Raw genomic sequence first — 115343 nt, forward strand, 5'->3', positions numbered from 1 at the left:
ATTGCATCAGAGCCTAAGCTGAACTTCTTCAAGCCGATGATCGACAACCACAAGCAAGAGCACGATGGCCTGTGGGAGCCGGCTCACCTGCAAATCATGCAAGAGCACTTCCGCACCCTAAACGTAGAGCAAGCGAATGACACCGTCGAGATCACGGTAACCAGCATTATCGCACCGCCTGTATTCGACTTCGGTATACGCTGTACTTACCGCTACCAAATCAGCAAAGACGGCCAGCTCAATGTTGAACTGAGCGGTGAACGTTACGGCGATTACCCACATGTCATTCCGGTGATTGGTTTGGACTTGGGCATCAATGGCGACTACGACCAAGTGCAGTACTACGGCCGAGGCCCTGAAGAAAACTACCAAGACAGCAAGCAAGCCAACATGATCGATGTTTACCAATCGACAGTGGCAGACATGTTCGAGAACTACCCTTTCCCACAGAACAACGGCAACCGTCAGCATGTTCGCTGGGCAGCACTATCGAACCGCCACGGCAACGGCTTGGCGGTGAAACCACAACAAGACATTAACTTCAGCGCTTGGTTCTACACCAACCAGAATCTGCATGAAGCACAGCACACGATTGAGCTTGAAAAGAGCGGTTACATCACCCTCAACCTAGACCATCAAGTCATGGGCTTGGGCTCGAACTCTTGGGGCAGCGAAGTACTGGACTCATACCGCGTCTACATGGACAACTTCCGCTTCGGCCTAACCCTAGTTCCGTTCCAAGCTGGTGACTGCTCGGCGCAAGCATTAGTCAACCATGAGTTCGACAACGGCTTTTTCACTGCAACCGAATCAAAGAAGAACGAGGCATAACCCATGATCGTTTTAGAAAACCTAGACCAATTCAAAGTCGTTTATCGTGACGGCCGCAAGTGGAACCGCTGTGTCGAAGCCATCGAAAACATCGGCAATATCAAAGACAGCGTGATGTATTCGATTGGCGATTCGCTGGTATACATGATCCAAGACGGCACTGCGCGCAACACTGAAACCTTTGAGGGCAACCGCCGTTACTTCGATGTGCACTACTACCTTGAAGGCCGCGAGACCGTCGAGTTTGCCACCAAAGATGCGCTAACTCAGGTTGAAGACTACAGCGATGAAACAGACCGCGAATATCTAACCGGCCATGGCGAAGTGCGAGAACTGTCTGAGGGCCAAGTGGCGATTTTTGACAATACCAAAGCTTACCGCTTCCACGGTGATAACCGGGTACGCAAAGTGGTACTCAAAGTCACCATCGAAGATGGCTACTTCCTGAATAAATAAACCCATTAACTATACGGGTCAGGCAAAAGTATCTGACCCACTCCATTAATTTACGCTCACACTTACATGAGCAGACAAAACGACGTGATTCTTCGGAGGACACAATGTCTGAATCTATTCGCGGCACGATTGGCAAGTTTGCCTTGCTATCGATGACATTTGCAGCGGTTTTCAACGTTCGCAACATCGTCAACAACAACATCGAACTGGGTCTGAGCTCAGCACCTATCTTTTTGCTAGCAACGGTCGTCTACTTCATCCCTTTTGTATTCATCATTGCCGAATTCGTTTCTGCTAACAAAAACTCAGAATCGGGTATGTACGACTGGCTAAAGCAGCCACTGGGTACCAAGGCTGCCTACCTGGGCTCGTTCCTGTATTGGTTCGTAAACCTATTCTGGTTCGTATCGCTACTGCCTAACGTTATCGCTTATGCTTCTTATGCGATGCTGGGTTACGAGTACACCTTCTCGCCAATGGTCACGTCGATGATTTCTATCGTCCTGTTTGCCGCGGCGACCCATATTTCAACCAAGGGCGCAACTTGGTTAGGTAAAATCTCTGAGATTGTTGCTTACGGTGTTTTCGCCCTGTTTGCTATTTACGTACTTGGCGCACTAATGGCACTGGGCGGCGACCACACACCAGCGCAACCAATCACCATGGAAGCCATGAGCCCAACCATTAACTGGGCAACACTGGGTATCATGTGTTGGATCTTCCAAGCAGCGGGCGGTGCTGAAACTGCAGCGGCTTACCTAAAAGACGTAAAAGGCGGCCAGAAAGCTTTCATCAAAGTGATCATCGCAGCGGGTGTCCTAATCGGTGCGATGTACGCGGTTGGGTCACTGTTGGTTAACGTATTCGTGCCACGCGAGAGCCTAACCTATGCTGGCGGTATGGTAGAAATCTTCACAGGTATGGCTCAATACTTCGAAGTTTCAACCGCACTGGTTGGTCGCTTTGTCGGTATCGTATTGTTCATCGCGATGTTTGGCTCAATGATGATGTGGACAGCAGCACCAGTTAAAATCCACTTCTCAGAAATTCCAAAAGGCGTTTACGGCGAGAAAACCACTGAACTGAACGAGCACGGTGTACCGGTTCGTGCAGCATGGTGGCAGTTTGCCTTCGTTGTTGTAATGCTAGTGGTTAACGGCTTCGGCTCTGAGTCTGTACAAGACATGATGAACCAAGCTATCAACCTAACGGCTGGTACAGCGATGCTACCACCTATCTTCATCATGGTTGCTTACTTCGTGTTCCGCCTGAAGTTTGACGATACACCTCGTGACTTCCGCATGGGCTCTCGCAAGTTTGGTATGGGCGTTGTATCTGTGCTTATCGCTATCTTCGTAGTCAGTATGACAGCTTCTGCGTTCCCAACAGGTGTTGACCTAGTACGCGCGTTCTTCATCAACGTCTTCATGACTGCGGTATTCTCTGCAATCGCTTGGTGGTGGATCTCTCGCTTCGAAAAAAAGCAGGCACAAGGTGAGTCACTGGAAAACGCACGCGAAGCATAAGCTTTCGCGAACTAAATCAACTCACTAGATAAACAAAAACACCTCAAGGTTCTGCCTTGAGGTGTTTTTTAATTTACTCGTTTAAGCGGTAATTAAACGCACTCAGGTTCTAGTACGCGCAGTACTTGGCGATCGTTCTCTACCCGCTTGATCCAACCATCCGCCTCCAAGCGGTTAAGTACAGGGATCAGGTACTTACGGGAGAGCCCTGTACGCTCTCTGGCTTCGGCAATGGTAAAGCGTTCGTTTTCATTGCGGCCTGCCAGTAAGTCTTGGATCAACTCTTCATAGAGCGATTTCTCATAGAAAATTTTACCTTCCATCGGCACGGCAAAGCCCAATCGGACTAGGTTTCGTAACTCTTTCTGAGCCCCAGGGATCTTCTCTTTGTCTGCTTCATATCCCTGTTTACCTGCAGCGACCATACGATCTAGGATCTTCTTCGCTGTTGCTGACAATTGGGCTTCATTCTTGCCCGAGCCCAGCGAGAACAGCTCACCGTCTTTTCGTAATAGCCCATCACTGGCCAAGGTTTCTAGCAATGCTGATAAAGGTGGCACTGCCATCTGGCATTTTCCGCTCAACTCATTGGCAGACATATCAATCTGCTCTTTCACGAATATCTCCGATAACTGCTTGTGGGTGCTGTTAAAGCAATCTTCGGTAAATAGCCATTCGCCACAGACCTTGTAACCCGATTCATCCAGTGCCTGCTCACCGCGCTTGGCATAGCCGTAAAGCGCCATATTAATGGTGACGTAATCCTCCCATGCTGGATAGTCCGGCATCGCCATCAGCAGATCGTACAATTTCTGTCGATGTTGTTTCTCTACCGCTCCTGACCATACTACAGCACCGCAATTCAAGATCCGGCTACCGCCATGTTGAATCAACAATGCCCGCTGGTTCCAGAAGCAGCAGGCCGATTCTTTCAAACGAAGTCGCGCAAGGTTAGTGCCTTTAAACACAAAGATTTTGGCGAGGGTATTGAAGGTACCAAAAGCAACCTCAACTTCACTGTTGTTTCGGCACTGCTGTCTCGGTGAAGCGTTCTCAAACAGCAAGCTGTCTAAGCGTATAATAATTTCATTGGTGGTAAATGGTGCTTCCTTCGCTTCAACCAAACAGAAGCCTCGCTCAACTTCTTTCTTTTTGACCCCTTTAAGGCCAATCGCCACACGCGAAACCGGTAATGCCGTCTCTATATTCTGGTGGTACGATTGCAGGCTTTTCACCTGCACTTCACGGCCGGAAGGTTGCATTACTAGCTTCTGCCCGACTCGAAATTCACCGCCGCATAAACTGCCGGTTACCGTTGTTCCTACCCCATTAACCGTAAAGACACGGTCAATATAAAGGTGCGCGCCGCGCTGCTCGTCTACACGACTGTCATCGCCATCCACTAGGGTATCGAGTTTGCTGCAAATATGCTGACGAAGCTGCTCGATACCTTTTTGCTGGTGCGCAGATACCACCACAGAGTCAGGAATGAAGCCGGCAATTTCCAGGAATTGCTCCAAAGACTCCTCTTCCACCAGCGCTAGCATATCGTCATCAACCAAGTCAGATTTCGATATCACCAAGGTGACATTTTCAATCCCCATCGAAGCAATCACCTTCAGGTGATCGGTCGACATCTGCATCCAACCTTCATCGGCTGCAACCACAAACAGCACCATGTCTAGGCTCCACACCCCAGCCACCATATTGCGGATGAAGCGCTCATGCCCCGGCACGTCAATCACCCCCACCGGCTCACCATTTGGGTGCTTAAAGTAGGCAAAGCCAAGGTCAATCGTCATTCCCCGCTTCTTCTCTTGCGGTAAATGTGCCGTATCAATCCCCGTCAGTGCCTTGATGAGGGCGGACTTTCCGTGGTCAACATGCCCTGCTGTACCGACAACGTAACTCATTGCAACACCTCCGCCAGCTGGCTGCGTAAGTAAAACACCTCATCATTGCTTATGGTCGCCATATTTAGCTGAACCTTATCGTGTTTGATGACCCCTATCACCGGCAAAGGCCAGCTACGCATGACTTGCAACAGTTTTTCTGGCTTGTAGCGAGTGGCACCGGAGTCGATCTCGACAGACCAAGAAGGATCTACTTGATCCGGCAGCGAACCACCGCCAACCGTCATCTCTGATGGCACAACTGCCACTTGTTCACCAAAGCCCTCAGCCAAGCGATGGGCGCGCTGCTCTATCGTTGTCGCTTCTGCTTTGCTTTTGGTTTCTGCCACCCCCTTGCCGCTATCAAGGTGATTGAGTTTGCGTACCACCAGCTCTTCTAGCAGTGAGTAAACAATCCGGCTTGGCCGAAACGCTCTCATCATTGGGTTCTTTTCCAGTTGTTTAATAAGCGATTGCTTACCCGTTACCAGCCCGGCTTGAGGACCGCCAAGGATCTTATCGCCAGAGAAACAGACAATATCAGCACCGGCCTGGATATAGCTTGCCACTGATGGCTCGTCTGGCATCGCTTCAGTTGTGGTGCCCGAGCCTTGATCAACAGCCAAAACTACATGGTCTGGCAATGCTTTAGCGAGCTCTTTGACATCGGCAGATTCGGTAAAGCCACGGATCTTAAAATTGGAGGTATGAACAATGAGTACCATTGCCGTTTCTTCGGTAATGGCATCGAGGTAATCTTGGGTTGTGGTGATATTGGTCGTACCCACTTCCACTAACTTGGCACCGGATAATGCCAAAATATCAGGTATACGAAAGCCACCGCCGATTTGGATCTGCTCGCCGCGCGAGACAATGACTTCCTTTCCTTTAGCAAGTTCGTGCAGCATCAAGTAAATGGATGATGCATTATTGTTCACCACCAGCGTATCTTCACCTTTTACCAAGTGCTGCATCAAGGTTTGCAATAGCCCCTTGCGCTTACCACGCTTGCCTGTACCGAGGTCAATCTCCAAATTGTTATAGTGGGTGTTAACTTCACTCACGCTTTGCCACAAGTCAGCATCAATTGGCGAGCGACCAAGGTTGGTATGGACTATGACCCCAGTGCCGTTTACCACCCGCTGCAAACGCTGCTGCTTTACCTGCCAGCAGGCGCGTTCAATGAAATGATAGAGTTGCTCTAAAGAAAACGGAGTCGTTTCAGGATTTTGGATATGCGCCTTTTTATAGCGGCCCACTTGCTCACGAATGACATCGGTGACCACTGGACGGCTCAAAGTGTCGATATAAGGCGCTAGAAAAGCCTGCTGAAGGATTTTTTCTATTTGTGGAATTGAAGATAAGGTGCTTACAGCCATGTTAAAGCCCCGAAGTTTATAAATTTAAAACCAATGATTGATATTTATCTATACCAACCATCACAATTCATCTTAGGGCTTTAGAGAGGTCAGGGTTATTTATAATCAAACTTATCACTTTCGATGGTTACTATTATCTTACCATCATTCTAAAACCCTGAATAAAATATGAATACAATGTCAAACAACTAGGAAAAGCGCATTGCATTCTAAATATGTAGTCATCACTGCCTAATAAATAAGATAAGCAATAATTTTAAAAGAGTTGGCGGAAGGAGCAGGAATCGAACCTGCCAAAGCCTATTCAGCTCACGTCGGTTTTGAAGACCGGGAGGGCCACCAGACCCCATCCACTTCCGCGTTTCGATGGAATAACTATATCCAGTAACCAGATGATTTAAAAGTACATATCAGCATTTTTGTGACCGTATATGCAAACATAGAAATATACGCAACAGAGTGACTATTATGTGCTTCAGCTAACATTATTTCCAATTTATAGAAGCTAATAACCGTGTTAATTTTTAATAAATTAACACAGTCAATTTACAACACGTTCACACATTATGCGTTCTAATTTAAAATGGAATATAAGATTGATTTATTTGAGGGTTATTTAAGAGTTAGAAATAAACAAAACAAGATCTATCACTCATTTCAGCTATAACAATAAAAATATAATTAGTCGATTATTAAGGATAGATAGGACACAACGTGAGATACGATAAAATTGAAATCATTAGCAACAACCTCAGCTTAGCTAATTTATCCACTCATATAAAAATCACCCATTGCGACCACATCGACGATGTACTTAAACTCACGCGTAACAAAGTTCATTTAGGGGCAAAGCTGATATCTCACCCACTTGCAGGCAGTGTCAAACCTCATGAAACCCCTTATCGCAGCATTGTGATCCTCAATCAGCAACAAGGGCTTGATATGGAGTCCCTCAATACCATTGAGCAGGCCATCGAACGTTACCAAATACTGTGCAAGCCAAACCCAAAACATATCAGGCTTACGGCTTCTGAGATCCATCGCCAATACCCTGAAAAACAGAACAGCGACTTTCAGTTCATTGATCTGCAACTTGTAAAATCAAGCCTGAGTGCATTGGGCATTCGATTTGCCGACTACCAAGCGGCTGTGGTGTAAGTTTTACCTCCACCTTTCAATGATATTCACCTACAAGAGGTTGCATTCCACCGCTGACAACCTCTTATCCCATACTACGCCCCCATATGCATTAGCACCCACAACCACCCACTCAAAAGGTAACTTTTCCATTTCATCGCCCATGAGCAGCATCATTGTGTGATCCAATTCAAACTTATGCTGCAAAATAACCACTAAAGTCGCACCATCTCCAACACGCAAACGATTAACTTATACGGAACTACGTTATGACTCTGATCCCGCGCAAGCCCCTAGCAGTGGCGATGATGCTGTCCCTGGCCGGCTTCTCTTCGCTTTCATTGGCTGAAATTAAAGAAGTCACCCTGCTTCACACTAATGATATTGAAAGTGTCTATGAGCCTGTCGATGCCTTCTGGAATGAAGACATCACCCGTATCGGTGGTATCCCTTACCTCGCCTCGCTTATCAAGCAAGTTCAGGCTGAAGAGGAAACCAGCTTCCTACTGGATGCGGGTGATATTTACACCGGCTCGCTATCGAAAAAGACCCTCGGCAAACTTTCTTTCGACCTTTATAGCGCAATGGGTTATGACGCGATCACCTTGGGCAACCACGAATTTGAATACGGCTGGGAATCACTACGCGATACCATGCCGCGTGCCAATTTCCCGGTATTGAATGCCAACATCGTTTACGAAAACAGTGAAGTACCGTTTGCCCAGCCATATACCATCCTTGAGCGCGACGGTGTTCGCATCGGTGTTGTCGGCGTGATGGGTATCGACGCCTTCTACAACACCATGTGGAAAGGCAACCGCAAGGGTCTGACCATCAAGGATCCAACTGAAACCGCCCAATACTGGGTTGACAAGATCCGCGATGAAGTTGACATGGTAGTGGTTTTGACCCACCAGAACAAAACCGCGCCAATGCAAACCGACAAAGAAGCGGATCCTGAAGTACAGCGCGGCTTTGACGAAGACTACGAGATGGCAGGCAAACTGAAGGGGGTCGATGTTATCTTCGGTGGCCACTCTGATCATGGTCTTTGGGAGCCTGTAGTACACCCTGAAACAGGCACTGTTATCGGGCTGACCTTCGGCCAGGGCAAATACCTCGGTTACACCAAGTTCGAAATCGACACTGAAAAGAACTCGGTCAAACTACTTGATGGCAAGCTGATCCCGGTAGAGTCTGACAAGCTAGCGCGTGATGAGAAAACCGGCCAACTCATCGACAATGCCCGCCAGCAGTACCCTGAACTATCAGAGGAGCTGGCCACCATTGATGCCACTGCATTCCGCCGTTACTACCGCGAGTCTAACATCGGTAACTTGGTGGCAGACATGATGAAAGAAGCGGGCAATGCCGATATCGCCATGATCAGCTCGGGAAGCATTCGTGTCGACCTCAACCAAGGCCCGGTCACCATGGAAAACGTCATGAACGTGTTCCCGTTTACCGATACGCTGTCTGTGGTTTCCCTAACTGGCGCTCAAGTAAAAGAACTGCTCGAGTACAGCTACACGTTGCCATACGGTTTGGCTCAATTTGCTGGTATCGAAGCCACCTACGACAGTACCAAGCCTGAAAACCAGCGCTTGCTAAGTTTGAAAATCAACGGTGAAACTGTCGAACCGACACAAAACTACCGCGTAGCAACCTATTCCTACGCGGCAAGTGGCGGTGATGGCTACCATGTTTTTGCCGAAGGCAAGCCAGAGTCCAATGGCGAGTTAGTTATGCAGGTGCTGATTGATTCGTTCAAACAGAAGAAAACGGTTTCCGTTCCACCGCTTGGCCGCCAGGTTGATGTCAGCCAGTAAAAGCCAAGTTAAAATGATGGTATAGCCATATTGGACGGGGCAGTAGCCTCGTCCTAATTACTTCACATTCATTCTTGGGTGGCACGTGTTTCGAACCGAATATAACGGCTGTAAAACCTTCGGCTGCGACAATCTGGGCAATCCGGATCTCAAACAATATACCCCCTCTTCACGATTGGGGTACCCGGCCTATTACTGCCCAATCTGCGGCGCCTATCCGCCAAAATTGCTCAACCAGCCAATACTCAAACTCGCGACCCATATCCAGCAACAACATTTGTCGGCTTTTACTGCCTTTGCACCCAATTGCCGTTGCCTAAAAGCGCAAAGGCAAGAAGAAGCCCAGCCCCCTCATTGGCGCCACTACGATAAAACCCGTATCGGCACCCAACGGGTGCGCTGTACCCAATGCCATACTGTCGCCAGTTTAGCGAACCCTGAAAAAATCGCGACCAAGCTGCAGCCCTTGTTAGATTTACTCTTTGCAGGTTGCCCCGCACATGAACTCTTTAATCATGCCAAGTTAAATAAAAAGCTGTTTTACCAACGCCTAGATTCGCTCGCCCAATTATTAGAGGGAGTGAGTCAAATCTATGAACAAAGCATGTTGAGCACAACAGAATCGCTGACACTGCAAACCCATAGCCACGTCCTACGCTGCCGCTCGGGCTTAACGGCTAATGGCGATAAAGATAAAGCAGCAAGTTCAATTAAACACAGTGGCCTTGATTGTTGGTTTTTAACAACGGCTGACAGCCAAACAGGCTATCAGTACTTAGTCACCAACAACTTACTACCCCAGCCAAAATTATCTGAGCCCGCTCAACCAGCTGGCGTACCCAAAAAGGCAAATGGTGAATACACCTTAGATGCGATAGAAGCGCCAATCGCGCCCTCGCAAGACATATTGGAGACGGCAAAAAACACCTATCAAAAAATTATGTCACGCCAACAATTTGATACCCTCGCCTATTGCACCCAGCAACACGCAAAATCAAAAGAAGGCACACTACTACGCCCTGTCTATGCCGCCCATGCCCATATGCAGAACCTCAAACAGCGGTTGCCCGCAACCTGCAAGGTTCAGATCATTATGGAGCACGAAAGCTTTATTCGCGGTGCGGCGATCACGGCATTTGCTGAGCAAGTTAGGTGCAACCAAGTGAACCTATTTTACCTTCACTCCTTTGCTTGCCCGCCACCAGCCAACATGGCCGAGTTGAGTAACAAGAAAGCCCTCAGTTGGTGGAGCGAGAAGTGGTACCAATATCACCATCAATATCAAAATGAGCATTGGTTGCTCGGCCTTGGCGTGCTTACCCAAACCGATGAAATCCAAAATACCACCAAAGACATTACCGTCCCCACCCGCCCCGACTGGCACCACCATTTTTGGCACCATTTTGATAATTGGCTACCGAATGACAAACGCCAGCGAATGAGCCACAAGCAGCTCATGGTCTGGCTGGGTGTTTTTCGTTATCTCTATAACTATTCAGGCCGGTATTTAAACCATGGCATGATGGATAACATCCCAAATGCACTGTCCTCAGAAATACCTCATGACACGGATCCCAGCTCAATCACTTGGATGGTGAACGTTTTGAATCGCCATGTCATAGGCTAGCGTTTTGATCTCATACAAATTTATGCTAATTGATATATGGCAACATCGGCATCAGCTAATAATCATATAGAGATACACAAATGGTAGATTTCACCAAAGGACAATGGATTTTTGAGCCGCAGCAACATGCCGTGACTCCGACGTCAGTTTCAATTACCACCGAGCCGGAAACCGATTTCTGGCAACGTTCGTACTACGGCTTTCGAAATGACAACGCACCAGCGTTACAAATTGAGTCTGAAGACAATTTCACTTTCACCACCAAGGTGAGCTTTAGCTATAAAGCCCAATTTGACCAGTGCGGCCTCATCATTTACCTCGACAACGAAAACTGGTTCAAGGCATCGATTGAGTATGAAAACGAAGAATACTCTCGCCTTGGTAGCGTCGTCACCAACTTGGGTTACTCCGATTGGGCAACGAGCGACATTCCATTACCCGAGGCGATTTGGTATCGACTAAGCCGCAGGGGCCCAGACTTTCTCATTGAATCTTCCTTCGATGGGGTCAACTTCAAGCAAATGCGGATTTTCCACCTTCACAAACTGGGTGAAACAACAGAAGCCATGGGTAAATGCAACCCGCCACAAACTGCACTCAATACGGTGAAGTTTGGTGTTTACGCATGTAGCCCACTCAAGTCTTCATTCACTGCAACGTTCTCCGACATGCAGTTAGAGCCGTGCAAGTGGTTGGCGCACGCCGTATAAACTAGCTTTTAAATCAGCGCTTTAGATTCAGTGTTTTATAAGTAAGCGGACTAAAGCGCTTTTATCATCATTAACATAAAAAAATACGCCCACCATCACACTGCAACCAAAAGCATATTAAGCAACGGTTCAGCCAAAACCCTTATCGTGCTCCCTAAATATAAATAACTTATTGTTAAATAAGATTTTTATATAAATAAACCCATATCAACATCAAAGGTTATCATAGGGAAAATTATGAACGTTGAAACCAAAGCAACAGAAAACGGCGTCGCCATCACAGATATCAAAATGCCATTCATGTCGATGGTGGTGTTCATCATCAAAATGTCACTAGCATCGATTCCAGCAATTATTATCCTTACCATTATTTTTGGCATTCTCTCTGCCGTGATCGGTGGTATGTTCGGTATGTAACGGCCGACTTGATCAAGCTTTTTAGACAGAAAAAAGCCAGCCGTTTCCGGCTGGCTTGAACTTATGCAATGGTTAGCTGCATAAGGCTCGACTTAGAATACCGTTTGCTCGTCGATCTTAGTCTGAAGCGCACTTAGTGCCTTCTCAACTAGCTGACGACGCATGTATTTCTCTTCCTTCGGCTGCATGTTTGGATCGCCCAACGGGTGAGGGATCGCGACAGCTGGAACAATACGGTTCGCACCCACTGTTTTCGAGATTGGAACAACAGTAGCGATGTGAACAACAGGCATTACTTTTTCAATTTCTTTTAGCATCGTTGCGCCGCAACGGGTACATGTGCCTCAAGTGGAGGTGAAGATGGCAGCGGTGACCCCAGCTTTCTGAAGCTTCATCGCGATCTCTGCACCGTATTCTTTCGCTTTGGCTACCGCCGTACCGTTACCTACCGTGGTGTAGAACATGTTATGCAGGCCACCAATCATACCCTCACGCTCCATGTCGCGAAGTACGTCGACAGGCAATACGCGGTTAGGGTTTTGGTTACAAGCAACTGGGTCATAGCCACCGTGCGCGGTTTCGTGAGTATCTTCGCTAAGCTCTTCCAAGCCTTGAATGCTGTACTCGCCGTACTTAGATGCACTTGAAGATTCGATATGGTCAGGGTTGCCTTTTGGCACCACACCACCCGATGTAACTAGTGCAAACGTTGCTGTGCTTAGCATCTCAACCGGAGGCTGTGGCTCAACACGGTCGAATACCGGCATTGGGTACTCCGTGGTGTACTCATCGCCTGCCAACTTGTTGATTAGCAAATCAACCGCACGCTCAGAGCCGCGCTTGTCATGGAAGAAGTTCACACGGATACCGCGAGGCATGTAACCCGCTTCTTCTGGCGAGCCCATTTCACCGTTGGTGTCGATGAAGCGGTTGATCATGTTCACCATTGCAGGAATGGCTTTACGCATACTTGCTGCGCTGTTGCCGGTTTCTACCATGTAGGCATACTGGCGGAACAACTCGTAACCTGGGTTTTCCTGGTACATGCCAGAGATAGTTGTGATGCCCATCTCGTGAGCCACTTTCGCAACCGTACCACAAGCCATGCCGTAGCGGCCTGCGTTGAAGGCAGGGCCTGCAACCACAAGATCAGGCTTTAGCTGAGCCAAAATTTCCTGAAGGCCATGGCAGCATAGGCTTTCATTTTCGTTGAAGTAAGAGTCACCACAAATAATGGTATGCGTGACTTCGGCCTTGTCTTGCAGCATAGTGTTGACTTGCGTACCAACACCGACTGTCCCTTCAACCACTTCCATTGGAATGTGTGCCATTTCTTCACCGCCTTTCTGGGCGAAGAACTGGTTTAGATAATATACGACTTTAATTGTCATTTGAGTGTCCTCGCTTAGCTTGCTTTGGTGGTGAGGGTATGGAAACCAAGCTCACTGGTTGCACCGATGATTGCCTGTAGTTCGACAGTAATAGCACCATCTTCATGCAAGCTACCGTTGAAGCCACCAGCAACCACATCAGCGTAGCGGTCGTGGCCGATCACTGTGTCCATTGCAGGTAGTGTCACAAGCTGGTTAGCGTTACCGTTGGTGATAACCGCATCTGCGCTCTTGTGTGAATCGGCCAATGATTGGCTTTCACCGTTCTGGCCCGCGTATTCGTCGGTTAGCAGTACCGTCTTGATGCCAGCCGCTTCTAACTTGGCACAGTTCATCATCAGGTCGGCGTCTGGGTTACCGAAGCCTTCTTCACTAACGATGGCTGCATCCCAACCCATTTGCTTGGCCAGTTTCACCGTGAAGTTAGATGAACGCTCTTTATCGCGCAGCGTAACGTTTTCGTTAGTCACGATAACGCCCATGAAGTTGTACTTAGTACCGTGGTGACGGTATAGGTCGTAAATCACTGGGCTGTTCTGGTGAACAAAACTCGTGTTCTTATCACATGCAGATACACAGTTACCGCTGATGATGGCACCGTCCATGATTTCTGTTGGGTACATCAATGTCGGTAGAATGCCCTTCACATCAACACCGTAGTAGTAGGTATCGTGCAGCAGGCCTTGGCTCTGCAACATGTATACATAACCCACTTTAGGCAGGTGTGGGTATTCGGCTGCCTGCTCTAGCAACGGCTTGGTTTCGTAAGTCTCGATTTCATCCGGCGTAATATGCTCAGCCAGCTGGCCAATCCAACGACCCGCTTCCAAGCCCACCAAGCGAACAACGCCTTCGTGGTCATACTGGTTGCAGCTATCGTCAACTTCACACTGGATAACCAAGTTCATGGTTGATGAGAACGGGGTGTAGTCGGCGCCAGGGCCGCTCATGTCGATGATACCTTCTTGGAAGCCAACGATTTCACCGGTCGTTACCACCGCCATACCTTTCAGTACGTGGGTACGACCTTCACCAACCATTGCTTCTTCGCCAAGGTGACGACCAGGGAACATGCTACCGCCGCCGTTCACTTTTACGCGAGGCTCAATCACGTCCTTAACAGGCATGATACGCGTGCTGTCGCCCGGCTTAGCGATAGATAGTTCGATAGAACGGATACGGTGATCCAACTCAGACAAATAGCCGATCAAGGCTTGCTGATCGATGGTCACGGTATTTTCTTTGACTTCGCTTACTGGTCCGAAGGCCAGATCACGAACATGGATATTGCCTAGTTCGAGTTTCATGTGTTTCTCCAAACAAGCGTCAAATGGGAGGAGATCCCAAGATAAAATTGATTTAGCAAGGCGTCCGACCTCGGCATGAAGCCGGACCACCTGAATTAACACCGACGTTAGCTGACCTTGAGGCCAGAACCTTCCTCGGCAAACCCGACTACCCAACAGGGCTCGTCTTCACTGCTAAATTCAGTTAATAACGCATCCAGACAATCTTTTGGAACTGCTGCCAGCAGGCCACCGGAGGTTTCCGGGCAGCACAGCTTGCGGTGCCAGCTCTCGTCTAAGCCATCAGCGAAAACTATGTGCTTGCGATACGCATCAAGGTTGCGGTTCGCACCACCAGGGAATAACCCTTGTGCGGCATAGTCTTCAGCTTCCGGCAAGAACGGAACTTGCTCAGCCTTGAAGTGCATACAGGTGCCACTTTTCTCTGCCATTTCATGGGCATGGCCCAACAAAGAATAACCAGTGACATCGGTACAGGCCTTCACAGGGTATTTGGCAAAGATTTCCGCCGCCTTGCGGTTAAGCTTTTTCATGCTGTCGGTGGAGGCTTGGATCGCCGCCTGACTCGCTTTACCACGCTTGGCTGCGGTTGATATCAACCCAGTGCCGATTGGCTTGGTCATTACCAGTACATCGCCGCTTTCTACTGCTGCTTTGGTTTGCACTTTCGAAGGATGAATCGTGCCCATCACCGACAAACCGAATTTCGGTTCGCTGTCTTCCACCGTATGGCCGCCAACCAGCACCGCACCGGCTTCACGGACTTTTTCCGCCCCGCCTTTGAGGATTTGGCCAACGACTTCCTGCGGAAGATCGGTTGGTACACAAAAGATATTCATCGCCAATGTTACCTGCCCGCCCATGGCATACACATCACTCAAGGCATTCGCCGCGGCAATGGCACCAAAGTCATACGGGTCATCCACTATTGGAGTAAAAAAGTCCAAGGTTTGGATAACGGCAACATCATCGTTGATCTTATAGACGGCAGCATCATCACTTACCGTCAACCCAACCAATAGATCGGGATACGCTTGTTCGGGAAATAGGGGTGAGATTGAACGCAGAACCTGCGTCATGGCCTCAGGGCCAATTTTCGCTGCTCACCCGGCTTTTTTGGTCATCTGCGTTAGACGAATTTTCTCGGTCATTACTAGTTCCTTTCAAGTGGACGGTGTGGGCACAGGTTTCGTGCCCGATGATTTAAAGTTTGTCTGGATCTCATTTTCAATGACGTTAGCTGATGTATTCCGCTTCAACTAACTTGGCTTTCGCCTGATCCAAGTCATCTTTCGCCACCAACACGATTGGGCCGGTACAGCCCATTCCCGTTCGGGCAAAAATCTTAGCCTTCCACAAAGCCTGGCATGCATCTTCAATCTCTAAGATATCGATACCGCCGATCTCTGTATCTGTCACTTTTTCAGGTGGTGCAACGACGGCTTCCTTTGCCTCGGCTGCTGGCTTTTGCTGGCAGTATTTAGCCAAGGTGCTGTTCAAGCCAGATAGCGTCGCCGCTTCCCATTCCTCGTCGACTCGCTTCATCACCTCTCCTTTTGCAGCGTCGGCACACAATCTCATGGCGCCCGCCACGACAGGTGCACCCGATGCCCTAGAGATAATGTTCACCAGCTTGTCGCCAGTCCCTTCACCCAATCCTGGGCCGTAACCAAAGCCTGATGACTCATAGCTGCCGCCAGTGGTGAAAGACGAGAACATCTTCATTAGCAAGTTGCCGGTGAGGCTATCGGTCACCATGATATCCGGTGTCCCTTGCAGCAAGTCGTTGCCTCGCATCGCGATCCCGCCATCGGCACGACCCGATTCGGCAAAATGGATGTCGTAGCCAGCCGCTTTGAGCTCGCGCAAGCCGCGCTCGCACAATGCCGCACCATCGATATTCAGCACGCCTACCGTCGGCTTCTCGATACCTGTCGCCTTGGCTAGGGCAATCCCGTAAAGGGTGTTTTTCAGCAATGCCGCCTGACGGTTGGTGTCTGTTGTTCCGGTGGTAGAGGCGATGATCATTTCACGCCCGGTACCTGGGGTAACCACCTTACCCATGGTGCTCACACCAAGTGGGAAGGCATAGTGAAGCGTGACACACCCGTCGATTTGCTTTGACTCGAACAGGCCTTCCATCACCTGGTGGCACTCATGCAAGTCTGCTGCCGGGTGGCACTCAAAACCGCAGTCAGGATCTTCGCAGCCAATCAATACCGGCTCGATATCGCTGTACTGGCGTGCGACCAGCTGGGCACCGCGAAGCAATTCTTGCGGGCCGTGCTCGCTGCCCACCAAGGTCAAGCCAATGCGGATTTTCTTACCAAACTGGCCGCTCAGCAGGCCGTCAGCCATGGCGTTGAAGGTGTCGGACAGTTGTTGATTGATATTTGCCATCGCAACCTCCGATTACTGTTCGCCCTGCTTAGGGTTCAGTAGGTTCTCTGCCACATCGCGCATTGCCTGCGCCACAACCTGTTTCACCTGGTGCTCGTCAAACACTTCTTCCTGCTTACCGCTGTTCTTCTGAACCACAAAGCTCAGGCCGTCAAACAAGTTGGTCATGCGGCCAAGGAACAAGCTGCCCTTGCCGACCATCATGAAGTTGTTGATTTCGCCTTCCGCAATCATCTTGCTACCGAAACCAAGGAACGGTACACCCGATGGGATATGGCCTTGCGTCGGCGCAAAACCTGTCATGCCGTGGTTCGCCACAAAGGCTGGCAGTTGCGTGCGTTCCATCTGGCCTTCTTTCACCGCCAGTGCCGCAATCATCTTGTAGTTAGATTCCGGTACGTTACCCGCACCCGCAGGCTTGGTGATTTCAGGGTTTTGCATTTCCACCGAGTATTTGTCGATGTCGGTCATTTTCAGACCAGCCGCTTTCAGTGGGTTGGCAATTAAGGCAGTCATGACCGCCTGAGGCGATGAGCCTGTGCCAATCTGATGACGGCCAATGATGTCAGTGTTAATTTCTGGGCTAACGCCGTCGTTTTCTGTCACCATGCAGGCAAAGCCTGCCAAGCAGTCTTCCAACACCGGCATGTTTTGCTTCACATGGTCACGGCCGTTCATGCCTAGCTTGGCAACCGCGCCACCGGCAACCACCATGACGTTCTTGAATACGCCCGATTTAACCAGTGCCGCCGCCATGGTCATGGCGTGCGCTGGGGCTGCACAGAAGCCGCGAACATCAGAGCCGGTTGCGATATCACACCCGATCACTTCACCAATCGCTTTAGCAAAGTTGCCGCCACCTCGTTGGTTAACATCGCCACAGGCTTCTTCCGAACACTCGATGATGTAGTCCACTTTATCGAGTTCGATGCCCTGCTGTTTTAAGTGCATTGCCGCCATCACGCCAGATGCTTTGGTGCATAGATTTTCCAGCATGATGTGGGCGGAAAGGTTTTCATCTTCGTCGTGGGCGGCTTTCACACAGCCGACTAACTCACCGTTCATCATCAGCACTTCCGCCTGATGATGTTCAACCAGCGCCAGGATCTCATCTTTGCTGATGATTTGGTGGCCCGCGAGCAGATCAACGTCATCGCCGTACAGGGCATGATGACCAATGCTTGGTTGATAGGTGTCTACGAATTCTTGAGTCAGATGAACCAAATTGAACACATCGACATGGTTCAACATGGCATAAAATTGAGGCTGGCTATAGATTTCACCAAACGTACCTTGGCAGGCGGTATGCTCTTTGTTTTCGAACCAAGGCTGAGGGATATCGGCCAATTGCTGTGGGGTTAAGTTACCGATATAGCACTGGTTAGCAGGGTATGACACCACATCTTCAAAAGAGCGAAGGTGGTCTTTTAACTGCTGCAAGTAGGCGTCTGAAGGGTCTTTCGCCCGAGACTGGACTTGCACCGAACCATGTTGAATCAATACATCTGGGGTATGGGCGAGCACATAGCTCACACCTTTAATTACTGCGTATCCCATTGTTACTCCTGCATCCGAGCCGGATAGTAGGTTCGAACCTGCCATTGAAACAGATCCGAACCAGCATTGAGATATACTTATGCTAATGCAGTTTCGCTGCGGTATTCTTTCATTTCCGCTTTGATAGCATCGACATCAAGTACCATTTCCATCATTCCAACCTGCTCTTCATAAACAGCCGGATCGACGGCGTCTTTAACTTCGTCTTCAACCACGTGATAACAAGAAAGTCCTAACTGGACTCCCGCCAATGGTCCTGCAAAAGTCGGATCACCGGTGGTGACGGTTTCACATGCTAGGCCAGAAGCTTCTGCTTCCGCGCCGCCAAGAATCACAACAAGATTCTCTGCGCCTTTTTCCTCAGCAAGTGCTTTAATCCGCTTTTGGTTTTCAAGATCCATTGCGCCAGCGCTTGTTCAGACGAAACATTCTGTAGTAGAGAAAGCAACGTGAGCACCCGTGGTCTTCATGCAAGCTTCGATTGCCTGACCAGGTACGCCATCGCGGTCTCCAAGAATGATCACTGTTTTATTAGCGAACACAATCGTTCTCCCGATTAAACATACTTTCCAAATTGCTCACGATACTCTTTGACCTCTGCCACGATGGCATCGACATCAAGTACCATTTCCATCATGCTTACCTGCTCGTCATAGACGGCAGCGTCCACATTGTCTTTAATTTCCGGCTCAACCACATGATAACAAGAGAGTCCCAACTGGACTCCGGCTAATGGTCCGGCAAAAGTAGGATCGCCGTTAGTCACGGTTTCACACGCTAGGCCAGAAGCTTCAGCTTCTGCACCGCCAAGGACGACAACCAGATTCTCTGGGCCGAACTCGTCAGCGAAACCTTTAATCCTCTTTTGGTTTTCCAGATCCATAGCACCTGCGCTGGTTCAGACGAAACACTCAGTTGTAGAGAAAAGAACATGCGCACCAGCTGATTTGATACAAGCTTCAATTGCTTGCCCTGGTACACCGTCTCTGTCTCCCAAGATAATGACATTCTTATCTTTGAGCATTGTTCACTCCAAGGGTACAGATTACTAAGGTCATGCTTATCAACTCGCGATATGCTCATTAAGTTCGCATGGTTTTTCATTAAGCACTGAGTTCTCAAACTTTCTCTTCCGAGGCAATTCTTTAAAGTCAGGCTTTATTTGTGCAAACAGGCGATTGCCTATTAAATACAAATTCTGTTTGGCAGCAATGCCACCAGCAGCGAACGGATTAAGCCGTCTCTGCAATAAAGCTTTCTACCGTGCTGGCAACGTCTTCCATCTCTAGCTCTTCGCCAGATAGGTGTTCAACTTTTTCACCATTTTTGTAGAAAACAAAAGAAGGTAGGCCCATCACTTTCTGCGCCATCGCCAAGCGACGGTTACCCTGAATATTCAGTTTGCAGAATTTGATTTCGTTGCCGTATTTCTCCGCCAACTCCATGACTTCTGGCATTAGTTCAATGCAGCGGCCACAGTTTTCGCTCCAGAAATCCACCAAGACGACGCCATCTACTTTTACTTCAGCATCAAAGTTTTCTTTGGTTAGTTCGATCATTGCGTTTCCCTTAATACAGAGTTTCTAACTCGGTAATATCCTTAACATCTACTCGCTTGGCTTCCTGCCCAGCGTCAAATCGAATTACTACAGGCACTTCAGATACCGAGAAACGGTTCGCAATGTTTTGGCTCTTGTAGGTATCAATGGTCACAACGCGCTGATCTGGGTTGTCTTTGCACTTGATTTCAAGCTGATTGATCACCTCTAGGCTTTCTTTGCTCAGCGGGTTCCAGAACGCGACCATCGCTGTACCACCAAACTCCGCTACCGACTTGCGCCAGCTCTCTTCTTCTTCGATGTAGCGGTCGGCTGCCACCGCGGCCACAGCCCCATCACCTGCTGCAGTCACCACCTGACGGAGGAACTTATCGGTCACATCACCCACGGCAAAGATACCCGGTACATTGGTTTCCTGCTTCTCATTGGTAATGACGTAACCCTGCGGGGTCAGCTCGACCAAGCCTTTAATAAAATCTGTTTTTGGCACAGTGCCAACAAACATAAATACACCGTCAGCAGAAAGCTCAGTAATATCGCCGGTTTTCAGGTTCTTCAGCTTCACGCCACTGACCAGTTCATCACCGCAAATCTCTTCCACCACCGAGTTCCACACAAACTCAATTTTATCGTTGGCGAAAGCCTGCTCCTGAGCGGTACGATCCGCATCCAGAATGCCTTGATCATGAAGAACGATCATGGTGACTTTATTGACAAACTTGGTTAGAAACACCGATTCTTCAACCGCAGTATTCCCTGAACCGACAACCACAACATCTAGCTCTTCATAAAAGTCAGCATCGCAAGTCGCACAGTAAGAAACCCCTTTACCACGGAATTCCGACTCGCCCGTAATGCCCAAGATCCTAGGTGTCGCGCCTGTTGCCACAATAATGCTCTTAGTCTGGAATTCCTCACCTTTGGTGGTTTTCAATGTTTTAATAAAACCATCGTCGGCAATTGAAATTTCAGAAACTAAACCTCGGGCAAATTCCACACCAAACTTATTACAGTGCTCACGGAACATATCCATCAATTGCGGGCCAGTGGCCTCGACAATACCTGGGTAATTTTCCATTTCACTGGTTGTTGCGGCTTGACCGCCAGTATTACGCTTATCTTCTATGATCAGAGTTTTCATTTTACCGCGTGCGGCATAAACTCCTGCTGACATCCCACCAGCACCGCCACCAATAATGATGACATCGTATAGTTCTGACATATAATTCACCGATTGCTATTTCACGACTTCATACCCCTCTCCTTCTATATAAAGAAGGGCATATCAAACAAATCAGTTCTTTTTGACAACTTCATTTATTAGGCAAGTAGCAACCGCTTTACGAATTAATGTGAACTCACTCAGCCTTTATATTAATGAGCTGCTTAACACCACCTAGATAGATAAATATATCGCATCTTTAATTCCATCTAGATATAAAGCCTTATCCTTTCAACTTGTAGGTGATTATAATTAGTAATGTTTATTTTTTTGTGAGCAAAGCCCAATTCCAGAACAAAATACTACTTAGATAAAAATTATGATAAGTGCATCATGGTGAATATGGAGATATGGTTATATCTAAACGCCACATAAGAACATAATGGAATAACAAGAGTGGTATTCATGCTACTATTGGAAATATTTACCCTTATAGTCATCAAAAAAGTGCATCGATAAGCTGACACGCTACATTATAAAGCATCATTGACAATATTTTATAAATTACCAACAAGCTTAGCAAAAACATCAACACATTAGTAAAACTAATGGTTAGACAAAAAAATAATAGTGCTTGTTTTTTTGGGCAGCTATATTCAATCTCTATTCTTTTACATACGGATATTTTTCAAATCTTACTTGTTATTTTCAATTGACTAAAGATGAGTTGAATTATTCAATTTAATTTTACCACCCACTGGCGTTACTAGGGCTACCAACTAAACATGTTATTAAATACGCATTTCAAGCGTTTTTTATTTCCAACTATGAACAAACCACAAAACCAGACTTTTAACTTACAATAAAGTCAATAAACTAGACGTTAATCTTGATTTTTTATTATCAATAAGAAGATCATCCTCACAAACGACATGGCAAGCAGAATGATAATCTCCGTAGCGAACGATCATTAACAGATGCGGAGTAAAGCAATGGAAACGCTAAAGTTCACAAATGGCTGGCTAGAGACCGATAATAATAAAGCCGATGACATTCACCATTTCTGTGAAGACTACAAACACTTTCTCAATATAGGAAAAACTGAGCGCCAATGCGTCACTGCAGCAATTACCCAAGCAGAGCAACACGGATTTCGCCCAATTTCTGAATTTGATGAATTAAAGCCAGGTGATAAAGCCTACTTTATTAATCGTAATAAGAACGTGGTATTGGCATTGATTGGTGAAAGGCTAATCCGCGATGGGATCCGCTATGTAGTATCGCACATTGATTCCCCCCGCTTGGACCTCAAACCCAATCCGTTATATGAAAAAAATGAATTGGCATTGATGCGCACCCACTATTATGGCGGTATCAAGAAATACCAATGGGCATCCCGTCCCCTTGCCTTGCATGGTGTCGTTGTCACCAAATCTGGGCGCCGAGTCGATATTGCCATTGGCGAAGATGAAACCGATCCTGTATTCACGATCCCCGATCTTCTGCCTCACCTCGATCGCAAGGTACAACGTGAACGCAAGGCCGACGAAGTACTCAAAGGCGAAGAGCTACAAATCATTATTGGCTCCGTCCCCATGGCCTTCGATGACGAAAAAATCAAGGAAACGGTCAAGCGCCATGTTTTAACCAAATTGTTCGAGCAATATGAAATTAGTGAGCCGGACTTCATTTCAGCAGAGCTAATGCTAGTGCCTGCAGGAAAAGCCCGCGATGTTGGCCTTGATCAGGGCATGGTTGGTGCTTATGGCCAGGATGATCGCATCTGTGCCTACACGTCGCTAGAAGCCATTTTTGATATCGACACGCCCACTCACACTGCAGTGTGCTTCTTGGTCGACAAAGAAGAAATCGGCTCGTCGGGCGCAACGGGGCTAGAGTCTCGCTACCTTGAATATTTCACCGGCGAACTGCTAATCCGCCAAACCGACACTCCGTTCAACGACCAGCAGCTCCGCCGCTGCCTATGGCAATCCCACGCATTGTCATCAGATGTTAATGCGGGCCTCAACCCGTTGTTCGAATCCGTCCACGATGCGCAAAATGCCTCCAAGTTAGGCTATGGCTTGGTGATCACCAAATACACCGGCCATGGCGGCAAAGTGGCATCCAATGATGCCGATGCCGAATACGTCGCCTCGCTTCGCCGCATTTTCGATGACAACGAAATCAAATGGCAAACCGGCTTGCTTGGCAAAGTCGACGAAGGCGGTGGTGGCACAGTGGCAAAATACCTTGCCCACTATGGCATCAACACCATTGATGCCGGTGCCGCCCTGCTTTCAATGCACTCGCCATTCGAGCTGGCCTCCAAGTTCGACATCTACGAGCTATACCGCGCCTATAAGGCTTTCTATACCCAAGCACTCTAAGCTAACTGGAGAATGACAATGAAGAAGCGTCATCCGTTAACCTTTTACATTCTTTGCTCATGCCAGTTTTGGTGGGCGTTATCTTTCTATAGCCTATGGGCAATCTTACCGGTGTTCCTCGGCGATGAACTTGGGGTCGACCAAAAAACCTCATTCGCTACCTTCGGTGCCTTTGCCGCCCTGGGTGCTGCCATGCTGTTTGTCGGTGGTTGGCTAGCCGACAAAATTTTAGGTGCCAAGCGTACCTTAGTGTGGGGCTTTACCTTCCAAGGCTTGGGCTACTTTATCATTGCCTATTCTGCTATTACGGCCCAACCGCACTTTGTCTTTGTGGGCTTGGGTACCGTGGCAGTGGGTCGAGGTATAGGCAGTGTGGCACCGCCAACTATCATTGCATCAGCCTATGAGAAGAACGACCCTCGATTAGACGCTGCCTACACCCTGTTCTACATGGTGAACAACATCGGTGCCTTTGTCGCCCAGCTTGGCGCACCTATCATGGCTTATAACATTGGCTGGACATCGGCATTTATCTTGTCTGGCATTGGCATGGCGGTTAACGTGATCACCTACTTATTACTCAATAAGAAGATCACCAAGGCTACCGAAGCAGATAAGCGTGCAATTCCATTCAAAACCAATTCCTTGTTCCTGTCCGGTGCGCTTATAGCCGTGGCCACCGCAAGCTACCTACTCACCAATTTACCGTTGGCGCAGCTTGTACTGGCACTGGCCGCACTGGTTATCTTGTTCTTGATCACCAAGGAAATGAAAAAAGAGCAGCCAACAAGCCGAAAACGCATGATAGTTGGTTTGGTATTGATGGGACAGGCGCTTGCCTTCTTCATTCTCTATAACCAGATGCCTACCTCGCTCAACTTCTTCGCGATCAATAATGTGGAAGCAGAGATCTTTGGTTTTGCCATCAACCCGGTATCGTACCAATCGTTCAACCCATTGTGGATCATCTTCCTGAGCCCGGTACTTGCCCACATCTATACAACCCTGGGTGAAAAGGGCAAAGACTTATCCATGCCCGGCAAGTTCGCGTTAGGTATGTTGATTTGTGCGGCGGCCTTTGGTTGTGCGGGCTTCTCGCAATACTTTGGTGACGAGAACGGTATGCTGAATCCATTCTGGATTGCCGCACCACATTTCTTGTTTGCCATCGGTGAGCTGCTGATTTCAGCCTTGGGGCTATCGGCCATTGCCAAGCTGTTCCCAAGCCGTATCCGTGGTTTCATTTATGGTGCGTGGAACATGACGCTGGCCTTGGCATCAGTCGCTGGCGCTTGGGTTGCAGGCTTGTCATCCTCTGGTGGCGAAGAAATGACCCCGGTGGAAAGCTTGGCGTCATACGGCCACTACTTCTTCATGCTGGCCATCGCCTCCGCCGTTGTTGGGGTCGTATGTGTATACCTTGCCCCTCGCCTTAACAAGCTGATTGAAACAGAGGTTGAGGACACAGCTGAAGCGAAAGAAGCACAAACGGCTTGATAGGCAGAAAATATAATAGCTACAAGCTTAAGGAATGAGCACGGGCTAGCCTTTTAGGTAATCCAATAAGCTCAGCAAAAAAGCCGCATAGCATTGTTATGCGGCGAAACCATAATAAAAATTTAAAAAATACAATTAGCTAAAACCAAATCGGTTTTACATCGGCAGAGTAAAACCAAGCTGCCAGCGCAGGTCATCTTTTAGTTCTGTTCCCGTATCCCAACCATTTTCCATGATCACCCACTGGAAGTAAGGGCGCCATTTATTGGCTGTGTAGGTAATACGAAACTCATGGTCAGTCGTTGTATGCTTCTTGCCGTATTTAAATTGCTCCGCAATTTCATCGTCGGTTTCAAACAAATCAACACGGTTATAGAAGAATTCATAGTTGGTTGTGTTATAACCAATAAATGCATCCGTACGTACTGTTAGGTTGGTGCCATAGTTCACTTCATTACCGTTTTCGTCAGTACCAATCCAATCATCAAAACCAAACTCCGGACGAGCACGGAAGTTCATCATCAAGCCATTGTCCCAGTTATAGCCAGCACGCACCGATACCCGGTTATTCCAAGGAGTGCGGGCCAAATACACATCCAAGAATGAGTTTTGCGACGGCTTGAAGGTTTTCCCCACCGCCCACTCATAATAGCCATCGGTGTTCAATTCAGCCGCGACATAAATACCACCAAAGTCAGGCATATCCATACGACCAATCAAACCCTGCATACCTAGGTTCTTTTCTTCTTCATAACGCGTATATAGCTCAATCCAAAGCGGGTTGTTTGCGCCAGGAATAGCACCGCTATCTAAAATAGGGGCTTCAATATCATCAGCTGAAACGTTTGCACTAAAAACTACAGGCAATAGGAGGCCTAAAAGCGATTTTTTCATGTATCCGCCTTTTATATAAATTGGGGATGTTGAGAAATTAACTTGGGCTGTTGGTAAACTGACTTGTTAACCAATTAAGCTTTTGGTAAATAAAATTGAGTGTTGGAAATAGGAACATTACGCGTGGCTAACTGCCATCATGCGTTTGTAATACTCCGTTGAGATAACGTATTTGCGCATAATCAACCCAGTCAGCAAGAAAAAGAATGCCGGAGCTATGGATAGCGATAGAGATAATCCCGACAGTACTTCCGGTGTTTTTTCCGCCGCTGCCGAATAGCCGAAGTAAGCCAAGGTGTAACCGGTAATAGGGCCAGATAATCCCATGCCTAACTTCTGACAGAACGATATTGCCCCCATTGCGATACCCGACGAGTCGATACCGGTCTTTTTCTCACCGTAATGAGAAACTTCTGCTACCGAAGCCCAGAAGATTGGCGTGTTCAGATCCGTAACAAAGCAGAATACGAAGTAGCAAACCACCGCTGCAACAAACTCACCTTGCCCTACCAAGAAGTACATGGAAAAGCCAACCAGTGCCGAGGCATACATTGAATAACGGAATACCTTAATTTTGCAGAAATGCTGAGTCAGCTTCTTCGACACAATGGCCGCAAGCACGCCACCGATAGACCACATACCAAGGAACAGCGAGACCTGCACACCCGGTGAGGCACCGGTATATTCAGTGGCGTAGATAAAGGCGATATTGCCGCGCACAAGAAAGCCCGTCATCAATGCAATACAAGCAAAGCAAAGTACAACCCATTGGTCATTTTTAAGCAGGCTTTTCGCTTGCTCCATGAACGGCACATGGTTCTCTACTGTCTTCACCTTTTCCTCGGTTGTTACCGAGCAGAAGAGCAGACAGGCTGCACCAATTGTTCCCATGATGGCAAACGACATTGCGTAGCCCGCCACTTGGTCAGTATGGGATGTTACCCAGAACGGAACGAAGGTCGTCACCAGCAAGGTAGCCGTCTTCGCCATGGTAAAACGGTAGGTATTGGCGGTAATACGCTCATCCGGATCATCGGTGATCACACCAATCATTGAAATGTACGGAATAGTCACCACCGTAAACATCACCGTATTGAAAATATAGGTGGCATAAGCCCACAATAGATTCATCTGGTAGGTTGAGCCCGGTGTGGTGAACATCAGATACATGGATACCCCCATCGGGATAGCAGCCAAGGCAATCCAATGGCGATAGCGGCCATATCGCGACTGGAATCGGCCTGTCGCCCACCCCATCATTGGATCGGTAAATGCATCAATAAAGCGCACCACCAGCAATAACCAACCGGCATCAACTGGCGTTAAACCAACCACTTGAACATGAAAAGCATATATCAGCATAGAGGCTGAGATCATGGACAAGTTAATGGCCATATCACCGGAACCAAATCCTATTTTTTCTAATAGGGACAGCTTTTTCTTTATCGTCGTCATAGCAAACCTATAGGGTCATCGAAAATACTTTGTCAAAGAATTCGCGTATTACTTGTTGTGCATCAACTCTATAACCAACAACCACGTTACTGGTTGCAGGCTCCCTTCCCCAAAGCCTGTCTTCGGAGATAACTGTCGCACCTCGGGTATGCTCGCCCTTGAGCTCAATTTTCACGTCTTCTTTTTGGTAACTTAAATAACGCTCATCCGATAACGCTAATACCGTCAACGGATCATGCAGGATAGGAGAAAAACCAGAATGCGCTTTCCATGCATCGCAGCACTCAATAACCAATTGTTGTAACGGGGTGCAGGCTTTCTCTCTTGCCCTCTCAATTAACTCGCTGCTTACTTCACATTGGGTTGTAACATCAAGGCCAATCATTTTGATATTTAGCCCAGAGCTAACAACGATTTGCGCAGATTCGGGATCGCAAACAATATTCCATTCATTCGCATGATGATAAAAACAACCACCCATAATAATGAGTTCTGCACTATTATTTAATAAATGAGGTTTCTCGGTAATTAACCTAGCGATATTGGTTAACGGTCCAATGGCAATAATTGCAACTTGCTCATTTTCAGTTAATAGCTTTTCATAGAATGCCATTACATCAGTGCCATCAAACTCATACTGATTCATCTTTTCTTGATATTGGCACGGCACTTTTGAACACGTATTTCCCGTTACTCCCGGCTCGCTGTCACCAGCAAAAACGGGGATATTATGCACACCAGCCTGTGCCAATAAATACTTCGCCATTTTGGCGCGCAAATGGGTATTTTCGAATACGGTAGAAATACCAAGAAGTTGAATATTACTAAGCTGCGTGGCTAAAGCGATAGCCAAGGCGTCATCAGCATCGTCACCAATATCGGTGTCGATAATGACTTTTCTTATCGGGTGCATAATCTTAATTTCCTTGCTGGCGGTTCAAGGCTTCTTGGTGGTTTGGCATGTTGGAAGCTCCCTTGCGCTCAACAGCAAGAGACGCAAAAGCTGTGGCATACTGGAGAGATTCGCGAATCGACTTCCCCTGCGCCAGCGACGCAGCAAAGCTACCGTTGAATGCATCGCCTGCACCACTAGTATCTAAGACTTCTGCCTTTATTGAAGGAAAAAACTCAAAAATAGCACCATCAAAATACAAGCAACCCTTTGCCCCAAGGGTAAGAATCACCGTACTTACCCCTTTGTTATGAATGGCTTGCGCGGCCAATTTTGCGCTTTCCAGATCTGTAATTTCAATACCTGAAATGTCTTGGGCTTCGGTTTCATTTGGGGTAAGCACATCAACCAAAGGCAGCAGTGAAATCACCTCATCCGAGTATGGGGCAGGATTTAACACTGTCAGTACACCATGACTTTTTGCTGATTGCAGAAAAGAGTGCGTAGCCTGAAAGTTATTTTCCAGTTGGGTCAGTGCCACGGCACAACCTGAAAGCCTAATTGTATATTCACCGAGTTCTTGTTCACTCAATGCTAAGTTAGCCCCAAGATCCAACACAATCTTATTTTCGCCACTAAGCTCTGATACCTGGATAAATGCACGCCCCGTCAGGCTATTTTCGTCTCTATGTATTAATAGCGAATCAAAACGCTCTTGCTCTAATCGTTTTGTCGCAATATTTGCTAATGCATCATTACCCGTTTTTGCTAAAAAAATAACGTTCCTGTTCGCTTTCGATGCTGCAATGGCCTGGTTTGCACCTTTACCACCAAGAACTGTAAACGAAGAGTTTGCTATCATTGTTTGGCCGGGTTTAGGGAAATCACTTAATAACGAGACAAAATCGATATTAATTGAACCCAATATAAATAAGCCTGTATTTTGTTTCATATAGTAGCTCTGATTTAAATAGCGTGGCGTCTGGGCTATATGCTATTTCTCAGAGAAAAAATGAGAATTCGTATATTCATTACGATTGTTATGAAAAACATAACAATCAGCTGATATATTGACCTCTTTAACAGGCTCTAACAGCCGATAAGCCTGTCACTCCGCGGTAGATTCAATGAGTTACCATTTTGCGGTGCCATCTAGTAAGTGCAAAAAGTGTGATCTTGACATCCGATGAAACAGTGGGACAACCGTTACCAAACAAGAAATGGGTGATTTTTGTGACATTTAACACACTTGTACTATTCACTTCTTTTCATTGTCAGTGAGATCGGATCAATCGATATTTTATGTCATACTGTTATTATTTGGTTTTTGCTAACAACAAGCATGAATAGTCACTTCCAGCACTCTCGTATTACCTTAAAAATGTTGCAGTATTTCTACGCCGTTGCCCAAGAACAACACTTTGGTCGTGCCGCTGAAAAGCTCAATATCACCAAACCGCCATTAAGTGCACAAATCAAAGAACTTGAATCAATTCTCGGCACCGAGCTATTTATTCGTAATACACGCAATGTGGAATTAACGTCAGTAGGAAGGATACTCAAAGGCGAATGTGAACTGATGTTCGATTTCTATGAGAACTCAATTAATAAAGTCATCAAGGCTAGCCGAAAAGAAAAAAAGACCATCAATATCGGCTTAATTAGCTCCTTTTTTTGGGCAGGCTTGGGTAAAGCGCTAAAAAAATACCGAGACAAAAACCCCAATTACACCCTTAACTTTCTGGAACTGACACCAGAAAGACAAAAACAAAGCCTCATCGACAAGTCCATCGACCTCGGCCTCGCCCGCTTTGCCGATACTATCAACATCGCCCCATTCCAGGCCGATAAAGTACTCGATGATAATATGTGTTTGGTTGTCTCAAGCGAACACCCGCTTTGCGATAGAAAGTCCATTGGCATTAGTGAGTTAAGTGCCGAAGAGTTTGTCCTAATGCACCGCCACGACTCCGCTTCAACAGGCTTAATCATCAACTCTTTTCTTGTCGAAGAGATGAACATGAACGTTACCAAAGAAGTGTTTGAGCCCAACACCTTAATGGCGGTGGTTGCCACCAGCAATATGGTCTCAATAGTGCCTTCCAGTTTTCGTATGCACCAATGGGATGATGTCACCTTTATAAATCTAAAGGAACAAATACCCGCCCACATGTGTGCCATGTACGCCAGTGAAGACTTAGATGAAGTGCTAATGGAATTACTGGCATTTCTTAAAGCAGAATTGGCAAGTTATCGCCGTTATTAGTTTTCATACCATGTTAAAAGACAAGATGCCTATCAACTGTCAAAATCGATCCGGCACCTTGAAGAAGCTTGGGTATATTTAATAATTGGTTCTAAAAACTCACCACTTTATCCGCTTGCAGCGTCCACAGTGATAAGTCATCGAGGGTGCCAATTTCAGCGCCTTCTATCAGGGGCAGCTCTGTGATCCCACGGGCATTGCAGCACGTTTTGCATAATTTCACCTCGGCACCTTGTGCCAGCAAGATCTCCAGCATTTGCTGAATATCATAACCTTCACCCGGCGTTTGCTTTGGCAGGGCACAAGTTACAGCATCAGACATCAAGAAGATTTTAATCTGTGTTTCAACCCCGTCTTGCTCATTGAGGTTGATAGCGAGCCTTAAGCCATTAAACGAACGCTCGGAGCCATAGGGGGCATCATTTAAAATAAAGAGTAAGGTTTGTTGCGTGTTCATTGTCATAGGTATCCTACTGAATGCTCAGGAAATCTTTGCGATAGGTATAATCGTCAAACCTGTAATAAAATCAGGTATACTCTACGACAATTAAGCACTTACATACTCGAAGCTGGTTCACGTTCTCAGCTTTGCACCTCACAGGAACCGCCAAATGGACTTTGATGCCCTGCTAACGCTCTCTCAAAACGGAAAAGTGTTTGCCAATCCGCGCAGGATAGCGTTATTGAAGGCCATAGAAGAAACAGGCTCTATTAGCCAGGGCGCCAAACTTGCAGGTATTAGCTATAAGGCAGCCTTTGATGCGGTAAAGGATATGAACAGCCGTGCGGAAACACCAGTGGTAGACAGTGAGAAAGGTGGCAAAGGGGGCGGCGGCGCACTCCTTACCCATCAAGGCAAACGCCTGGTGCAAATGTACGAGTTACTGGATCATATTCAAAGCATGGGACTGCAAGCGCTCAATGACGACAACGTGCCACTCCATAGCCTGCTGGGCGTGATGAGCAAGCTATCACTGCAAACCAGCGCCCGTAACCAGCTTTTTGGCTCGATCACTGCGATTGAAAACCACGACCTGCATGATTTGGTCCATATTGGGCTCGCCGGGGGTGAAGCCGTCATCGCGACAGTGACCCATGGCAGTACTTTGAGGTTGAACCTAACAATAGGGAAAGATGTGGTCGCACTGATCAAAGGGCCAGCCATTACTGTAACCCGGCAGCGAACAAACCACAGCGAGTTGAACCAATTGGGCGGGACACTCACTTCAATTGAATCAGATGGTCACTCAACAGAGCTGTTCATTAAAATCAGTGATGAAAATGACATCTGCGCACTGGTTAGCCAAACACAAGAAGAAGACGCCACTTTCAGTATCGGTATGGAAGTCTACGCCACATTCCACAGCTCACAAGTGATCATCGCGACGATGACCTAAAACGGGCTGTGGTGCTTTATTCACTTAACTTAATGCAGGTATTGTGGAACGGATTGTAACCTTCCCCCTGCATCAGGCATGACTCTAAGTATTTGTAATCTAGATACTGAAATAGCACGAGAAAGATCACCGCCAATACCATTCCGGCTAGTGATAGCTTCGCCAACCACATTTTTTTTCTGTTTAATGCAAAAAGCAACATCCCAACCGAGGTGGGTGCCAAGCTCATAAACAGTGGTTGAAAATCGATAAGCGATAAGCGATAAAGCCATGAACCTTCCGTGTGCACTCTGAGAAATATCAGGGAGGAATAATACGCTTTTATCTATCCCTGTTTCAAAGCAATCTTTCACACAAATTAAAATCTGACCAAGAAATGACACTTTCTCTAACGGTTATGCCGACGAAGCTCACGATATATTCACTAAAAGCATAATTCTTCTGATCCCAATCACAAAACTCACCCATACTTAATGCGCATCGAAACGTTTGCTTTTACATTTACCGCCATCGAAACGTTTGCGTAATCGTTTCGATGTCACAAAAAACAAAGGAACAAATCGACCAAGGCTGGTTTCGAGAACAAAGCATCACCACCATCAATGAATAAGGTGCAAACATGAAAAAAAGCGCACTCATCAATGCCGAGCTGTCATATGTGGTCGCCACATTGGGCCATACCGATGAAATTACAGTCTGCGATGCGGGTTTACCTATCCCTGATGTGACCCAACGCATCGACCTGGCGCTCATTCCTGGCGTACCAACGTTTATCCAAACGGTGCAAGCCGTTCTTGGTGAAATGCAAATTGAAGGCGTAGTGATGGCTGAAGAATTTAAGCAGGTCAGCCCTGATCACCATGATGCGCTCATTGCATTGATTCAGCAGGAAGAAAAAGCCTGCGGCAAGCGCATCAATATTAATTATGTGACCCACGAGGCATTCAAGGTACACACCGAAAACAGTAAAGCGGTCATCCGCACTGGAGAATGTACCCCTTATGCCAACGTGATCTTCCAAGCCGGCGTTGTGTTTTAACAGCAACACATTGAACGAGTTGCAAGGAATTGACATGAAACAGCCAATTTTAGAACTAAAAGACATCGAGAAAGCGTTTCCTGGCGTTAAAGCACTGGATAAGGCCAGCTTAAATGTCTATCCCGGTAAGGTGATGGCCTTAATGGGAGAAAACGGGGCAGGTAAATCAACCCTAATGAAGGTGTTGACGGGCATCTACCACATGGATGCCGGTGAGATCCGATATGAAGGTAGTACTGTTAACTTCAACGGCCCGCGCCACTCGCAAGAAGCGGGTATTAGCATCATCCACCAAGAACTAAACCTGATCCCAGAGCTTACGATTGCTGAGAACATCTTTTTGGGCCGTGAGAAAACCAATGCGTTTGGCGGCATCAAATGGTCGCAAATGTACAAGGAAGCGGATGCGCTGCTTAAGCGACTGAATGTAAAACACAGTTCACGCCAGCTATTGGGAGAGCTTAGCCTTGGCGAACAACAAATGGTTGAAATCGCCAAAGCACTATCGTTTAAGTCTCAGGTCATCATTATGGATGAGCCTACCGATGCCCTGACTGACACCGAGACTGAATCGCTATTTAAGGTGATCAACGAACTGCGCGACGAAGGCTGCGGCATTGTTTATATCTCGCACCGCCTAAAAGAAATTTTTGAGATTTGTGACGACATCACCGTCCTTCGTGACGGGAAATTCATCGGCCAACGCGCCGTTGCCGATACCGATGAAGACGGCCTGATCGAAATGATGGTAGGCCGTCGCCTTGACGAGCAGTACCCGCGTATTGATGTTACCCACGGTACAACCTGCCTTGAAGTGAAGAACCTCAATGGCGCTGGTGTGCATGATGTCAGCTTCAACCTAGACCGCGGTGAAATCCTTGGTATTTCGGGCTTGATGGGTGCTGGCCGTACCGAGCTGATGAAAGTGATCTACGGTGCGCTTAAGCGTGACTCTGGCGATGTGATTCTTGACGGTAAGTTAATTAACCCAATCAGCCCACAAGACGGCCTCGCTAACGGTATCGCTTATATCTCGGAAGACCGCAAGGGCGATGGTTTGATCCTTGGTCTGTCGGTAAAAGAGAACATGTCGATTTGTTCGCTAGAGCAGCTTTCGAAAGGCATGCAGCTCAACCACTACGATGAAGTGACTGCGGTGGAAGACTTTATCCGCCTATTCAATATCAAGACGCCAACCCGCAACCAGATCATTGGCAACCTATCGGGTGGTAACCAGCAAAAAGTGGCCATTGCCAAAGGGCTGATGACCAAGCCGAAAGTATTGATCCTCGATGAGCCAACCCGAGGTGTCGATGTCGGTGCCAAGAAAGAGATCTATCAGCTGATCAACCAATTCAAGTCTGAAGGGATGAGCATCATTCTCGTGTCTTCTGAAATGCCAGAAGTGCTGGGTATGAGCGACCGAATTCTGGTGATGCACGAAGGCAAGATCAGCGGCGAATTCATGGCTAATGAAGCCGACCAAGAAAAACTACTAGCCTGCGCTGTGGGTAAACAAATCAACGAGGTAGCAGCATGAGCAGCAACGCTATGACTAAACAACAAAACTCCGGTAGCGCCAAGCTATTTAGCAAAGAGTGGTTGATTGAGCAAAAATCACTGATTGCCTTGATATTTCTTATTATCGTGGTGTCGTTCCTAAACCCGAACTTCTTCACCGTCGATAACATCCTGAACATTCTTCGCCAGACTTCGGTCAATGCGATTATCGCCGTGGGCATGACCTTGGTTATCCTGACTGCGGGTATCGACCTGAGTGTCGGCTCGGTATTGGCACTGTGTGGGGCATTTGCCGCCTCGCTCATTGCAATGGAAGTGTCGGTAATGATTGCCGTCCCAACAGCATTGCTTGCCGGTGCTGCATTGGGCGCCATCAGCGGCGTGATCATTGCCAAGGGCAAGGTACAGGCCTTCATCGCCACCTTGGTGACCATGACCCTATTGCGTGGTGTCACCATGGTTTATACCGACGGTCGACCTATCTCGACTGGTTTTACTGATGTTGCTGACAGCTTCGCTTGGTTCGGTACTGGCTATGCGATGGGTATCCCTGTACCTATCTGGCTGATGGTGATTGTATTTGCCGCCGTTTGGTACCTATTGAACCATACCCGTTTTGGTCGCTACATCTATGCACTTGGCGGAAACGAATCGGCAGCTCGCCTTTCGGGCATCAACGTAGACCGCGTCAAGATCGGCGTCTACGCCATCTGTGGCCTGCTCGCCGCCCTGGCCGGCATCATTGTGACTTCTCGCCTATCTTCGGCACAGCCGACAGCGGGTATGGGCTATGAGCTTGACGCCATCGCAGCCGTTGTACTTGGCGGCACTAGCCTTGCCGGCGGTAAGGGTCGCATCATGGGTACGCTTATCGGTGCCCTGATCATCGGCTTCTTGAACAACGCACTAAACCTATTGGACGTGTCCTCCTACTACCAGATGATTGCAAAAGCAGTGGTAATTCTGCTGGCAGTCCTTGTAGACAATAAAAATAAGTAAACCTCTGTCGCTAGTTGAACTAGCAGTGCGGGTAGTTCCCCCTGCCCGCAAACCAACCCGACATATGTAGAAAGGAAAACAGAATGAAAAAGTTAGCAACCCTGATCTCTGCCGCTGTTATCTCTGCCTCTTTCAGCACTACAGCTGCTGCGCAAGACACAATGGCCATGGTGGTTTCGACTCTTAACAACCCATTCTTCGTCACCATGAAGGAAGGTGCAGAGGCTAAAGCACAAGAACTAGGCTATAACCTAATCGTACTGGATTCACAAAACGACCCGAGTAAAGAGCTTTCCAATATCGAAGATCTAACGGTTCGCGGCGTTAAAGCCATCCTGATTAACCCAACCGATTCTGACGCTGTTTCCAATGCTATTCGCATGGCAAACCGCTCTGAGATCCCTGTTCTAACACTTGACCGTGGCGCTACACGCGGTGACGTTGTCAGCCACATTGCTTCTGACAACGTTGCAGGTGGTGAGATGGCCGGTAAGTTCATCATGGAAAAAGTGGGCGAGAAAGCGCGCGTTATCCAGCTAGAAGGTATTGCCGGTACTTCCGCTGCCCGCGAGCGTGGTAAAGGCTTCATGAACGCTGTTGAGTCTGGCGGTATGGATCTTCTAGCTAGCCAGCCTGCAGACTTCGACCGTACCAAGGGCTTGAACGTAATGGAGAACATGCTAGCGGCAAACCCTGACGTTCAAGCAGTATTTGCCCAGAATGACGAAATGGCACTGGGTGCGCTACGTGCAGTACAAGCATCAGGTAAAGATGTGCTTATCGTCGGCTTCGACGGTACTGAAGACGGTATTGCTGCCGTTAAACGCGGCAAGTTGGGCGCAACCATTGCCCAGCAGCCTGACCTTATCGGTGCACTCGGTGTTGAAACTGCAGACAAAATGCTGAAAGGCGAGCAGGTTGAAGCAAACATTCCTGTGCCGCTAAAAGTTATCTCTGAGTAATGGCAATCTTTAGTTAAAGAGGCCCCCTCAATAGATTTGACGCCACACGGTTGCCAGCCCGGTATAGCAGGCTGGCAACCACTTTCCAAAGTCTATTGGCTAGCGCTGTCTCCAGGTTTCAGCATGGCGAAACCGGTATTGTGAACACAGCCCTACCCCATAAATTTTGGCCAAAGAAGAATGAAAGGTCCCCAATATGAATAAGTTAGTCGTTCTTGGTAGTGTAAATGCTGACCATGTCCTTCAAGTTGCATCTTTCCCACGTCCGGGCGAGACGCTTCACGGCCATAGTTATGCGGTGATCCCTGGCGGCAAAGGCGCCAACCAAGCCGTTGCAGCCGCACGCCTTGGCGCAGATATCGCATTCATTGCAGCAGTAGGCGATGACAGTTTCGGCCACAATATCCGTAAAGATTTCGAGAAAGATGGCATGAATATCGAGGCTGTGATGGTCGAGCCGAACATGCCAACAGGCATCGCAATGATCCAAGTAGCAGCCACAGGTGAAAACAGCATCGCTATCTCGGCGGAAGCCAATGGTTGCCTAACCCCAGCCCGTATTGAGCCTCACCATCACCTTATCGAGAATGCCGATACCCTGCTGATGCAATTAGAAACACCGATCAAGACCATCGAGGCCGCCGCGAGCGTGGCTAAACGTGCGGGTACGCAAGTGGTATTGAACCCGGCACCAGCGCAAGCATTATCAGATGACTTATTGCAGCTGATTGATATGATTACCCCTAATGAAACCGAAGCAGAGCTACTAACGGGCATCAAGGTTCACGATACAACGTCTGCTCAACAAGCTGCCGATGCACTGCATGCCAAGGGCATCAAGCTGGTCATGATCACACTCGGTAGCCAAGGCGTTTGGATCAGCGAAAACGGAAAAGGCAAACAAGTGCCAGGCTTTCGTGTTGAGGCGAAAGACACAACTGGCGCAGGCGATACTTTCAATGGTGCATTACTCACAGGCCTTCAGGAAGGTAGAGCCATTGACGAGGCCATTCGTTTTGCCCACGCTTCTGCTGCAATCTCAGTTACACGAGTCGGTGCTCAAACATCTATTCCACATCGTCGTGAAGTGGAACGCTTTCTTATTGAGCACCAATAAGCAACATTTCGCCGCATCCTGACGGATGCGGCTTTGGGAGAATCTATGGCGACCATTAAAGACGTAGCCAAACATGCCGGGGTATCCACCTCAACTGTTAGCCATGTCCTCAATAAAACTCGCTTTGTCAGTGAAGACATCTCTGTTCGGGTCCTCGCCGCTGTCGACGAGCTCAACTATGCCCCGTCAGCACTGGCAAGAAGCTTAAAGGTAAACCACACCCGTACCTTCGGGATGCTGGTAACGACCTCCACCAACCCTTTTTTTGGTGAAGTGGTGAAAGGCGTAGAGCGTCGCTGTTACGAGCAAGGGTACAACCTGATCCTGTGCAACACCGAAGGGGACACCCAACGGATGCACTCAAACCTCGACACCTTGCTACAAAAACGCGTCGACGGGTTGCTACTGATGTGCAGTGAAGTCGAAGATAAAGCCTTTGATCTCTTTGGCCGCCACCAGCCCATACCAACAGTTGTCATGGACTGGGGACCGATTGATTTCCCAAGCGATAAAATCCAAGACAATTCGCACCACGGCGGCTACTTGGCCACCCGACATTTAATTGAGCAAGGCCATACCGAGATAGGCTGCCTAACCGGCCCACTCGACAAGCAACCCGCTCAACAGCGTCTTTCCGGTTTTGTACAAGCCATGGAAGAGGCTGGGCTGACAATCAACAAAGATTGGATAGCCTCGGGTAATTTTGAATGTGAGGGAGGCGAAATCGCCTTCAATGAAGTGTTTGCCAAAGGTAAGCTCCCAACCGCCCTCTTCGTCTGTAATGACATGATGGCAATGGGCGTGATCAATACCGCCCACAAGAAAGGTATTTCAGTGCCAGACGACCTTTCAATTGTCGGCTACGACGACATCAAGCTTGCCAAATACATCACCCCGTCGCTAACGACAATTCATCAGTCGAAGCATCGGTTAGGCCAACAGGCCGTTGATACCCTGTTAGATAAAATCCAGAATAAGCGCGACACCAGTAAGGTTATTCAGCTAGAGCCGACGTTGGTCGAGCGTGACAGCGTAAGACGCAAAGCCTCAGTAACTGAAGTTTAATCCGGCTTCACCCCACCTTAAAGCTTGGCTGACCCCGCCAAGCTTTTTTGCTTTCAACCACCTCAGAAGCAACCTCAAAAGCAAGCTCAGTTCACAATTCACCAATAACCATACAAGAAGAAAGGCTTTTGTATTGACCCGCAAAACCATTCAGCGTACAACTGTTAGCCTAAAATCAAGCCAAAGTAGTTCTATGTTTTAAAAGCACTTATTAGGTTTTATAATATCAAATAGAGGATTAATTATGTTGGGCGTATTGACCCGTTGGTTCGAATTTAACGTGCTAGGACGTCATGGAGCGAGTGAATGGGAAGAGGATTTCTTCGATAAGCATTTCTAACACGATAGGCCGTTCGAACTTAGCTTTCTATTCTAGCGTTGTGGATATGGCAAGCATAAAAATCCCCTACAAACATCGCACTGGCAATATGAGTAGGGGCAGTCAAAATTAGACAAAACGATGAATTAAATCACTAAGCCGCCGTCAATTTTTAGTGTTTGGCCTGTTACAAACGACGCGCTGTCACTGGCGAGGAAAAGCACACCATTGGCGATATCTTCTGGCTTGCCCATCCGACCCAACGGGGTTTTACTACGCATATAGCCCAATACCTTTTCAGGTAGATCAACCGTCATTGGGGTTTCGATGAAGCCCGGTGCAATACAGTTTGCGCGAACTTGTGCCCCTTTACGTGAAAATTCCTTGGCCCACCCCTTGGTCATGGCGATCACACCACCTTTGGTGGCCGCATAATTACTCTGGCCAATATTACCGTCAGTACCGACGACAGATGACATGGTAACAATCGAGCCCGAGCCACCCTCAACCATCACAGGTGCGACGGCTTGGGTCATATTGAATACGCCCTTGAGGTTAACATCAGAAACAAAGTCCCAATCTTCCTCGGTCATTTTTTCAATCAAATTATCGCGAGTGACGCCGGCATTGTTCACCAGCACATCAATCTTGCCCTGTTCTGCTTTCACTTTTTCTACAAAGTTGGCGATAGAAGCGCGATCACAGACATTCAATTCAACCGCAGTCACATTTGGGTACTTGGTTTCGAGATCTGTCATTGCTGCGGCATTCATGTCGCAAGCATAGACGTGTAATGCGTCGCGATTTGCAAAGGTTTCTACAATGCAACGTCCAATTCCTTGTGCACCACCCGTAACAATACAAACCTTGTTATTAAGCATCATTGTGTTTCCCCTTAATCTGAATACCAAAAACAAAGACTTAAGAAATGGTATCTATTAGAACTTCTCTTTGGGTCACCTTTATAACTCCCTATTTTAGAGTATTCATGCAAATTGATTACCAACATTGCTGCAAATCACATTTGCAAAATCATCCACAGCCATCACTGTCATCATTCTTTCTTGGTTATCAATGACTTTGTTTGCTATAAATGGGAAAGGATCGCGATAAATTCAGGGTAGAAAATGTTAGACAAGGTCGTCTTCTTTCTACATGTTGTTAGGACAGGTTCAATTAGCGAAGCTGCAAAGATAAACAACATGTCGCCTTCGGCTGCCAGCCGTTGGCTCAATGAGCTTGAAGAAAATATGGGAGTGAGCTTACTCAAGCGCACCACCCGCAAGATCACGCCAACGCAAGCAGGTCAACGCCTGTACGAACAGTTTAGCTTGATCCACACCCAAATCGACGACGTCTTCAATGAAGTGCAGAACATGAGTAGCGAATACAAAGGCACGATAAAAATTGCCAGTACGCCTTTGTTTGCCAAGCACTACCTGAGCCAAATTATTGGGGAATACGTCCAGCTACACCCTTCTATCAACTTCGTGGTATTAGAAACCGCCTTCGAGGTCGACCATGTCCACGATGTTGATTTTGCTATACGGGCCAATGCCACCTACCGGGGGTTTCAAGATAAAGACAGCTTGCTCGTCAAACGCCCATTATTGAAAGAGCCATTAATGGCCTGCTGCTCACCCAGCTACATCAGCAAGTATGGCAAACCCAAGGTGCCGAATGACTTGAAGGATCACCAATGCCTATATGCGACAACCCTTGTTGGCGGCAACCGTTGGATATTCGAACTTGATGGCGAGCACACCTCTGTCGAGATCACCCAAACCGTCGAAGCCGATGACAGCGAGATCTTACGGAACATTGCCATCGCAGGCGGCGGCATTGCGTACCTACCTATCAGTTTGATATGCAATGAAATCAAAAAGGGAAAACTGATACCGGTGCTAGAGAACTACATCAGCAGTGAATTTGAACTCAACCTCTATTTCAAACCACGAAAGTACATGCCAGCACGTTGCGTGAACTTCAAGGATTACCTAATTGCTCGAGTAACCGAGCTAGAACAGGCCAAGAAAAAGAAAGGACAAACCACCTCAGCGGTTCTTGCGACTGCATAACTTTCGGTACGTATTCTCTATACAGTAAAATTCAGAGCATAAAAAACCCGAAGCATGGCTTCGGGCTTTTTGTGTGAATCAGGCTTACCACATCAGATCATCAGGGATCTGGAATTCTGCGTACGGATCGTCTTCATCCACCTCATCAGCAGAAACGGTATTGTTTACAATCACGGTTTCTTCATCACGCTGGCTGATCTTGTCAGCAACCACACCTGGGACAACCGCGTAACCTTCAAGGAAACGGACAATCGCCAAACGACCGCTTACTAGCTGATCTTGTGTTGGCTTATCAACGTAGATCTTCTTCACCAAAGTACCATCAGTAAAGTTGTAACCGATGTCGCCGTCTTTGGTGTCAATCTTATTCATCTCGATCAATTGTTTGACCTGAGAAGCAATGGCTTTCTTATTCGCCTCATCCTGCTTCTGGCGGTTAAGCTCTTGGTCTTGTGCAAGCTGAGCCGCTTTGTTGGCTTCTACCGCTGCTTGCGCTTCTTTACGTAAAGTACGGGACTTTTTAGATGATTTCCCCGCTTTTTTCATTTTCTTCTTATCAATAAGACCAGCTTTTAGCATCTGCTCTTGTAGTGATAGCTTCGCCATGTTGTCTCCGTCACGGGCACAGTTTGGTATATTTAACTGCTGAAATTATACCAAATTCCGTGCCCGCGTCGAAAGCTATCACGGGCATGCTCAATGATTTAGGGCGCCTAAACGCAAATTACGCAGGCATATCACTCATTATCCGCGCTGGAACGGGTAAATCGCGCCTAATGATAAGATCTGTGTCAGCTCATCCAATGCTGTTCGAGATTCATTCAACAGCGCCGGATCGGCGAGATCTTCCTCTGCTAGTCGGTCTCGGTAATGGGTTTCAATCCAATTATCCAACTGGGTAAACAAAGAAGCCGACATCAGGGTGTTCGGGTTTACTGCTGCCAACTCAGCTTCGGTGAGTACCACACGTAAACGCAAACATGCCGGGCCACCACCGTTTGCCATGCTCTGCTTAAGATCAAAGACCTTCACATCATCGATACCGCGTTTCTCTGCCAGCAGTTTTTCAATGTATAGCCATACCCGCGGATTGTTCCGGCACTCATCAGGCAGGATAAGGACATTTTCGCCGTTAGGCATCGCGAGCAGCTGGGAATTGAACAAGTAACTTGAGACGGCATCATCCACAGACACTTCACTGCTCGGAACTTCGATAACATTAAAGCCCGCGCCAAATTTCAATGAGAGCTCATCATAGACAGCCTGTTGTTTCAAAAAAGCTTGGTCATGGCAAAACAGCGTATTCTTGTTACCCACTGCGATAACATCGTTATGGAATACACCCTGATCGATCACTGCCGGATTCTGCTGGGCAATGACCACTTGGTCGCGATCAAGCTGGTGCAGGCGTGCTACCGCATCGCACGCTTCATAAGTATGGCGGGCCGGAAACTTGGTTGGTGCCGGAAAACGGCTATCAAAGGCATGCCGGCCATAAACAAAAAACTCAACACCCTGCTCGCCGTATTCACGACAAAAACGGGTATGGTTGGCCGCCCCTTCATCACCAAAATGTTCAACACTCGGCAAGGCTGGATGATGAGCAAAATGATCAGCATTCGCAAAGGTCGCCTTTAAGATTCGGCCTGTGACTTCATGCTCTATCGAACGGTGGAACTTGTTGGTCAGATTAGCCGGGGTAAAATGGACTTTGCCATCCGCAGTGTCTGCCGATGGAGAAACGGTCGCGGCATTGGCTGTCCACATGCTCGATGCCGAGCAACATGCCGTCAATATCTTAGGGGCTTGCTTGGCAGCTGCGCTTAGCACTGCTTGATCGCTGCCCGTAAAACCTAGCTGACGTAGCGTCGCAATATCAGGTCGCTCTTGCGGGGCCAGTACTCCCTGTACCATACCCATCTCTGACAGCGCTTTCATTTTTGCCAACCCCTGCTTAGCTGCTAGCTTGGGATTTGATGGCTGAGATTGGTTGTTTGCCGACGCCACGTTACCGAACGAAAGGCCACTATAGTTATGGGTCGGGCCAACCAAGCCATCAAAGTTTACTTCATGTGCTTTCATAGACATTCCATGTTTAATTTCCACCCACCCACAATAACAAAACCATTACAAAGCCAACAAGTGTGATACATTCCGCTTTAAATAAGAATCGGGATAATAGAAATCGCTGCGACACGCATGCTTATGCATCCGATAGGATTGCAGCAATAAAGAGGCACATATTTACTCACCCCCTAAGTGCAAAAAAGCCAGCATTTGAGTAGCTGGCTTTTTCTAAAATTGTGCTGTTGATCACTGCTGAGCACTTTGCGTACTTAGTGGCTCACTGATTTTGAAAATACGTTGATCACCACTGTACCAATGAGGATCAATAAGATGCCTATCATTGCGGGTAAGTCGAGTTGCTGACCGTACCAAAGCCAACTTATCATCGCGACCAGTACAATCCCGGCACCACACCAAATCGCATAGGCAATGCCGATCGGTACGGCTTTTACTGTTACCGACAACAAGAAAAAAGCCATGCCATAACCCACCAAGGTCACCAATGTTGGCACCGGCTGGGTAAACTGCTGGGTTTTTGGCAACATTGAGGTTGCCACCACTTCACAAACAATAGCGATGCAAAGCGCCATCATAGGTGGCATTGTTGCAATTAGCTTGAACATGACCTTCTCGCATCAAAAAATGTGATGCGCAGTGTAATCGATCCCAACTAAAAATCTATGACAATAACAGCTACAATCGCTAAAAATCGTTAGAAAGTATTATCTTGCTTGCAGTGCAATATCCAAAACGGCAAATTACATTTCCCACTCAACTACATGGCCTTCGTCATATACACCATCGCTATAGGCTGGCGAGTAGTTGATAAAGATATTGCGCTTCGATACAGGCAGCTGGCTGGCAAGCGTATCGGCAATCAGCTCCAACATTTTGGCAATTTGCTCTTCGGTATTGAAGTTGGGCGCAAATAAATGCACCAAAACGGGATGGGTGTGCTCGGGCTGGCAATCGACAACGTTGCCATTATGCGCATAATGATGCGGGGTCATAAAATCCCATGTCGCCATGACATGGTGGAGGTCAATATCACTGGATTCCGAAATCGCTTTCGACAGTGTTTTCAACACTTTGGGTAATTCAACTTCCTGTGCAAACGGTAGCGACTTGATTCGAACTAATGGCATAACTCCCCCCTATCGCGCTCCTTGCCATACCAGTGCAACACCCGTCACTGATCTCGATAGCGAGCGCTGTATGTTTCTTATTCATTCCTTGAAGATAGCTAGCAGGAGGGAGAGGCGGCTATCTCATGTTTGAGACAATCACAAAAAAGTGCCATAAAAAAGAGCAATGTCCTGATGCCATTGCTCTTTTTATCTAGTCGGAATGAGCGCTGTGCTAACCGTTTGATTTAGCCTTAATCTTCACCGTCTTTTTCCTCAATGCCCTTTTCCTCACAACCTTTCTCCTCGCAGCCCTTTTCCTCACAGCAAGGATTCACCACCCGCTCGGCACAAGTGTAAGGCTCAATGTGAATGATCACATCCACCACTTCATCGATTTCCTGCAAAATATGGCTCTTAAAGTTCTCACTAATAGTATGAGCCTCATCGACACTCATCTCTGGATCCACTAGCAAATGGAAATCAAGCAAAATGGTACTGCCAGTCCGGCGGCTTCGAATAGCATGGACTTCTTTGATATTCGTATCAGCCTCGGCGTATTGCTGGATTTTACCTTCAACATCAATATCCGATTCCGCTTCTGTCAGTTCCAGAATGGCTGGCCATAGAATTTCGAAAGCCGCCTTTAAAATCATTGCTGTCACAAGCAATGCCGCGACCTGATCGAGATAATGCAGATCCGGTACAATAAAGTTAGCAATAACCGCAATTGCAACAGGTAACGAACTTAATGCATCAGACCGGTGATGCCACGCATTGGCATGCAAAGAGCGACTGTTGATTTTTTTCGCTTGAACGACCGTCCAACGGTAAAGGATCTCTTTCACCAAAATAGATGCCATTGCCGCCCAGAAAGCCAACATGCCCGGCGGTGATGTCGCTTCATTGCCAATTTGTTTAACCGAATCCCAGCCAATCCCGATACCAACCAGTGCCAGAAGTACACCGATAAAAATATTAGTGAGCGTTTCAAAACGGCCATGACCATAAGGGTGACCCTTATCAGCCGGTGCCGTCCAATAGCGAGAGCCAATCAAAATGGCGGTATCAGTCACCAAATCAGAAAAACTGTGCACGCCATCAGCCACCAAGGCTTGGCTGCCTGTTAACTTACCCACAGTTATCTTCACGATTGCCAACGCAACGTTAGCTATTGATCCAACCCATGTGGCTTTTTGTATCACTTTTACTGGGGTATCTGACATAACTTCTCGTTTATATCTATGATTACAAAAACATTATCATCATTTTCATTGCTAAATGATAGTGAATAAAAGTGTACGTTTCTTATCAATTAAAAACCAACAGGCTTGGCTTATTTTAACAATACGCGATAGCTATCAATAAGGTGAGTTAACGCATAATTATTTTCGCTTACCATCAGCAGTAAACAAAGTTACCATTCGCCTGATATGCATAGGTACACATATTAAGTGTATGATTCATGTGAGCATTATCTCATATTGATAATAAACAGCACTAACCTATTCGCCCCCTATTTCACCGCTTACTATTGTTAGTATCAATAAGAGTATTTTTTTGAGTGTAAACAGTGAATATATTAATTATTAATAATAATAAGTTAATAGTAGCAATACTCGCTAACTTGATAAGAAAATGTGCTGACCCAAAGCATATATATAAGTCTTACAGTATATCTTGTGCTAAAAAATGGCTAAAAGGGTACAACGTAAATATAGTTTTCTTAGATGCGAGTATAGAGTCCAGCTTAGATGGTATCGATCTATTCAAAGAAATAAAAAGTAATAACGCCCAATTACCAGTAGTAGTCATGACATCAAAAAACAACTCAGGTGTTATTTCTAAAGTACTAGATATCAGTGCTGGCGATTACCTCGTCCAACCTCTATCAATTAAAAAAATACATCATTGTCTTTTTAATATAAAAAATAAACCTTATAGCTTATCAGGTGAAAGTGTATGATTTTTGACGCAAAGGAAATAATCAAAGAGTTACAAAAAGATGCATGTTTAGTGAATGGACATAATAATGGTGAGATCATTCATGGTTTAGTCGAACTAGATTCAATGTCGCTAAGGTATATTCCCTATGAATGGCAAAACAGAGAACTTTGTGAGATGGCTGTGACAAAAAATGGCCTTTCCCTTCAATTTGTTAACTTACAGCTTAGAGATCATGCACTGTGCTTGCTCGCAGTCGAACATGATGGTCATGCGTTACATTTTGTTCCGCCCGATAAAATGAGCAAGCAAATCTGCCTTAAAGCCATCGAAAACTATCCAGAAGCTATACAGTTTATTCCCGACAATCATCTTGACGAAGACGTGATAAAACAATGCTTAGCGCTAAAAGGACGATGCTTATCTTTACTACCTACTGATAAAGTAACTCAAGAGTACTGTGATATTGCCATCGAGCAAGATACGTGGGCATTTAACTATGTGCCAGATAGCTTAAAAAGTTATGATATATGCTTTAACGTTGTCGCTAACTATGGATTAGCAATCCAGTTTATACCAAAAAAATTATTAGATTTGAAGTTATGTCAAACAGCTGTTGAACAAGATCATCAAGCATATCTATATATCGATGATGAATTTAAGACGCTTACCCTGTCATTATATACTGTACAAAAAGAGGGATCTTATTTAGAGTTTGTCCCTCATGAGTTGAAATCCTACGAACTATGCCTAGCTGCAATGCGTAATGATCTATCGGCGATGGCTTTTGTTCCTGAAATAACCTTAAAGAAAATATTCATTGCATTTGATATTAACGAAAAAGACTCAAACGAGGTTATCAAGCTGGCAATAAAAAAATGATTTTTTGGAGAGCTCGTGGTGACTCTCCATTTCTTTTGAAAAATATATTAGGATTAGATTAATTTTCATTATCAATAACAACCTGATGATAGGGGCAAGTCACCAAGTGATCATTTACCATTCCTACCGCCTGCATAAATGCATAGCAGATTGTCTCACCAACAAATTTAAACCCTTTTTTTTTTAGAAATTTACTCAGGGCTTTCGATGCATCGGTCGAAGTCGGGATCTGATCCATTGTCTGCCAATGGTTTACCACCACTTGATGGTCAACAAATTGCCAAAGCGCATTGGCCAAACTGCCGTATTCTGCAATCAGCCCCTTTGCCGCACGGGCATTGCCGAACACCGAGGCAATCTTGCCTCTATGTTTGATCACATCATGCTGTTCAATGATCTTTTCTACATGTGTATCATCCATTTGGCTAAGCTGCTCAATGTCATAACCACAGAAGGCTTCTCGGTATGCTTCACGGCGCTTGAGTATGGTGTACCAACTTAGCCCGGCTTGCGCACCTTCCAATGTCAAAAACTCAAATAAGTAGACATCCGACTTCTGAACCCGCCCCCATTCCTGGTCATGGTACTCACGTTCTAACGGCTGATTCATCGCCCAAGCACATACCTCATTTGTCATATTTTTATCCTTTTTTCATCATTACGCATTCAAATAAATAGCAACCACGCACAGTGAATTTATAGGCATATCAGCGATATGTAGCAACCATTAAAATGTTTACGAAATTTTATAACGCCAATCTCTAGATCACCCTCTCATTATCATGTTTATTCACAATAATTGTGCTTGAATTCATTCCTAATACAAATTACTGTGATATCAGTAATCGAATGGTGGCTGGTAACGGATTAGCAAACCTAATTGATGACTTTAACATGCCTAATTAAATAGGCATTTTTTATCATGTATTTCACAGTTAATTGTTAGCGACATCACATTACGCATAGAAAAGAAGGCAAATCAAATTGAAAAAAACCGCCTTCCTTCCATAATGGAGACATCAATACACAGATATTGATATTACATAAAAGGACTTTTATGAGACACATAGCCGATTTTATCGAGCAGTTAGAGAAAGAAGAAGACCCGATCAACATTTGGGTCTATTCGAGTAAAGGTCAATACAGTCAGTTTGGCAATCAAGGTAAAAAAGTTCGTACACCAAGCCTTCGCAAAGCGCTAGGTGATTACCTTCAAGTCGTGGTTGAAATCAACAACGACAAAGAAGAAGCTTTTTTGCTACTACCTGAAGTTCATGCTGTTGTACCTGTTTCATTTCAAGATGGGCAAGTACATTCACTAACACGACCGGCGTAAACTGCTGCAAATGATGAACGCTGATAAGAACAATTAAGAACCAACACGGGCTAGGTTATTCCAGATCAGCGATTCCGACTTTGCGAAACAAAAACAGACCCTCGGGTCTGTTTTTTTATGTCTTCTTAAAGGCTAACTTAAACAACGGCGATTTTAACCAGTAAGGCTGATCAAGCACTGATGTAGGTTGGTATAATATCTAGTACCCCTCTGCATACTCCGCAGCATAAGCAGGCCTGATTGGCTGTGAAGGCATGATCTTCGACGTTGGCATAATCATTCTGACAGACTGGCATGCCTGGTTACCATCGCCCCACCCTTCATTGAAACGGGTATCGCTATTGTCCAATGTCGTATCTTTGCGGTAATCCATATCAGCAACACGAAGGACATTCAACGCGCTTTCACAGCCTTGGTTGTAGCCATAGTGATAGATGCTGTCATATTCAACATCATATACATATTCATCAGGGAACAACTGGTAGTTTTCAAACTCGGAGCTTGAACAACCCATCAAAGCAATAACTGAGGTGACTATACCTGCCCAATACCATGTCTTTCTCATCTTAAACCCTTTAGTATTGTTTACTTAAAGCGTAGTCAAAGACACGATTTCAGACGTAGCAAATCATGACAGAATTAGAATTATCTCAATTTGAACACCAATTGCAGACTTTTATCCGCCAACAATCGATAACCGATCCCGCGCATGATCTTTCTCATATCCAGCGAGTTGTATCGGCTGCAAAGCAGTTTGCCCACCAAGAAAAAGCCAAGCTTGAGGTTGTGGTACCCGCCGCTTGGCTTCATGACTGCGTGACGTTACCGAAAAACCACCCCGAGCGTCACAAGGCTTCAGCCCTTGCCGCCGAGCAGGGGTTGGCCTTCCTCGCATCGATTGGCTATCCGCAAGCCTATTTTGATGACATTGCCCATGCTATTGAAGCCCACAGTTACAGCGCGAATATCCCAGTAAGAACGGTTGAAGCTGCCATCGTACAAGATGCCGATCGTATTGATGCCCTGGGCGCGATCGGAATTGCCCGCTGTATTCAAGTCAGTACCGGGTTTAATTCAAAACTTTATAGCCCTGATGATCCTTTTGGGCAAACCCGCAGCCGCGACGATAAAACATTTTGCATCGATCACTTCTATATCAAATTGTTCAAGCTTGAGAAAACCATGAACACCCAAGCCGCCATGCAGGAGGCCAAACAGCGAACGGCGTACATGAAGGGGTTCTTGGCGCAACTTGGCCATGAAATTGGTGAGGATGCCCAATTTTAGATGAAAGGCGTGCAAGGTAATTTCAACTTCTCATACCAATCTGGATAAGAAAAAACGGGCAACCCACCTCAGGTTGCCCGTTTTTGTATCACTAGCTCATCGCATCGCGCTGCTAAGTGTTAAGCGGCTAGCTTTTTTCGAGTACCGCATTGAAACGTTCAAAACCTTTTTCAAGATCACGGATCAGATCATCGGTATCTTCCAAGCCAATATGAAGACGCAGCAATGGGCCGGCAAACTCTTTCTTGGTCGCGGTACGCAACGAGTTTATATTCTCATTGGCAAGGATCAAGCTTTCAAATCCGCCCCATGAATAACCCATGCTGAAATGCTCCATACCGTCGAGCAAAGCCGTCAGCGCTTCGGTATTACCTCGGTTTAACACCAACGAAAACAGGCCATTACAGCCTTTGAAATCACGCTTGTAGAACTCGTGCCCTTCACAGCTTTCAAACGCAGGGTGACGAACATGATCCACTTCTTCACGCCCCATCAACCACTCAGCGACTTTAATACTGTTCTGTTCATGCTGCTTAAGACGCACACCCAGGGTACGCAAACCACGCATCGCCAAATAAATATCATCTGGGGAAGTGCATTGCCCCATCAGGTAGCTACTTTCACGCAGCTGATCCCAGCAGCGCTCATTGGCGACAGCCGTACCTAGCATCACATCGGAATGGCCAACAATGTATTTGGTCGCCGCTTGAATAGAGATATCAACACCATGCTCGAATGGCTGGAAATTGATTGGAGAAGCCCAAGTATTGTCCAGCATCACCACCAAGTCGTGCTCATGAGCAATACGAGCCAGAGTGGGTACATCTTGTACTTCCATCGTGATTGAACAGGGTGATTCCAGGAATAGCACAGAAGTGTTAGGGCGAATGAGATCACGGATACCTTCACCGATCATCGGATCATAGTAAGTCGTTTCAACCCCCATCTTGGCAAGGATCTTGTCGCAAAAGTCGCGGGTTGGCTCATAGGCGCCATCCACCATCAAGATATGGTCACCCGTTTTTACAAACGACAAAATTGCGTTACTGATCGCTGCCGTCCCGCAAGGGTACAAGGCACAACCTACGCCACCTTCTAATTCAACCATCGCATCCTGAAAGGCAAAGTGGGTGTTGGTACCACGGCGCCCATAAAACAGCGCTTTATTCGCACGGTTGGCAGTTGCGTGTTTCATATCTGCAACCGAATCAAACACGATAGTCGATGCGCGACTTACCGGTGGATTAACTAACGATTGCGTCCATTTCTTACTGCGCCCCGCAGTAACGATTTTCGTATCTAGTGCTTTCTTGCCCATGTTTGTCTTAGTGTCCTTCTAACCAATGGGCAGTACACTGGGTAGTGCCCGATCCGTTATATTGATGTCGGTTTAATGACTAGACGTTAACATAGATATTCACTAGTGAAAATAAGGCTGTACTCCCAAGCAAGTGCAAGGCGCCCTATTGGGTAGAAAGCCTATTCATATCACAACGAAACCACTTTTTTCGCATCTTCTTCCACTTGAAGTGCCGTTGCTACTTGCAGTTTCGATGCATCAACAGCAGAGGGATCTATCATTTCCAAATGCGCGCGGTAGTTTAAACAGGCACGCATAATAGACTCGTCTTGTGCCACCTTCGCCGTCAGTACCGCCAATAAGATGGCCTTGTAGGCAAAGTGCTTATGCAGTTCGATAGCCACTTCAACCGAGCATGGCTTTCCACCATGCGGCCTTAACACCTGTAACGCTTGTTTCTTAGGAAATAGTTGGAACACGTTATGGTTTATGTGTTTGGCCTTACGGATCATACTGCGCATTTCACAGCGCGATAGCGGGCTATAGCACTGGGTACATTCACCGCTTTGGCTCTCTAGCAGATAGTCACGGTGCAGTGCACTCATTTTGCCATCCTGCGCAGGCAGGCTAAGGAAAATGATGTCTTCGTAATCATCACCTAACGTTTGGAACAGACCACGAGTTTGAGAAACATAGCCCTTTTGCAACAAGCAATTAATTGCCTTCAACCCAGAGAGATACTGATCAAGTGACATTAGCATTGCCGACAGCAAAGCTTGATGGTTAGGGGTGAGAAAAGCAGGTGAACCATGGCTGTCATGACATTCAGGCTCACTCAGGGACGGCATTAACGAGTGAAGTTGAGTGTCGAGAAATTGTACAATTTGATGGTTAAGCTTCATTTCTGTGTCATACATAATGCCGCCCTCACTTTATTAGTCAGTAAGTTAGCGATGAGATTTCACTAACTGATAACTAACAAAAGCAATATCGGTGCCTAAAGTAGCAAACACAGACTCAATACTGAAAATAGTCTCAGTTGCGATATGTTATCTATCAATAATTACCACAATCAGTGGCAAATTTTTTAACTAGATCACAAAAAATTTTTAAAATGACAAGAAATTCGCAATTCGCGAACGATTTTGCATCATATCGCAAAATCAAAACATCCAGATATCGCCAACCCATTAACTGTCCATATGAATGAAGGCCGCCGAGGCGACCTTCAGGTTCGTACAATGGAGCTATATGCTTAAATCTAAGTGCTTATATCGCTTATGGCTCGTCAGTCACTAGAACAGGCATGTAGTGTTTCGACTTTAAGCCGAACAACTCTGGTAAGGCCGTGCCCACAGAAATAGACGACCAAGTACCGGTTAATATGCCGATGAACAAGGCGATAGCAAAACCTGCCAACGCACCGCCACCTAACCACCAAAGTGCACCCACTGTCATTAGCGTCGTGCCCGAGGTGACAAGCGTACGGGAGATCGTCGCAGCAATCGCTTCATTATTAACTTGCTCGATCGGCTTATCTGGGCTGGAAATCAAAATCTCACGGATACGATCAGCAATGATAATCGAGTCATTCAACGAATAACCCAGTATTGCCAATACCGCAGCCAGTACCGTCAAGTTGAATTCCATTTGGGTGGCGGCAAAGAATCCCAGTACAAAGATCACATCATGGGCAAGCGCAAACACCGAGCCTGATGCCAACCGCCACTCAAAGCGGTAACTGAGGTACCCCAAAATGCACAATACAGCAATCAACAAAGCCAAGCCGCCTTGTTCTGCTAGCTCCTGCCCAACCTGGGGACCAACAATACTGGTGTTGAGCACTTGTATATCGCTGCTCAAGCTTTGCAATACCTCATCAACTTGAGGTGCTTCACCATGCTCTGGAATTGCGTAACGCAACACCCAGCGCCCAGGCTCACCAGCGGTGATCACACTGACATCTTGCATCAATGCTTTGTCCAGCACAGTATCAAGCTGCTGGCTGGTAACACTGCTGTCGAGCTGAACCTCAGTGACAATACCGCCTGTAAAATCAAGCCCCCAATTCAACCCCTTGGTTGCGATGGTGAACAAGGAAACCAGCAATACCACAATAGAAATAACACTGGTGCAGTGACGCCACTTGGTGGCATTTTTCATCGTAATCAACATCGTTAAATCCTCACTTCACGTCGTGCGTCACGTCCCCACACCAAATTGATGATGGCGCGAGAGGCAAAAATACCGGTAAACATACTGGTTAATAGTCCCAGCCCCAATGTCATCGCAAACCCTTGAATTGGGCCGTTACCAATCGCATACAAGACAACAGCGGTGATCATCGTGGTAAAGTTGGCGTCAAATATCGTACTAAAGGCACTGTTGAAGCCACGGTCAATGGCCTGTGCCAAGCTGCGACCTTCTTTTAGCTTGTCTTTGATCCGCTCAAAAATAAGTACATTGGTGTCGACGGCCATACCCACCGTCAGTACCAACCCGGCAATACCCGGGAGGGTCAATACCGCACCAGGGATCAAAGCTAACAGCCCGAACAGCATGACCATATTGGTGATTAGTGCCAAGTTGGCAACCCAACCAAGGCGGCGGTACCACAGCGCCATAAACACCAAGGTCATCCCCATGCCAAGCGCCAGTGCTGCAAAGCCGTTTTGGATATTCTCAGCACCCAATGTCGGGCCGATGGTACGCTCTTCAACTATCGTCACTGGTGCGGTCAAGGAGCCGGCACGAAGTAACAGCGCAAGTTGCTGGGCATCTTGGATAGAGCCCGCACCTGTTATTCTGAAACGATTTCCAAGTTGGCTCTGAATCGTCGCTACACTGATGATCTTGCTGTTTTGAACAGCATTGCCTTGCTCATCGCGACTGTATTCGCTGTAAGCTGTTGCCATCGGTTTACCGATGTTATGGCGGGAGAATTCAGACATAATGCGACCACCAGCACTGTCCAAGTTAATGTTAACTTCTGCCGCGCCCATTTCACCGAAACTCGCACGTGCGTCGACAATATGATCGCCGCCGAGAATAGGCTTACGGGCAACACGTACCATCGCGCCGTGCTCATCCGGCAAGGTCATTGTACTGCCAGTTCCCGCGTCTTTGACCGGATAAAATGCCAAGCTTGCAGTCGCACCAATGACCTTTTTCGCGGCGGCTGGGTCTTGTACCCCTGGCAGTTCAATACGGATACGGTGTTCACCCTGACGCTGAACCAATGCCTCGGTGATACCCAGTTCTTCAATACGGCTTCGCATGGTCTGCAAGTTTTGCTGAACAGTCAGGTTGCGTAACGTCGCCTTCTCATCTTGCTTGAGCGTCAAAACCAGCCCGTGGCCGCTACCGTTTGTTGCCTGCCATTGAGGGTAAGCTGTACGAATGTATTGGCGAGCAATACTATTTGCCGCAGCATTGGGTAGGCGCAGTATCACTTTGTCCACCTGATCCGAGCTGTAACGCACACTTCGCACACCTTCTTCGCGAAAGTGCTGGCGCAAGGCCTCCTGCAGTTGCTCACCTTGTGCTTTGTATACCTGCTCAACATCGACATCGAGCAAAAACTGGACACCACCACGCAAATCAAGCCCGAGCTTGATTGGCTCAAAGCCCATTTGGGTTAGCCATTGTGGGGCCGCTGGCGAGAGCGATAAGGCGATCTGCTCGTCAGATATACTCTCCCCAACGAGATCTGCAATTACAGATCTGGCCTTTGTTTGCTTGGCTTCTTCTTGCAAGATCACCAAGGTGTTTTGAGCACTTTGATCGATACGTTTGACATCAATACCTGCTGACTGCAAGGCATTTTGCATTGTAACAACATCAGGTAGGTCAGATGCAGGGGACGAAATCTGGACTGCCGCATCTTCGCCGTACCAAGTAGGAATTGCACTTAACATCATGACGATAACAGTGACAACAAGTACCACGTACTTCCATAACGGATAGCGGTTTAAGATTCTTTGATTGGTGTGTTTTTTCATGTCTTTTCACCATTTACTCACCGGAATACGGCAAGTGAGGGCACACTAACACTCGACCACAATGAACTACATTACTCACTCTGGCTGGGTTGGTGTACACATAATCCGCCCAATAACTAAAGCCTCCAGCAGCCTGGTAGCAATAAGCAGCATTGGGAATATCAAGCTGGTTTTAAACAGCTAAAGTCGAATTACCCGTGAAGGGTTTAGGCCAAGTGGGTTGGCAAGCGGTGGTGATAAATGGTGTAGATAAGGTTGCTTTCCTTCCAGCCAGCTATTCGGCTAGAAGACGCTGGAATATGAAGAGTCCAATCTTGGCGACTGTCAAAATCAACACGGTAACCTTTTGTCAGGCGCTGAGCAGGTTCAATCGGCAGCTCAATGGCCAATTGGTAAAAAGGCTCATTACCGTCATTCTCCGTTCGCACAAAATGGGCCATGCGCGAAGAAGGCGACAAAGCCGGATCCAGTTGGCGGCCATGATCAGAATGTTGATTAGTATTTTCTTCCCTCAGCAAACCATCAAAGCTCATATCGTTACCCTGCAATATAAATTGCAGCTCTTCAGCAGACATATCCGCAACATGCTTTGAAGAATGGTGGGTTGCGACATAGAAAGCGTCGAACGATGACGATTCCGCAAGATGCGAAGCCAATGTGGGTGAAAAGAACGCAGGTGAAGAGAACGCAGGTAAAGCAAGGGTTTGTTCTGATTGAACCAATGGTAATAACGGGTTGGCTTGTGGGATAGATTGATCGGCCATAGCTGAGCCTGACCATAGCAAGCCCCAACTTAATACCAATACAAATACCCGAACCAAACGCGAGAACATAACATCACTTTAAACAATACGAACTTTTGCATCATAGGGTCCGTTACATTAATAAACAAGCGTTATTTGATGAACCGCACAGTTTTGTCCTTTCAATGGATAACAGACACAGATATAGCCCCTTCTAAACACCAAGAGGCATCATTCGCATTAATGGCTCATATCCTATAGATAGCCCGTAGTTTGCTACTCTCTCATTGTTTATGGCAACTAAGGCCGATATAGTGACGCCAATGCTTTGTTATCTCTTCAAATAATCAGGGGGCTTACGCCATGACAACACACAAGGTTGCATTTATTGGGCTAGGAACAATGGGATACCCAATGGCAGGACACCTTGCCAACGCTGGCCATCAGGTAACGGTTTACAACCGCACCACAGCCAAAGCCAACCAGTGGGCGGAAACCTATACTGGACAAGTCGCGCTTACCCCGGCAGAGGCGGCCAAAGAAGCGACGTTCATTTTTACCTGTGTCGGCAACGATGACGACCTACGCCAAGTTTACTGTGGTGAAAACGGTATTCTTACCACTGCAAAATCGGGCGCATTCCTTATCGATAACACGACGGCCTCAGCTGAAGTGTCTCGCGAAATCGCTGCGCTTGCCGAAGAGAAAGGGCTAAAGTTCCTCGATGCTCCCGTTTCTGGTGGTGAAGCAGGTGCAGTAAATGGTTGTTTAACCGTGATGGTCGGCGGCAAACAGGCTGACTTTGACACCGCCAAGCCGGTTATCGATACGTTTGCTAAAGCAACCACGCTGATGGGCGACGTGGGTTACGGCCAAATTACCAAAATGGCTAACCAGATCTGTATTGCAGGGATCCTGCAAGGTTTGTCTGAAGCCGTTACACTCGCAAAATCATCTGGCCTTGATATTGAAAAAATGACCGAGGTGCTTAAACACGGTGCAGCCGGATCTTGGCAACTTGAAAACCGTGCATCAACCATGGCCAATAACGAGTTTGACTTTGGTTTTGCTATCGACTGGATGCGCAAAGACTTGGGGATCTGCTTCGATGCTGCTGAAAAGCTGGGTGTTGACCTACCGCTTGCCAAGCAGGTGGATGAAAAATATGGCGAGCTGCAAGCACGTGGCTACCAGCGTGCCGACACTTCGGTGCTAATCAAGCAATTTGATGACGAATCTCGTTAAGTTAGCTTGATTGCTTCAATACCGTAAGCCATACAAAAACAGCCGCTGATGACACCACCAGCGGCTGTTTTATCGCCATCAAGATTAGCGTGAGTACGCTTTGCAATTACAGGGTAATAAAGATACCCGCGAGCGCAGCACTCATTAAGTTAGCCAGGGTCGCTGCTAATACAGCCTTGATACCTAGGCTAGCTACATCGCCACGGCGCTCTGGTGCCATCACACCGATAGAACCAATCTGAATCGCGATAGAGCCGATATTGGCAAAACCACACAATGCAAAAGTAATGATGATTTGGCTGTTCTGCGACAGTGTTTCTTTGATGCTAACGAAGTCTAGGAAAGCCACGAATTCATTAAGGATCATCTTCTGGCCGATAAATGCGCCAGCTTGAAGCATTTCATTGGCAGGCACGCCAATAATGAAAGCCAGTGGCGAGAACACATAACCTAGCAAGCCCTGCAGGGTGAGATCATGCATACCAACCCATTCACCAGCCATGCCAAGCCCGGCATTGGCCATTGCAATCACACTCACGAAAGCAATCAGCATGGTACCGATAGCGACCGCCACCTTCATACCGTTCATGGCACCAGCTGCTAGCGCATCGATAGCGTTGCTGTGATCACTCTTGCCCATCTCAATGTCAGACTGTTCAACCGCAACACTTTGCTCTGGCACTAGAATTTTTGCCATCAACAAGCTACCCGGTGCTGCCATGAAACTCGCCGCGATCAGGTATTTCAAATCAACACCCAGGCCTGCATAGCCACCCAGTACACTGCCGGCTACTGATGCCATACCACCGGTCATTACCGCAAAAAGCTCTGAGCGAGTCATTTGCGCCAAGAATGGTTTAACCAGCAACGGCGATTCACCCTGAGATAGGAAGATGTTACCTGTTGCCACCAAAGATTCGGCACGGCTGGTGCCCAATGCTTTTTGGATACCCCCACCGATCACTTTGATGATCCACTGCATCACGCCAAGGTAGTAAAGAAGGGAGATAAGAGCACTAATGAAGATAACAAGAGGAAGGACGCGAATAGCAAAAACGAAACCGGTCGTCGCAAGATCACCAAACAGGAATTTTATTCCCTCATCAGCAAAGCCAAGCACGCTGGCAACACCGCTACTCATTGCGCCCAATAGGGTCTGACCAACAGGAATATACAGCACCAAGGCAGCAAAACCTGCCTGCAATGCCAACGCGCCCCCAACCGTACGCCAATTGATTGCTTTACGGTTTTCAGAAAGCGCACATGCGCAAAGTACCAGTACCAAAATACCGGCCAAACTAATTAACAACTGCATTATTTCGTCCTGCTGTTTTGACTATTTTTAAAATTGTCGAAAAATGAAGGTGTTACTGCTTGTTGCAACAGGGGGATCAACACTTTCAGGATGAAAGCAAAATAGGAGGGAACCGAGCGCGTTTGCGTCGGCAACATGGTGGAATCCGCCCAAATGTACAACATAGAGTCACCTAAATTAACAAGCTAAAGTAATGCCGGTCCAACTCCGTGGGTCATTCACATGTCCGTGGTGACAGCTTGTAACTAAGGTGGCTGAACTCTTTCGTTCTGGCCGGAAGCGGAGTATATAGAGATATAGATCACATTAACAATGAATACGAGAGTATTTTTTTTGATCTGGGTTCAATCGAACAAATAACCACCAAATGTAAGCAATTATTTCTAAAACGTGCCACTTATGCATGCAAGTGAATTGTCTTTAGCTATGAAAAGGCTCCTCTCAACTTTACAGTGAATACAATAGTAGCATGAGAGTGCTACTCCTAAAAAGCGAGGCTGGGAGAGGTTAATCCATCAATCTTCATCACAAACGCTCGGCACCAACTATCTATGCGCCTAACTTCAAGCATCAACGAACCAACCCCCTCCAGCTCCCCCTTTTATCAACTAGCTCGACCCCTTTATATCGGAGTCCAAGGGGGAGAGCTTTCTTTGGTGCGAAAAGGACGTTGGTTACAGTACTGATTGCCTGCGTGAAACAGTTCCTTCCCCTTTACCAGCGACGGCATGATTGTTCGTAAAATCAACTTCAAGGGGAAGAACCTAAAACGCAGCCTGATGGCTGCGTTTTATAGGATTTAAAGAAAACACTGAGCAGGCTACTCTTCGTGCTCCTCGGCAATGGCTTTCGCATACCCTTTTGGCGGCGGTGCCCAGCTTCTATCTGAGGAAGTATGTTTCTCGTGACGCTCAGACTTCATCACTTGGCTCAAGGCATCTTCAAGCTGCATAAAGAGCTCTCGGTAGTCTGCATTGAACTTATTCTCTTCGGTACTTTCCTTCCACGTTTTATAGAGGGCTTTTTTACTCTTGGCCTCTGTATCAATAAATGCCTGTTTAAGCTGCTCAGCCCTGAACGGGTGGACCCCGAGATCTTTTAGCGCCTCAGTGCCCAAAGTAAGTGCCGAGTGATAGGTTTCGCTGATCACGTAGTCGGCGCCTGCATTTCTCAGCGCATAATGGTGGCCTCGGTCATACGCCCGTGCCAAGATACGTACTTTCGGATAGGTATGGTGGATATACTCCACCAACTCCACCGCCCGCTCGGTATCGTCAATGGCCACTATCATAAGCTTGGCGTCTTCAATACCGGCGGTATGAAGCAGATCTGGACGGGTCGCATCCCCGAAGTAACTCTTGATCCGGATAGAGCGCATGTTTTCGATTTGCCCGGCTTCATGATCGAGCACTACGGTCTTGATCCCATTGGCGACCAACAGGCGGTTAACGATCTGGCCGAACCGGCCAATACCAGCAATGATCACTGTGCCCGTTTCATCAATCACATCCGCTTCGCGATCATTCGTTTCAGCTTCAAATTTTGGCAATATCACCTTGTCGAAGAAGATAAATAGCCCTGGAGTGAGGAACATCGATAGCGCCACCACCAAAGACAACATTTGAGTCAACGCTGGCGGCAAGACATGGTTTTGGGATGAGAAGCTTAACAGTACGAAACCAAACTCACCGGCCTGTGCCAAACTCAAGGTCAGTAGGTATCGATCACTCCCGCGCACCTTAAAGATCAACGCTAGCGCAAATAACACAGCCGCTTTAAGTAGCATGACCCCCAGCGTGATACCAATCACCACAGCAAAATCGTTAAACAACACCGAGAAGTCGATCCCCGCCCCTACCGTAATAAAGAACAGGCCGAGCAATAGTCCCTTGAACGGCTCAATGTTCGATTCCAGCTCATGGCGGAACTCACTGTTTGCCAGCACCACACCAGCAAGGAATGTTCCCAATGCCGGAGACAAACCCACCAGCCCCATCAGGGCAGCAATGCCAATCACCAGCATCAATGCCGTTGCGGTAAAGATCTCTCGTAGGCCAGAATCGGCCACAAACCGAAATAGCGGGCGGCTCAAGAAGTGCCCACCAACAACCAAGCCTGCAATCGCAACAATAATAACGATGGCATAGGCCCAACCTGGCAAGCCCGCCACTAAACTGACATCGTCATGATGTTCCGCAGCTTGCTGAGCCAGCTGCTGTGCTTGCTCAACCAACTCGGGCAATGCTAGCAACGGGATCAAGGCTAACATCGGGATCACCGCAATGTCCTGAAACAGCAGTACCGAAAAGGCGTTGCGTCCACCTTCTGTTTTCGCCAACCCCTTTTCATTAAAGGTTTGCAGCACAATCGCCGTGGATGAGAGCGAGAAAATAAGGCCAATCGCTAAGGCGACCGTCCAACCTTGCCCTAGCATCATGACAATGCCCATTACCGCAAGTGCTGTCACCCCAACTTGCAAACCGCCAAGGCCAATCAAGCGATGGCGCATGTCCCATAACATACGCGGCTCAAGCTCTAGGCCGACGAGGAACAGCATCATGACCACACCGAACTCAGCAAAATGCTGAATTGCCAATGTTTCATCGCCCACAAGGCCAACAATCGGCCCAATAACCACACCGGCAATTAAATAGCCCAGCACGGAGCCCAGGCCAAGCCGTTTGGCTATAGGGACAGCAATAACAGCAGCACACAGATAGATAAAGGCCTGAATAAAATACCCTGTCATTCCTACCCCTCCTTGATTACAGCTGTTAAATCAGCATTGAGCACATCGACATGGCTGGCGGCATTCATTTCCACCCGATCATCACGCAGCGCATCCAGTAGCTGACGCCAATCCTTGGTATGTTGCTCGACACGCTTTTGCTCTTTCGCTGTTCGTGAATCGAATAGCACAAAAGGCGCAAGGTAATGCATCCCTATCAGGTTCGCCGTTTGTTCAATAGGGTGAAGCAACTCGCGAACGGTATAATTGTTGTGCCCATCGGCATGGTATGCCGCCTGCGTGCCACCCGCAGTGAGCGCACACAAAAATGTTTTGCCATTAAGCGCAGTACCGTCTTTGCCATAGGCAAAGCCATACTCCAGCACCAGATCCTGCCACTCTTTTAAAATGGCAGGCGTCGAATACCAATACATCGGAAACATAAACACAATGACATCATGATCGAGCAATCGCTTCTGCTCGCGATCAATATTGATGTGGAGCGTTGGGTACTCGTGATACAAATCAACCACCGTTACCCCTGGCAAGCCACGACTGGATTTGAATAGGGGCAAATTCGCTTCAGAGCGAGAAGGGGACGGGTGGGCAAACAAAATAAGAATCTTCTTTTTATGCTCTGTCATAGTCATCCTTTCAAAACGCAGGCATACCCAAGTGGCAGCTGCAACTCGGGTTTTAGTTCAACTACTTATTATTTATAGTAAAAGTTAGAATTATTCCAAGCCAGATGTATCCCAGTACACATAAACTGATTCTGTTTCTAACTTAAAAATCAGCCCTTCTTTTCCCAAGCCCGACTGACGATAAACCGCCTGCCCCTCGCTGTCTTGGTAGCGCCCAGGATCATCACCCACCGGGCGGAAGTCATAATAAACACCATCCCCGCGATCTATCGTCACATAGCCCTGCCGCTGGGAAAATACGCAGAGATACTGGTGGGAGGGCTTATCTGCCCCCTTAGGGTAAATATCGCAGCGTGCATCGGTTGAGTCCGCCAACACATTTGATGCCGCTAAAACAACACCCAGCAATCCTAGCCCAAGTGCAACTCTAAAATGTGGAGACACAGACACCATAACTTCTACTCCTACACCTGTTCGTGTTTGCACCCATAAAGTGTAGGAACGAATGGCACAATTCGAGTAAAAACAGATTACATTTGACCCCTGTTCCCGCAAAATACACCGATAAGCATCAGGGGAGTGAGACAGGATGTATGGCAATTGCGAACCACGGCACTAAAAAGAACAGCACAAAAAAGAAGCAGTGGGCTCGGCTACTTATGGGACTAACCCTAGGCATTTGCACCTTGGGAGCCACCTATCCGGATAGCGCCATGTCTGCGGCTTTGGACCGTAAAATGCTCAACTACATGGACTCCTATGGCAATGTCAATTTGAGAAATGCCCGCCACATAAATCTGCCCAACCCTTTCATTGTTGAGGGGCATCTCAACCTTGAACAAAGCCAGCTTACCCACCTGCCGCAACAAGTCACCGTTAAGGGCAACCTAAACCTCGCCTACAGTAAAATCATTCAGTTACCACTGCAGCTTCAAGTTGGCGGCTATATTAATTTAGCGCACTCCGATATCGAGTACTTAAATAACGGGCTTCGCGTGGCCGGTGATTTAAGTTTGATGGGAACGAAACTGACTGAGCTTCCCCCCTACCTGCATGTAGGTGGAAATCTTTACCTAGCCCAAACAGCAATAACAGAATTACCCAAGCACCTTGTGGTTGAGGGCAACATTTATTTAGGCGGAGCCCCGGTCAAAGTTATCCCCGAAGAAGTTTATATCGGCGGAAATATATATCGTTGAAAAGTATTAGCAATCAAAAAGGAAAACGTTTGCGCAAAGGTTTAAATAAAGTAATTGATAGAAATGAAATTAAAAGTTTAGAAGGGGAATAAAGGTATTTAGCCAGAAACACTGGATCACTGCGTGCCTCTGGCATTTTCGGGTGGCAAATTATTGCCTCAAATCATAAACTTAGCGTGAGTACGCTAGAGTTAGATTACTTAGATTTGCTTTTTACGTTTGTTGATTGTGACTGGTGGTAGAACCATTGTCTGCGGTTTCTATTAGCCATAATACACCTCTCATTTTTCCAAAACGAGTAAGGTTGATATTTCTCTTTATTAATACCGTTCTTACTCTTTAATACAGTTTTACTATACCCAATCGCCTGTGACATCCTTATGACAGTTTGGTAAAAGTAAAACGTCACTACTCACTGATAAAATAGCAATTAATAAATCTTCAACCGGATATGGTTGTCTTAATAGCTCAGGAGTTAAAGAACTGTGGTAACACTGTAGATGATTTTGAAGTGACCTTAACGAATGGATTAAGGAAAATCTTGAACTGAAATTTCACCCTCAGTAAATACCAACAAAATCCAATATAAGAGCCAATCATTGAATTTGCAATACTAAAATTGCGAAATTTTCGTGATCATAATCTCTTTTTTTCGCAACTCCTTGTTCAACTTCACATTATATATCTAGCTGACATCAAAACATAGCGGCAATAGCCAGATATCTGCCAATTCACCCAATCAGCACATTGTGCTTTTGTATAGAAAACGAACAGCAGCAAATCGTACACAGCGCCACCAACAAACAGGCAGTTAACATAAATTTGACATGATGACAACAGTTGATATTATGGGGAGTGGCTTACAAGTCGTGTATCAACCCTAGGTTCAACAACCTGCAGTAGGTGGTGTAACGATGTATACGATCACAATCAACCAAACAGCTAAAGCCCCCAAGAAGATTTTGTTCAAGATCTTATCCGACCACGCAAACCTCGGGCAGTTTTTTGGAGCCAACTACCAACTCATAAAAGAAGGGAAACCTAATAGCAATGGCATCGGCGCTGTAAGACAAGTCTCGGACGGGCTCTTCAACTTTCAAGAACAGATCATCGACTACAAAGAGAATGAGCACCTGCAATACACCCTGCTTCAGGGTTCACCAGCCAGAGAGTACGGTGGGTGGATCACCTTTCAGTCGCTCAATGCAACCCAGAGCCAAATCCACTACCAAATTAAGTTTACGCCGAGAGTCAAAGGCACAGGGTGGCTCATGAAGTACTTCTTTAAACGAAAAGTACAAAAGGCACTCTCGAGCATCGCAAACTACAGTGAGGAAAAGTGGCAGGGTTGAGATCTGACTTAGATCTCGTTTACCGATAAATATTCACGGCTATTCATATATATCTACTAAAGGTTTCATACAGATCTGATAATCTTCTGATAAAGAATCAACTATTGCAGAGGATGCTTATGAAACATCAGCCATCGCTGACGACTCCCCGTTTACTGCTTCGACCTTTTCAGCTTTCAGATGCCCCCAAAGTACAAGCCCTCGCCGGAGATAAAGACATTGCCAACGGTACTGTGAACATTCCCCACCCTTACTACGACGGCCTTGCCGGGCAATGGATTGGTAAGCTGCTGGCAGGTTGGAACAGTGGCGAGCAAGCCATCTATGCCATTACCCTCAAGTCCAACTTTCAACTTGTAGGCTGCATCGGCTTACATAATATCCAAGGTGGTAGGGCTAAGTTAGGCTATTGGATTGGTGTTCCCTACTGGGGCAAAGGTTACTGTACGGAAGCCGCCGAGCGTATCACTGAATATGGGTTCAACCGACTATCGTTAGATACCATTTATGGTCAACATTTCGCACGTGATACCAATGCTGGTAGGGTGATGCAGAACATCGGCATGGCGCATATCGCAACCAAAACCGACGCAATACGAGTGAACATGATCTCGGAAAACCTAGAGTATTACGAAATGCAACGACCTACACCCGAGCTTGCCTGTGTCAAATAGCTCTCTGCACAAATAGGCAGAGAGTTAGGCATACACTTAATCGGTGAGTCTTGCCATATGGTACACATCTACATACTCACCGTTTCGAAACGCATACTTTTTAGCATGCCCCTCTATTACAAAACCATGCTTTTCATACAGGGCAATGGCAGCGGCGTTGTCGGTATATACCGTCAATTCCATCCGGGAAATAGACAACCAGTTTTGTGCGAGATCAATCATGGCAGCTAATAACCGGCTTCCTATCCCTAAGCCTTGTTTGTCATCCCGAACCGCCATTCCCATATCGGCCACGTGCTTTCGTCTTGGATTGACCTGCACTGATAAGCTGATCTCCCCCACGACTTCATTGTCTAGCTCTGCTACCAAGCCATACATGTTGCTTGGACGATTTTCTATCCGCTGCTGCCACATATCCAGTGAAGGGTAAGGCAATTGGAGAGTACCGCTATAAGCATTCGCACCTGACAGGATCTTTTGCAGATCGGCAAAGTCTGACTTCTCTACATGCCTTATAACTATGTCCATTCCATTACCTCATTTATAATCAAAAGGTTAAATTAGATGAAATGAAGACGGCATACAAGCATAAACAGGTATCTATGGACGATGATTTTATAAAAATACCCCAAAGGGCAAACTATTTTATAACCCATAATAAAGAATGCGAATTAATTAGCATATGCTGATACAAATTAAACAGCATTGCTATCCAGAAAAAGTGAATCAAGTACAAGCCTTAGCTACAAATAATCAATAAATTCAACTTTATATCAATTGTGATCTTTATTTTGACCAACCGAGTATAAAACTTGTAGCTATACTAAAGGTGATATGTATTCAATGAAAAGATCGGCTTTTATATGAATTTTTTGTCATGTTTTTTACATTTATTACTCTTGAAAAATAAGTGTACTTTTAACTTACTGATTTACAAACACTAATAAAAATAATTTAAATTTTTTGAAAGAAACATTGAAGTAGCAGGTCTTATCTTTTGAATGTGAACAACATACACATATAACAAAACGGCAATAGCCAATCTAATGAGGTGAAGATTATGTCTAGCTTGAAAGTATTAACTGCAACTGCTGTGATTGTAATGTCTTCTTCAGCTTTCGCTGATATCCGTGTTGCTGACACACATAATGGTGCATGGGTAACAGTTACTGAAAATGGCCAACCTGCTGCGAACGCATCAGTATCTGTAGCGAACGTACCACAGCAACGCCAAAGCTATAAAACTGACGAGAATGGCCGTGTATTCATTCCATTAACACTAGAAAATTCTCGTTCAATTAAGTACAAAGCAACCACAGAGAATGGTAAGCAATCATCTCGTTTCGCTTTCCACTCTACTAACAAATAGTATTAGTTAACGAATTAATTATCTTAGCCCCTCTTTATAGAGGGGCTAAGCTTTTACGCTGTAATATATTTATTAGTAATCATCGGTGTGCATAATCACGGCGACTTAAGTCTCTGGACAATACCAGTGCCAAACCAAGAATTTGTAAAAATAGCGCCAAATTCCTTAGTTGAGAAATAGACTTCATCTTTTCAGCGTGCACAGCAATCAATTCCAAATTGTCCAAATACAATTGATTGATTTTATCTCTTTGCTCAACCTGAACACTATTTAATTGTTCCATTAAGACTGAGATACTAGACACCGAAATATCCACGTTTTGATTGGGCAGCCAATAAGATAAGTCTTGTATCACCTGCTCTAAAATCGGCTTGGGCAAAACATCCCCTTGCATCTCACTTAATGCGACTAACTCAAGGGTATGCTCTCGCTTACGCTCAACCGTCTCGACTTGTTGCCAAATCAGGGTAATCAGCTTTTCATTGCTTTGTTGTTGCTGAACCAACTCGTTAGCTTGCCGCGTTGCATCATCAATATAAAAGTTGGTCATCAGCGCTGAAATCACATTCAGCAAAAGCCCAACTGCCACCAGTGTCCATGTTGGTATAAACCACTTCCTGCCCTTCCCCATCGCTATCATTCACCCTTATCAATCGGCATTCTGCTCATTTTATTATGGCAAAAACATCTAATTAGCGACTTGTCACGTAATTAGTCTCTGTAGTGTTGAAACATAAGCTTCTTGAACAGTGGATTTTTTCCCGACTAGGCTTATAGCTATGTGCATTTTCTTAACTGACTGGGAAATATTCGAAAAACTCTTGGGCCTAGAACGAATAACAAAACAACAAGACGGATCATAAGAAGATGGAAAACAGCCTTTTGTATGCAACAAAAACCGTACTGCTCACTGGTGAGAGTGAAGCTACAAAAAGACAGGAACTCCGCCATGCGTTTAACCAAACATGGGAACTGTATGAATCACTCTTTTCGGTCATCAAGCACCATGGTGCCTACTTCAGCAAACCAGAACCACTTCGTCACCCACTCATTTTCTACTTCGGTCATACTGCCACTTTCTATATCAATAAGCTAAAGCTCGGCAAGTATCTAGACAAGCGTATCAACCCCAACTTCGAATCCATGTTTGCCATCGGGGTGGATGAAATGTCATGGGATGATCTTGATGATACCCATTACGACTGGCCGTCAGTCGACGCGGTTAAAAGCTATCGCGATCAAGTGAAAGCAACCGTCAACAATGTGATTGATACCATGCCGCTTTCATTACCTATTGAGCAAGACTCACCTGCATGGATCATTTTGATGGGCATCGAGCACGAGCGCATTCATTTAGAAACATCGTCCGTTATCATTAGGCAGCTCCCACTCGACATGGTCACTCCAAGCAACGGATGGCAAGCATGTGAAGACAAGGGAACAGCGCCAAGCAACGCTTTGCTAACGGTATCGGGGGGTACTGTTAGCTTGGGCAAGCTCGATGATGATCCTACCTACGGTTGGGACAACGAATATGGCAGCCAAACATTCCAAGTTCAGGACTTCAAAGCATCCAAATACCTCGTCTCCAACCAAGAATTCCTTGAGTTCGTCAAAGCCGACGGCTACCGCCACCTTCGCTTTTGGAACGATGAAGGCAAAGCCTGGCTTGAATATACCCAAGCGACCATGCCAAGGTTTTGGCACCATCGTGACAACCGATGGTTTCAGCGTAACCTGACTGACGAAATCCCACTGCCGCTTAACTGGCCCGTAGAAGTAAACCAGCTTGAAGCTAAGGCCTTCTGTAATTGGAAAGCAGAGCGTGATCAGGCCAGAATTCGCCTTCTGACCGAAGCTGAATGGTATTTACTGCGCCAGAACATTAGCGATGATGCCCCGCAATGGCAAGAACCGCCGGGCAACATTGGACTGGGTTACTATGCTTCGTCTTGCCCGGTTGATCGGTTCGAACATGAAGGATTCTGCGACATCATCGGTAATGTCTGGCAATGGACAGAAACCTGTATTGACGGCTTCCAGGGCTTTCAAGTCCATCCGCTATATGATGACTTCTCTACCCCGACATTCGACGGCAAGCATAATCTCATCAAAGGAGGCTCTTGGATTTCCACCGGTAACGAGGCCATACAGTCCTCCCGCTATGCATTCCGTCGCCACTTCTACCAACATGCCGGTTTCCGCTATGTAGAATCGACCCAAGCGCCGGATACCATGATGTCTCTCAATATTTACGAGACAGATGAGCTTATCTCCCAGTACCTTGAGTTCCATTATGGTGACGAACACTTTGGCGTCGCTAACTTCTGTGTGAACGGCGTGCACCAGTGCCTACAAGAAATTCAGCTGACCCACTGCCAGCGGGCACTCGACATCGGCTGTTCGGTTGGGCGGGCTTCCTTTGAATTGGCAAAGACCTTCGACCATGTTGATGGTATCGACTTTTCCGCGCGATTTATCCAACAAGCCTATGCTTTGGCCGAACAAGGCGAGAAACGCTACACCATCCGTACCGAGGGTGATCTTGCAGAATTCAAGACGGTTAGCTTGAACCAACTCGGCTACCAAGACCTCGCTGTAAAAATTAATTTTACTCAGGGAGACGCCTGCAACCTGAAGCCGATATACGCTGGCTACGACTTAATCTATGCCTCTAACCTTATCGACCGCTTGGGCGATCCAAAGCTGTTCCTCAGCCAGATCCACCAACGACTCAATGAGGGGGGATACTTGGTTATCGCCTCACCCTATACTTGGTTGGAAGAATACACAGACAAGGCCAACTGGCTCGGTGGCATCAAAGTGAATGGTGAAAACTTCACTACCCTTGATGGCTTAACGGAAACCCTCATCGACTACTTCGAGTTAATCGCCGTCAAAGAGCTGCCATTTGTGATCAGGGAGACCAAACGCAAGTACCAGCACACCCTTTCTGAAATGACAATTTGGCGCAAACGCCAGCAATAACCGCGAGGCCAAAAACAGAGGCGTGCACCTTGAAGTAACTGGGGTATATGTTACGGTACGACCCTAAAGCCGTACCGTAACAAGCTCAGCAGGAAAGAAAGTGAAAACACCTTGTATCGCGAAATGTAAAAACAACGAAGGGATGTGTAGTGGGTGTTTTCGAACCATGGCCGAATTAACAGAGTGGCGCCATATGGACGAAGTAAAGCAGTCAGATACCATCGACGAAATTCAGGGCAAACGCTCTACTCATATCTGTAGTCAATGTGGTGAACCCGCGTATTGTGAAATCAGCGCAGGTAACAGCACTTGTTGGTGCTTCGAGCTTACCAAGCGCGATACCTCAGGCATACCTGCAGGGAATTGCCTGTGTCGTAAGTGCCTATCAGCTCTACCATTATTGAAGGGCTAGTACAGTAAAATATCTGAGGCGGTACCTATCGCCTCACTTTGGTTTAATCCTTCTCCCGCCTTCACTTCCATTCACCTTAATTATTTTATAAAAGCCAGCACAATTTCGCTTATCAACTTGGTTGCTCTAGCCGCTTATATCTCTATAATCGCAGCAAAAATAGTAAAGAAAGTAACCATGTTAAGCCGAAAGCCTGTATATCTTTTATTATCTAGCGTCACATTCGGCGCTAATGCAATCAACACATTGCCAGACAACGAGCAGATTTGCCTGCAAAATATGGAAAAACTCATTGTTGAGCAGCAAGTTTTGTTCAGTGACAGCCAATCCAGCCCAGAAGTACGCCGTAACGCAGAGCGCGCCATTGACACGACCCGCGAGACTTTCTCAGAAACAGGTAGCTATTGTGATGCACAACGTGTGCTCCAAGCTTACCAAAGGGATACAGAATCGGGACTGAGAATGAAAGAGGGGGAGGTCAATTACTTTGGCCGGGGAACCTTCTAATTTTTTGGCAATATTAACCATCACGGCAGGTTATATAAGATTCTGATATTAACCAAGAAGTGCTACTATTATACAAACCTTAACCATAATTATTAAGTCTTCAATCATTAAGACATTTAGGTGATGTATATGAAAAAGTGGCTAATGGCACTATCAGCAGTTCCTTTATTCCTCATGGGCTGTGAGGCTGAAGTAACTCAGGGGTTTTCAGAAAAAAACCTGCAGCAAAGCTGGGTACTCACCAAAGTAGATGGTAAAGATATTCAAATTGCAGAGCCAAGAACGGTTCCAGGCATGGCCATCGACGCCGACTTAAAGGTCTCAGGCTTTAGCGGCTGTAACCGCTTCTTTGGTCAGCTGGAAGTCACCGAGGGCAATAAGCTCCGCCTTAACGGCATGGGCTCGACCAAAATGATGTGCATCCAAGATGATCAAGCCACAGTAGAAGCCATCATGACCCAGTCGTTACAAGAGTGGAATAATGCCGCATTGGAAAACAATATTCTTACCCTTACCTCTGAACAGCATATTCTAACCTTTATGCCAGAGGAAATTACTGAAGACGATGATGAAGCAACGCAATAACTCGCGCAATTTGACTAGAGTATTGCTACCTCATGATGAAAATCAGTAAACGCCAAGAGAAAACGCTCAGCCAAGCGATCCAGCATTGGGAAGACGAACAAACCATCTCGGAGGAGACGGCTGAGCAGTTGCGTAACAGCTATGAAGTGGTTGGGTTCGATTGGAAATTAATCGCCGTCTACTCATTCTGGATAGCCATTACCTGCTTTATTATTTCCATCGGTGTCCTCCTTGCCGACGATTACCTCATGGAACTGCTGGCTAAGTTAATTGATACCCCAGCCAGCGTGTTAGCCGTTATCAGCGCAATGCTGGCTGCCGGCGTATTCTGGCTCGGGCAAAAACGGCGCACTACCCACCCCGACAAACATATCAGCAACGAAGCCATCTACTTTTTCGGCGTGTTATTTACCGCTGTTTCCGTTGGTTTTATGAAAGAAACCGCCCTATTTGCCCGTTGGGACGATCCCCCCTTTTTACTATTGCTCACCGTTGTTTATGGCATCCTCGCTATACGCCTGCCCAGCACGCTGGTATGGATTTTTTCCCTATTCGGCTTTGCTTGGTGGGGGCTTGAGCAAACCCACCTTTGGGAAAGCGCCAGTGGGCACTTTTTCGGCTTAAACCAACCTTTACGGCTGGTTGTGGCTGGGATCATCGTATTACTAGCGGGTAGAGCACTAGCCCGTACGGAACGCTATCAGCCACTGGCCGATCCCACTCGGTTCATCGGCTATTTTTATCTGCTATTTGCCCTATGGCTGGTTTCGATAGTCGGTAACTACGGTGATGGGGCGGCCTGGTCGAAAGTATCGCAACTCTCACTGATCCACTGGGCAATCCTATCCGGTGTGGTATGTCTTATCTTGATTTACCATGGTATTCAGCATGAAGATAAAATTGCCCGCAGCTTTGGTATTACCTTTTTGCTGATCAACCTTTATACCCGCTATTTTGAGTACTTCTGGGATGCAATGCACAAGACGCTATTCTTTGCCATCCTAGCCTTGAGCTTCTGGCTTATTGGCACCAAAGCCGAAAAGTTATGGCAGGTTAGCCACAATAAATCATAACTTGAAGACACTCCCAGCCTAGCCGCAACAATATAAGACAATTGGGTTTATCGGTAAGTAGCTGCTATCATCAGCAAAAATTGATGGAGAATAATAATGAAATCAAAGCTATTGCTTGCGGGGCTGTTAGCGGCAACCACTCTACTTACAGGGTGCTCCGATGACGAAGTCGGGGATGTAAGCCTTGGTATGTTCACCATGAAGGACATCAAACTAAACACCCTCATCGATCCGGAAGTACCGGGGGTAACTTGCCATATTGCCAGCATCGAAGCGGACTTAAGCTTGGCTGACCCAAGCGACAGCTCTATTTCTTGCCGCCAAACCGGCGAGATCACACCTGAGATGCTAGCCAATATCGACAAGTCGAAGTCGGGCGAAGTGGTTTTCAAAAAGTCGAAAAGTATCTTCTTTAAATCAATGAAGATCCGCCGCATCTTTGATGCCGATAACCAGACCCTGATGTACTTGTCCTACTCGACCAAAGAAACATCGGGCAGCTTCAAGCACAGCCTATCGACGGTGCCACTTTGGGGTACGGCGGCTTATGTTGAGCCAGCTGCAAACACTGCTAAATAGAGACATTCATAATAGTGAATTTCGCAAGCGGTTGGTTAATCTGTATTCAAACAGCCACCGCTTGTTTGCTTTTTGCTCGCTTTCGAAAGAACAGCTCAAAAACACCCCACTCATAACTTTGACTGGCATATTAGACAGCTATCCAACACTATTACTTATCCTTGAAAGTTGCATCTAATATACTGTTAAATAACTTCTTTATCTTTATTCATCTTCTGTCTAGCAGATCACATTAACGCTTGTGCTTATTGCATATATGTCACGTTTTTTATGCACTTCTACCTGTATATTTTCGACCATGACAATGCTCGTTCGAAAACAACATAGGTAACGAAATGAAAAAAGTATTTGCGCACCGTGGTATGTCAGCCCTTGCTCCTGAAAATACACTGACAGCATTTTCCATGTGCAAGCAATATGGAATTCAATGGATTGAATGTGATGTCGACATCTTGGCCGATGGAACGGTCGTTTTATCTCACGACGATACACTGGATCGTTGTACTGATCGCTGTGGTAGTTTATACGACCTTACCGTAAGCGACTTACCCGCCATTGATGCTGGCAGCTGGTTCCATGATGACTTCATCGGCGAAAGAATTCCTACTTTTGAGCAACTCGTTACGCTTGCTAATGAGCACGAACTGAACCTCAACGTTGAAATCAAGTCTTGTACTGCCGGTTGGGAGATGACCGACAAGCTACTTACCAACGTGATCCGCGATTTAGAGCAATTAAACCCAGAACGCGAGCTAATTGTCTCAAGCTTCAATCCATTAGCACTGGCTGAATTCAAGCGCCGCCGCCCGCAAACGTCCGTCGCTTGCTTGTTCGAAGATGCCAACCTATGGGATGACTGGCAATCCATCCTTGAAGCTTGTCAGGCTGAGTACATCCACCCGGAAGATGTCAACCTGACCAAAGAAAAAGTACAGAAGTTCAAAGCCGCTGGTTACAAGATCAATGTTTATACGGTTAATGACCTTGCCCGAGCCAATCAATTATTCAACTGGGGTGTTGACGGCGTCTTCACCGATATCGCACACCAGTTTCCTTCAAAGTACAAAAAACAATAACAACAACGCTCCCTACAACTATTAAATAAAGAAGATTTTGCTATGAACAGAATGATTGAGAAAATCGGCTTTGACTCCAACAAGCGCTTTTATGGCTTCTTGTCGGTAGTCATGTCAGGTCAGATCATCTACTCCGCTTTCGAAGCCTTTAAAGGCACCTTCTACAACCTACTGCTGGAAGTGCTCAACATCGACAATACCCAGATGGGTATCTTGTTTACCCTGATAGGTTCTGCGATGTTCTTCTACATCCCAGCTGGCTGGGTTAACAACCGCTTCTCTGTTCGATCTATTTTGATGAGCAGCCTTGTCGTTCGTTTAGCCAGTATGATGTTTATCATCATGTTCCAGCCCGAGTTTACCGTGCTGGCGATTATTGCCGGTATTTGGGGTATTACCGATGCCATCTTCTGGCCTGCGGTTGTGAACGGTGTCAACCTGATGTCGGGTGATAACAACAAGGGGATGGCCTTCGGCCTGCTTGAATCTATCCGCCGTGCGATGGAAATGAGCATGAATGCCGTTATCGTTGGAATCATGGCCTTGGTTGGTGGCTCGATTCTGGTATTCAAGGGCGCGATTCTTTTCTACACCCTGCTTATCATCCCAATGATTTACCTGATTTGGAAATACGTACCGGATAACAAACTGGAAGTACAAGAAGGCGAATCTAAGAACAAAGCAGCACTACAAGGTCTTATCCACGTACTTAAGATGCCAACAGTTTGGCTGGCAGCACTGACGTCGATGACAGTGTACTGGACTTACATCACCCTGATTTACACCGTGCCTTACCTACAAGCGGTATTCGGGCTAACCACCTCTCAGGCTGCGATGTTCGGTATCATCAATACCGGTGCCATGGGTGTTATCGCAGGCTTGGTGGCGGGTTCACTGTCTGACTTCCTCTTCAAGTCTTCAACCAAGATGATGATGTTCGCACTTGGCCTGACCGCGCTGTGTCTGCTGGGTACCATTTTGATGCCAAAAGACCAAGGCATGCTAATGATGAACATCATCCTGCTAATGTGTTTCTCATTCTCTATCTTCTTGGCGAAAGGCATTATCTTAGCGCCGGTTGCCGAAGCGGGCGTACCTGACCAATGCAGCGGTGCTGCAATGAGTGTAGGTTCATTCGCAGCTTACGCTTCTGTATTCTGGGCTTACGCACTAAACGGTTGGATCATTGATACCTTCGACAAGATTGAAGCCTACCAGATGATCTTCGGTATCGGCCTGACAGTTTCATCCGCTGGTATGGCGTGTGCCGGTGTACTACTAATGGTGAAACGCCGCCAGAAGAACCAGCAACAAACCGCGGAGCTTGCTGAATCGTAATAGATTTAGTCATCGCTTGAAAAAACGAAGGGTAGCCGTTGTGGCTACCCTTTTTTATTTCCAGCCTTCATCGCTAAATACTCTCGTATTTGAGTGGTTTAGCTAACTAAACCACAACTTTAGACTTCTGCTCACGCTTCACCTTGCACATCAGATATACGGCAATCAACCCATACACCAGTGCTTGCCCCCAAAGTTGCCCCCAATAACCCAATACTTGATCAAAGCTGGCCCCCATCTGGCTAAGGCGCAGGAATGCATTGATTGCAGGGGTTGATGGCGCCAACTGGGCCAGCGCATTGATTGGGGCAGGAATGGCTTCTGGCGGCCAAATAAACCCGGTAGAAAAAACCAAAGGCAACGAGCTTAGCAATACCACAACGGTCACCAACTCGCGGCGTGGTACCCACTGGCCAATAATGATCCCAAGGGCAATCACCGCCAATAGGAATGGCAGCACCATTGCAAGCAAATCCGAAATCTGTGCCAACCGACTGATATGGTAATAGCTAAAACTAAAGCCGAAATAGTACATCACCAATGGCAGGTAAATGGCAGTGAACACCAAAAGCCTAACCAACAGGACTTTCCACGCGGGATAATGAAGCCAGTACCCTGTTTTGCCCTCTCTTCGGTAACTATTCTGGCCGCTCCCCAGCAAACCAACAGCGATGAGCAAGGTTTGATGCAAGATAAGCACAAAAGCCGCAGGCACTACATAGTTAATGTACCCCATCGTTGGGTTAAAAACGGGTTGGGCATTGACTTTTATCGGCGCATATTGCTTGGAAGCCAAGGCAATATTGTCCCCTGACATCACCATATGCGACACTTTGGCTTTTGCTCCCAGCGTTCCGCTGGTTGCAGCCAGTCCTTCAACAACAGTACCGTAAACAAGGAAATATGCAGCATCACCACCGTAGGCGAGCGTCGGGCTTTTTCCCAACAAGATATCGCGATGAAAGTGCTTAGGGATCACTAACAAACCTTCAACTTGACCACTGTTAACCAAGGCTTTGGCTGCATCAATACTGTTCGCCCTTGCAGCGATTTGCACCTGCGGGGTTGCATCCACCATGCGTTCGAGCTCTCGGCTCAGTTGAGTTTGGTCGAGGTTCACCACGGCAATGGCCTGTTCCCGAGGCAGCTGGTTGGAGTAAGGCAACGGATACAGGAACGAGTAAATCAATACACCACCGAAAACGGTAAACAAGATCGAGGGATTGGTAAATATCGCTTTTAATTCAAATTTGAATAATGCTCGCCAACTCATTGAGTGATCTCCTGCACTTTCGATGCCTGCTTGCTCGTAGGGTCTGCATCTAACGCCAAGTTTTTCAGCCGCCAACCCACCAGCACAAACACTGCCGAGAAGGAAAGCAGACTCAGCAATTGCGGCGTTGCCATCCCCCAAGAAAAACCATGGTTAACCTGATGTACCTGCACGTCTAAATAATGGGTGACAGGAAGCATGGCTCGCCAAATTTGGGCAAGCAACGGCATATCAGACGCCGGAAATGTCACACCGACAAACGCAAAAGCGGGCGCCGTAAAACCAGCCGCTAAGCTCATTGCCTTTGTTGCATCTAGGGTGAAGAGATAAAACACACAGGCGATGGCTTGGCATGCGAATACCATCAAAGCTTGTGCCAACAGCAAGACGCCCCAACTACCATGCATCGGCCAACCCAACAGGCCGTACAATGCCCATAAAAATAATGCGCCCTGCACCATGAACAACAAGGTGTAAGGCAGTAGTTTCATGATGAAATGGCGCAGCGGCGAACGTGACAACCACAAACTGAGCCCGGTATTGCCATTGGCGCGCGTTTCAAAAGAGAGCGCCAAAATAGTCGTCACCACAATCGCAATTTGCCACACCGCCGGAATCGCTGCCGACACAATGAACTGCCCATAGTGGCTATTACTGTTGTATAGCGGGGTAATTTGAGAACGTAACGGTACTGCCTGACCAATCGCCTGAATAGGTACGCTGGTCCCATCAGCCATATTTTTCAGGGTGTCGATAGACGCATTTAGCGTCCCCTGGGCTTGCATCACCGCGGCATTAACCAACTTGGCTATCAAGATAAATTGGCTGTTATAGAAGGTCGTCACCGTCGGTGACATACCCGTTAGCGTCTGCTTTTCAAGCTTTGGCGGGATCACCACCAGCGCGTAGATATCGCCACCTCTCAATGCATAACTGCCCTGCTCGACCGATGCATAAGCCTGGTCAACAGATAATACAGGACTGGCATCATACTGGCGGATCAACTGGCGTGACAATCGGCTATGGTCAAGATCCACCACGCCAATAGGCAGGTCACGGGCGATACCTGATGAAAAGATCCCCCACAGTAGCATAAAGATCAGTAATGGTACCCAAGTCACCAGGGCTAAAATCCACCGATCCCGTCGAATGATTTGCCACTCTCGACCCAATAAGGAGCGTAACGAGTTAGTCATGGGCATTACTCTACAATGATGCTCATACCAACACGCAGGCCCTCAATCGGTTTAAGCGGGCGTGCTTCAATTTCGAACGTGCGCATATCAAAACCTTGGGTCGCATCAGTCGTTCGCCAAGTGGCGAAATCACCCATCGCGGCAACATGGGTCACTTTGAAAGTGTGGTGGTCATTGCCTAGCGCCGGGATCAACGCGTCAAACTGCGCGCCTTTGTTATAGTTTTTTAGGTTGTCTTCACGTACATGGAATACCGCCCATGCATCTTCCATATCAACCACACTCACAACAGGAAAGCCCTGCGGCGCCAATTCGCCAGCATGTAACAGCACTTGTGTCACCTCACCGTCATACCAGCTTTTTACTTGGGTATCTGCAGCATAGGCTTCAACTTCAGCAACCGCGCCCGCCGCCATTCTGGCTTTTTCCGCAGCAGCACGCTTGGTTTCGTCTCGTGCGCCCTCTTTTGCCATGGCATACATCTGATAGGCTGCACGCTCGGTAAATCTTGCCGCTTGCCACTGGGTATAGGCTTCATCGCGTTTCTGCTCGGCCATGACGCCATCTTTGAATAAGCTATCAACACGCTGATATGTCTTTTCCATTAAGGCGGCCGCTGCTTTGGCTTTTTGCCATTGATCCCTAGCAGCTGCAATTTCTTGGCTTCGGGCCCCTTTTTCAGCTTGTTCCGCCATCGCGCCGGCCGCTTCTTGCCCTGCTTTGGCTTGTTCTAACTTGGCATCGATTTCAGGGCTCAGCAGGGTGAAAATCAAATCGCCTTGAGATACATCGTCCCCTTTACGAACGAGTACCTGCTCAATACGACCCGGGACTTTCGATGAAATATTGTATTGCTGGGCTTCAATTTGCCCTTGCATACGCACAGGCGCGGGTTGGTATGCCTGCCAAAATGTAAAACCCAGCCAACCGACCACTGCTGCTACCGGCACTACCGCTGCAATAGACTTAAACTTACTCATGACTGAACCTCTACACCTTGATATTGCTGATATTGATTAAAACTGTTGATTTCACCGCTCACGGCCAACAAGCGAGTGAGAGAGATAACATATTGATAAGCAGCGGCTGAACGCTGGGTACGAACACTTGCCAGATACATTTCTGCATCAACCACATCGAGCGATGTTGATAACCCTTGGCTAAACGCCTTTTCGCGCAAGCGCACATTCTCTTTCGCCAGCTGCAGGCTAGAAGCCAAGCCGTTGTACTCTTCGAGCGACTGCATTGCCTCGCGGTAGGTTTTCTCTACCAAGACTGTTAGGTCTTGCTCGGCTTGTGCACGTAAATAGTTCACTTGGGTAACGGCACTGTGAGCCGCTTTGACTTTGCCTGAACGGCCTGAGTTGTCGAGCAGCGGAATATTTACCCCAACCCCCACCGCCCAATCCGGCGACGTTTTTGACGCTAACGTATCGTCTTCATGCAGGTTGTAATTACCGTATAGGTACACCTCAGGGTAGTACTTGCCCTTCTCTGCATCGATCAGGCCATTCGCTTGCTTCTTCTTGGCATCCAGAATATGCAGGCCTGGGTAATCCGCTAGCGTCTTATCGATATAGGCTGACATCGGCGGCAACGACGTATTGGTAAACAAGGCCGTCGACGGCATTGCCGGCGCTCCAAGTTTAAGTAGCTTAGTCAGCGCAACTTGGGCGATCTCGAGATCACGCTGCGCCTTTTGTCTTTCTACCCGCGCCTTATCGTAAGACGCTTCGGCCTGAAGGCGCTCAACCTTGGCAATTTGCCCCTGTCGCTCTAGCTTCTTGGCATGTTCAAAGTGTTTTTTTAGCCCGACTTCCACATCAATACGCGTATCAAGTACTTGCTGGGTCAGCACGACACCAAAATAAAACTTCGACAAGTCTTCAAACGTGCCTTGCTGCTTCATTTTGAGCATATTCTTCGCTTCTTCGCTCTGCCCCTTGGCAACATCTTGCGCAGCACTGATCCGACCGCCCGTAAAGATCGGCCAAACGGCTCGGATTGAACTGGTGAACACATCACGCTCAGTAAGTTGAGAGGTAAACAGCGGATCCAATGACGATAAGTTTAAATTCAGCCTGTCGCTGACTGCCATGCTGTCAAACAGATCTGACGGCTTGATTTCGACAGGTTTATCAAGGCGGGTATATTTCGCCGAGGCTGTGACTTTCGGCAAATACAGATCTTTGGCTGCATCTTGCATATGCCGGTAACGTTCAACATTCGCGCGCTCAGCGGCAAGCCCATCATTGCTCCCCACGACAGCGTGCCATGCATCAAGAAAACTGACGCTCTGCTGGGCTTTATAGGCGGTCGATTGCTCAGGAAGGTGGTCGCCGTAAGATGACGAAGTATCGGCCAATACTGGTATCGCTGCGACTGCACAACAAATAACCAGAGCGATTTTATTTATTTTCATGTCGTTCCTTTCAGCCTGAAGAATGGCTAGACGAATAAATTCTAGAGCAATTACTCTAAAAAACAACCATAGAACTGAATAAAGCACAGAATAAAACAGTGTGTAACGCGGATTTTATGCAAGAGAAAAGTGGGACGTTGGATGCAAGGGAAAAAAATAGCGGGCTTAACTGCCCGCTGAGAGTCACCTTACCAATCTATTTCTTGCCTCAAGAGTATGTATCAAGAAACAGTGGGGGTATAAGCCAAATCATCAACATCCTTGTTGCGAGAACCATTACCCGAAATAGAATATCATTCTGTTAGTTTACGGTACACAAGACTGTATATAATAAGTGATCTTAATCACACCTCTATTTGGACCTTATAAGCAATACGAAACTGGACACCTAAGCGCGAAAGCCTGTTCTGAGCCACACTTATAGCTACCCCAATACGGGGCGATAGATAGCTAAACATTCACCCCAAACTTGCAACACAGGCGTGGCATTATGCAGATTGATTTAGCGCCACTAATCTTCGAGTTATGCGCAATCATTATCAGTGCTGCCATTCTTGGCACACTGTTTCTCTACGCCTGCCAACCAATCATTCTTGCCTATATTGCCGCAGGCATGCTCATTGGCCCCCATGGCCTCAATATCGTGACCAGCGCTGAGAACATCACCCAAATAGGTAATCTCGGGGTGATATTGTTGTTGTTCCTCATTGGCTTAAACCTGCAACCAAAGAAGTTGCTGAGCTTGTTCAAAGAAAGTGCCATCATCACCCTTGGCACCAGTGCATTCTTTTTTCTTATTACCCTGGGCTTTTGCCTGACCATCCAACTCTCGCTGCTGGACGCCGCCATCGTCGCCGCGGCAATGATGTTCTCCAGCACGGTGATCGGGTTAAAGCTTATTCCTACCACCACCTTGCACCACAAACACATGGGGGAGGTGATCACCAGCATTTTGCTGGTACAAGATATCCTCGCCATTAGCGTGATCATTTTCTTCAATATGGGCGATGGCAATGCCATGCTGCTATCGTTCGTGTTGATGCTCGGCAAATTTGCCATGCTCTGTTTGTTGGCATTCATGGGGGTGAGGTTTTTGATCTTGCCGCTGTTTCGTCGCTTCGATGTGATTCAGGAATACAGCTTTGTGACGACGCTGGCCTGGTGTTTCTTCTGGGCAGAGCTGAGCCATCAAGTTGGCCTATCGTATGAAAGTGGCGCTTTCATTGCGGGGATTTCTATCGCGGTAAGCCAAGTCTCGCAGGCTATTTCAGTTCACCTTAAGCCCTTGCGAGAGTTTTTCCTGATCTTGTTTTTCTTTGCCATTGGCGCAAGGATGTCGCTGGATCAAGCAAACCTCTATGCGTTATGGGGGCTTATTTTCGGCATCATCTTAGTGGTGGTAAAAGCATGGGGGTTTTCCACCGCCTTAAAGCTGGCGAAGGAAAAGCCATCAATGAACCGCGAACTCAGCGCCCGCTTGAGCCAAGCCAGTGAATTCTCGTTTCTTGTCGCCTATGCCGCCATGCAAGCCAATTTACTCTCACCCAATGCGGCATTGTTTATTCAAGTCACGACGATGACCACCTTCATTATCTCAACCTACTGGGTCGTTAAGCGATTCCCTACCCCAATTTCCACGGTCAAGAGCTTGCGGCAGGATTGAAGTGATGCCAAACGACTGAGGTATGGCTACTTGTTATAATATCCAGCTCTAACTGTGGCACCAATAAAATTACATAATAAGCGCTCTGCATGGATCATTGATATATTACCAACATCGCATGATGGGGTTATTTCTACTAAATCCATCCCGACAACTCGCCCTTTATTAACAAGACCATGAATCAACTTATGCAGTTGAACCCAATTCAGTCCTCCAGGTGTTTGAGCTAGAACGGCTGGCATAATCGTCGGATCAATTCCATCTGCATCAATTGTCAAATAGTACGTTCCACCATCTGGAATTGAATTTAAGACTTCATCCATCCCGATATCGTGTAATTGATAAGCTGTTGTGATTGTACAGCCATGAGCTATTGCATCATTAACTTCCTTGGTTTTAGCACTGCCAATGCCTCGCATTCCAATTTGATGGATATTTTTTATGAAGGAAAGCTCTGATGCCCGCCGTATTACACTGGAATACCCGTTCTTTTCTCCATTAATTTCATCACGCCAGTCTAAATGTGCATCAATATGAATCAGAGTTATCTCTTTATCTAGCACACCCAGTGCTTTCATTATCGGGATGGGAACACCATGATCTCCGCCTAGAATGATCAGGACGGAATTAGCAGCAAAAATTTTTCGTGCTACTTGCTCTGCACTGTCATAATGCTCATTAGGATTGACAAGACTGGATTTGACGTTGCCACAATCAACAACGTTAATATCTTTTCCATCAAGCAGTGTTCCGCCTAAATCGAAATCGTAATTATTTAAAGTCATCTCGATTTCAGTTAGAGTTGACCAACTTCGGATATGGTCAGGTGCTAAGCTTTGATCATTTGCCATTCCGTCAACACTATAAGCCCTACCAAAAGGCACACCTAATATCGCGATATCTGCACAAAAGTCATCAAAATCATTTATTAACGGAAAGTTTAAAAAAGTTCGTGGTGTCTTTAAAGGTGTCTCTGTCAGTTCTTCTGCCATATCATCCCCCATTTTAACGATTATTAACGATTTCCCCGCTCTGGTAGATCAGTGTTTATCAGCGAGCTTTAGCAAGAGCATAAACACTCCATTCAGTTGAATAAAACTAAAAAATCTAATATCTCTTTAACAAATCTAAAGACGCGTGAGTAATGATTAATGCTGGATCACAGAGAAATGGAAACCTTAATCGCCATCATTGATGGCCAAAGCTTTGATAGTGCGGCACGTCATTTGAACATTTCGCCGGGAGCTGTTTCACAGCGTATTAAATCATTAGAAAACCGTCTTGGGCGCTCAGTCTTAATCCGTAGTACCCCACCCAAAACAACCGCAGCAGGTGAACAGGTTTTAACTTATGCTCGCCGTCTACTATTGATCCAAAAGGAGATGGGTCTAGCCCTAAAAAATAACTTAGACGCCGATGTTCTCTCTCTTACTATCGCGGTTAATCACGATTCATTAAGTTGCTGGTTCCTAGACGTAGTGAGCAGCTTGAGCGATAAACCCCACCTGTCATTTGATATCCGCACATCAAATACCATATCGACCCAAGAACTACTTAAAAGTGGCGAGGTTATCGCTGCCATCACATCAAAAAACAATCAAGTCGCAGGCTGCAAAACAAGGTATCTCGGTAAATTAGAGTATATTCCCGTTTGCTCCCAATCATTTTTTAAATCACACTTCAGCTCTGATCTCGGAAAAGCACAACTTGCATCAGCACCGATTGTTCTCTTTGATAGAAATGATGATCTCGTTAAAAAGTTTTTATCACTTTATAAATTACAAGCAGATCAAGTAAAAACACATTATATTCCTTGCTCTCATATTCTTCTTGATGCAATAAAACGGGGAATTGGATGGACCATGCTACCGAGGCTTCTTATCGAAGATCAGCTAACAACCTCGGAATTAGTCACCATTGCTCCCCACTCTTTATTCATCGAACTTTACTGGAATACATGGGAGCAAGTTTCAGAAACAATCACGCAAGTAGAAAATCAGGTAATTTCGATTGCCTCGAAAAAATTAGTCCAATAAAAGCGATCACCCAACAAGGCTCATTCCACCAACTAACTTAAAATGCCAACCTACCGCATTAACTGTAAATAGCTAACTATTAAGACTAAACCAAACGAAAAAAGGATTGGCATAACACCAATCCTTCCAAAGTCTTTAGACGTGATTCTTACTCGTAATCAGACGCGTAAGTTTCTTCGTATGTGTGAGAGTAAAGCTCAAACAGGTTGCCAAACGGGTCTTCTAGGTAAACCATCTTCGCTGGCTTGCTGTCATCTTCTGGGTGGTAGCGCATGATATCCATACGTACTTTTCCGCCAAACTTCTCAACCTTCTCGATAACACCTTGGAAGTCATCAGTTTGAAGGCAGAAGTGGAAAATACCTAGTCGAGAAAAGTCGACTTCATGGCGTTCCTGGCGCTCTTTCATTTCGAACAGCTCAACACCGATACCGTCAGTGGTAACAAGGTGGGCAATGTTGAAACCCTTGAAGCCTTCACCAAATACAGCGATACACATTCTGCCGATGGCTGTTTCACGCTCTTCAACAACTTTTGTGTTGCCCATGACGACTTTCAGACCCAGCGCATTGGTGTAGAACTCAACTGCTTTGTCCATATTGCCAACCATGATACCGACGTGATTCATTTTCATAATCTGCTCCAAATTCCGATGTTTGTTTCGTGTTTCGTTTTGATGGGCTCAGTATATGGCGAACAGTAAATCATTAAAAATTATCAATGGTTATTGTTTTAATAATTTTATGTTATTAAAAAATTTCATATATACGGCAAATCAGACTTATAGAAAAAACACAGCGACTCAACCAAATCCAACGCTATGATTACTTTCAACAGCCATCGAAAGTGAAACGACATGTCATCTTCTATCAACCATGCAATGAATGCGCGTGTATGGGCCATGCTCATTTTGCTTTCAATACTTTGGGGGCGTCGTTCTTCTTCGTTGGCATTGCCGTCAGCGACCTTCCGCCGTTAACTATTGTCACCCTTCGAGTCGGAATTGCTGCCATTACCTTATGGGTAATTGCACTCACCCTTGGCCTTAGGCTGCCAACATCGTTGAAGATTTGGGGGGCTTTCTTGAGCATGGGGCTATTAAACAATGCTATACCCTTCGTGCTCATCGTGTGGGGGCAAACCCAAATTGCATCAGGGTTAGCCTCAATCCTAAACGCTGCCACGCCGATCTTCACTGTTGTCGTAGCTGGTTTACTACTACCTGATGAACGGCCAACAGCACTCAAACTAATCGGCGTCACCGTGGGCTTTTTTGGGGGCGTCATTATGATTGGCGTGCCCGCGTTTAGCGGTAGCAGCGCATTACTCGCCCAACTGGCGGTAGTGGGTGCTACTTTGTCTTATGCCTTTGCTGGGGTTTATGGCCGTCGATTTAAAACGCTGGGGATCAGCCCTGTTGTCACGGCAGCTGGTCAAGTCACCGCATCAACATTCGTACTTCTCCCCATTACTTTGATAGTTGATGGGGCAATGAATGTCAGTGATATAAGCACAAGCTCGTGGCTTGCGGTGCTCAGCCTCGCAATATTTTCCACCGCATTCGCTTATATCCTTTACTTTAAAATCCTTGAAGTCGCAGGTGCAACCAATGTACTGCTAGTCACTTTGCTAGTACCGGTTTCCGCTATTTTGCTGGGTACCCTCTTTTTGGGTGAGTCGTTAGCACTGATTCATTTTCTTGGCATGATGTTAATCGCACTTGGGCTCTCTGCGATAGATGGACGACTATGGCACTGGATGAAAACGAAAATGGTAAAGCAACGTAGCTAATAAAATGAGCTTTCAAGTGGCACATAAACCCTATCCACATGAAATAAAAGAGCCAGCAAATTGCTGGCCCTCTTAGCTATCGTATCCTACCTGAGCGAATACTATTTGCTCTTTGCTACTTTAGCTTAGCAAGCGCCTAAGTTAGCCAACTCCGCTTTCCTGTCTTTGTTTACCACACAAAAGTTACCGCGCTTGGTGCGGCACTTAGAGCATCGTTCGCACTCTACTGGCGATCTGTCGCCATCTTTCCAACGCTTGATCAGGCTTGGCTCAGATAGCAGCGGCCTTGAAAGCGCAAAATATTGGATATTGGTGTTTTTGGCGATGTCTTCGATAGCATTGATATCGGTTAAGCCACCCACGGTGATCACTGGCGTCTTCACCTCTTGGCTGATCACATTACCGTACTCGTGGAAGTAACCTTCGGCTTGAATGGTATAACCATCATGAGACTCACCCACCATGGTGTTTGCCTTACCGTGGATATTGCCCGAGATAATAATGGCATCCACACCCACTTGCTCTAACTTCTTACATACTTGACGGGTTTCATCGAAGGTTAGACCGCCATCAAAGAACTCTGTGGCCGTCAGCTTCACCATGATCGGGAAATCGTCGCCCACCAGCTTTCTAGTCTCAGCGAAAATCTCCAACAGAAAGCGCATACGGTTTTCTAGGCTACCACCGTATTCATCTTCACGGCGGTTGTAATACGGGCTTAGGAACTGGTTGATCAAATAAGTATGCGCGGCGTGGATCTCGATACCATCGAAGCCCGACTCCAAGGCACGGCGGCCGGCTTGAGCAAAGGCATCAACAATGTAGTCGATTTCTTCTTTGGTCATCGCTTTGCCTTGTGTCTGCGTCCCTCTTTCGCATACATCGCTGGGTGCGAAAATGACCCGCTCGCCAACGTTATACGTGGTCTTCGTACCACCATAGGCAAGCTGCATCGCAATTTTAGACCCATGGCGATGCACAAGCTCAGTTAGCTTTTTGTACTCGTCGATAAACGAATCGTTGTACATGCCCATCATGCCCGCATTGGGCTTTTCTTCTTCGACAATATTCGCGTAACCGGTAACGATTAGACCCACCTCGCCTTTCGCAAGCTCTTCGTAGATGGCATACAGCTTATCCGTCATATGACCGTCTTCAGTGGCCATATTTTCCCACGTCGCGCTTCGCATAAAACGGTTTTTCAGTGTTAGGTTGCCAATGCGGGTTTCAGTAAACAAAGTACTCAAGTCTAATCCTCTTCAATTAATATTGCCTGCCCACCGATAAATACAAAAAAACAGCCATACCGTTGGCATGGCTGTTCCTTGTTTGTTTATTGGCTCTTATCCAGTGAGCGAAGCAGGATTCTACCGAGAATATCAGCGGCAAAACTTAATCTAGATTAAGGTTAGGTTAAAGGCTGGCTAGCAACTAGCACCAATTCATCGCCCTCGACATATAGCTTCACCCAAATGAGCTCATCAAAACCTTCTGTTTGTGTTTGCGAAAGCCAATGCTCAGTATCGTTAACCTTGCGCCGCAATGCCCGCTTGAAACTCCGGTTGTCCACCAGCCAATATTCCCGAGCAACCGTAAAGTCATAGCGGTTGGCTAGCGCAAACATTTGGGCATCCAAAGTTTGGCTATCCAATACCCGAAGCCCAGATAAAACATCAAGCTCTTCATTGCCAACTTCAAGTCGAACAAAGACATAGTTCTGCCGTCTAAGCCCTGCGAGTACCCCGTTGTAATTAGATTGCGTTAAAGGCACCCGATATTCTACCGAGGCGACTTTGCCGTGCTCAAAATGCGCAGTATAGAGCCCGTCTTCAGTATTAAACAATACTTGTCCATCAAAACAATAAGACGCATTTTCACGGTCATCATCATGGTACAGGGCCGTACAATCAAAGCCGCCTTGCAGCGAGCTTATGTAGCTAAAGTCATCTCCGATGGCGATATCTTGACGAAAGATAGGCTGCGAGGCCAAAGCAGGAAGCGTCGTAATTGACAAAAGGAACGCCGCCCCCGCACTTTTCAATGCACCAGTTAGGCGAGGTAAACGAACGATAGGATTTAGTTGAAACAACAATGGTGGTACTCCCTGTATCAAGCCGACACAGTATATACCAAGCGTCCTCTGTTATAGGTAAAAAAAAGCTGCAATCCCAGCACTACATTGGGATTGCAGCAAGCACTACGGTCAGCATAAACGTAGGAAACTTTAAATGCCTATTTAAATGCGGTTACATCGACCACACATAGTAAATCTGAGACTTCATTCGGATGATAATGCCGCGGATCACATCCAAGAACTGCAAGAAGCTGATTGGCTTTTCAGCGCTGATCCACGCTAACCCAACCGAGCCAACAGGGATGTCGTAGTCACCATTATCTTCCAGCTTCAAGCGCACAAAGTGGTGCTTGTTCATCACATTCTGACCCGTTGTCTGGCGAATGCTTTCATCTCGACCTAATAAATTACCCTGTGCCTCACCGGTTGCCTCGATAATGCCTTCGACTTCGGCATTGAAAATCTTGCCCGGGTAAACAGCCGAAGTGAACTCAGCCCGTTGACCGACTTTGACATTTCGAATCGCCTGATGGTTAACCCGCATCAACACATACTTTTCGTCGGTATACATCTGGATTCGCGGCATTACCCCGACATACTGGCCTTCACGCATAATGAAGTTGGTTAGGTAGCCATCAGCTGGCGCATGTACCTTGGTGTTATCCAAGTTCCATTGTGCTTGTGCGACATTCTCTTGCTCGCTGATCACATCCACGCGGCGGCTCTCAACCGTTAATTGCGCTTTCTCAAGTGCTAGCTTGGCCTTGTTCGCCGACAACGATGATTTCTCAAGCTGTGACTTCAGTGTTACCTGCTTTGCCTTGGCGACTTCCACCGCAGTACGCTGTTCATCCATTTGCGTTTCCGTAATGGTGTGCTTCACCACCCGGTTTTGCTCTTGGTAGCGCTTTAGCGTGGTCGCTTTCCATTTCAAATCTTCATCTGCCGCCGCCAGCTCGTTGGTCGATATTTCAATATCTTTGAGCGATGATTGGTGACTTTCCTTAGAAATACGCACATCTTCTTGTGCAATCGACAGCGACACTCGTGCCGCATCCAAGGCCGCTTGCGCCTTGTTCAACGCAATTTGGTATTGGTCATCATCAATGGTGTAAACCAGTTGCCCCTTGCTGACTTTCTCGTTAGGGCGTACATAGATTTCATCAACATGGCCTTTAATCTTGGTCGACGCCGGACGCAGCTGGACATGCGGGGATTGCACTACCGAGCCACCGGATAAATCCATTGGCGCGAACGTGATTAAGCCAACCCATACAAACAGCAACCAACCGCCACCACCTAAATATGCAAAGCTTTGGGTGTATTTATTCCACGGCATCCCGACTAAGCGGAGCAAGTAGATAAACAGTGCCCATACCGCTAAACCCTCAAGCATTTTCTACCTCCGATTCACGCTGAGACACCACAGGCTGCTTGTCAGCAACTACCGCTTCCGCAGTGCTGATAGATGAGCGATCTTGCTCCTTGTGATCGTTGGCTTTCCAAATATCCCGAATACGGCATAGGGCTTTTTCACCATCGACAAAGGCGATAATAACGGCAACAACCCATACCCAATGCCAAATAAAACCAATCCAGGTGAGCGCGGTGATCAGTCCTATTTGGTGATGTTCTTTGGTGTGCGCTTTTTGTATTGGCAATTCATGGATGCGCCAAAATCCGTACACGACCGCGGCAATCGAGCCGACTAACACGACAGCTGCGACGATATGCAAAGCAGTATCTACGCCACTATCAACAAAAGGCATGCTGACGAGACTCATATCATTCTCCGATAAATCCGAAGGCTAAATGCCTTCCTTTTCTTAGCTGATTTAATTTAACTGGCTGTCACTTTGTATTTTTAGTCACTAGCCCGTTATCACTTTTTGTATTGCTTGTTTTTATGGGATTAAGCTTGAAGAAATTTGCGATCTGAGTCTTACATGTGGATACATTGAGTCACATCTAGCAACAACCTGATATAATCAAACCACAGCCATCTATTAAACGACTGAATACTTTGCCATGCCGTCACCATCACCTTTGTTCGATGTTTCCTTTATCCGCACGGTTTTCATGCAGCCGGTCGCGCGTGCCTTAGAAAAGCATTACGGCATTACAACGCAAGATCTCAAGATCCCGAGCCAACTCACTAGACAGCCTATGGCCCTGATCCCCTTTGTCGATGTCAACAAGTGGCTAGAAGAGACGGAAAGCATGATTGGCGATGCGGCTTATATGGCAACACTGGCCCCGGATATTTCCTTTTCGAACATGGCGAAGTTGGGTGATTGGTTTCTTGCTACACCGGAATTAACCCTGTCATTCCGACGCATCAACTACGGCACCTCGTGCCTGCAATCTGGGGCGACATTTCATGGCGAATTATCCGGCAAGATAATTAAATGGAGCTACGACAACCACTTTTCAAAAGGCAAAGGCCGTTTTCATGACAGTTTGAGAATGGCAATCATGTTTACTAATACCCTTCGCCATTTCATGGGGCAAGGCTATGCGCCAAAACATGTTGAAATCAGCGGGCCGCAGTGTGGCAATGGCCAGTTCGAAGCCTTCTTTGGCAGTGAGATCCAATGGAATGCCCCACGAACCAAAGTCTGGTTGGATATCTCTATCCTTGAGCATGGTAATAGCGAGCCCTTTCTCGACCACCGGCCAATGATGTTATCAAACCTTGAGTTGGATGAGTTTTTGAATATGCCCCAGCCCCACGACACGGCCAAGGTAGTGTACGAATTGATTAACTATTCGAGGTATTACGGCTACCCGACCATTGATTTTATTGCCGAGCGCTTGAGTCTATCCCGACAGCAGTTACAGCGCCGCCTGCACGACTATGGCTGGAGCTTCAGCTCCATAACCGGCTATGTGCTATTCAACCAGGCGATAAAGTTCATGCAGGCCGATATGCCAATCAAAACCATTGCCGCAGAGCTTGGCTACACCAATGTGCAAAGCTTCAGCAAGGCTTTTCAGCGGCAACGAGGCCAAACGCCAACACAATACAAGGAAAGGCTCTTGGAACGCAGCCGCTTCTAGGCCATTAGCGACGCCTTAACGCCGCCCAAATAAATAAGATTAGGCTTGACGCTGACAGCTTAAAGTAAAGGGATGTTCGGGCGTAATATGGTGACGCATTTCAAATTGCGCCCGGTTATCGTTTTCGAACTGGGGTTGGAAGAAAATACGATAGCCGAGTAGGTCACGGCGGGTATCATAATTAAACGGATCAACATTAAATTGGTCAACGCTAATATCACGGGTCAGTTTAGTGGGTTTTAAAACTAACTCTTCACCGTTATCAAAATAGCTGTAATCCACCGATAAAGTGAACTCTAATACTACTTTGCTATTTTCTTTATTCTGCATCCATTCTTGCGATGCAATAGTGCCGTTACCGTTGAACTGGTAGCGCGTCCATTCATCGACACCTTCCGGGGTATCGGCTCGCTTACAAAGCCACGATCCCCCTTCAAGATTTGGAGCCGCTTGAGCACTGCTAGCCACCATGCTCATCAATACCATTCCCATGGCTACTTTTAATTTCATCCCTGACTCCAACATTCTTTTATTATTTATTGGTTATACAATAAGTTATAGCAGCAAATACAACGCTTTCATATTGTTGCCCTCCATTCAAACGCAAAAAAGGAAGGCCAAGCCTTCCTTCTTCAACAACACTAACGGTATACCGATTATTTAGAATCGGTAATCAACAGACCATACAACCTGTTGAGAATAATCGATTTTAGCTTGGTTCTCGCTGTAATCTTGATCTAGGTAGCGGTAAGTCAGATCCGTCGACCAGTTATCATTAATTTCATACATTGCACCTACCTGGCCACCCCACACAAAGTCAGTCGAGCTGTTGCTGTTTAGCTTGCTATCTGCCACACCCGCTGACACACCAGCAAATAAGTTAATGTTCTGGTGTACTGGCATTAGGTAATCGTACGACGCTAAGAACATGTTTTGTGAAGACTTATCCATGTAGCTGTAGGTACCCATAACACGGTGGTGATCATTCATGATCGCACCACCACGGATTTGGTAAGTGGCGTCTTCACCATTTTGGGCATTGTTACCTTTGATGCTGTCTTCTTGGTAACCAACACCGCCACCGACGAACCATTCAGTGTCAGCAGCAAATGCAGGCGATGCAGCGAAAACGGTTAGCGCAAGAGTTGAAAGTGCAGCAATCTTTTTCATGTATAGCTCCTTAAGCTTTCGCCTCAGTGTTAATGTGAGTCACTATTTGGCGAAAGAAATAATTATTTGTTTTGCTTGTTCGCTATTTAACTTACACCCGTTTCCTGAACCGAAACTTAAAATAAAAAACATTGTTTTCTATTCTTAATGATAGCTGAATGCAATATGTAAAGATCTATCATAAGCCCTGCTTATTCATTATTGGTTAAGCAAAATAATTCATCTTTTCTGCCTTTTTGATTAAATTATCCCACACATAATCAAGGGTCTAATAACCGACGCTAAGCTCAAAAACAAAAAGAGAGCATATTTCAGCTCTCTTTTCATTGGTTCTTTGGTTCATTGGCAATGGACGCCCAATCTATTTATATAATCAGACAATGCCTATCTGGGTAGCTTTACTGGGTGGTAATCCAAAATATCGCTTAAATTCACGGCTAAACTGGGCAGGACTTTCATAACCCACCTTTACCGCAGCCACGTTGGCTGGCATCCCCTCTTGGGCAATCATGGTCTTCGCCCTATTGAGCCGGATCTTCTTGATATATTGCAACGGAGGATCGGTTACCGCCTGCTTGAACGCGCGATGGAAGGCAGAGACACTCATACCTGCCATCTCAGCCAGCTCGTTGATCGACAGCTTCTGTTCGTAGTTCACTTGCACATGGTTTATCACTTTTGACACCCTTGCCAACGAGCTATCGTGCTTGCTGTATTCTGCTAACAAGTAGCCCTGCTCGCCCTTCAGCAGTTGATAATAAAGCTCACGCAATAACTGCTTACCCAGCACCTTGGCGTCGAGTGGGTCGCCCAGGCAACTTAGCAAACGGCAAATACATTCTTGGATTGAAGGGGTGATTTTGGTGACCGCCACACCACGGCTATTATCGCTATAGTTCATCACGGCATCATGGCTGGTCTTATCGTGCTGCTCTACCATATCCACCAAGTCTTGGATAATGGTAAGGTCGAAATCAATGTCCAAGCCAATCAATGGCGCCTGCTCGGAAGCAAAAGTCTCACAAGCAATGGGGTATGGGGTCGCCACAATCAGGCAATGCTCGGTATCATACTCAAAACGGTACTCATTTAAGTGACCAACCTTATTCCCTTGCAAAATCACCACAACGCCCTGTTGGTACATTTGTGGTGTCATCTTGTGGTATTTATTGATTTTAAAGAGCCTTACTGCATCTAAATGGGTATCTTTCAGACCAGAACCCTCACCAATACCGTAGTACTGGCAAAGTGACTCACCTTTTTGGGCACAGATATTCATCGCTTTCACCTCTTAATCCATCATCGACACCCGTGCTTATAAAGCAAGCTTTTTTACAATTTGAGTAGGATCAAGCAAGCATTAAACAGAATCGTGCATTACATAAATCTAATGGCTGGCTTAGACTAAACCCATCAAAACAATCTATACCAACACTTGTTAGGTATAAGAGTAACGATACATAAACCACTGGAGCGGATTCATGAACAAGTTTACCTACCAGAACCCTACTCGCATTCATTTTGGTGAAGGTCAAATTGCGGCCATTGCTGCTGACATTCCTAAGGACAAGAAAATCTTGGTTACCTATGGTGGCGGTTCTATCAAATCTAATGGTGTTTATGAGCAAGTGACCCAAGCACTGGAAGATCACAACTGGGGCGAGTTTGCTGGTATCGAGCCTAACCCTCAATACGACACCTTGATGAAGGCTGTCGAGAAAATCAAAGCAGAGGGCTTTGACTACCTACTTGCTGTCGGTGGCGGCTCTGTTGTCGATGGTACTAAATTCATTGCAGCCGCTGCAGCATACCAAGGTGAAGATCCTTGGAATATCCTTGCTCAGCAACACCCTGTTGAGTCAGCATTGCCACTAGGCTGTATTCTAACGCTACCGGCAACAGGTTCAGAAAGTAACTCAGGTGCGGTTGTTTCTCGCGGCAAAGACAAACTGGCTTTCCTATCACCGAAAGTGCAGCCGCTATTTGCGGTACTTGACCCAACCACCACCCTAAGCTTGTCACCACGCCAAGTGGCAAACGGTGTTGTTGATGCCTTCGTTCACGTGATGGAGCAGTACCTCACCTTCCCTGCCAACGCGAAAGTACAGGATCGCTTTGCAGAAGGCCTATTGCTAAACCTCATTGAAGAAGGCCCGAAAGCGCTGGCAACCCCAGATGATTTGGATGTGCGCGCCAATATTATGTGGACAGCGACCCAAGCACTGAATGGCTTAATTGGTGTCGGTGTGCCGCAAGACTGGACAACCCACATGATCGGTCACGAGCTAACCGGTAACTACGGTATCGACCATGCTCGTACCCTGAGTATTGTGCTACCTGCGGTAATGAAAGAGCGCCGCGAAGACAAAGAAGGCAAGCTGCTTCAATACGCTGAACGTATCTTTGGCATCACCGAAGGGACAGCCGATGAACGTATCGACGCTGCGATTGAGCAAACCATTCACTTCTTCAAGCAAATGGAAGTCCCTACCAGCCTAACGGATGTGGATCTTGGCACCAGCGATATCGATACACTGGTATCAAGCCTTGAGAAACACGGCATGCTAGCCCTAGGCGAGCATGGCAACATCACTATTGATGACAGCCGCGCCATCTTGCAAGCTGCGTTGTAATAGCAAAAAAGCCACTTCGAAAGAAGTGGCTTTTTCATTATCAGTACCTCAGATGAATCTATTGACCACTTTGACGTCGTAGCTCTCGTTGGGCGTGATATAAAGATAGCGGATATATATACTGCCCATTAGATTCTATGTGTGCCTGCGGGATAGGAGGCAATAGCGGGGAATAGTCAGCTCTCTGCTGCTCATTCATAGCTTGAGCATAAGTTCGCTGTGTCTCAAACTCGATTGGCTCACCGACCATACCGATAATATAAGGCATGACAATTTTGCCGTATTCGCTAGTGCTTCGCATGAACTCAAAGGGGGCACTGGTTGGTGTTAAGTTTTCACTATTCCAAAAGATTAGCCCTTTTAAGTGATTGGGTTGATTAGCTATACTAGCCCCCCAGCGGCCGTAAACCCATCCACCAACCATCCTATCAAATAAGTTATACATCGATTGCTCACCATGAAGATCAGGCGATGATGTTTGATCAAAAGATAAACCGCTGTGGACATTAGAAATAGAATACTTGGAAAAGCCAGGCGCATGCCAGGTGCTCGCCCCATCGGAGACGTTAACCGTTAAGTTATTGTTGCTATGCATAATACTCAATGCCATGTGGCCTGGGTTCCCCGTTAGCAGCACATCTTCGGCGGTGACATTGAAACTGTTCTTTAGGTTCAGGCCTTGGTTAAAGTCTTTGAATTCAACGTTGTAAACCCAAGAGTTATTTATATTGTTAAATTCAAGCAGGCTATAGCCACTGTCATGCAATGCATTCTTATGGTGTTCGAACACCTCGTCCCAGCTACCCGCGAACGTTAAATCTTTAAAACCGACATTTTGGGAAGAGTTAATGGACGTTAACGTCCAAGAAAAACCATCCTCAATGGTATGGGCGACCGGGGTGTAAAATTCTAGTTCGTTACCAGATATAGATTTGATTTTGTGCTTTTCAATTTTATTAATACCGTCAACCAAGTTTTGCCACACATAGTTTCCGGGTTCACTTGGTTCATGCTCTAACAAGTAAGGTGATATTGTTTCTACCACTTTGCCTATATCGGTCGACAGGCCTTTAATTTCAACATTATCGCCGACACTAAACCCAGTGCTATCGCTCACGGTAATGGTGTAAGTCGTATTAGGACCACTTCTAGAGGTAATAGTCGTCGATAGCTCATTCTCTTTTACCCGCTTACCAACCTGAAACAAGTATGGAGTTGTCCAATATTGATCTGGGTTGACTGGCAATAAGTGGTGAGTCATCAAAAGAATGGTTTCGCCAATACCATCACCTTTCACGACTAAATTGTCACTTTCAATAAAAATTGGCTGATCTTCAGTTAACGAAGCACTATCCGCATCATGAAAATCGATAAGATCTGAAAGGGCATTGGTAATATAGGTGCCAGATGGGAAATACAAAATCGCCTTGTCAACGATCCCAGCATCTTGTTGATTTTTTATATGTTTGAGCAAGAGCTTTATCTTCGTCTTATCACTATGCTGGTCATCAGGTACGATACCGTAATCTAAGACGTTAAATACTGTCGCATTGGGATCATCGCCAAGCTTATAGGTGTCTAACCCCCTTTTAAACCCACTAAAGGAAAAGTCGGGAAGAACCATCTCAATATCATAATCAGGGGATTCATTGTAGAGTCCGTCTTCCCCTCGAGTATTAATAAAGACTTGCCAATACTGGGAAATATTTTCTGACACTGGATTCTGAACTGTAATTTTTAGGTTTTGCTCTGCGTTTGATTGATTAATAGTAAGAAAGCAAGAGATAATAACTGCTTTCGTAAATGTACTTATAAGCTTTATATCCTTCCTCATAAAGTGACATCCTTATCTGCATACAAAAGTAATCTCGATACAATCAATCACCAAAGATTGACTCATCTAAAATGTCACAAAATGAATCAACAAATTATAAAAAACCTATTAAATAAATATAAAACGCCCAGTGACCGAAGCCACTGGGCGCTTGCTTTAATTACTTTGCTGATTATCGAACAATCAGGCCAAGTAGGATACCAACGATACCGAAGTCGGCATCACTGAAGGTCGTGTTAGCAAAGCCTAGGTCACCCAGTACTGGCATTAGGAATACCGGTAGGAAAGTGATAAGTAGGCCTTGGGCAAATGCACCTAGCATAGCACCGCGACGACCACCTGTTGCGTTACCGAATACACCTGCCGCCGCACCTACGAAGAAGTGAGGTACAACACCTGGGATAATCACGGTTAGGCCCATGATGTAAAGCAGGAACATACCAATTAGGCCAGCAGCAAAACTTGATAGGAAACCAACCAAAACTGCATTCGGTGCGTATGGGAATACGACCGGGCAATCTAGCGCAGGCTTTGCGTTAGGTACCAGCTTGTCAGAGATGCCCTTGAACGCCGGTACGATTTCCGCGATAACCATACGCACACCTTGCAAGATAACGTATACGCCCGCCGCGAATGCGATAGATTGCATCAGTGCAAACATGAACCAGTGCTTACCACCGCTCACTTCGCGCACAAAATCGCCCCCAGCAAACAAGCACGTAATAATGAAGATGATACCCATGGTGAAAGAGATAGCCACCGGGGTGTCGCGCAAGAACAATAGGCTCTTAGGCACGTTCATTTCTTCGGTCGAGTGCTCTTTGTTACCGAACTTGCTACCAATGAAGCCAGCCAGTACATAAGACATAGTGGAGAAGTGACCAATTGCCACGTCATCAGAACCAGTTACCTGCTTCATGTACTTGTGAGCAATGGCAGGGAAGAACACCATCACCACACCCACAACCAGCGAGCCCACGGCAATCAGTGGTACGCCAGTCATACCGCTAGACGAAAGGATAGCCGCCACCATCATCGACATGAACAGGGTATGGTGACCTGTCAGGAAGATGAATTTCCACGGCGTGAAGCGTGCAATCAGGATGTTCACTACCATCGCAAAGAACATGATCATCGCCATTTCTTTACCGAAGGCTTCCTGTGCAATCGACACAATAGCTTCGTTATTTGGAACAACGCCCGTGATACCAAAGGCTTCTTGGAAAATTGTCGCGAAGTCACCCAGTGATGTCACTACCAAGCCAGCACCCGCACCAAGGATAACGAAACCCATAATGGTTTTAACCGTACCCTTGATACATTCCGTGACCGGCTTTTTCTGAGCAATCAGGCCGATTAACGCAATCAGGCCGACAAGGACGGCTGGCTCGGCCAGCACGTCGTTCATTAAAAATCTGAAGAATTCCATCGCTACCTCTTACAGATTACAGAGCGCCAAGTTCTTTTAGGGCTGCCGACAAACGCTCTTTCATTGCGTTTTTATCAACCATGTTGTCGAGTGCAACGATCTTGCCATCAACACCTTGGGCAACCAACTGCTCAGTAATGTCATTGGTGCCGATAAAAATGTCACAAGCCGTGCCCTTAGCAGAGCCCAAATCGCAGTGATCCACTGTTGCTGCTACTTCTAGCTCTTTAACGATGCCTTTCAGGCTCATTTCCATCATAAGGCTAGTACCAAGACCGTGACCACATACAACCATAATTTTCATAATGTTCTACCTTTCTACTCTTAGTGCACCCGCTTAGACCGTGTCAAAAGCTGTGCTTATTGGGGTTTGTTCTAACGTTCTTTATTGCCAGCAGGGCTTAGCCCAACCAACGGGAATTAATAGGTTTCGATAATTGCGCGGATGGTTTCAACATCCTTGGCTTCGCAAATTGCCGCAACGTGTTCTTCATTCATGAACAACTCAGCAAGCTGGGCGATGGCGTCAACATGGCTGTTGCTGTCAGTCGCAGCTAGGGTCACCAGCAATTTCACCGGATCGTTTTCGTCAGCATCAAAGTTCACACCGTCACGAATCACCGTCAGGCTTAGCGATAGTTTTTTAACACCATCTTCTGGGCGAGCATGTGGCATTGCGATACCCGGACCTACCACGTAGTAAGGCCCCATTTCATTGTGAGAACGGAAAATCGCCTCAACATAACTTTTTTCAATCGCGCCTTTGTCTAGCAATGGCTGACACGCCAGCTCGATGGCTTGCTGCCAGTTTTCAGCGCTGTCATGAACACTGATCACGTCTTGGGTTAGAAGTTCTTTAAGCATAGTAATACTCGTCTATCGCTCAGTTGCCTGTCGGAATGGCGCCACTTTAACCGCCCTTCACCAAAGTCGTAAAGCGATCTCCGTCACATTTGATAGCGCTATCTGATAGCGCTACCAAAAATTGTGATAGCGCTACCATTTTTTATCATCACACTTGGCGAGAACAAATTGGAACAACACAATGAACAAGGTTAAAATGTCTGGCTTATTACTTATTGGCAATAATAAAACCAATTAAGCCTATGATTTAAAACAAAATAGCATCGTCAATCAGTTGATATTGCCAATGTTATTTTCAGTGTTTCAGGAGATTCGATGGCAGAGCCTCGAAAACGTCGCAGTACCGGAAAGGTCACGCTCGCTGATGTTGCCAAGTTGGCAGGCGTCGGCTCGATGACCGTATCGCGGGCATTGCGAACACCAGATCAAGTATCTGATAAGCTAAGGGAAAAGATTCAACAAGCTGTCGATGAACTGGGCTATATCCCTAACAAGGCAGCGGGTGCACTTGCCTCAGGTCAAAGTGATACCATCGCTGTGATCCTGCCTTCACTGACCGAGAAGGTCAGTGCCGACTTCATCGCCCCGTTTCAAAAAGCGATGGCAAAAAATGGTTACCAAGTCCTGATCGGCTACAGCAATGATTCGATGGAGCAAGAAGAGAATTTACTAACCAGCATGCTTGCCAACAACCCGGCAGCAGTGGTGCTATTTGGTAGCGAAAGGTCGGCAAAATCGCGGAAAATGCTAGAGTCGGTTGAATTTCCGATATTGGAAGCCAATGAGATCAACCCGCTCGCAATCGATCTCAATATCGGTATCGATCACTACCAAGCCGCAAAAGCCCTAACCCGCCAGTTAATAGAACAAGGGTATAAAAACATCGGTTTTATCGGTGCCCATGGTGATCAAACCATTTTGAATAAGCAACTGCGTGGCTGGCAGGCAGGAATGATTGAAGGCTACCTCACGCCTGATCACTTCTTGACCAGTCACGAAGGCGCTACCTTGGCACTCGGGAGCGAAGGCGTGGCGAAGTTATTGCTACGCCAGCGTGAGCTGGATGCCATGATTTGTAACCACGAAGCCATTGCGTTAGGTGCCCTATTCGAGTGCCAGCGCCGTGTCATCAAGGTGCCAGATTCATTAGCGCTCACCTGCCTTGATGGCGGCGCTATTTGCGCCCAAAGCCACCCAGATATCACTGCAATCCATATCGACTACCAGGCCATGGGCGAGCAAGCCGCCCAATTGTTGCTGGATAAGCTCAATGGCAATAGCAAGGCGTCTGAACCGTCTGCGATAGATGTTGGATTTAAGCTAGTTAATCGGGCAAGCAGCCATAAGTTAGCGATTTAGCCGAAAGCCAAGTGTCTCACTTGGCTTTGGCAAGCAATCCGCTCTGAGGCGAACCGGTGGAAGCCAGAATGATGCTTCCTCCCTTAATCAAGTCAATAATTTCCCTGTTTTTCTCTGGTGGTAAAGCCGGGCATCCCCAACTCCAGCCCAGAAAATTATTCTGTGCTAAAAATGACGGCGACGCATAATTGGCACCATGAATCACGATGGCACGCTTTCGTGCGTTGTCGTTCAAACCTTGAGATAAGCCATCCAAACGCAGCGAATAGCCATACTTACCGTAATAAGTTTCTGCGGTTTTAAACACCCCTAGCGATGTTTGCCTTGAATTCACCTTATTTGAAAAACGCTCGGCATAAGGGCCTTTACCACTCGCGATGCCATGCGTGGTGTAGGTATGGTAAACCAACCGCTTATCAAGCAGGTTGATGACATAGAACCGGCGCTCGTTGGAAGGCAAGCTGTAATCAATTAACACAAGGTTCGGATTAGAGCCAAAACCTTCCGCCATATAGGCTTCAACCCCGTCAACCAGCAGCTCATAATCAACCACGCCTTGCAGCTGAGCATCTTGGTAGACCTCAGTCGCTAATCGCTCAACGTACTTGTTTGCCCCAAAGACGTTAGCAGAAAACAGCAATAATAGTGGGATAAACTTAAACATACTTTCTTAGCTTCAATATGACTTTTTTATCTTTTGATAGTCTTATTAATACTAACAGAAAATAGGCTAAGGACTTTTCTAACTCGCCAACAATGTCGGCTATCACAAATTAGTTCTACTTTTTAAGACAGGTATGTCTAATCAAATGGTAAACCTTCACTTCGGCTCAGCGAAATTAAATTAATCCGCTTTCAGCGAAGATTCTTCTAGAATTATGTTACGCATTACTTTAAATGCGAATGGGATCAAGGGGAAAAAATGAAGTATTTCCTAGCCATCGCTTGCCTTATCACAACTTGCTCACTCTACGCAGTGCCCTATTCTAGCCTCTACAAAAGCCACAGAGACTTCACCATTGACGACCTTGTCGTGGAGGTGAATGGCTACCGGGTACCCACCCGTGCAACGTTTAGGGGGTGGGTACTAATGAACCACAAAGAAGCCATTGTTGAAGAAGCCTTCAACTATTTTGTCGATAGAGGCGTAAGAGAAATCATGCCCCTGCACCTTGTGGTGTTGCAAGGCACTGACTGGGATATCAGCAACACAACAGTATTTAACATGCCGCCGAAGAAAAACTGGGACAACATGGTAAGAACCCTGCTATTTATTCAAAAATATGTCATCCCAGAAATCGGCTTATTGATTCCTGTTTCAGGCGATCGCAGCAAAGAGTACAACATCCACGCAGGTGGTGCGCCGCGAAGCTCTCACCTTGATTTCTGCGCCCTCGACCTTGTGCCGGTCGATGAAAAAATGACTCGCTCTGAACTGCATAGAAAACTCCATAAGATCTATCGCGCTGTGGGCAAGAAAAATGATATGGGGCTGGGACTTTATAGTGGAGTACGTTTTCACATTGATACCTGTGGGTACCGTAGCTGGTAAAGAATTTAGGGAATAGATACTTTGGTGTAATTCGGAATGTTAAGCAAAACGTTGAATAATAATGATAAAAATATTATAGAAAAAGTGGGAAAATCTACTACTTTTTTTTAGCAACAAGTTGCTAAAATAGCGGGGTGAATTTAGACCAATCAACATACTTATCCGTCCTTATTCACATGCTAGACACTAACCCGAATCCTGCTGGGCTGAAGGCAAAAAATGGGCAGTTCCTATTTGCCAACGAAGCTTACAGAAAATTGGTGAACGCACCACAGGATATCGAGGGGCTATATGACCGTGATCTACCATGTGACACCGCCCAATTTGCATCTATTTTTGCCCAACAAGACAGACAATCAATACAGGACAACAAGACAATCACCACCATTGATATTCACCGATACGCACATGGTTACGATGCTTACACCTTCCAAAAGCGTCCGGTGGTGATCAACGGGGAGTCTTGGGGGGTGATGTTCAATGCCGCCAACCTGAAAGAGTTGGTTAGCCTTGCCTCCTTCACCGAAATGATGTCCCCCGACAAGGAAGCGATGTCATTCACGACAATCAGAAAAGATGGTATCCAACTAACATCTTCACAAGAAATCGTATTGTTTTGGCTACTGAGAGGCCGCCAAACGAAGCAGATTGCACAGTTAATCCACCGTACGCCCAAAGCGGTAGAAAAACAGATAGCGAACCTGATCATCCGGTTTAGCCCTTGCGGTGTAACGAGTCGTGCAATATTAATCGACTATGCCCGCTGTAATGGCTGGCTGTCGGTAATTCCGGAGCAGCTATTGCGCCAACCAGCGTCGGTGACGATTAACCATTAATTTGCCCTGCCAGTTCCGTGCATTTAAAAAAGGCTCTGCAAGTAGCAGAGCCTTTTGGCGATTAGTCCCACTCAGGGGCAAAATCCGGATTTGCCTTGCGGTGATTGCGATCAAGCTCGGCAATCAATGCCATCTCATCGCTATTAAGTGCCACAGCGTCAGATTTCATGTTGCTCTCGATATTCGCTTGCTTGGTCGAAGAAGGAATCGTGACAAACTCATTTTGGCGCATCCATGCCAATACGATTTGTGCAGGTGAGGCATCGTGCTTATCCGCAATCTTGATGATAGTTTCGTCTTTCAACACATCGCCATAAGCAAACGGCATATATCCCGTCACAATAATTCCGTGCTGGCGGCAGAAATCGACCACTTTACGGTTCTGCAAGTAAGGATGTACTTCCACTTGGTTGGTGTAGATCTCATCGGCACCAAGGATGCTGACAGCTTGCGCCATCTGAGCAACTGTGAAGTTCGAGATACCAATATGTTTTGCTAAACCAAGGGCTTTTACTTCTTTCAAGCTCGCAAGGTAATCTTCCATTGCCACTTCTTCATTCTTCAGCGGCCAATGGATCAGCAGCAAGTCGATGTAGTCAGTTTGAAGATCTTGTAGGCTTTGGCGAATGCTTGGCAAGAACGCGTCTTTACCGAACTTATCCATCCAAATTTTAGTGGTGAGAAAAATCTCGTCACGCGCAATACCAGAGTCAGCAATCGCGGTACCCACTTCCTGTTCGTTTCCATAAACCTGGGCGGTATCGATATGGCGATAGCCCGCATTAAGCGCCATGGTAACTGAATTGTACGCATCTTCACCTTTAAGGCGGAATGTACCTGCTCCAAGTAACGGCATTGCAATTGTCATCAGCTTATCTCTTCGTATTATCAAAATCTGTGGTTTATTTTAAAGCTTAATTACCATCAAAAAAGACAACAGATCACAAAACACTTTCTCACCTAATGAGAAAATAAGTTATAGCTTTAGTCTTGATTCAATATAATCCAAGAATACTTTGATTCGGGGTGAAATAGACGAATTGCGATAATACACCGCCTGAACCAGCTCCCGTGGGTGCGGGGTCTCAATGTCGCCATCGCAAAGGCTCACCAAGCGCCCTGTTGCAATATCTTTTCCCACGGTAAATTGGGAAAGCAAGGTGATACCCATGCCAGCAATGCAAAGCTGGCGCACCACCTCACCGCTAGTTGCAACGTTAGAAAACTCCGGTTCGAGCGCACCACCAAATAGCGGCCACTTGTTCAAATGAGCCTGTCCGGCAAAGCCGATAAACTTGTGTTGAAGTAACTCTGCCGCATTAGTCGGCTCACCAAATTGTTCCAAATACTCAGGAGACGCCACCAGCTTTAGCGGACTTCGGCCCAGCATTCGGGCATGCAGGTTGGAGTTTTTCAGCGATCCCACCCGAATGGCAACATCGGTGCGTTTTTCAACCAAATCAATGATGTTTTCATGGGTGGCGAGCTCTAATTCAATCCCTGGGTATTGGGTTTGGAACCCTTTAACCAGTGGTACAAGCTGGTGAGTCATTACCGTACTTGCAGCATCAACGCGTAGCCTACCTACGGGTAGATCCTTTTGCGAAGAAAGCCGCTCCTGTGCCTCTGTGATGAGTAATAGCCCCGCCCTAACAGTATTGGCATAAGCAACCCCTTCCTGGGTTGGTTCTACGCGACGAGTAGTACGATGTAAGAGGTTCGCCCCAACTTTTTGCTCAAGGCTTGCCACCAAGCGGGACACCTTCGCCACCTGCATTTCTAATTGATTAGCCGCAGCAGAGAAACCACCACTATCAACAACAGCTAGAAAAACTTCGAGCTCTTCAGTCTTTGGCTTGATCAACGCGACTCCCTCTTTCAATCAAAAACGCCATCGGTGTCAGCGATGGCGTTCGTTTTATCCAAGTCATTGCCCTAAGGCATTTATTTTAACAGCCGAACCAACAAAGTACCCGGTTCACGCATCGGATCTTGGTTGACGCTGAGCACATAACCCTGTGTTGGTGCATGGTAGCGTTGGATCTCGTCACCAAAGCTATCGTATTGAACCGCCACTAACTGCCCCATTTCAACTTGGTCGCCAATCACTACCTGTGGCAAGGCAAAGCCGCCTAGGTTAGCCCTGATAGTAAATACTTCCTTACCTTCAAAGCATTCATTCTTAGGCTGTTCGATTTCAGAGGTAATCAGCCCTTCGGCACTGAGGATATTCATTACCCCACCGACCGAGCGCTCAATCATATCTGGTTGCAGTACTTTCCCCGCCCCTACCTCAACAGTAATCGAAGGCACTCCGCTGCGGTTCCAAACGGTTTCCAACACCCCCTCATCACCCGGATCATCGAATATACAATCAGGGTTCATCAATCTTGCCATTTTCACGGTTTGCGGAATACGGTAATCAGCAAAAACATAGAGTGGGTATTCAGCACCACGGGTTTGGGTATGAAGATCAATCGCCAAGTCGGCATTTTGACCCAACAAATCATGCCAAATCGCCGCGATGTAACGCTGCGCGGCATCACCGTCGGGTTTTCCAGGGAAGATTCGGTTAAGGTTGGTTGGCGAGGCATCGGGATCAGACAAGACAAAGTCGCGGGTGTGCATCAACATACCCGATACATTCACGGTCGGCACAACAATCACGGTGCCATTGATGGTCTCATTGGCCAAGTATTGGATGATTTTTTGTGCCGTGATCACCCCGTTCAACTCATCACCGTGGACACCGGCAGTGATCATTACCTTACGCGCGCTGGCACTCTGCTCACCACGGTAGACAACCACGGGTAAATGCCAACTTTGGCCTATACCATTAGCCTGCGGGCGGAACCAGAAACGATGACAGCCCGCCGGCAGCTCATCAACATTCAACTGAGAGATAACTTGATGCCCTTGTAGGATATCATCGGTATAAACAGTCTTTTTCACTCTAATCTTCCCTCGCTTCCGGATTTACAACACTTGCCAAACATGCGCCCTTCAAGCACATGAATTGCCCGCCAATATCTAGTGGTACATTATGTGAGCAAGTTGCTTTTTTCAATATAAAAATGGGCAGTCTATACTGCCCATTTATACCCAAGCGGTTTAATAGCGCTCGTTAACTAATCGATAAAATTAGTGACGTTATGCAAAGCCCATCATGTGGGCAGCAATAACGACCACACTCGATAGGACAAACAGCAACGCAATGAAACGCCAGCAGAACTTCGCCCAATCACCCCAATCGATACGACATACACCCAATGTTGCCATTAACGATGCAGAGGTAGGAACGATGATGTTAGTGAAGCCATCACCCAACTGGAACGCAAGCACTGCTACCTGACGAGTCACACCCGCCAAATCAGCCAGTGGTGCCATCAACGGCATGGTTAGCGCCGCCTGACCAGAACCCGAGGTTACGAAGAAGTTGAAAATAGCCTGGAAGGTAAACATCAACCATGCCGCAATCGCTTCTGGTAGCGCACCAATCACATCACCAGCACTGCTCAAGATAGAGTTCAGTACGCTTGCTTCGGTTGCATCGCCGCCACCGCCCAAGATAAGCAAAATCCCTTTCGCACTACCTACAAGCAAAGCAGGTGCTAGCATGATACTTGCGCCCTCCTTAAATGAAGAGGCCATGTCGTTCACCGTCATGCCGTTCAGGCGGAATACCACACCGATCAAGCCCGCTACAAAGCCCATGGTAAAGAACTGAGAGGCAATTTCAGGAATGTACCAAGCGTGGGCAACCACACCCCAGATAACCCAAACCATGGTCGCGGTTACCGTTAGCAACACCAGCGTATCACCTAGGTTCCAGCGTGAGGCTGCAACATTGGCTTCTTGTGCTTTGAAGTGGGCGTCACCGACTTTACTGTATGACTTCGATGGGTCTTTTTTCACCGAGTTGGCGTACCACATAGTGAAAGCGATACCCAGAATGGTGAAGAAAATCCACAGGCCGATACGAACAGAAGCACCAGACAATACAGGTACACCTGCAATACCTTGCGCAACCGCAACCGAGAATGGGTTCATCCAAGATGAAGCAAAACCGATTTGGGTAGCGACATAGGTAACCATTACCGTGGTAATGCCGTCATAGCCAATCCGTACCATCAACGGCGCGATGATGATGGCAAAAGCAACGGCCTCTTCACCCATTCCGAAAACTGCCCCACCCAGCGAGAAGAGTGAAAACAGCACAGGAATAAACAAAGATTCACTGCCCTTGGTACGGTCGATCAGGCGCAGGATACCGTTATCGATAGTGCCAGTGCGCATCACGATACCAAAGGCACCGCCGATAACCAGCATGAACATGATAACGCCAATCGCTGAGCCCCATTTAGAGCCTGACACCAAGCCTTCGAACACGAAGTTCATCAAGCCAATGCCACCGCCACTGGCAAACAGGCCAACCGTTTTATAAATAGGGTTACCTTGCTCATCAGTCGCATAGGCGAAAGATTCAGGATCTAGCACGGTACGGGTCTTTTCAGCCCCGTCGGCCATATAAGTGATGTCTTGGGTTTCAAACATGCCAGCAGGAATAACGTAAGTCATTGCTGTTGCTAGCAAAGCGATAAAGAAAATTAAAACCAGAGTATCTGGCATTTTCCAAGTTTTATTTTGGACAACGTCCGATGTTGTGGTGCTCATTATAATTATTTAACTACTATTTAAAATGAAGCATAAAATATCAACAATTTAGCATACAATGTCAATTATCAAATATATTTTAACTAGTAATGCAGTTTTACCTTCTATTCGCACTAATTATGCATCAACGCTCTTTCTGGCTGAAGAACAGCATAAAAAAACGCACCATTGCTGGTGCGCCTTTAATTTAATCAACACGTTAATGTCTATTCTGACTAGCGATTAAGATTCAACAGCATCTCAGTCGGCTTCACGATAGCGACAATCGCTTCATCATAGATTTTTGCCGCTTCACTGAGTGATTGGCGCAATGCTTGTGCTTCTCGCTCCGTTGGTTGACGGTTTGCCTCATGCAACTCAATCAGCTGAAGCGCGATATTGGCAACTTCAATCGTCTTCTCTGCCACAATCACAGTATCAACAGAAGCAACATTGTTAGCGAAGATAGGTGCCGAAGCCTCTGCCGCTGCCAGTACCGTTTGGTAGTGCGCTTTTAGCTCAGCCAATGCCTTCTTATCACCTTTTGCCACTTGCTCAACGTTCGCAATCATGTCGTACACGGCATAACTTTCTACTGGCAGTGCATCCACATATCGGTTCAAGCGCTCGTATTGGTTATACAAATCACCATGGTTTGGTGTCTGAATCCATTTTTCCCAGTTACGTGCGTAGTACTGCGCTGGCTCGGTGTAGCGTGCAAGGGTAACCAAAGGCTTGATATCTTTTCCATTGGCTAGACGCTTATACATTACTGTCGCATTGGCATGGTGCTGAAGGCCAACTGATACTTCAGACCAAGTATCAATTGCTTTCATACGCTTGTACATGCTGGCTTCGTCGGTTAGCTCCTCGCTCGACCAGAAGCGCTCTGCCGCTACGTAGCTACGAGGCCAAATGCGGTTTTCCATGGTCATCGAATCAATGTTCTCAGCCCACACTGTAATTTCACCACCCAGGATCAGGGACTTTTCATCACCTTCCAGCTCAGCTGGGTAGCCACCGTTTGGTGCAGGGATCTCAGAACCTTCGATTTCTGTGCCAGCAATCAGCTTACCTGTGGTTGGCCAGCGAACATTACCGATAGTCTGGTAGCTTTCTTCCGCCAGCTCCGCGCCATCAAACGCCAAGTTGAACTCGGTGTAAGACATGAAATTATCGAAGTGACCACGGAACACTTTACCCGGTACATATTCAAGAATGTACACTTCCTCACGCGACTTACCGTTATAGTCGGTAAAGGCACGGAACTCGCCATCTTTACCTTCGATGATAGTGATCAGGCCAGAACGTGGACCACCTTTGCTACGCGGCTTCACCCACTCATAGGTGGCAAACTTCTCACCGTCATGCAGTTTATCGTCGACCGTGATGCCAGTAGGCATAGGGTCATTGCGGTAGTGGTAGCTGGTTGGCTGAGGCTGGTCAAAGTAGTAACCGGTCGACAGAATGCCTTGGTAACCTTCTTTGGCAGCACGGCCAATGCTGTCGTGGCCACGCCAGCTCTGGATGACGATCGATTTAGGCAGGTCTTTATGCCAAATCTCATCCCAGCCCATGACCTTCTTGCCACGCTCCGACAGCATTTCCTCCACTTTCGTGTTCAAGTATGACTGCAAGCCACGGTTGCCATCGATGTCATTTTCGGCAATGAACTGCTGAATTTCTTCACTTTCCGACCACTGGGCGTAGTTTGGCTCATCACCACCAATGTGGAAGTACTCATCAGGGAACAGTTCAATCACTTCGTCGAACACTGCACCTAAGAAGGTATATAGCTCAGGGTTGGTTGGATCCATTAGAGGGACGAATACCCCCCACTCACGCTGATGCGGGTAGGTTTGCCCTTCTTCACCCGACATTAGCTCAGGGTAGGCATGAGCTACCGCAGAGGCATGGCCAGGCAGTGAAATTTCAGGGATCACGCGAATACCTAGGTTACGCGCATACTCAACCACATCGCGGATTTGCTCTTTGGTGTAGTAATCACCATCGGCGGTTTTCTGCCATAGTTTTGGATAGCTATCAAGCTGAATACGGATCGCCTGATCATCCCAGATATGCCAGTGGAAAATATTCAGCTTAGCTGAGGCCATAGCATCCAGTTGGCGCTTAATAACGTCTAGCTCAATAAAGTGGCGGGAGGTGTCGTAAGACACACCACGCCATGGGAAGCGCGGGGCATCTTCAATGCTGACTTCCGGTACGAAGTAACCTTTGCTGTCGGTACCCACCAGCTGCAGCAGTGTTTCAATACCGCGGATAGCACCGTACGGGCGCTCTGCAGTCAGCACAATCTTGCCGTCTTTCGCTGTCAGTGTGTATGACTCGTCAGCCTCAATCGACTGCACTTCTGTTTTTGGCGCTTGCTTGATATCGATAACCAACACCGCATCGTCTTCGCTCTCAGCCTGCCACGTCAACATTGGCACACCGGTCTGGCGCTCAAGACGCTTGATCAAACGGTTGGCCGTAAAATCAACGCGGTCAGAAGTAAAGCCTTTCACAAATACATTGAACTGGCTGTCGATATTCACTCGCCCTTCACTCAATTCAACAGAGTGCGGGTACGGCATTAAATTTAGGTCAGTATTCGGAGCGCCTGCTAGTGTAACTGCTGGTGACATCATTGCCCCCATGATCAGTGCCGATAAAATTGTCTTTTTCATTTTTCTTCCTTAGAAAACAAAGTTTACACCAACGCGGTAACGCCATTCTGTTTTACCAGCATCGTCACCCGGAATATGAATATTCTTATCCGCATCTACTACTTCAAAATATGGGCGGAAGTTGGGTTTGTATTTATATAAAAACTTAACGGTATGCTCTCTTGCACTTAATTTACCATTCGCCAGCTCACCAGAGTGCGGTGTAATTTGGTCAAAGTAGGTATAAGCGTAAGATAATGTGAAATCCTGATTGCTATATCCCGTCCAAATATCATAACGGTTTCGTTTCACAACTTCGTCGACGCCATTATCATTTGTCATCGGCTCGTTCGAAAAATCATATCGGTAACGGCCGTGGACAAAGAACCCATTGTCAAAGCTATAGTTCAACTTCAGGTATGGCATGAAAAAGGTGTTACTGCTCAAGAAGTTCATGACCAAGCCAGGGTTCAAGACAAAGTTATCGTTCACCGCATAGGTGTAGTAATTGGTGACCTCGGTATTCGAAATTCGTAGATTGTCACCAAAGCCATCACCGTAACTACCGTGGTTAATATTGGTTAGCATTTCAATGCCGTAACCATTCTCAAAGTGGTTACCAATAATAACGCGACTGCGGTGGCGATCTGATGGGTCACGGTATTCATGACGCAGATCGATATACGTTGCCGCTGAACTGACCATTGGTGCTAATGCTAATAATGGAAGCAGTGTTCTTGAAAGCAAAGACCTCTTTTTCACGCTATATTCCTTATAGGTATTCCATACCCAACTACACAAAAAATACAAATCAACAAAACGAGGAAAATTGTAATTTCACAGAGCAAATTAAAAAGTGAGAGACAGCACAAACAGCCCCTGGATGTTTGATACTTTCACGCAAGAAAGTAAAAACAAACATTCAGAGGCTGCATTTTTAAAGGGGATCAGCAATGTTAGAAATAATCCCGACCGAAAACCAACATGTTTATTAGTAACAGAAATTAAGATATTGCTCACAACAAGACATGGCAAAAAAGCGGCGAATTTATCCCTCAAATCACCTCTTTGGTACTCCGTTTATAAATTCACGCCAAAGTAACATCACTACTGGATATCAATTCAACGGGTCATATACCCAAGCTACTTCTAGATGCAGGTTCAGCAAGGATTTATAAGCTTGCAGGCAAAGCATTGCTTTGAAGTAGCTTGGGTATATCTGCTTCATCAAATGATGTCGTATTGATCACACTTTTTGATTAAAATGGCGGCTCTAAAATTTTTCACCACCGGATTTTCACATGTATAAACTCGTTGCCCTTGATATGGATGGCACACTGCTTAACTCGCAAAAAGCGATATCACCTCGAACTAAGCAAGCTATCCAGGCAGCTCGTGAACAAGGCGTTCACGTTGTACTGGCTTCAGGCCGCCCACTGGAAGGTATGGAAAAATACCTCACAGAACTCGGTATGACTTCTGACAATGACTTCGTACTAAGCTACAACGCTTCACTGATTCAGCGCGTTGCCAGCAAAACCGTGATTCGCAAACAAATCATGAAGGGCAGTGATGCAAAAAATATCGCAAGCCTAGCCAACGACTTTGTCACCTTCGTTCACGCATTCTCGCCAGAGCGCGGGCTAATCACCCCTGAAGACAACACCTACACCCAGCATGAATCAACCATCAATGGTGTTGAGACCACAGTGGTCGATTTTGTTGAACTGGGCAATGATGAAGAGATCATCAAGACAATGATGGTTGCAGAGCCAAGCATCCTAAGTGCTGCAATTGAGCAACTGCCAGCCGCGCTTTACGAACAATATACCGTAGTACAGAGCGCACCGTTCTTCCTTGAGTTCATGAACAAGCACAGCAACAAGGGAACCGGGGTAGCCATGCTAGCGGAACACCTTGGCATTAGCGCAGATGAAGTGATCTGTATGGGTGATGCTGGCAACGATCATCATATGATCAAATACGCAGGCTTAGGTGTGGCAATGGGTAACGCAACAGAAGACACCAAAGCGCTGGCCAACCACATCACTGATAGCAATGATGAAGACGGTGTTGCGAAAGTGATTGAGCAGTTTATTCTGAACAAGTAATCACAAGCATGATATAAAGTAGCGAGCATTGGTTTGCCCGCTACTTATGTCATTAGCAATATTCTATTTTGCCAGTGACATTGATTCATGACTAGGCAAAGCCGACATTGCTCCTTTCTTGGTTGTAGCAATAGCGCCACACGCATTTGCCCAATGCACCGCCTGCTGGATCGCCTCCCAATTGCGCCAGTCATCGATTTGGGACAGTTTAGCTAGCATACCACCAACAAACGCATCACCAGCACCCGTTGTATCGACTGGCTGTACTGACTTACCTGATATCAGCCGTTGCTCCCGATTAAACACAACCAAGGCGCCTTTAGCACCTAGGGTTATGATAAGTAACTGGTGATTTTCTACAGGTAGTGAGCGAAGTCCTTCCTCAATAGTTTCAGTACCGGTCAAGTACATCAGCTCCCCGTCAGAAACTTTAACGACACATGCCATTTTAATTGCTTCTAAAACAACAGCCTTCATCTCTTCACTTGAGTGCCAAACCTCTTCGCGCAAGTTGGGATCAAAACTGATATAACCACCAGCTTCTTTCATCTTTGCCATGGCGCCGAAAGTTGCCCCTCGACTTGGTTCATTAGCTAACGCAATAGAACAACAATGTAGCCACTGATGCTTTGCAAACTCCGGCACATCCCCTATGTCTAAAAACTGATCAGCACTTGGCTTTACCATAAAGGTAAAACTGCGCTCACCATCATTATCCAAATCGACAACAACAGTTGAAGTTCGCTTCTCTGGGTCGAGAACCATATACCGAGTATCGACCCCCTCATCATCCAAGGTTTCTCGCATAAACCTTCCCATGGGGTCATCTCCAACCCTTCCAAAGAATCGACTCTTCCCCCCTAGGCGGGCATTTGCCACGGCTACATTAGCAGGCGCCCCACCAGGGCACTTTAAATAGGTATTTTTTTCGTCAGGGATAAGGTCGACGACAGCATCACCGGTTAACCAAACTGTATTTTTCATTCACTATCTACTTTCAACCAATAAATATCATAAGCGGATAAAGCTAAGGCTTCTCCTCCCAAGCGGTAACCCGTCAATATATCTGTCACATTAGAAGAACCAAGGGCACCATAGATCTCAGCAGAAAGTCGCTGCTCGTGTTCACTGAAGTTACAAACTGCGAGCAACTTGTCCCCGTTATCATGGGTACGCAAATAAGCAAATAGATGAGGTTCACCAGTCTCTATTATTTCAGTTTTCGCTTTTCCAAATACCGGCTCTCGCTTACGTAACCTAATCATCTGCTGTAAATCTTGGTTAATGCGAAACTCATAGCTATTTTGATTGGCTGCCAACTCGGTATCATGAGGTGAAATCCTTGGCCTATTCACCCAGCGGGTATCATCTCGCTTAAACTCGTCTTCCAAATAACTGTAATCATTTAGAACACCAAGTTCATCCCCTTGATAAATTAAAGGGATACCACCGATACTGAGGTTAATGCTATTCAATAACCGTATACGTTTAATCGCATGTTCGATATAAAGAGAGTTGTCAATTCTAATGGCTTGTTCAAGACCCGCCAGCGATGCCAATGAGCCACACACCCGGCAGTCGCCGGTGGTTGGGTTTTCTTGGAATGGCACACCTGTTGAAAACGAACCTTCAAATTTACCGGTATAGAATTGGTTTAAGAAACGGCGGTGATCAAACCCATTAATACCCAATTCTACCGCAACAGCATCATCAAACGTCCAACCAATATCGTCGTGGCAGCGAATATAATTTACCCAGTTGCATTGCTCTGATATAGAGAAGCTTTTCTTCAGTGAGGCGGTTAACAGCTTGGTTTCGCGAGTCGCTAAGCTTTCCCACATCAACGCCATCATCAGCGGGTTATAAGAAAGTTGGCATTCATCTTTATCAATGTACTTCGCGACTTCGTCGGGGTGAACAATGGCTTCAGACTTAAACACCACTGCTGGTGCCGCAATTTGCAAGCAGGTGTTGAACGCTTGAATTAACGTGTGTGCTTTTGGCAAGCTTTCACACTGCGTCCACTTTTCCTTCCAAATAAAGGCTAAAGCATCGAGCCTTAAACCTTGGCAGCCAATATTCGCCAAAAACAACATTTCATCGGTAATGGCATTGAATACTGCCGGATTGCTGTAGTTCAAATCCCATTGGAAACTGTTGAACGTCGTCCAAACCCATTTTTCTGTATCTTCAAGGAAGGTAAAACTGCCCCGACGAACCGTAGGAAAGATCTCACGGCAAGTTTGGTTATACTCATCCACTTCATTCTTATCGGTAAAGAAATAGTAAAAGTCTTCAAAATCTGGGTTGCCCGAACGGGCCTCTTTCGCCCATTGGTGCTCGTCAGACGTATGGTTAAAGACAAAATCCAATACCAAGCTAATATCGGCATCGCTCAGGGCATCGGCAAGTTGCAGCAGATCTTTTTCAGTACCTAAGCTCGGATCGACCTTACGATAGTCAGAAACGGCGTAGCCGCCATCGCTATCTCCCTCTGGCGCCTTGTAAAGTGGCATCAGATGTAAATAATTGATACCCAATGATTTAAGATAAGGGATTTTCTGCTTTAGCTTCTGTAAATCTCCCGCAAACAAATCCACATATACCGCCATGCCCAGCATCTCTTCACTGCGATACCAATCTGGATTTTTCAATCGGCTTTCATCAAGGTTTTTCCACTTGCGCTTTCGACCAGCGAAGGCTTTTGCCAACACCACAACCAGTTTTTGTAAGTGGAAAAAGAAATCATAGCGATCACCGTATAGCTGATGAAGTTGGCTGACCAATAACGGGAAGCTTTGCTCTAAACGCTGAATAAATACTTTTTCATCCTTTTTGGTCAGCTTAGGCAACTCAACAGATTCTAACACCTGTTGAAGCGCCAACTTTGCTTGCTCCTCTGTCATTTGCGGCACTCCTTTGCAAGACTAAATTGTTGTAACTGGCTGATATTCAATGCACCGTGATCCACACTTATGACACAGCTGGTATTGGTTTGGCTTGGGAAAGCAAGATTGGTAAAGCTGAACTCGCCACCATTGTTCAAAAGCTCCACTGAGCCATTATCAATCAAGAGTTCAACGTTAAATTCAGCGGAGGTTGGCAAATTTACAGAGTAATCATGAGGGTAATGCGTGTCGAGCCGGTCGCTACCAAATTGACCTCGCCTGATACTGCGTACTTGAAGACCTTGCCCTTGATTCTGATTTTTGTTTTGGTTTTGCTCTAAAGAACTGACACTGAAAACGAACGAAAGCGCATTGTCGTCAAACAGGTTGAGCCTGAGTTGCTGCTCACTTTCCAGTGCAACAGAAAAAGACAGCTTCGCCACCGACTGCGAGCTATACAAGCTAATTGCCTGCTCTTGTTCAAGTTGCTCACTCGTATCTATAGTCAACGCAGTATCTAGTTCGCCCACAAAGCGTTGACCCACACGTAAACCAACCTCGCTTTCAAACAAAAAAAGCTCACGAGGCATCGCCATCGCACTACGAAATGCTTCTGTTGGCAGCTCAAGCGAGTACTGATGGTTGCTCATCCATGTACTTACGATACGACGATCATCCTCAGCAGGCACATCAGAAAAAGATTGCGTCGCATAATAATCACGACCGAAGTCCAGCCACAGCACATCTTCTGGATGGTTTTGATTAATAAATGTCGTCCCATCGAACTGACCAACAAAGTACTGTGTACCTGCCCCGCCGCAATGCGCACCTTCACCAATACCCACAACCAATATCCAACGAGAATCATCACTGCCTTCAATCGGTAGCTCAAATAAATCAGGACACTCCCAAGGCCCTTTACTGTGGGCACCATGGCGATAGCCAAACTCACTCACCAATTGCCAGTCCAACAGGTTCGTCGAGCGATAGAACT

General features: G+C 46.7%; 108 protein-coding genes and 1 tRNA gene (2 of these 109 only partly in view). 45 read left to right on the plus strand and 64 right to left on the minus strand.

All coding sequences use genetic code 11. The annotated features are described in order from the left end of the window. The 3 genes from ebgA to C9I98_RS07260 all read left to right on the plus strand — a co-directional run. Positions 1-831 carry the 3' end of a beta-galactosidase subunit alpha gene (ebgA, locus tag C9I98_RS07250; protein WP_107271851.1) on the plus strand. It extends 2262 nt beyond the left edge of the window, so only the last 831 of its 3093 coding nucleotides appear in the window; its start codon lies off the left edge, out of view; its stop codon occupies positions 829-831. A 3-nt stretch (positions 832-834) separates the two neighbouring features. After that, positions 835-1287, plus strand: a complete 453-nt coding sequence (locus C9I98_RS07255) for a beta-galactosidase subunit beta (protein WP_036819174.1) — start codon at positions 835-837, stop codon at positions 1285-1287. A 104-nt stretch (positions 1288-1391) separates the two neighbouring features. Continuing rightward, positions 1392-2813 (plus strand): amino acid permease, encoded by a 1422-nt coding sequence (locus tag C9I98_RS07260; RefSeq protein WP_036819172.1) that lies wholly within the window; start codon positions 1392-1394, stop codon positions 2811-2813. A gap of 92 nt (positions 2814-2905) precedes the next feature. On the opposite strand, the gene selB is transcribed toward C9I98_RS07260, so the two are convergent. From selB to C9I98_RS07275, 3 genes are all read right to left on the minus strand, one after another. Then, positions 2906-4726, minus strand: a complete 1821-nt coding sequence (gene selB, locus C9I98_RS07265; protein ID WP_036819170.1) for a selenocysteine-specific translation elongation factor — start codon at positions 4724-4726, stop codon at positions 2906-2908. Then, positions 4723-6084, minus strand: a complete 1362-nt coding sequence (gene selA, locus C9I98_RS07270; protein WP_081878881.1) for an L-seryl-tRNA(Sec) selenium transferase — start codon at positions 6082-6084, stop codon at positions 4723-4725. Before selA ends, selB begins: the two co-directional genes overlap by 4 nt. Before the next feature lie 266 nt (positions 6085-6350). Continuing rightward, a tRNA-Sec gene (locus C9I98_RS07275) sits at positions 6351-6442 on the minus strand. A 356-nt stretch (positions 6443-6798) separates the two neighbouring features. Here C9I98_RS07275 and C9I98_RS07280 point away from each other — a divergent pair. From C9I98_RS07280 to C9I98_RS07300, 5 genes are all read left to right on the plus strand, one after another. Beyond that, positions 6799-7242: a GrdX family protein gene (locus C9I98_RS07280; RefSeq protein WP_107271789.1), complete on the plus strand. Its 444-nt coding sequence runs from the start codon at positions 6799-6801 to the stop codon at positions 7240-7242. A 284-nt stretch (positions 7243-7526) separates the two neighbouring features. Continuing rightward, positions 7527-9050, plus strand: coding sequence for a bifunctional metallophosphatase/5'-nucleotidase (locus tag C9I98_RS07285; RefSeq protein ID WP_245907116.1), 1524 nt, complete (start codon positions 7527-7529; stop codon positions 9048-9050). Positions 9051-9135: 85 nt separating this feature from the next. Next, a complete protein-coding gene (locus tag C9I98_RS07290; protein ID WP_146153861.1) occupies positions 9136-10677 on the plus strand; it encodes a hypothetical protein in 1542 nt (513 codons plus the stop codon). A gap of 80 nt (positions 10678-10757) precedes the next feature. Beyond that, complete coding sequence (locus C9I98_RS07295) at positions 10758-11387, plus strand: DUF1349 domain-containing protein (protein WP_107271790.1); 630 nt, start codon at positions 10758-10760, stop codon at positions 11385-11387. Positions 11388-11624: 237 nt separating this feature from the next. Next, positions 11625-11804, plus strand: a complete 180-nt coding sequence (locus C9I98_RS07300) for a hypothetical protein (protein ID WP_107271791.1) — start codon at positions 11625-11627, stop codon at positions 11802-11804. Positions 11805-11896: 92 nt separating this feature from the next. Here the strand turns inward: C9I98_RS07300 and C9I98_RS07305 are convergent, their stop codons facing one another. From C9I98_RS07305 to trxB, 9 genes are all read right to left on the minus strand, one after another. Next, positions 11897-13195: a glycine/betaine/sarcosine/D-proline family reductase selenoprotein B gene (locus C9I98_RS07305; RefSeq protein ID WP_081879122.1), complete on the minus strand. Its 1299-nt coding sequence runs from the start codon at positions 13193-13195 to the stop codon at positions 11897-11899. A 14-nt stretch (positions 13196-13209) separates the two neighbouring features. Beyond that, on the minus strand, positions 13210-14502 hold the full coding sequence (locus C9I98_RS07310; protein ID WP_036830744.1) for a glycine/sarcosine/betaine reductase component B subunit: 1293 nt from the start codon (positions 14500-14502) through the stop codon (positions 13210-13212). A 107-nt stretch (positions 14503-14609) separates the two neighbouring features. Then, positions 14610-15653: a selenide, water dikinase SelD gene (gene selD / locus C9I98_RS07315; RefSeq protein ID WP_081879121.1), complete on the minus strand. Its 1044-nt coding sequence runs from the start codon at positions 15651-15653 to the stop codon at positions 14610-14612. An 85-nt stretch (positions 15654-15738) separates the two neighbouring features. After that, positions 15739-16902 (minus strand): glycine/sarcosine/betaine reductase complex component C subunit alpha, encoded by a 1164-nt coding sequence (gene grdD, locus C9I98_RS07320; RefSeq protein ID WP_036830741.1) that lies wholly within the window; start codon positions 16900-16902, stop codon positions 15739-15741. A 12-nt stretch (positions 16903-16914) separates the two neighbouring features. Further along, positions 16915-18459 carry a glycine/sarcosine/betaine reductase complex component C subunit beta gene (grdC, locus tag C9I98_RS07325; protein WP_036830740.1) on the minus strand — a complete coding sequence of 515 codons (1545 nt, stop codon included), beginning with the start codon at positions 18457-18459 and terminating at the stop codon, positions 16915-16917. A gap of 77 nt (positions 18460-18536) precedes the next feature. Beyond that, positions 18537-19001 (minus strand): glycine/sarcosine/betaine reductase complex selenoprotein A, encoded by a 465-nt coding sequence (grdA, locus tag C9I98_RS07330; RefSeq protein ID WP_107271792.1) that lies wholly within the window; start codon positions 18999-19001, stop codon positions 18537-18539. A 14-nt stretch (positions 19002-19015) separates the two neighbouring features. Continuing rightward, positions 19016-19483, minus strand: coding sequence for a glycine/sarcosine/betaine reductase complex selenoprotein A (gene grdA / locus C9I98_RS07335; RefSeq protein ID WP_081879120.1), 468 nt, complete (start codon positions 19481-19483; stop codon positions 19016-19018). 208 nt (positions 19484-19691) lie between these two features. Next, positions 19692-20018, minus strand: a complete 327-nt coding sequence (gene trxA / locus C9I98_RS07340; RefSeq protein WP_036830735.1) for a thioredoxin TrxA — start codon at positions 20016-20018, stop codon at positions 19692-19694. Between the two features lie 10 nt (positions 20019-20028). Next, positions 20029-21240 (minus strand): thioredoxin-disulfide reductase, encoded by a 1212-nt coding sequence (gene trxB / locus C9I98_RS07345; protein ID WP_107271793.1) that lies wholly within the window; start codon positions 21238-21240, stop codon positions 20029-20031. 932 nt (positions 21241-22172) lie between these two features. Here trxB and C9I98_RS07350 point away from each other — a divergent pair. Both C9I98_RS07350 and C9I98_RS07355 read left to right on the plus strand, forming a co-directional pair. Next, positions 22173-23570 carry an aminopeptidase gene (locus C9I98_RS07350; RefSeq protein ID WP_107271794.1) on the plus strand — a complete coding sequence of 466 codons (1398 nt, stop codon included), beginning with the start codon at positions 22173-22175 and terminating at the stop codon, positions 23568-23570. 18 nt (positions 23571-23588) lie between these two features. Then, positions 23589-25067, plus strand: a complete 1479-nt coding sequence (locus tag C9I98_RS07355; protein WP_107271795.1) for an oligopeptide:H+ symporter — start codon at positions 23589-23591, stop codon at positions 25065-25067. Between the two features lie 156 nt (positions 25068-25223). Here the strand turns inward: C9I98_RS07355 and C9I98_RS07360 are convergent, their stop codons facing one another. The 4 genes from C9I98_RS07360 to C9I98_RS07375 form a co-directional block, all read right to left on the minus strand. After that, positions 25224-25961 carry a hypothetical protein gene (locus tag C9I98_RS07360; RefSeq protein ID WP_107271796.1) on the minus strand — a complete coding sequence of 246 codons (738 nt, stop codon included), beginning with the start codon at positions 25959-25961 and terminating at the stop codon, positions 25224-25226. Between the two features lie 117 nt (positions 25962-26078). Further along, entirely contained in the window at positions 26079-27416 is a 1338-nt protein-coding gene (locus tag C9I98_RS07365) for an MFS transporter (protein ID WP_107271797.1), read from the minus strand. A 7-nt stretch (positions 27417-27423) separates the two neighbouring features. Beyond that, a complete protein-coding gene (locus C9I98_RS07370; RefSeq protein ID WP_051902748.1) occupies positions 27424-28329 on the minus strand; it encodes a nucleoside hydrolase in 906 nt (301 codons plus the stop codon). Between the two features lie 4 nt (positions 28330-28333). Further along, positions 28334-29260 carry a ribokinase gene (locus C9I98_RS07375; RefSeq protein ID WP_036832647.1) on the minus strand — a complete coding sequence of 309 codons (927 nt, stop codon included), beginning with the start codon at positions 29258-29260 and terminating at the stop codon, positions 28334-28336. Positions 29261-29650: 390 nt separating this feature from the next. On the opposite strand from C9I98_RS07375, the gene C9I98_RS07380 reads away from it, so the two are divergent. Beyond that, positions 29651-30574, plus strand: a complete 924-nt coding sequence (locus tag C9I98_RS07380) for a LysR substrate-binding domain-containing protein (RefSeq protein ID WP_036832645.1) — start codon at positions 29651-29653, stop codon at positions 30572-30574. A gap of 91 nt (positions 30575-30665) precedes the next feature. Here the strand turns inward: C9I98_RS07380 and C9I98_RS07385 are convergent, their stop codons facing one another. Next, a complete protein-coding gene (locus C9I98_RS07385) occupies positions 30666-31031 on the minus strand; it encodes a DsrE/DsrF/TusD sulfur relay family protein (protein ID WP_036832650.1) in 366 nt (121 codons plus the stop codon). A 154-nt stretch (positions 31032-31185) separates the two neighbouring features. Between C9I98_RS07385 and C9I98_RS07390 the strand changes: the two genes are divergently transcribed. Next, positions 31186-31971 (plus strand): TOBE domain-containing protein, encoded by a 786-nt coding sequence (locus C9I98_RS07390; protein WP_036832642.1) that lies wholly within the window; start codon positions 31186-31188, stop codon positions 31969-31971. 29 nt (positions 31972-32000) lie between these two features. Here C9I98_RS07390 and C9I98_RS07395 read toward each other — a convergent pair whose 3' ends face one another. Beyond that, positions 32001-32243: a hypothetical protein gene (locus C9I98_RS07395; protein WP_146153862.1), complete on the minus strand. Its 243-nt coding sequence runs from the start codon at positions 32241-32243 to the stop codon at positions 32001-32003. A 347-nt stretch (positions 32244-32590) separates the two neighbouring features. On the opposite strand from C9I98_RS07395, the gene rbsD reads away from it, so the two are divergent. The 6 genes from rbsD to C9I98_RS07425 all read left to right on the plus strand — a co-directional run bounded on the left by rbsD (position 32591) and on the right by C9I98_RS07425 (position 38674). After that, positions 32591-33010: a D-ribose pyranase gene (gene rbsD / locus C9I98_RS07400; protein ID WP_036832638.1), complete on the plus strand. Its 420-nt coding sequence runs from the start codon at positions 32591-32593 to the stop codon at positions 33008-33010. 34 nt (positions 33011-33044) lie between these two features. After that, on the plus strand, positions 33045-34550 hold the full coding sequence (rbsA, locus tag C9I98_RS07405) for a ribose ABC transporter ATP-binding protein RbsA (protein WP_036832636.1): 1506 nt from the start codon (positions 33045-33047) through the stop codon (positions 34548-34550). Beyond that, positions 34547-35530, plus strand: a complete 984-nt coding sequence (gene rbsC / locus C9I98_RS07410; protein WP_036832634.1) for a ribose ABC transporter permease — start codon at positions 34547-34549, stop codon at positions 35528-35530. The genes rbsA and rbsC overlap by 4 nt, the downstream gene beginning before the upstream one ends. An 83-nt stretch (positions 35531-35613) precedes the next feature. Further along, a complete protein-coding gene (gene rbsB / locus C9I98_RS07415) occupies positions 35614-36492 on the plus strand; it encodes a ribose ABC transporter substrate-binding protein RbsB (RefSeq protein WP_036832632.1) in 879 nt (292 codons plus the stop codon). Between the two features lie 196 nt (positions 36493-36688). Continuing rightward, positions 36689-37609: a ribokinase gene (gene rbsK, locus C9I98_RS07420; protein WP_036832629.1), complete on the plus strand. Its 921-nt coding sequence runs from the start codon at positions 36689-36691 to the stop codon at positions 37607-37609. A 45-nt stretch (positions 37610-37654) separates the two neighbouring features. Next, positions 37655-38674, plus strand: coding sequence for a substrate-binding domain-containing protein (locus C9I98_RS07425; RefSeq protein ID WP_036832626.1), 1020 nt, complete (start codon positions 37655-37657; stop codon positions 38672-38674). 465 nt (positions 38675-39139) lie between these two features. Here the strand turns inward: C9I98_RS07425 and fabG are convergent, their stop codons facing one another. Further along, positions 39140-39874 carry a 3-oxoacyl-ACP reductase FabG gene (gene fabG / locus C9I98_RS07430; protein WP_036819136.1) on the minus strand — a complete coding sequence of 245 codons (735 nt, stop codon included), beginning with the start codon at positions 39872-39874 and terminating at the stop codon, positions 39140-39142. A gap of 246 nt (positions 39875-40120) precedes the next feature. Here fabG and C9I98_RS07435 point away from each other — a divergent pair, with 246 nt between their 5' ends. Next, on the plus strand, positions 40121-41071 hold the full coding sequence (locus tag C9I98_RS07435; protein ID WP_036819133.1) for a LysR family transcriptional regulator: 951 nt from the start codon (positions 40121-40123) through the stop codon (positions 41069-41071). 84 nt (positions 41072-41155) lie between these two features. Here C9I98_RS07435 and C9I98_RS07440 read toward each other — a convergent pair whose 3' ends face one another. From C9I98_RS07440 to C9I98_RS07460, 5 genes are all read right to left on the minus strand, one after another. Beyond that, the gene (locus C9I98_RS07440; RefSeq protein ID WP_036819131.1) at positions 41156-41677 is read right to left on the minus strand and encodes a DUF2058 domain-containing protein; all 522 of its coding nucleotides are present in this window, start codon (positions 41675-41677) and stop codon (positions 41156-41158) included. A 138-nt stretch (positions 41678-41815) separates the two neighbouring features. Then, positions 41816-43153: an N-succinylarginine dihydrolase gene (astB, locus tag C9I98_RS07445; protein ID WP_036822393.1), complete on the minus strand. Its 1338-nt coding sequence runs from the start codon at positions 43151-43153 to the stop codon at positions 41816-41818. Positions 43154-43407: 254 nt separating this feature from the next. Further along, on the minus strand, positions 43408-43740 hold the full coding sequence (locus C9I98_RS07450) for a DMT family transporter (protein ID WP_420848091.1): 333 nt from the start codon (positions 43738-43740) through the stop codon (positions 43408-43410). Positions 43741-43896: 156 nt separating this feature from the next. Then, positions 43897-44283, minus strand: coding sequence for a hypothetical protein (locus C9I98_RS07455; RefSeq protein ID WP_036822399.1), 387 nt, complete (start codon positions 44281-44283; stop codon positions 43897-43899). A 233-nt stretch (positions 44284-44516) separates the two neighbouring features. Next, positions 44517-45488 carry a cation diffusion facilitator family transporter gene (locus tag C9I98_RS07460; protein WP_107271798.1) on the minus strand — a complete coding sequence of 324 codons (972 nt, stop codon included), beginning with the start codon at positions 45486-45488 and terminating at the stop codon, positions 44517-44519. Positions 45489-45835: 347 nt separating this feature from the next. Here C9I98_RS07460 and C9I98_RS07465 point away from each other — a divergent pair, with 347 nt between their 5' ends. Together C9I98_RS07465 and C9I98_RS07470 are read left to right on the plus strand one after the other, a co-directional pair. After that, positions 45836-46228 (plus strand): response regulator, encoded by a 393-nt coding sequence (locus C9I98_RS07465; RefSeq protein WP_107271799.1) that lies wholly within the window; start codon positions 45836-45838, stop codon positions 46226-46228. Beyond that, positions 46225-47088: a DUF4116 domain-containing protein gene (locus tag C9I98_RS07470; RefSeq protein ID WP_107271800.1), complete on the plus strand. Its 864-nt coding sequence runs from the start codon at positions 46225-46227 to the stop codon at positions 47086-47088. Before C9I98_RS07465 ends, C9I98_RS07470 begins: the two co-directional genes overlap by 4 nt. Before the next feature lie 58 nt (positions 47089-47146). On the opposite strand, the gene C9I98_RS07475 is transcribed toward C9I98_RS07470, so the two are convergent. Beyond that, complete coding sequence (locus C9I98_RS07475; RefSeq protein ID WP_107271801.1) at positions 47147-47725, minus strand: DNA-3-methyladenine glycosylase I; 579 nt, start codon at positions 47723-47725, stop codon at positions 47147-47149. A 420-nt stretch (positions 47726-48145) separates the two neighbouring features. Here C9I98_RS07475 and C9I98_RS07480 point away from each other — a divergent pair, with 420 nt between their 5' ends. Next, positions 48146-48424: a hypothetical protein gene (locus C9I98_RS07480; protein WP_036827016.1), complete on the plus strand. Its 279-nt coding sequence runs from the start codon at positions 48146-48148 to the stop codon at positions 48422-48424. A gap of 199 nt (positions 48425-48623) precedes the next feature. On the opposite strand, the gene C9I98_RS07485 is transcribed toward C9I98_RS07480, so the two are convergent. Next, positions 48624-48989 carry a hypothetical protein gene (locus tag C9I98_RS07485; RefSeq protein WP_107271802.1) on the minus strand — a complete coding sequence of 122 codons (366 nt, stop codon included), beginning with the start codon at positions 48987-48989 and terminating at the stop codon, positions 48624-48626. A gap of 65 nt (positions 48990-49054) precedes the next feature. Here C9I98_RS07485 and C9I98_RS07490 point away from each other — a divergent pair, with 65 nt between their 5' ends. After that, complete coding sequence (locus C9I98_RS07490) at positions 49055-49711, plus strand: HD domain-containing protein (protein WP_036821389.1); 657 nt, start codon at positions 49055-49057, stop codon at positions 49709-49711. A gap of 127 nt (positions 49712-49838) precedes the next feature. Here C9I98_RS07490 and C9I98_RS07495 read toward each other — a convergent pair whose 3' ends face one another. From C9I98_RS07495 to C9I98_RS07515, 5 genes are all read right to left on the minus strand, one after another. Next, complete coding sequence (locus tag C9I98_RS07495) at positions 49839-51029, minus strand: cystathionine beta-lyase (RefSeq protein ID WP_036821390.1); 1191 nt, start codon at positions 51027-51029, stop codon at positions 49839-49841. A gap of 170 nt (positions 51030-51199) precedes the next feature. Further along, on the minus strand, positions 51200-51928 hold the full coding sequence (locus tag C9I98_RS07500; RefSeq protein WP_036821392.1) for a hypothetical protein: 729 nt from the start codon (positions 51926-51928) through the stop codon (positions 51200-51202). Between the two features lie 361 nt (positions 51929-52289). Next, positions 52290-53186 carry a protein translocase subunit SecF gene (gene secF, locus C9I98_RS07505; protein WP_107271803.1) on the minus strand — a complete coding sequence of 299 codons (897 nt, stop codon included), beginning with the start codon at positions 53184-53186 and terminating at the stop codon, positions 52290-52292. 2 nt (positions 53187-53188) lie between these two features. Further along, complete coding sequence (gene secD, locus C9I98_RS07510) at positions 53189-55012, minus strand: protein translocase subunit SecD (protein ID WP_036819056.1); 1824 nt, start codon at positions 55010-55012, stop codon at positions 53189-53191. A gap of 206 nt (positions 55013-55218) precedes the next feature. After that, positions 55219-55845, minus strand: a complete 627-nt coding sequence (locus tag C9I98_RS07515; protein ID WP_051902019.1) for a hypothetical protein — start codon at positions 55843-55845, stop codon at positions 55219-55221. Positions 55846-56118: 273 nt separating this feature from the next. Here C9I98_RS07515 and C9I98_RS07520 point away from each other — a divergent pair, with 273 nt between their 5' ends. Then, a complete protein-coding gene (locus C9I98_RS07520; protein WP_036819054.1) occupies positions 56119-57000 on the plus strand; it encodes an NAD(P)-dependent oxidoreductase in 882 nt (293 codons plus the stop codon). 106 nt (positions 57001-57106) lie between these two features. On the opposite strand, the gene C9I98_RS07525 is transcribed toward C9I98_RS07520, so the two are convergent. The 4 genes from C9I98_RS07525 to C9I98_RS07540 all read right to left on the minus strand — a co-directional run bounded on the left by C9I98_RS07525 (position 57107) and on the right by C9I98_RS07540 (position 62140). Next, entirely contained in the window at positions 57107-58315 is a 1209-nt protein-coding gene (locus tag C9I98_RS07525) for a NupC/NupG family nucleoside CNT transporter (protein WP_036819052.1), read from the minus strand. A gap of 820 nt (positions 58316-59135) precedes the next feature. Further along, positions 59136-61064, minus strand: a complete 1929-nt coding sequence (locus C9I98_RS07530) for a monovalent cation:proton antiporter-2 (CPA2) family protein (protein ID WP_036819050.1) — start codon at positions 61062-61064, stop codon at positions 59136-59138. A 2-nt stretch (positions 61065-61066) separates the two neighbouring features. After that, positions 61067-61687, minus strand: a complete 621-nt coding sequence (locus C9I98_RS07535) for an NAD(P)H-dependent oxidoreductase (protein WP_107271804.1) — start codon at positions 61685-61687, stop codon at positions 61067-61069. Positions 61688-61777: 90 nt separating this feature from the next. Next, positions 61778-62140 (minus strand): hypothetical protein, encoded by a 363-nt coding sequence (locus tag C9I98_RS07540; RefSeq protein WP_107271805.1) that lies wholly within the window; start codon positions 62138-62140, stop codon positions 61778-61780. A 140-nt stretch (positions 62141-62280) separates the two neighbouring features. Between C9I98_RS07540 and C9I98_RS07545 the strand changes: the two genes are divergently transcribed. From C9I98_RS07545 to C9I98_RS07555, 3 genes are all read left to right on the plus strand, one after another. After that, positions 62281-62886 carry a hypothetical protein gene (locus tag C9I98_RS07545; RefSeq protein ID WP_245907107.1) on the plus strand — a complete coding sequence of 202 codons (606 nt, stop codon included), beginning with the start codon at positions 62281-62283 and terminating at the stop codon, positions 62884-62886. A 914-nt stretch (positions 62887-63800) separates the two neighbouring features. Then, positions 63801-64238 carry an SRPBCC family protein gene (locus C9I98_RS07550; RefSeq protein ID WP_036820192.1) on the plus strand — a complete coding sequence of 146 codons (438 nt, stop codon included), beginning with the start codon at positions 63801-63803 and terminating at the stop codon, positions 64236-64238. 119 nt (positions 64239-64357) lie between these two features. Further along, positions 64358-64912 carry a GNAT family N-acetyltransferase gene (locus C9I98_RS07555; protein WP_036820197.1) on the plus strand — a complete coding sequence of 185 codons (555 nt, stop codon included), beginning with the start codon at positions 64358-64360 and terminating at the stop codon, positions 64910-64912. 36 nt (positions 64913-64948) lie between these two features. Here the strand turns inward: C9I98_RS07555 and C9I98_RS07560 are convergent, their stop codons facing one another. Continuing rightward, positions 64949-65440 carry a GNAT family N-acetyltransferase gene (locus tag C9I98_RS07560; protein ID WP_036820195.1) on the minus strand — a complete coding sequence of 164 codons (492 nt, stop codon included), beginning with the start codon at positions 65438-65440 and terminating at the stop codon, positions 64949-64951. A 532-nt stretch (positions 65441-65972) separates the two neighbouring features. Between C9I98_RS07560 and C9I98_RS07565 the strand changes: the two genes are divergently transcribed. Then, complete coding sequence (locus tag C9I98_RS07565; protein WP_036822853.1) at positions 65973-66281, plus strand: hypothetical protein; 309 nt, start codon at positions 65973-65975, stop codon at positions 66279-66281. A 79-nt stretch (positions 66282-66360) separates the two neighbouring features. Here C9I98_RS07565 and C9I98_RS07570 read toward each other — a convergent pair whose 3' ends face one another. Further along, positions 66361-66921 carry a hypothetical protein gene (locus C9I98_RS07570; protein ID WP_245907108.1) on the minus strand — a complete coding sequence of 187 codons (561 nt, stop codon included), beginning with the start codon at positions 66919-66921 and terminating at the stop codon, positions 66361-66363. A gap of 227 nt (positions 66922-67148) precedes the next feature. On the opposite strand from C9I98_RS07570, the gene ovoA reads away from it, so the two are divergent. The 8 genes from ovoA (at position 67149) to C9I98_RS07610 (ending at position 74839) form a co-directional block, all read left to right on the plus strand. After that, on the plus strand, positions 67149-69269 hold the full coding sequence (gene ovoA / locus C9I98_RS07575) for a 5-histidylcysteine sulfoxide synthase (RefSeq protein WP_036822848.1): 2121 nt from the start codon (positions 67149-67151) through the stop codon (positions 69267-69269). Between the two features lie 100 nt (positions 69270-69369). Further along, positions 69370-69681 carry a DUF1289 domain-containing protein gene (locus C9I98_RS07580; RefSeq protein ID WP_081878949.1) on the plus strand — a complete coding sequence of 104 codons (312 nt, stop codon included), beginning with the start codon at positions 69370-69372 and terminating at the stop codon, positions 69679-69681. A gap of 177 nt (positions 69682-69858) precedes the next feature. Continuing rightward, on the plus strand, positions 69859-70188 hold the full coding sequence (locus C9I98_RS07585; protein WP_107271806.1) for a hypothetical protein: 330 nt from the start codon (positions 69859-69861) through the stop codon (positions 70186-70188). 129 nt (positions 70189-70317) lie between these two features. Beyond that, on the plus strand, positions 70318-70773 hold the full coding sequence (locus C9I98_RS07590; protein ID WP_036829280.1) for an META domain-containing protein: 456 nt from the start codon (positions 70318-70320) through the stop codon (positions 70771-70773). A 32-nt stretch (positions 70774-70805) separates the two neighbouring features. Continuing rightward, on the plus strand, positions 70806-71846 hold the full coding sequence (locus C9I98_RS07595; RefSeq protein ID WP_245907109.1) for a hypothetical protein: 1041 nt from the start codon (positions 70806-70808) through the stop codon (positions 71844-71846). 96 nt (positions 71847-71942) lie between these two features. Further along, a complete protein-coding gene (locus tag C9I98_RS07600; protein ID WP_036828299.1) occupies positions 71943-72425 on the plus strand; it encodes a CreA family protein in 483 nt (160 codons plus the stop codon). A gap of 335 nt (positions 72426-72760) precedes the next feature. Then, complete coding sequence (locus tag C9I98_RS07605) at positions 72761-73501, plus strand: glycerophosphoryl diester phosphodiesterase (protein WP_036823932.1); 741 nt, start codon at positions 72761-72763, stop codon at positions 73499-73501. 42 nt (positions 73502-73543) lie between these two features. Beyond that, positions 73544-74839 (plus strand): MFS transporter, encoded by a 1296-nt coding sequence (locus tag C9I98_RS07610; RefSeq protein ID WP_036823934.1) that lies wholly within the window; start codon positions 73544-73546, stop codon positions 74837-74839. Between the two features lie 106 nt (positions 74840-74945). Here the strand turns inward: C9I98_RS07610 and C9I98_RS07615 are convergent, their stop codons facing one another. Genes C9I98_RS07615 through C9I98_RS07630 form a run of 4 tightly spaced genes read right to left on the minus strand, consistent with a single transcriptional unit; the run spans position 74946 to position 79730 of the window. Further along, positions 74946-76112 (minus strand): ABC transporter permease, encoded by a 1167-nt coding sequence (locus C9I98_RS07615; protein WP_107271807.1) that lies wholly within the window; start codon positions 76110-76112, stop codon positions 74946-74948. Beyond that, entirely contained in the window at positions 76109-77308 is a 1200-nt protein-coding gene (locus C9I98_RS07620) for an ABC transporter permease (protein ID WP_051902681.1), read from the minus strand. Before C9I98_RS07620 ends, C9I98_RS07615 begins: the two co-directional genes overlap by 4 nt. A 5-nt stretch (positions 77309-77313) precedes the next feature. Continuing rightward, entirely contained in the window at positions 77314-78288 is a 975-nt protein-coding gene (locus tag C9I98_RS07625; protein WP_036831470.1) for an HlyD family secretion protein, read from the minus strand. Next, positions 78285-79730 (minus strand): TolC family protein, encoded by a 1446-nt coding sequence (locus C9I98_RS07630; protein WP_036831473.1) that lies wholly within the window; start codon positions 79728-79730, stop codon positions 78285-78287. Before C9I98_RS07630 ends, C9I98_RS07625 begins: the two co-directional genes overlap by 4 nt. A 490-nt stretch (positions 79731-80220) precedes the next feature. Between C9I98_RS07630 and C9I98_RS07635 the strand changes: the two genes are divergently transcribed. Beyond that, a complete protein-coding gene (locus C9I98_RS07635) occupies positions 80221-81393 on the plus strand; it encodes a cation:proton antiporter (protein WP_036831475.1) in 1173 nt (390 codons plus the stop codon). Positions 81394-81419: 26 nt separating this feature from the next. On the opposite strand, the gene C9I98_RS07640 is transcribed toward C9I98_RS07635, so the two are convergent. Beyond that, positions 81420-82385, minus strand: a complete 966-nt coding sequence (locus tag C9I98_RS07640) for an agmatinase (RefSeq protein WP_036831477.1) — start codon at positions 82383-82385, stop codon at positions 81420-81422. A gap of 159 nt (positions 82386-82544) precedes the next feature. On the opposite strand from C9I98_RS07640, the gene C9I98_RS07645 reads away from it, so the two are divergent. Beyond that, entirely contained in the window at positions 82545-83429 is an 885-nt protein-coding gene (locus tag C9I98_RS07645; RefSeq protein ID WP_081879141.1) for an ArgP/LysG family DNA-binding transcriptional regulator, read from the plus strand. Between the two features lie 148 nt (positions 83430-83577). Here C9I98_RS07645 and C9I98_RS07650 read toward each other — a convergent pair whose 3' ends face one another. Next, a complete protein-coding gene (locus C9I98_RS07650) occupies positions 83578-84063 on the minus strand; it encodes a VOC family protein (protein ID WP_036831480.1) in 486 nt (161 codons plus the stop codon). Between the two features lie 260 nt (positions 84064-84323). Here C9I98_RS07650 and C9I98_RS07655 point away from each other — a divergent pair, with 260 nt between their 5' ends. Then, complete coding sequence (locus tag C9I98_RS07655) at positions 84324-85220, plus strand: DMT family transporter (RefSeq protein ID WP_107271808.1); 897 nt, start codon at positions 84324-84326, stop codon at positions 85218-85220. A gap of 125 nt (positions 85221-85345) precedes the next feature. Here the strand turns inward: C9I98_RS07655 and C9I98_RS07660 are convergent, their stop codons facing one another. From C9I98_RS07660 to C9I98_RS07675, 4 genes are all read right to left on the minus strand, one after another. Next, positions 85346-86467 (minus strand): NADH:flavin oxidoreductase, encoded by a 1122-nt coding sequence (locus C9I98_RS07660; protein WP_036821600.1) that lies wholly within the window; start codon positions 86465-86467, stop codon positions 85346-85348. Between the two features lie 161 nt (positions 86468-86628). Next, a complete protein-coding gene (locus C9I98_RS07665; protein ID WP_036821598.1) occupies positions 86629-87312 on the minus strand; it encodes a hypothetical protein in 684 nt (227 codons plus the stop codon). 154 nt (positions 87313-87466) lie between these two features. Further along, a complete protein-coding gene (locus C9I98_RS07670; protein ID WP_036821595.1) occupies positions 87467-88690 on the minus strand; it encodes an HlyD family secretion protein in 1224 nt (407 codons plus the stop codon). After that, entirely contained in the window at positions 88683-89078 is a 396-nt protein-coding gene (locus tag C9I98_RS07675; protein WP_036821592.1) for an MFS transporter, read from the minus strand. The genes C9I98_RS07670 and C9I98_RS07675 overlap by 8 nt, the downstream gene beginning before the upstream one ends. A gap of 244 nt (positions 89079-89322) precedes the next feature. On the opposite strand from C9I98_RS07675, the gene C9I98_RS07680 reads away from it, so the two are divergent. Continuing rightward, on the plus strand, positions 89323-90354 hold the full coding sequence (locus tag C9I98_RS07680; protein ID WP_036821590.1) for a helix-turn-helix domain-containing protein: 1032 nt from the start codon (positions 89323-89325) through the stop codon (positions 90352-90354). A 39-nt stretch (positions 90355-90393) separates the two neighbouring features. Here C9I98_RS07680 and C9I98_RS07685 read toward each other — a convergent pair whose 3' ends face one another. From C9I98_RS07685 to C9I98_RS07695, 3 genes are all read right to left on the minus strand, one after another. Then, positions 90394-90864, minus strand: coding sequence for a hypothetical protein (locus C9I98_RS07685; protein WP_036829844.1), 471 nt, complete (start codon positions 90862-90864; stop codon positions 90394-90396). A gap of 150 nt (positions 90865-91014) precedes the next feature. Continuing rightward, positions 91015-91524 (minus strand): porin family protein, encoded by a 510-nt coding sequence (locus C9I98_RS07690; protein WP_107271809.1) that lies wholly within the window; start codon positions 91522-91524, stop codon positions 91015-91017. 373 nt (positions 91525-91897) lie between these two features. Next, on the minus strand, positions 91898-92803 hold the full coding sequence (locus C9I98_RS07695) for an AraC family transcriptional regulator (RefSeq protein ID WP_036830885.1): 906 nt from the start codon (positions 92801-92803) through the stop codon (positions 91898-91900). A gap of 202 nt (positions 92804-93005) precedes the next feature. On the opposite strand from C9I98_RS07695, the gene C9I98_RS07700 reads away from it, so the two are divergent. Continuing rightward, positions 93006-94157 (plus strand): iron-containing alcohol dehydrogenase, encoded by a 1152-nt coding sequence (locus C9I98_RS07700; protein ID WP_036830887.1) that lies wholly within the window; start codon positions 93006-93008, stop codon positions 94155-94157. A gap of 58 nt (positions 94158-94215) precedes the next feature. Here the strand turns inward: C9I98_RS07700 and C9I98_RS07705 are convergent, their stop codons facing one another. The 4 genes from C9I98_RS07705 to C9I98_RS07720 all read right to left on the minus strand — a co-directional run bounded on the left by C9I98_RS07705 (position 94216) and on the right by C9I98_RS07720 (position 98284). Beyond that, positions 94216-95991, minus strand: coding sequence for a DUF4955 domain-containing protein (locus tag C9I98_RS07705; protein ID WP_051902631.1), 1776 nt, complete (start codon positions 95989-95991; stop codon positions 94216-94218). Between the two features lie 172 nt (positions 95992-96163). Beyond that, positions 96164-97420 (minus strand): PTS ascorbate transporter subunit IIC, encoded by a 1257-nt coding sequence (locus tag C9I98_RS07710; RefSeq protein WP_036829909.1) that lies wholly within the window; start codon positions 97418-97420, stop codon positions 96164-96166. 16 nt (positions 97421-97436) lie between these two features. Continuing rightward, positions 97437-97724: a PTS sugar transporter subunit IIB gene (locus C9I98_RS07715; protein ID WP_107271810.1), complete on the minus strand. Its 288-nt coding sequence runs from the start codon at positions 97722-97724 to the stop codon at positions 97437-97439. Between the two features lie 116 nt (positions 97725-97840). After that, the gene (locus tag C9I98_RS07720; RefSeq protein ID WP_036824989.1) at positions 97841-98284 is read right to left on the minus strand and encodes a PTS sugar transporter subunit IIA; all 444 of its coding nucleotides are present in this window, start codon (positions 98282-98284) and stop codon (positions 97841-97843) included. Between the two features lie 315 nt (positions 98285-98599). Between C9I98_RS07720 and C9I98_RS07725 the strand changes: the two genes are divergently transcribed. After that, entirely contained in the window at positions 98600-99643 is a 1044-nt protein-coding gene (locus C9I98_RS07725) for a LacI family DNA-binding transcriptional regulator (RefSeq protein ID WP_036824991.1), read from the plus strand. 16 nt (positions 99644-99659) lie between these two features. Here C9I98_RS07725 and C9I98_RS07730 read toward each other — a convergent pair whose 3' ends face one another. Then, on the minus strand, positions 99660-100307 hold the full coding sequence (locus tag C9I98_RS07730; protein WP_107271811.1) for a murein L,D-transpeptidase catalytic domain family protein: 648 nt from the start codon (positions 100305-100307) through the stop codon (positions 99660-99662). A 258-nt stretch (positions 100308-100565) separates the two neighbouring features. Between C9I98_RS07730 and C9I98_RS07735 the strand changes: the two genes are divergently transcribed. Together C9I98_RS07735 and C9I98_RS07740 are read left to right on the plus strand one after the other, a co-directional pair. Beyond that, a complete protein-coding gene (locus C9I98_RS07735) occupies positions 100566-101195 on the plus strand; it encodes a hypothetical protein (protein ID WP_107271812.1) in 630 nt (209 codons plus the stop codon). Positions 101196-101371: 176 nt separating this feature from the next. Beyond that, positions 101372-102031 carry a helix-turn-helix transcriptional regulator gene (locus C9I98_RS07740; RefSeq protein WP_107271813.1) on the plus strand — a complete coding sequence of 220 codons (660 nt, stop codon included), beginning with the start codon at positions 101372-101374 and terminating at the stop codon, positions 102029-102031. Positions 102032-102092: 61 nt separating this feature from the next. On the opposite strand, the gene dkgB is transcribed toward C9I98_RS07740, so the two are convergent. The 6 genes from dkgB to C9I98_RS07770 form a co-directional block, all read right to left on the minus strand. After that, the gene (gene dkgB, locus C9I98_RS07745) at positions 102093-102899 is read right to left on the minus strand and encodes a 2,5-didehydrogluconate reductase DkgB (protein ID WP_036826574.1); all 807 of its coding nucleotides are present in this window, start codon (positions 102897-102899) and stop codon (positions 102093-102095) included. A gap of 108 nt (positions 102900-103007) precedes the next feature. Next, positions 103008-103892, minus strand: a complete 885-nt coding sequence (locus tag C9I98_RS07750; RefSeq protein WP_107271854.1) for a LysR substrate-binding domain-containing protein — start codon at positions 103890-103892, stop codon at positions 103008-103010. A gap of 83 nt (positions 103893-103975) precedes the next feature. Then, entirely contained in the window at positions 103976-104983 is a 1008-nt protein-coding gene (locus C9I98_RS07755; RefSeq protein WP_107271814.1) for a succinylglutamate desuccinylase/aspartoacylase family protein, read from the minus strand. A 198-nt stretch (positions 104984-105181) separates the two neighbouring features. Next, positions 105182-106660: a putative basic amino acid antiporter YfcC gene (gene yfcC / locus C9I98_RS07760; protein ID WP_211318313.1), complete on the minus strand. Its 1479-nt coding sequence runs from the start codon at positions 106658-106660 to the stop codon at positions 105182-105184. 260 nt (positions 106661-106920) lie between these two features. Beyond that, on the minus strand, positions 106921-109371 hold the full coding sequence (locus tag C9I98_RS07765; protein WP_107271815.1) for a family 20 glycosylhydrolase: 2451 nt from the start codon (positions 109369-109371) through the stop codon (positions 106921-106923). Positions 109372-109380: 9 nt separating this feature from the next. Further along, positions 109381-110112, minus strand: a complete 732-nt coding sequence (locus tag C9I98_RS07770; RefSeq protein ID WP_245907110.1) for an oligogalacturonate-specific porin KdgM family protein — start codon at positions 110110-110112, stop codon at positions 109381-109383. Between the two features lie 539 nt (positions 110113-110651). Between C9I98_RS07770 and yidA the strand changes: the two genes are divergently transcribed. Continuing rightward, positions 110652-111461, plus strand: coding sequence for a sugar-phosphatase (gene yidA / locus C9I98_RS07775; protein ID WP_036823890.1), 810 nt, complete (start codon positions 110652-110654; stop codon positions 111459-111461). 63 nt (positions 111462-111524) lie between these two features. On the opposite strand, the gene C9I98_RS07780 is transcribed toward yidA, so the two are convergent. The 3 genes in view from C9I98_RS07780 to C9I98_RS07790 are tightly spaced (each overlapping or abutting the next) and all read right to left on the minus strand, a layout consistent with a single transcriptional unit that may run on beyond the window. Beyond that, positions 111525-112445: an aminoimidazole riboside kinase gene (locus C9I98_RS07780; protein ID WP_036823892.1), complete on the minus strand. Its 921-nt coding sequence runs from the start codon at positions 112443-112445 to the stop codon at positions 111525-111527. Then, positions 112442-114367: an alpha-amylase family glycosyl hydrolase gene (locus C9I98_RS07785; protein ID WP_107271816.1), complete on the minus strand. Its 1926-nt coding sequence runs from the start codon at positions 114365-114367 to the stop codon at positions 112442-112444. The genes C9I98_RS07780 and C9I98_RS07785 overlap by 4 nt, the downstream gene beginning before the upstream one ends. Continuing rightward, positions 114364-115343: the 3' portion of a glycoside hydrolase family 32 protein gene (locus C9I98_RS07790; protein WP_107271817.1), read on the minus strand. Its footprint extends 535 nt past the window's final position; 980 of the gene's 1515 nt are visible here — the last part of the coding sequence; its start codon lies beyond the right edge, outside the window — the gene reads right to left on this strand; the stop codon is at positions 114364-114366. Before C9I98_RS07790 ends, C9I98_RS07785 begins: the two co-directional genes overlap by 4 nt.

This window comes from Photobacterium sanctipauli, from assembly GCF_003026495.1.
Taxonomy (GTDB): Bacteria; Pseudomonadota; Gammaproteobacteria; order Enterobacterales; family Vibrionaceae; genus Photobacterium; species Photobacterium sanctipauli.

What these genes read in the sequence shown, in the direction of transcription:
- astB (WP_036822393.1), bottom strand. Translation starts at nt 43,153, where the DNA reads ATGAAAGCACATGAAGTAAACTTTGATGGCTTGGTTGGCCCGACCCAT.
- C9I98_RS07610 (WP_036823934.1), top strand. Translation starts at nt 73,544, where the DNA reads ATGAACAGAATGATTGAGAAAATCGGCTTTGACTCCAACAAGCGCTTT.
- dkgB (WP_036826574.1), bottom strand. Translation starts at nt 102,899, where the DNA reads ATGACAATTGCAATGCCGTTACTTGGAGCAGGTACATTCCGCCTTAAA.
- C9I98_RS07680 (WP_036821590.1), top strand. Translation starts at nt 89,323, where the DNA reads ATGCCGTCACCATCACCTTTGTTCGATGTTTCCTTTATCCGCACGGTT.
- C9I98_RS07500 (WP_036821392.1), bottom strand. Translation starts at nt 51,928, where the DNA reads ATGTATGACACAGAAATGAAGCTTAACCATCAAATTGTACAATTTCTC.
- C9I98_RS07670 (WP_036821595.1), bottom strand. Translation starts at nt 88,690, where the DNA reads ATGCTTGAGGGTTTAGCGGTATGGGCACTGTTTATCTACTTGCTCCGC.
- selB (WP_036819170.1), bottom strand. Translation starts at nt 4,726, where the DNA reads ATGAGTTACGTTGTCGGTACAGCAGGGCATGTTGACCACGGAAAGTCC.
- C9I98_RS07635 (WP_036831475.1), top strand. Translation starts at nt 80,221, where the DNA reads ATGCAGATTGATTTAGCGCCACTAATCTTCGAGTTATGCGCAATCATT.
- secF (WP_107271803.1), bottom strand. Translation starts at nt 53,186, where the DNA reads ATGTTGATTACGATGAAAAATGCCACCAAGTGGCGTCACTGCACCAGT.
- ovoA (WP_036822848.1), top strand. Translation starts at nt 67,149, where the DNA reads ATGGAAAACAGCCTTTTGTATGCAACAAAAACCGTACTGCTCACTGGT.
- C9I98_RS07475 (WP_107271801.1), bottom strand. Translation starts at nt 47,725, where the DNA reads ATGACAAATGAGGTATGTGCTTGGGCGATGAATCAGCCGTTAGAACGT.
- C9I98_RS07355 (WP_107271795.1), top strand. Translation starts at nt 23,589, where the DNA reads ATGAAGAAGCGTCATCCGTTAACCTTTTACATTCTTTGCTCATGCCAG.
- C9I98_RS07255 (WP_036819174.1), top strand. Translation starts at nt 835, where the DNA reads ATGATCGTTTTAGAAAACCTAGACCAATTCAAAGTCGTTTATCGTGAC.
- C9I98_RS07725 (WP_036824991.1), top strand. Translation starts at nt 98,600, where the DNA reads ATGGCAGAGCCTCGAAAACGTCGCAGTACCGGAAAGGTCACGCTCGCT.
- C9I98_RS07685 (WP_036829844.1), bottom strand. Translation starts at nt 90,864, where the DNA reads ATGAAATTAAAAGTAGCCATGGGAATGGTATTGATGAGCATGGTGGCT.
- C9I98_RS07630 (WP_036831473.1), bottom strand. Translation starts at nt 79,730, where the DNA reads ATGAAAATAAATAAAATCGCTCTGGTTATTTGTTGTGCAGTCGCAGCG.
- C9I98_RS07715 (WP_107271810.1), bottom strand. Translation starts at nt 97,724, where the DNA reads ATGAAAATTATGGTTGTATGTGGTCACGGTCTTGGTACTAGCCTTATG.
- fabG (WP_036819136.1), bottom strand. Translation starts at nt 39,874, where the DNA reads ATGCTTAATAACAAGGTTTGTATTGTTACGGGTGGTGCACAAGGAATT.
- trxA (WP_036830735.1), bottom strand. Translation starts at nt 20,018, where the DNA reads ATGATCGAACTAACCAAAGAAAACTTTGATGCTGAAGTAAAAGTAGAT.
- C9I98_RS07535 (WP_107271804.1), bottom strand. Translation starts at nt 61,687, where the DNA reads ATGACAGAGCATAAAAAGAAGATTCTTATTTTGTTTGCCCACCCGTCC.
- C9I98_RS07480 (WP_036827016.1), top strand. Translation starts at nt 48,146, where the DNA reads ATGAGACACATAGCCGATTTTATCGAGCAGTTAGAGAAAGAAGAAGAC.
- C9I98_RS07460 (WP_107271798.1), bottom strand. Translation starts at nt 45,488, where the DNA reads ATGTCAGATACCCCAGTAAAAGTGATACAAAAAGCCACATGGGTTGGA.
- C9I98_RS07720 (WP_036824989.1), bottom strand. Translation starts at nt 98,284, where the DNA reads ATGCTTAAAGAACTTCTAACCCAAGACGTGATCAGTGTTCATGACAGC.
- C9I98_RS07525 (WP_036819052.1), bottom strand. Translation starts at nt 58,315, where the DNA reads ATGCAGTTGTTAATTAGTTTGGCCGGTATTTTGGTACTGGTACTTTGC.
- selA (WP_081878881.1), bottom strand. Translation starts at nt 6,084, where the DNA reads ATGGCTGTAAGCACCTTATCTTCAATTCCACAAATAGAAAAAATCCTT.
- C9I98_RS07370 (WP_051902748.1), bottom strand. Translation starts at nt 28,329, where the DNA reads ATGCACCCGATAAGAAAAGTCATTATCGACACCGATATTGGTGACGAT.
- rbsC (WP_036832634.1), top strand. Translation starts at nt 34,547, where the DNA reads ATGAGCAGCAACGCTATGACTAAACAACAAAACTCCGGTAGCGCCAAG.
- C9I98_RS07350 (WP_107271794.1), top strand. Translation starts at nt 22,173, where the DNA reads ATGGAAACGCTAAAGTTCACAAATGGCTGGCTAGAGACCGATAATAAT.
- C9I98_RS07625 (WP_036831470.1), bottom strand. Translation starts at nt 78,288, where the DNA reads ATGAGTAAGTTTAAGTCTATTGCAGCGGTAGTGCCGGTAGCAGCAGTG.
- C9I98_RS07650 (WP_036831480.1), bottom strand. Translation starts at nt 84,063, where the DNA reads ATGAAAATGAATCACGTCGGTATCATGGTTGGCAATATGGACAAAGCA.
- rbsD (WP_036832638.1), top strand. Translation starts at nt 32,591, where the DNA reads ATGAAAAAAAGCGCACTCATCAATGCCGAGCTGTCATATGTGGTCGCC.
- C9I98_RS07395 (WP_146153862.1), bottom strand. Translation starts at nt 32,243, where the DNA reads ATGGCTTTATCGCTTATCGCTTATCGATTTTCAACCACTGTTTATGAG.
- yidA (WP_036823890.1), top strand. Translation starts at nt 110,652, where the DNA reads ATGTATAAACTCGTTGCCCTTGATATGGATGGCACACTGCTTAACTCG.
- trxB (WP_107271793.1), bottom strand. Translation starts at nt 21,240, where the DNA reads ATGTCAGAACTATACGATGTCATCATTATTGGTGGCGGTGCTGGTGGG.
- C9I98_RS07455 (WP_036822399.1), bottom strand. Translation starts at nt 44,283, where the DNA reads ATGCCATTAGTTCGAATCAAGTCGCTACCGTTTGCACAGGAAGTTGAA.
- C9I98_RS07440 (WP_036819131.1), bottom strand. Translation starts at nt 41,677, where the DNA reads ATGGCGAAGCTATCACTACAAGAGCAGATGCTAAAAGCTGGTCTTATT.
- C9I98_RS07710 (WP_036829909.1), bottom strand. Translation starts at nt 97,420, where the DNA reads ATGGAATTCTTCAGATTTTTAATGAACGACGTGCTGGCCGAGCCAGCC.
- C9I98_RS07765 (WP_107271815.1), bottom strand. Translation starts at nt 109,371, where the DNA reads ATGAAAAAGACAATTTTATCGGCACTGATCATGGGGGCAATGATGTCA.
- C9I98_RS07705 (WP_051902631.1), bottom strand. Translation starts at nt 95,991, where the DNA reads ATGAGGAAGGATATAAAGCTTATAAGTACATTTACGAAAGCAGTTATT.
- C9I98_RS07600 (WP_036828299.1), top strand. Translation starts at nt 71,943, where the DNA reads ATGAAATCAAAGCTATTGCTTGCGGGGCTGTTAGCGGCAACCACTCTA.
- grdC (WP_036830740.1), bottom strand. Translation starts at nt 18,459, where the DNA reads ATGGGATACGCAGTAATTAAAGGTGTGAGCTATGTGCTCGCCCATACC.
- C9I98_RS07605 (WP_036823932.1), top strand. Translation starts at nt 72,761, where the DNA reads ATGAAAAAAGTATTTGCGCACCGTGGTATGTCAGCCCTTGCTCCTGAA.
- C9I98_RS07495 (WP_036821390.1), bottom strand. Translation starts at nt 51,029, where the DNA reads ATGGGCAAGAAAGCACTAGATACGAAAATCGTTACTGCGGGGCGCAGT.
- C9I98_RS07425 (WP_036832626.1), top strand. Translation starts at nt 37,655, where the DNA reads ATGGCGACCATTAAAGACGTAGCCAAACATGCCGGGGTATCCACCTCA.
- C9I98_RS07540 (WP_107271805.1), bottom strand. Translation starts at nt 62,140, where the DNA reads ATGGTGTCTGTGTCTCCACATTTTAGAGTTGCACTTGGGCTAGGATTG.
- C9I98_RS07375 (WP_036832647.1), bottom strand. Translation starts at nt 29,260, where the DNA reads ATGAAACAAAATACAGGCTTATTTATATTGGGTTCAATTAATATCGAT.
- C9I98_RS07520 (WP_036819054.1), top strand. Translation starts at nt 56,119, where the DNA reads ATGACAACACACAAGGTTGCATTTATTGGGCTAGGAACAATGGGATAC.
- C9I98_RS07390 (WP_036832642.1), top strand. Translation starts at nt 31,186, where the DNA reads ATGGACTTTGATGCCCTGCTAACGCTCTCTCAAAACGGAAAAGTGTTT.
- C9I98_RS07655 (WP_107271808.1), top strand. Translation starts at nt 84,324, where the DNA reads ATGGGCCATGCTCATTTTGCTTTCAATACTTTGGGGGCGTCGTTCTTC.
- C9I98_RS07565 (WP_036822853.1), top strand. Translation starts at nt 65,973, where the DNA reads ATGTCTAGCTTGAAAGTATTAACTGCAACTGCTGTGATTGTAATGTCT.
- C9I98_RS07260 (WP_036819172.1), top strand. Translation starts at nt 1,392, where the DNA reads ATGTCTGAATCTATTCGCGGCACGATTGGCAAGTTTGCCTTGCTATCG.
- rbsB (WP_036832632.1), top strand. Translation starts at nt 35,614, where the DNA reads ATGAAAAAGTTAGCAACCCTGATCTCTGCCGCTGTTATCTCTGCCTCT.
- C9I98_RS07615 (WP_107271807.1), bottom strand. Translation starts at nt 76,112, where the DNA reads ATGAGTTGGCGAGCATTATTCAAATTTGAATTAAAAGCGATATTTACC.
- yfcC (WP_211318313.1), bottom strand. Translation starts at nt 106,660, where the DNA reads ATGCCAGATACTCTGGTTTTAATTTTCTTTATCGCTTTGCTAGCAACA.
- C9I98_RS07470 (WP_107271800.1), top strand. Translation starts at nt 46,225, where the DNA reads ATGATTTTTGACGCAAAGGAAATAATCAAAGAGTTACAAAAAGATGCA.
- C9I98_RS07285 (WP_245907116.1), top strand. Translation starts at nt 7,527, where the DNA reads ATGATGCTGTCCCTGGCCGGCTTCTCTTCGCTTTCATTGGCTGAAATT.
- C9I98_RS07585 (WP_107271806.1), top strand. Translation starts at nt 69,859, where the DNA reads ATGTTAAGCCGAAAGCCTGTATATCTTTTATTATCTAGCGTCACATTC.
- C9I98_RS07780 (WP_036823892.1), bottom strand. Translation starts at nt 112,445, where the DNA reads ATGAAAAATACAGTTTGGTTAACCGGTGATGCTGTCGTCGACCTTATC.
- C9I98_RS07365 (WP_107271797.1), bottom strand. Translation starts at nt 27,416, where the DNA reads ATGACGACGATAAAGAAAAAGCTGTCCCTATTAGAAAAAATAGGATTT.
- grdD (WP_036830741.1), bottom strand. Translation starts at nt 16,902, where the DNA reads ATGGCAAATATCAATCAACAACTGTCCGACACCTTCAACGCCATGGCT.
- C9I98_RS07515 (WP_051902019.1), bottom strand. Translation starts at nt 55,845, where the DNA reads ATGTTCTCGCGTTTGGTTCGGGTATTTGTATTGGTATTAAGTTGGGGC.
- secD (WP_036819056.1), bottom strand. Translation starts at nt 55,012, where the DNA reads ATGAAAAAACACACCAATCAAAGAATCTTAAACCGCTATCCGTTATGG.
- C9I98_RS07300 (WP_107271791.1), top strand. Translation starts at nt 11,625, where the DNA reads ATGAACGTTGAAACCAAAGCAACAGAAAACGGCGTCGCCATCACAGAT.
- C9I98_RS07675 (WP_036821592.1), bottom strand. Translation starts at nt 89,078, where the DNA reads ATGAGTCTCGTCAGCATGCCTTTTGTTGATAGTGGCGTAGATACTGCT.
- C9I98_RS07645 (WP_081879141.1), top strand. Translation starts at nt 82,545, where the DNA reads ATGCTGGATCACAGAGAAATGGAAACCTTAATCGCCATCATTGATGGC.
- C9I98_RS07450 (WP_420848091.1), bottom strand. Translation starts at nt 43,740, where the DNA reads ATGCCACCTATGATGGCGCTTTGCATCGCTATTGTTTGTGAAGTGGTG.
- C9I98_RS07620 (WP_051902681.1), bottom strand. Translation starts at nt 77,308, where the DNA reads ATGACTAACTCGTTACGCTCCTTATTGGGTCGAGAGTGGCAAATCATT.
- C9I98_RS07310 (WP_036830744.1), bottom strand. Translation starts at nt 14,502, where the DNA reads ATGAAACTCGAACTAGGCAATATCCATGTTCGTGATCTGGCCTTCGGA.
- C9I98_RS07640 (WP_036831477.1), bottom strand. Translation starts at nt 82,385, where the DNA reads ATGGCAGAAGAACTGACAGAGACACCTTTAAAGACACCACGAACTTTT.
- rbsK (WP_036832629.1), top strand. Translation starts at nt 36,689, where the DNA reads ATGAATAAGTTAGTCGTTCTTGGTAGTGTAAATGCTGACCATGTCCTT.
- C9I98_RS07785 (WP_107271816.1), bottom strand. Translation starts at nt 114,367, where the DNA reads ATGACAGAGGAGCAAGCAAAGTTGGCGCTTCAACAGGTGTTAGAATCT.
- C9I98_RS07545 (WP_245907107.1), top strand. Translation starts at nt 62,281, where the DNA reads ATGGCAATTGCGAACCACGGCACTAAAAAGAACAGCACAAAAAAGAAG.
- C9I98_RS07590 (WP_036829280.1), top strand. Translation starts at nt 70,318, where the DNA reads ATGAAAAAGTGGCTAATGGCACTATCAGCAGTTCCTTTATTCCTCATG.
- C9I98_RS07485 (WP_107271802.1), bottom strand. Translation starts at nt 48,989, where the DNA reads ATGAGAAAGACATGGTATTGGGCAGGTATAGTCACCTCAGTTATTGCT.
- C9I98_RS07560 (WP_036820195.1), bottom strand. Translation starts at nt 65,440, where the DNA reads ATGGACATAGTTATAAGGCATGTAGAGAAGTCAGACTTTGCCGATCTG.
- C9I98_RS07550 (WP_036820192.1), top strand. Translation starts at nt 63,801, where the DNA reads ATGTATACGATCACAATCAACCAAACAGCTAAAGCCCCCAAGAAGATT.
- C9I98_RS07295 (WP_107271790.1), top strand. Translation starts at nt 10,758, where the DNA reads ATGGTAGATTTCACCAAAGGACAATGGATTTTTGAGCCGCAGCAACAT.
- C9I98_RS07385 (WP_036832650.1), bottom strand. Translation starts at nt 31,031, where the DNA reads ATGAACACGCAACAAACCTTACTCTTTATTTTAAATGATGCCCCCTAT.
- C9I98_RS07700 (WP_036830887.1), top strand. Translation starts at nt 93,006, where the DNA reads ATGAACAAGTTTACCTACCAGAACCCTACTCGCATTCATTTTGGTGAA.
- C9I98_RS07730 (WP_107271811.1), bottom strand. Translation starts at nt 100,307, where the DNA reads ATGTTTAAGTTTATCCCACTATTATTGCTGTTTTCTGCTAACGTCTTT.
- C9I98_RS07570 (WP_245907108.1), bottom strand. Translation starts at nt 66,921, where the DNA reads ATGATAGCGATGGGGAAGGGCAGGAAGTGGTTTATACCAACATGGACA.
- C9I98_RS07695 (WP_036830885.1), bottom strand. Translation starts at nt 92,803, where the DNA reads ATGAATATCTGTGCCCAAAAAGGTGAGTCACTTTGCCAGTACTACGGT.
- C9I98_RS07435 (WP_036819133.1), top strand. Translation starts at nt 40,121, where the DNA reads ATGTTAGACAAGGTCGTCTTCTTTCTACATGTTGTTAGGACAGGTTCA.
- C9I98_RS07740 (WP_107271813.1), top strand. Translation starts at nt 101,372, where the DNA reads ATGCTAGACACTAACCCGAATCCTGCTGGGCTGAAGGCAAAAAATGGG.
- C9I98_RS07380 (WP_036832645.1), top strand. Translation starts at nt 29,651, where the DNA reads ATGAATAGTCACTTCCAGCACTCTCGTATTACCTTAAAAATGTTGCAG.
- C9I98_RS07690 (WP_107271809.1), bottom strand. Translation starts at nt 91,524, where the DNA reads ATGAAAAAGATTGCTGCACTTTCAACTCTTGCGCTAACCGTTTTCGCT.
- C9I98_RS07530 (WP_036819050.1), bottom strand. Translation starts at nt 61,064, where the DNA reads ATGACAGGGTATTTTATTCAGGCCTTTATCTATCTGTGTGCTGCTGTT.
- C9I98_RS07360 (WP_107271796.1), bottom strand. Translation starts at nt 25,961, where the DNA reads ATGAAAAAATCGCTTTTAGGCCTCCTATTGCCTGTAGTTTTTAGTGCA.
- C9I98_RS07490 (WP_036821389.1), top strand. Translation starts at nt 49,055, where the DNA reads ATGACAGAATTAGAATTATCTCAATTTGAACACCAATTGCAGACTTTT.
- C9I98_RS07595 (WP_245907109.1), top strand. Translation starts at nt 70,806, where the DNA reads ATGATGAAAATCAGTAAACGCCAAGAGAAAACGCTCAGCCAAGCGATC.
- C9I98_RS07555 (WP_036820197.1), top strand. Translation starts at nt 64,358, where the DNA reads ATGAAACATCAGCCATCGCTGACGACTCCCCGTTTACTGCTTCGACCT.
- rbsA (WP_036832636.1), top strand. Translation starts at nt 33,045, where the DNA reads ATGAAACAGCCAATTTTAGAACTAAAAGACATCGAGAAAGCGTTTCCT.
- C9I98_RS07735 (WP_107271812.1), top strand. Translation starts at nt 100,566, where the DNA reads ATGAAGTATTTCCTAGCCATCGCTTGCCTTATCACAACTTGCTCACTC.